We start from the raw sequence: 115,343 nt of genomic DNA, 5'->3' as shown, positions 1-115,343 counted from the left end.
TCACATATCGAAAGCCTGTCCCTGCTAATCGAGCAGCAGAAGCAACAGCAAAGCCCAAATCCCCACTTTGCGAAATAAGTGCAACTTTCTCGTATTGATCTTTGCTGAAGCACCCTTGAAAAGGAGAAATAACAATCTTATCTTTTAAATTGATAAATCCCATGGAATCCGGACCTATAATGCGTAATGCGCTTTTCGAAAGTATTCGACTGACTGTCTCTTTATCTTTTTGACTCCACACTCCACTTTGTTCCGATGCAAGGAGCATGGCATAAGGAATATTTTCTTCTTCGCATCTACCAAGCCAGTAAGGCAAATGACATGTCGCCACGTCTAAAATGGCTAAATCCACCTGTTGAAAAGTGGCTTCTTCATTTTTAATCTCAATAACGGGGCCTTTAAATGAAGACTCCTGAAGGGTCTTCTCAGCTCTTGCAGCCGCTCCGCTCCATGCAATACCCTCTCCTATTAACGCAATGGAGCGGGGATTAAACAATCTGTCAAATTTTGCCTCAGACATTGTGATGATCAACCCTTCCTCTTTTCACTACTGTGGTTTTATATTAAACATGTTATCAGAAGTATAATCATCCTCTGCTTTCAACTGCTGATATTTCTCCAGCATAACCAGAATTCTCTCTTTTATCCTCTGCTTATGAGATCCTGACCAATAGACTTTGCCGCACTTTGGACATTCGGTAAACTCATTATAGAACAACCTCGTAAGAGGCTCCAGGCGATCATGAACATCTTCCTTTTGGACGGAGCGAAGAGTCTCATTACAAAAACTACATCTGCTAAAAGGTAAAAGCCACAATTTTAGATTATAAAACTTGATAACCTCAAATAGCTGGAACCAGGGCCTTTCTTCACGAATAAGCCGCCCATAGGTTATTATTTTTCGCTTTAACAAGGAACGGTCTCTCGTTATTACAATTCTCCCTTCGTCTTTAGAAATAGCAGCAATATCCTTATCATGCCATGCATGGTTGTAAATAGTATCAAGCCCCATCAATCGAAGAAGGGATCCTAATCTGGCCACATTAATGTCAACTACAAAAGAAGGCCGGTCAAGAGGTACTGGCCTTAAAAGTGTCGCTTTAGTAACATCAACTGGCGGGGAAAACGGCAATATACATGCCTTGTCTCTATCCTTCAAAAGATAATTAAAATCTACAGAAATTCCGTTAACCAGGATCTCCCCCACCTCAGTGTGAGGCACACCCAAAGCCTCCACACCGTCTTTTACAGAGGTAAGCCTTTGCAAGAAGAAATCGAGAGGCGTCATTTCTACTTTTGTAGAATAAAAAAAATACGAGAAACTTGGCGAGAAAGCTATTTGTGCCTCCATTGGTACAGCCCCCCATCTTTCACGCTTTTAAATTTCTTTTCCCCCTAATATTTTTATATTATAATCGTATCATGAGATGTATACTGGTTGTTCTTGATGGATTGGGAGATAAAGGGATAGCTCCCCTGGGAGGGAAGACACCCCTTCAGGCTGCTCGAACTGTTAATCTGGATCGTATTGCGGCATCAGGCACGTGCGGCCTCTATCATAGCTGCCTGCAAGGTCAGGCTTTGCCGAGTGAAATGGCCCACTTTATAATGTTTGGCTATGATCTCGCCTTCTTCCCTGGGAGAGGATACATCGAAGCCAGAGCTGAGGGGGTTCCTGTAAGAGATGGCGACGTGTCCTTGCTTTCTCGCACTTTCTCAGTAAACAAGAAAAAAAACCTCTTCATCTTGAAGATTGAAAAGATGAATCCCGATCACACCATATTAAAACCGCTTCATGACGCTATCAGATTCTATAGAAAGGACAACATAGAGATCGAATTTATTCCCACCATGGGTATCGCCGGACTCTCCGTCATGCGAGGACCTGGGCTTTCCTCGGAAGTAACAGACTCCAATCCTATCTATGAAGAACGGCCTATTATGCAAGTCCTCCCCAGAGAAGACACAAAGGATTTCAAAAAAGCACATTACACCGCTGAAATTCTTAATGACTACATGAGGTGGTCCTATGAGATTTTGTCTTCCCATCCTATAAACATCAAAAGGGAGAGGGATAACGAACCTCCAATAAATTTTATAGGTCTTCAGCGAGCTGGGCAATACTGCCCTCTTATACCTTTCCACCAGAAATGGGGGCTTCGGGCACTCTGTATAGCTTCCGGTGCCATCTACCATGGCTTGTGTTCTATTCTTGGCATGGATATCCTTCGTGTAAGGGATACAGATGCCCCTGAAAAAGACCTTGAAGAACGGCTTCGCATAGCCTATGAAGCGACAGATTATGATTTTATCTATGTTCATACTAAGGCAACAGATGAAGCGGCTCACAAAAGAAGTTATCAAAAGAAAATAGATGTGATAGAAGCCCTGGACAAGGCTTTTAAATTCGCTTATGAGGTAATCGTTCCTGATGACGAGGTATTGTTTATCGTAACCTCTGACCATTCTACCGCCAGTGTAGGAAACATGATTCACTCTGGAGAAACTGTGCCCATCATTATGAGTGGACGTTATACTCGAAAAGACTCTGTACAGGTCTTTGATGAAATAAGTTGTGCCGCAGGCGGATTGGGATTGTTGCGAGGGCATGAGCTCATGTATATGACCCTAAACCTTCTAGATAGAGGGAAGCTCGCAGGACTCATGGATTCACCAGTAGACCAACCGTACTATCCCGGCCCATACATCCCATTGAAAGGGTGAGAATTATGGAAGAACGGCTCAAAGCTATTCTGCTGAGAAAACCGGAGCTCATTACAGATTTTCCGCCATGGATGCTGCCACAAGATGACATAAAGAAGATAAGGGCTACGGAGGATGTTGTCATCATTGAGGTCGCAGGACGGGATAGTTTCGCTGCTCTTTTTAAATACATGGAAAACCACTCTGTTAAAGGGGTTATTCCCACTATCGCTTACACCGCGACAGAATATGGCGACTGGATAAGTTTATACGATAACCTTGATTATATGAAAGATCACCTTCGCTCATTATCGGTCCATATTTATTCTCCTGTAATTATGGGTTCCCCAGCCCTTTGGAAAAGACTTTGCGGCTCTATCGCGGCTATATCCTTGGCTAAATTTGGTTTTTATACACCCTGTATAGGCTGCCACCTATATCTTCATGGGATCCGTATCCCCCTGGCCCTTCAGCTTGGAATAAAAACTGTTATAGCCGGAGAAAGAGAATCCCATGACGGTGCTATAAAAATAAATCAGATCAATGTATCCCTTGATGGGTACATTGAACTCTTTAAGCTTTTTAGCCTCTCCCTGGAGATGCCCCTCCGCCATATTAGTAAAGGCAGTGAGATCGAAAGCCTCCTTGGGATATCATGGGAGAGGGGACGACGTCAGCTAGATTGTGTACTTAGCGGAAATTATGTGGGAGAAAACGGATGCGTTGCCTACTCAGAAGAATCAATTCAAAAATATCTTAATGATTTTGCTGTTCCCCTTATGGAAGGATATATTCGAAAAGCTATAGCCTCACCGTTTTGAACGCGGAAAATCAAAGAACGTTCATAACGAGATAATCCTCAAACGACGTGCACTAAAAAAAGGGAAACATCGTATGATGTTTCCCTTTCAAACCCGATATGGTGCGGAGGGGGAGACTCGAACTCCCACAGCCCAGAGGCCACAAGGTCCTTAGCCTTGCGCGTCTACCCGTTCCGCCACCCCCGCAGAACGACGGTTATTATAATGTGGCTTGCCCATTAAGTCAATACATGGAGGTGCTAAAAACTTAGAATTCTCTTCTTTCTTTAATACGAGCAGCCTTACCACTGAGCTTTCTCAGATAGTACAGTTTAGCTCTACGTACCTTCCCAAGGCGTTTTACTTCGATCTTATCGATTGAAGGACAGTGGATTGGAAAAACTCTTTCAACACCAACGCCATTTGAAATCTTTCTGACGGTAAAAGTTTCATTGACTCCGCCATGTTTCCTAGCTATTACAACACCTTCAAAAACCTGAATACGCTCACGAGCCCCTTCAGTAACTTTCACATGGACACGAACAGTGTCTCCTGAACGAAATTCTGGCACTTCGTTTTTCATATATTTCTTTTCAACCAGTTTAATGGCATCCATTGCTAACCCTCCTTACTCCATTACAAAAATCGTTTATCTCCACCCGAAAAACCTATCGAGAATCACTCCTACTGCAGTTCGAACAGAGAGATGGTTATAATCTTCCTTTCCCCCACAAAGAGGCTGCAAAAGGACAGAACAACGTTCAGTGACTTCTTTGTGCAACCCGGAAGCCGTACCAAACACAAAAAGCACTGGTTTCTGGTCCTCCAGAAGAGTCCTTTTCATTTCTAGCCAGTGAATTGCCCCGGGATAAGCTCTAGCTGTGGTTCCAACAACTAAAGGCTCTTCGTGTTCTTTGCTTTTTATCCACTCAACAGCCTTATCAAGAGTTGGAACCGTTTTCATTGTCTTAAATGCTTCCGCTCTGCTCGGATTGAAAGATGCTCCATAGCCCTTCACCCAATGGGCGGCCATGGTTTTTGCGAGTTCCCGCTGACTTTTCAGAGGAGTAACCACCAAAAATTTACGTAGCCCATAAGTACGACAAGAACGACTAATATCCGAAAGATCAAGGCCGGTGAGAGCCGCTGTCGTTTTTTGCCCATAATGGTCCATAACAGGATGGTGGACCAAAGCCAGATACACTCCTTTTTCAAGGTACGATGTTATGTTAGCTCGACTTAGTAAATCAGGTCGCCTTCGCAGTGTTCTCTGTACAGATTGCTGCTTTCGCCATTTATCGATCTCTTTCTCGTTCCCTGAAATAAGTACGGGCGGTACTTGATCTCCTTCCCACAGTGCTGGTCTTGTATAGTGAGGAAAATCCAGCATACCTCTGAAAAAGGAATCTTCTTCTACTGCCCCGCCCCTTCCTACTACATTTGGGACAAGACGTGCCATAGCATCAATAATAGCCATAGCTGGTATTTCTCCCCCCGTTAGTACATAGTCTCCAATGGAAACCTCAAGATCCACACACTTCTCAGCAAAGCGTTCATCGATGCCTTCATAATGGCCGCAGATGATAATAATATGCTCTTTGCTCGCAAGGGACTCCACCATTTCTTGTGAAAGCATAGCCCCCTGAGGACTGGGATAGACTACAGTATCTACCCCCTGATGACCCTCTCGAGCCTTTTCCAGCGCTTTCGAAAGGGGTTCGGCCATTAGCACCATGCCATCGCCACCGAAAGAATAATCGTCGATCTGTCTGTAATTTCCAAAGCCATACTCACGAAGGTTTACCAAATCTACGTTGATCAGACCAGCATCTACAGCCCGACCAATGATGCTTGTAGAGAGAAAATCACGGAAAAACTCTGGGAATGCTGTAATTATAGTAACGCGCATTACTCCCACAATCCTTCGATCATCTCAATTTCCATAACACGACTGTCAATATCCACTTTTTTTACAAACTCTGATACTGCTGGAATAAAATGTTCTTTTCCGTCATCTGAAATAACGGTGTAGATATCATTTTCTCCAGCAAAGAAAACGTTATGCACCATCCCTAGATAGCGGCCGCTCCCCTTTTCGAATACCTTCATGCCGATTAAATCATCGATCCAATATTCCCCTTCTTCTAAAGAATACCGCTCTTCAGAGGAAATTTTGATCAAACCGCCTTTCAGGCTTTCAGCACTTTCAGGCGTTTGAAGTTCATGGGTTTCGGCAACGATAATTCCTTTGCCATCCAGAAATTTCATATCTTGAACGGTGAGTACAGCCAGAGGTTTTTCATCTTCGCCATAAACCGCAAAGTTTTTCATCGTAAAAAAGCGCTGGGGAAAATCAGTGAGAGGAAAAATTTTAATACCTCCACGCAAACCATGCACTCCTACGATACGCCCAATTGTAACAAGGTTACGGTTTTCCATGGACCGTCACACCTCAATCTGCTTCAATATCCACTTCCACTCGTTCATTTTCTTTCACAGCAGCAGCTTTTGCCACTAAACGGATGGCATTGATCGTGGCGCCGCGTTTTCCAATCACCCGTCCCACATCTTCAGAAGCTACTTTGATCAAAACCATCACTATTCCCCGGTCATTCACTTCTGTGGTAATTTCTACCTGGTCTGGGATAGTAACAAGGTGATCGACAATGTATTTTACAAGTTCTTGGTAATTAGCCATCATTACTCAGCAGAGTTTTTCTCTGCAGCGAATTTCTCCCACACACCAGCCATCTTAAGGATGCCCCGAGCCGTGTCAGAGGGAGAAGCTCCATTTTTCAGCCAATAGAGAGCCTTTTCCTCGTCGATCTTAATGTCCGCGGGATCCACCATGGGATTATAGGTTCCCAGAAGCTCAATGAACCGTCCATCACGTGGTGATCTCGAATCGGCTACTACAAGCCGATAAAAAGGAGTTTTTTTGCGCCCGAACCGGGCTAAACGAATACGTACCGCCATTGAATGTGACACCTCCTGCTTTAATAAAAAATAGATCAATCTTTTATTTTCTTTCCTTGTTTAGATTAGAAAGGAAACCCTCCGCCTCCGAAAAGTCCTTTCGGAAGGCGAAAACCTTTTTTACCTTTGCCCATATACTTCCAAAGTTGTTTCATCTGGTCATACTGCTTGAGAAGCTGATTAACCATTTGCACAGTAGTTCCAGATCCTTCTGCAATACGCCGCCTTCGGCTCCCTTTGATAATTTGAGGATTGCGGCGTTCTTCCAGAGTCATAGATTGTATGATTGCTTTTGATTGTTTTAGCCGTTTCGGATCAAGTTCAGCATTTTTCAATTCTTTCATTTTCCCCATGCCAGGAAGCATGTCAATAACCTTATCAAGAGGGCCGAGCTTTTCTATCTGCTCGAATTGCAACAAAAGATCCTCCATGGTGAGTTTGTCTTTTTTAAGGCTTTTCGTAATTTTTGCGACATCTTCCTGAGATGTCACTTGCTGAACTTTTTCAGCGAGTCCCATCACATCTCCCATGCCAATAATTCGCTGAGCCATCCGCTTGGCATCGAACAATTCAATGGCATCAATACCTTCTCCAACACCTGCAAACTTTATGGGAACCTGTGTTGTAGCCCTAATTGCCAATGCAGCTCCGCCTCGGGCATCACCATCTAATTTGCTTAAAACAACACCTGTTAAAGAAAGCTTTTCATGAAAACTTGTTGCCACCTTGACCGCTTCCTGCCCTGTCATAGCGTCTACTACTAACAAGATCTCATGGGGATTTACAAGGTCTTTAAGCCTAGAAAGTTCCTCCATCAAATCTTCGTCCACATGAAGCCGTCCCGCAGTGTCAAAAATAATAACGTCATTCAAGTGATTCTCTGCATAGGCAAGGGCTTCTTTAGCTACTTTGATAACGTCCTGGGTATCCCCTGAGGGGCCATAAAAAGCAACTTTACTCTGTTGTGCAAGTACTTTCAGCTGCTCTATGGCTGCTGGCCGTCGAAGGTCGCAAGCTACGACCAGCGGATTATGGGCATTTTGAATGCGCTTTGCTATTTTTACAGCTGATGTAGTTTTACCGCTTCCTTGCAAACCTACCATCATGCAAAGCGTGGGGGGCTTAGAGGAAATGGTAAAGGGGACAACATCCTCTCCCATCAAACTTGCAAGTTCCTCGTATACAATGGCGACAACCTGCTGCCCTGGAGTAATAGAATCAAGGACTTCCCGGCCAATACAACGTCCCCGAATAGAGTCTACCAGTGACTTCACTACTTTGTAGTCTACATCAGCCTCAAGTAGGGCCCGGCGGACTTCTCTCAAAGCAGCATTAACATCTTCTTCTGATAATTTACCTTTACCCTTTAATGTATTAAAAACAGATTCAAGACGCTCTTTCAACGCTTCAAACATATACGAATCCCTCCTAGGAAAGGGGGTACTATTTATCCTGGCAACGCTCTTCCAAATCTTCTATTCGCTTTTCAAGATTCTTTATTCGTTCGTGAAGTTTAAGAAGAGCTTCAAGTTCTTCTAGTCTGCTTTTCGCCCTGGATATAAGGTCAAAAGCGGCTTGCCTTGTAGTATCTAAACGTTCAGCGGTTTCTGTAATGGAAAGATCTGAAAACTCATGATGTTCATAAGCATTACGCTGTTTCTCTGTCAAAAGAGCTCCGTATAGATCATAAAGCTGGTTTAGATAAATTCGATCTCCAAGAAGATCTTCTTCTCTCATGGCAGAATCAAACCTCCTCTTAAAGCAGAGTGATTATACGCTCCTTCAAAAAGAGTGTCAAGGACAAAACCTTTACATCATGTCTGGACAATTTTCATCTTTCTTGTAATGATAGATACGTTTATCATAGCCCCTATAGGGCATAACAAGGAGGCAGAAGTATGACGAACAAAAAAGATCCATTTGCAGCAGCACAGACTGCCAGCAATCGACAACTAGGAGTCAATGTCGTTAAAAACCTCACGTCCAAGGGATTTGAAGCTATTTATGTAGACACTCGAGAACAGGCTTTAGAAGAAGTTTTAAAACTTATACCAGAAAATGCTACCGTGGGTATTCCCGGCAGTGTAACCATCCGGCAAATTGGAGCTATCGAAAAACTCCAAGAACGCGGCTGTACTATTGCCCAGCATTGGGACCCCACTTTAAGTCCAGAGCAAAAAAGAGAAGTCCTGAAAAAAGAATTCCTTTCAGATTATTTTCTTACAAGCTCAAATGCGTTAACGGAAGATGGCATGCTTGTTAATATTGATGGTACTGGTAATCGTGTCAGCGCTATGGCATGGGGAACTAATATGCTGATCTTTGTCGTTGGAATTAACAAGATTGCGCGGGATGTAGACAGCGCTCTTGCCCGTATTCGAGATAAGGCGACACCTCCGAACGCCATCCGCCTGAATATTAACACTCCATGTTCCCATGTCGGCCACTGTGTGGATTGCAACGGCGCTACTCGAGTCTGCAGGGCAGTTCTTATTCTTGAACGCCCCACCACGGGACGCGAAACCCACGTAATCGTTGTAGGAGAAAATCTTGGATACTAAATCACCGCCAATGCATTCTTCCCATTTCTCGTGTAAGCCTGTCAGTCTTAAGGAGGAGATGATCTAATGCCCAAAAGAGGGAAGATTGCTCTGGTAGTTGCTGGAGGGCAAATAGGGTTGAAGACAGAAGAGGACTCTGGACACCAGCCCTTCTTAAATGGCGAAACGATGCTTTCGTGGCTTCCAGAGGACATGTCGCAAGATGTTTTCCTTGTAGATTGGAGCCATCAGCCAAGTAGCCACTACTCTATTCGTATGACAACTGACCTTATTCAAATATTGAATAAGCTAGTAATAGAAGGTGTGGACGGCATTGTTGTTTCAAGCGGCACTGACACCCTTGAAGAAATGGCCTATTTAACAGATCTATTCTGGGCCTACCCCCAACCTATCATCTTCACGGCAGCAACACTTCCTTTTGATGTCCCTGGTACGGATGCTATTATTAACTTAACGCAGGCTATGTACGCTGCCTCATCTCAAAAATGTTGGGGGCTAGGTGTTCTAGTTTGCCTACAGGACCAGCTATTTGCGGCCTCTGAAATAACGGAGGAAACAAACCATCGCAGAAACGCTTTTGTATCACCTGACAGAGGCCCTCTTGGCGAGATAATTGGTCAAGACATACAGATATTAAGAATTCACAAACGCAGCAAAGTGCTTGAAGGAGATCATGTTCCTGCCAGAAATGTGGAGTTGATATACGCTAATCTTGGAGGAGGGGAACTTCTAATCAAACTTTTATCAGAAGCAAAAGATAAAGATCTCGATGGACTCGTTATCGCAGGTTTCGGAGATGGTACTATTTCTCCATCATGGATCCCCTTCTTAAGAAAGATCATCAGGGACGGCATCCCGGTTGTTATTTCCTCTCGCTGTTTTATGGGGCGAACACGGCGGTTTTTTAACTTTGAAGGGAGCCTCAACAAACTTCTTGAGCTAGGGGTGTATGACGGAGGAAATCTAAGACCCCTTCAAGCAAGGTTAAAACTTTCCGCTGGCCTCGGAGCTGGTCTTAAAGGCCCAGAACTTCAAAAATTTCTCTACTCTCAATAAATAAAAAGAGCTGGGCTGTATTTTTAGAAGAGCTGCCCAGCTCTTTTTGATACTTTCTATATCATATTGAAGAACGTCATATATCATTTTCACAGCACTTGCAACATGAATTGCTTTTCGAGGTTTGAGGACCTTCTCTCTGCCTGCATTAGCCAAACTCATACCCTTGCCAAGAAAAACCAAAAAGGGCAACATTAACATACTGCGGCCTCCTGCTGCACATTAAGAAAGCCTGCAACGACACCTGCTAATAACACAAGAAACTTGTTAAACCATATTGTATAAAACTCCTCATATTGCAATACGAAAAATAATATTTTTAAAATATCGACTTTTCGTGATACAATATTTCAAAAGATCATTTCCCACCGGGAGGTGTAGAAATGAAGTATGCAGCCACTGACGAAATGCTTGTTTTACGGCTCACCCATGGAGAAGACATCCATAGTTCCATCAGTTTTGTCTGCAAAGAACGGGATGTTGACTCTGCAGTTATTGTTTCAGCAGTAGGCATGGTAACAAACGTCACTTTTGGATGGTTCAATGGCAAAGAATATGAGAAAACCACCTATAACGACGTTATGGAACTCTTGACCCTTAACGGTAACGTAAGTTACAAACACGAAGGAATCTACCCCCATTTACACGCTGTTTTCAGCCGTCCCGACCACACATGCCTAGGTGGACATATTCTTCAGGCTCTCGTCCATCACAATGTAGAAATATGCATCATTCCGCTCAAAACAATTTATTTGAACCGTGAATTTGACGAGTGGTTCGAGGCTTTAGCTCCCGAAATGAGGCTATAACCTATCTTTCTTTTTTAATGTCGGCCTTTCGCCCTTCCGTAAGAATTTGAAGTCTTTCAGGGGATATGGGAAAAAAGGCGTGGTCAGTTCCAGCTGCAGCCCAAACTGTTTCGTACCGGAAAAGGTCCTCATCAAGAACTGCGGGGATCTTTTCCGGATATCCTACAGGGGGAACCCCTCCAATTTTATAGCCCGAATAGCCATAAACAAAATCTGGTGAAGCCATTTTTGTCTTTTTAGCTCCAAAAACTTGCTTTACCTTTTTTAAGTCTACTCTGTTAGGGCCTGACATGAGGGCTAGGACGGGTTTTTCATCTACAAGAAGGAGAAGGGTCTTTAATATATGTTCAGCAGGAGCCCCTACAGCAAGAGCTGCGTCATCCACTGTGAAAATTGTCTGGCAGCTTATGGTAATATTTACATCATATCCATTTTCACGAAGAAAAGCCGTTACGTTATCTACAGGATCAAAAACCAACTCAGTCGACACAAGTTACACCTCCAATTATTTGTAGCACCCTTTCGCGCAAAAAATCTATCAGCACTTTCATGGCACGGGTGGAAACTGTTCCATAAGTAATATAAAAAAAACGTTTTAATGCTGGTGAAAATGGGATTGTAACAAGGTGTGTGTTTTTGCCCACCGCCAGCCTGGAAACTATGCCGCCTTCCCCTCCAGATTCTACAGCATTTACAACAGCAGAAACATGGCCAAAGCTCAAGCCGACCTCCTTCTCCACCCCAAAATGCTCTTTATAGGCATCTTCCCATATCCTGCGAGTAGCAGAACCGGGAACTCGGCCAATGAGATCAAGATCTTCCACATCTTTCATGGTCACTGCTCCGCGATTGGCCAGTGGATGGTCAGGAGAAACGATAAGAACAAGTTCATCTTCACAGAGTGGGTAAGACTCAAGACCAGAGGTATTGCGGCTAAAACCCGTCACCGCAATATCTGTATCTTTGGTTACCAGTCTTTCCAAGGCTTCTCTGGAATCTGAAATATAGACCTCCACATTTACGTAAGGGTATTGACGGCGAAAATCTACGAGTATTGACGGCAAAACGAAATCGCCAGGTATTGAACTCGCACTTATGGTCACCGTACCTGCCACCTCAGAAGAAACATTGGTCACTTCTCGTTTTATATCATTGAGAGAAGAAACAACTTTTTTGGCGAAATCATAAAGAATTTCCCCTTCTACAGTAAGCTTAGAGCACTTCTGACCCCGCGCAAAAATCTTTATGCCCATTTCTTCTTCAAGACGGGCAATATGCTTGCTTACGGCAGGCTGAGAAATACCAAGGGATGCAGCAGCTCCAGAAATGCTTCCTTTTTCGAGTACTTCCACCAAACTTTCGAGCTGTCGAAAATCCACGTCTGTAATCCCCTTTCCATTGTCTTAATTCTATAACAAATCACTTTACATCTTTATTTTTACCCTTCCTGTAGTATCATTCAGCAGGTAAAATCAGTCAAGAGAGGGTTTCTCTTACATAATGTACGATTTATAATCATTCATTTTATGATATAAATTATACGACAATGATCCTGAATGGAGGTTTCTATTTTATGAGTTTAGGGATACGTATCAAAACATTGCGGAAAGCCGCACGTTTAACCCAACAGGCCCTTGCGGATAAAACCGATGTTAGCCGGATTTACATTCAAGCCCTTGAAAGCAACAGGAGGCTTCCTTCTATGAGGCTTCTTTCAAAATTAGCACAAGCCCTTGATGTGGAAATTACAGATTTGGTAAAAGGAACCCCTTCAGATGAATCTGGGCGAATCCACCTTGAAGAACTCCTTGAAAATCATGGGGGTGGGGGAATTTGGTATAAGAGCCATTGTTTTTCAAAAAATGAACTTTGCTTTCTTCAGCAGCTTATAGAAACAACCGTTTCTTTTTGGCAAAATGAAAATGAAAAGAATTTAGGCGAGTAGTGATAAACAAAAGATGAAAAGGCGAGCCGTCTTCCTCCCTATGAGAAACTGTCCTCATCGATGTATCTATTGCGATCAGAGGGCTATTACAGGAGAATATCAACCACCATCACCTCAAGTGGTGGTAGCTATGCTATCTACACTTTTGGAACCAGTAGAGCTCTGTTATTTTGGGGGAAGTTTTACGTGCCTGCCAGAAAGGCTGCAGGAAGAATACCTAGCAGCAATAGTAGCTGCGCCTTCAGGAAGTTCTGTTCGCTTTTCGACTCACCCCCTCTGTATTTCTAGGGATACAGTAGAAAGGCTAAAAAAATTTCCTATCTCTATGGTAGAGCTTGGAATTTCATCCCTTGACGACCACGTGCTATCACTTTGCAATAGAGGGTATAGTGAAAAAGATGGATTAAATGCCCTTAAACTCCTTCTTGATCAGGGGTTTTCCGTCGCCGCCCAAATGATGGTCGGACTTCCTACGCAAAACTTGAAGAGCAGTCTTGAAGATCTTTTTAAACTCGCAGAACTAAAGGGACCGCGTGGTATGACTTTGCGTTTCTACCCATGTCTAGTCTTAAGAAATACTATGCTGGAGAACTTGTTACTAAGTGGTCAATACACTCCCCTCTCAGTTTCTGAAGCAGCCCATTGGGTCGGGACCCTTCTCCATTATGCCAAAAATCTGGGGTTCTCCGTGCAACGAGTTGGCCTGCAACAAACGGAAAGCTTAGAAAGATCAGTTGTCGCAGGACCGCATCATCCTTCCTTTGGCGAACTGGCCAAAAGTGTAGCCTTTGTTTTAAGGCTTACTGGTATAAACTCTAAAGGCCCATGGATTATATTTCAGAAAGATGTTTCCTTACTTACTGGACATAACTGTTGGGGACTTTCTTTTTTATCTGAAATGACAGGACAATCACCTGAAAATCTAAAAGCTCAAATTATAATTTGGGAAAACACCAACTAACTTTTGTTTATTATTGACGTTAGTTGCATCTTGAAATAAACTTAAGTACACTAACTATGCAAAGAGTATTACGTTTTGATGGAGGTGTTTGATCATGTCTGATCAGGAATTCCTTGATCTCTTAAGACATAAGATGGAGGGAATGCCTAAAAAGGCGAGACGGGTTGTGGAATATATTCTTGCCAATTCTAGAGAAGCAGCCTTTTTATCCATCGGAGAAGTAGCAGAAAAGCTTGACGTATCAAAAGCGCAGCTTGTCCGTGTAGCAAGAATGCTTGGATTCGATGGGTATGCTGCATTGAAAGATACTCTTAAAGAAACTGTTTTGCAGCAAGTCAATCCCTCTGCCATGCTTTCAAAAATTATGAAAGACCACAAAAATCTTCCAGAAGAAATATATCGCCTTGAGCATGCGAACATCGATGATACCTGGAACCAGATTCAGGCTGACAACGCCGCAGTTTTTTGCACCATGCTGCAAAAAGCAAAAACCATTTTCTGCGTAGGCTGGGGAATCTCTGCCCTTGTAGCTGAATCTCTTTACACTCGCCTACTGGAACTAGGTTTGAAGGGCGTACTTCTGAAAAGAGGTTCTCTAGCTCTCATCGAACAAGCTCGAGCCATAGAAAAAGGTGATCTTGTTATTGTTTGCGAATTGCCGAGCTACGTTATAGAGGTTACAAATTCGATCAAACTAGCAGCAGAACGGGGGGCCAACATCATCACTATTACAGATAGTCCAGCTGCTCCAATCTGCAAATTCGCTGATCTCTCGTTCTTTGTGAGCGATATGAGCCCAACCTTTGGGAGTTCTCTTATTGGCCCCCTTTTCCTTATACACATTCTCTCATCTATCCTGGCTGTCAATATGGGAGAAGAGGCAAAAAAAGCGCTAGAAAAACAAGCACAGGGACTTCATGACGAAAAGGTTTACCATCCTACCTACGATCTGCGGTATTAAAGAAACTAGAGTCAGGATTTGATAAGAAGCTCGTCCCCCGGCTGAAGAACTCGAACTTCCGTATTGCCAGTAATGAGAGGTGCAAGTTCTTCAGGATTTGCTTTAATAAGGTCAAAAGTGTTGTAATGCATAGGGACAACGAGAGAGGGTTGAATAATATTTGCAGCTTTCGCCGCATCTTGAACGTTCATTACAAAATTTCCTCCAATAGGCAGAAGAGCCACGTGGATATGTTCGTCTTTTAAAAGTTGCATTTCCACAGACAGTCCTGTGTCCCCTGCATGATAGATTTTGCAGCCTTGAATTTCGATGAGAAAGCCACAGGGATTCCCTCCAGGTATAACATTTCCTTTTTCGTCTGTTATGCCAGATCCATGAAGAGCCGGCGTCATTTTCACCTGGCCAAAGGGAAATGCAAAAGAACCGCCAATATGCATGGCATGGCATGCAACGCCTTTATTACCAAGATACTGAGAAATTTCAAAATTTGTAATCACTGTAGCCTTTGTGCGCTTGTGAATTTCCACAGTATCCCCCAGATGATCTCCATGACCGTGGGTAACAAAAATGTAATCTATGTTAGTGAAGGCATCTATTGTGTCAACAGCAAGAGGGTTCCCCCTTATAAAAGGGTCAATTAAAAGCTGGAACTCTTCTGTCTTGATGAGAAATGCAGCATGCCCTACGTAATGAATACGAACCATAGTTTTCATCTCCTTTCTTTATTTAAAAAGGCCGGATCGCTCCGGCCTTTTAGTATGCTATTCCTGGTCTTCTTCGGCCAGACTATCGATATGGAGTTCGTCCAGCTGCTCCTGACTTACAAAAGAAGGAGCTCCAGACATTAAGCACTGAGCCTTCTGGGTTTTGGGAAATGCCATTACATCGCGAATGGATGAGGCTCCGCAAAGAAGCATTACAAGGCGGTCCACACCAAAGGCAATGCCGCCATGAGGCGGCGTACCTGAGCTCAAGGCATCAAGAAGGAAACCAAAACGTTTTCTGGCTTCTTCTCTGCTAAATGCCAGGCATTGAAACACCTTTTCCTGCATTTCAGGATCATGTATTCTGATAGACCCACCTCCTATTTCATTCCCGTTAAGAACACAGTCGTAGGCTCGTGACCTGACCTTTTGGGGCTCGCTATCAAGAAAAGGAAGGTCTTCAATTACAGGAGACGTAAATGGGTGATGCACTGCAACCCATCTATTTTCTTCTTCATCTCTCTCGAAAAGAGGGAAATGTACAACCCAAAGGAATTCCCATTTATCCCTATCGATAAGATTATGCTCTTTTGCAAGATCCAAGCGAAGCTGTCCCAGTATTTGGCTTGCTACAGATCGGTTCAGGTCACCTAATACAAAAAGTGCATCACCCTCATGCAACGCGACCTTCTCCACAAGGCGCTGCCGCTGTTCCTCTGAAAGAAACTTTACAAGAGGGCCTTTCAGGCACCCCTCTTTAAACTGGAAGCACGCAAGTCCGCTTGCGCCAAGTTTTTTTGCTTTTTCCTCAACAAGTGAAACTTCCTTCCGAGAAAGGGATGCGCCGCCGGGTAAGGGCAAGCCCCTTACGTACCCGCCTTTGGCTAAAAGATCCTTAAATGGTGCAAAGTTACTTTCTTTAAAGATATAAGCGACATCATGTATTTCAAAAGGGATGCGCAAATCTGGTTTGTCACTGCCAAAACAATCCATAGCTTCCCAGTAGTCCATTTTCCTAAAGGGAGTAGGGATGTCAACTTGAGCTACCTCCCTAAAGAGGCCAGCCATAAACTCCTCTACCAGGGCATAAATATCTTCCTCTGTGATAAAGCTCATTTCCATATCAATCTGAGTAAATTCCGGCTGCCTGTCAGCACGGAGGTCTTCATCTCTAAAACATTTCACTATCTGGTAATACCGATCAAAACCACTGACCATCAGAATCTGTTTAAAGATTTGCGGTGACTGAGGCAAAGCGTAGAAAGTGCCAGGGTTTACACGGCTCGGGACAAGATAGTCTCTGGCTCCTTCTGGTGTAGATTTTGTCAACATAGGGGTTTCTATATCGACAAAATCGTAACGGGCAAGAAAATCACGGGTAAACCTGGTTATCTGGTTGCGAATTCGGAGATTGCGCTGCATTTTATCCCGTCTCAAATCGAGATAACGGTAGCGCAACCTTAAATTTTCATCCACTTTATTTGTAGCATCGGAAACTTCAAAAGGCAAAGGAGCTGCTGGGGAAAGCAACATAAAGTCCTCAGCTATAACTTCTATTTCGCCTGTCTTCATAGAGAGATTTACTGTCCCTTCCGGTCGTTTCCGGACCTTACCGTGAACCGAAATAACAAATTCACTCCGCAAAGACTTAGCTCGTTCATGTACTTCAGGAACAATCTCAGGATTGATGACAACTTGTGTAACCCCTGTATAATCCCATAGCTCTATGAAGATAAGTCCTCCGAGGTCTCTGCGGCGGCGAATCCATCCATTCAAAACAACTTTATTATCTTCTTGTTCAAGACAAAGTTCTCCACACCGTACTGTACGTTTCCAGGATGCATCAAAATGTTCCGACCTGCTCATTCTATAACCTCCACAACAGATGGCAAACTCGCTTTATTATTATAAATTGCTTTTTATGTAGTTAAGGACGGCTGTTCTTTCAACCTCTATTTGTTCGCCAGTCTTGAGGTTCTTAACGTTGACCACGCCATTAGCCAACTCGTTCCCACCAAGAATACAGGCAAAAACCGCTCCCGAAGCATCGGCTGATTTAAATTGAGCTTTCATCCCTCGCTCCATATAATCCATGTCTGTTGAAATATTTGCCTGCCTAAGCTCCGTCAGCAGTTTTTGCAATTCCTCGCGAGAAGCTTCATCCAGGCCAATGGCATATACATCCAGATCTGGGCTAGGTCCGAAAGAGCAGTTTTGTTCTTCCATAACGAGCACTATCCGCTCAAGGCCAGTAGCAAAACCAACGCTTGGAGTGAAAGGACCGCCAATTGTCTCTGCTAAATTGTCGTAACGACCGCCGCCACACACGGCATTCTGAGCGCCAAGAGCTCCAGACAAAACCTCATAAGCCGTTTTTGTGTAATAATCAAGACCGCGAACAAGGCGTTTGTCTATATGATAATGAGCCCCAATTCTGCTTAATCCCTCTTGTACCTTATCGAAATGGCAACGGCAATCATCGCAAAGGCTCGTGTAGATATCCGGTGCCCCATCCGTAATTTCTTTACACTCAGGATTCTTGCAATCAAGAATTCGGAGAGGATTCCTTTCAAAACGGCTCTGACATGTTTTGCAAAGTTCTTCATACCGTGGCTTAAAATACTCTTTGAGCTTCTCTTTATACGCTGGTCGACACTCAGGACACCCCACAGAATTGATCACCACTTCAAGATTCTGAAGGCCAAGACGCCGATATAGTTCAAGAGAAAGAGCAATAACCTCCACATCTACCATGGGATTCTTTGTCCCAAGGCTCTCAAAATCCAGCTGCCAAAATTGACGATATCGCCCCTTCTGGGGACGCTCGTAACGGAACATGGGGCCTGCGCACCACAATTTCACTGGTTGCGCATGGCTGTTCAGCTTATTCTCTAAATAACAGCGAACCATTGATGCTGTCGCTTCTGGCCGAAGGGTGAGACTGCGACCACCTCGATCTTCAAAAGTATACATCTCTTTTTCCACAACATCCGTTGTTTCACCAATACCGCGAGAGAAAAGCTCTGTGTGCTCAAAAACAGGTAAATGAACCTCGGAATAGCCAAAGTTTTTTGCCACTTCCGCTGCAATTTTCAGCACATAGGACCATTTCCAGGATTCTTCAGGGAGAATATCCCTCACACCTCGCGGTGCCTTAATATCTGCCATAAAACTCCCTCCCATTGATATGAGGAACAATTTACGAAAAACATAACACATATATAGATGCCTATAGCAAGCATTCTATCTTTTTATACATTATGCAGGTAAGTATAAACATTTGCGACGAAATTCTCCAGTGGGAAATTGAGAGGACATAAAAGAAAAGCGCAACGGTGAAAATACCGTTACGCCTGCCTGTTCCCTTACGGCAAAAACGTCTAATTTCTAACGTGACTCAAGCTGAAACTTGATAGCCGTTCTTTCCTCGTCATCAATCTCGATCTTGGCAAAAGCAGGAATACACACAAGATCAATTCCATTGGGAGCCACATATCCCCGTGCTATGGCAATTGACTTCACGGACTGGTTTACAGCACCAGCCCCAACTGCCTGGACCTCAACTGCCCCTTTTTCCCGAAGAACTGCTGCGATAGCTCCAGCGACGGATTTGGGTTGCGACTTTGCAGAGACTTTGAGCACTTCCATGAAATTCGACCTCCCTTGAATAGCGCCGCAAGTAATAAAAAACAGGAACTTTTATAGATCAATGTGTTTCGCTCTCTGAAACAAGTTAAGTATAGTAGGTTCATTAGTCATTTGACAAGTGTTTTGCAAAGCAAACTTTAAAAATAACACTTTTAATTCGTTAAAGTTGACCCTATAACCCAAACTTTCTCTTCAAAAGCCTGTTTTGATCTACAAATCGCGGGTAGGACAGTGGGTGAATGCTCCCATTATCTGGATCTATAAGATGCATCGAAAGCAACCCATTTAAATATACGTCTCCGCCACCTGGCTCTGGCATGAATTGATTATGTCCAAATAAATTCAGCGCCCCCGGCGAGATAGGAAGCCCTTCAAAATGATGACTCACGTTTAACGAAACACCACACACGTTAAAAGAGCCGCTCTTGTTTACAATAAGACTCTTATGAAACACCTGCCTTGCCACATCTTCATTGTCATGATTCCCTATTATAACAATTACGTCTCTTTTTTTCCCACCTTCCAGTATCTGGGCGAGAGGACGAAGCCTTTTGATGTAATGTTGCAACCTATTAGGCTGGATAGCAAGCTTTATTTCATCAACAAGGTCACCTGTATGAATCACTGCTAAAGGCTCAAGCAGGTTAATCAATTTCTTAAGACATGGATAAAAAGAAGACGGCGTATCCGATATATGCAAAACAGCACGCCCTCTCATCTCAATTAAGCTGTCAGGTATATAAAGCATGTCCAATGTCTTATAGATTAATTCTTTCCAAGATTCCATAACGAATCACCTCTAAATTATTTTCAATTTTACCATTTTTTCATCAAATGCGTAAATAAAAAAACATGGTAGTATACTTAAGAATAAAAGATTAATCTAGGAGGTTTCATAGTACATGGTTCAGCAGAAACTCAACCTCGTTTTAGTTATTTCTACAGAAATGAAAATTTCCCACGCCCAAATTGAGGCCGTATTCTCCCTTTTTGATGAAGGATGCACAATACCATTTATTGCCAGATATCGAAAAGAGGCCACAGGCAGCCTTGACGAAGTTTCTATTGCCCGCATTCGAGACAGGCGGGAAGAGCTTTTAGAACTAGAGAAGCGCAGACTGGCCATTTTAAAATCTTTGGAAGATCGGGAAATTCTTACCGATGAACTTGCACAAGCAATAAACGATGCAGTAAATCTTACAACTTTAGAAGATACATACCTTCCCTATCGCCCTAAAAGGAAGACAAGGGCGAGCATGGCTCTGGAAAAGGGGCTTGCGCCCTTAGCGGAAAACATTATGGGCCAGGATGGCTGTAATCCTCGCCATGAGGCTAAAGCCTTCATCAATATTGAACAAGGGGTAGAGAACATAGAAGAAGCTCTTAAAGGAGCATTGGATATTATTGCCGAGAGGGTAAATGAAAACAGTGAGGCACGCAATATATGCCGCAGGATATTTGCAAGACATAGCTATATTACGTCTGCTCTTGTTTCTGAAAAGGAGAATGAGGCGGCAAAATATAAAGACTACTTCAGTTGGAGAGAGCGAGCGATACAGGCCCCGTCCCATCGAATTTTAGCTCTTTTCAGAGGAGAAAATGAGGGCATGCTTTCTCTTAAAATCCAGCCAGACGAAATGTTGTGTCTCTCAGCTCTAAAAAAGCTTTTTATAAAGACAAAGGGAGAAGAAGCCGATCTCTTTGAAGAAGCTATTACTGACGGTTATAAGCGACTTCTCTCCCCATCCATGGAAACAGAATTAAGAAACGCATTGAAAAAAAGAGCAGATGAAGAAGCTATCTCTGTCTTTGCCCAAAACATCCGCGAAATCCTTATGACACCGCCACTTGGATATAAAAACATACTTGCTGTTGATCCAGGTTTTAGAACAGGATGTAAAGTTGTCTGTCTAAACAGACAAGGAAGCCTTATCTTTACAGACACTATTTACCCTCACCCACCTATAAACAGACAGGAAGAGTCAGCTAAAAAGATTCGCGAGATAGTAAATAAGTTTTCTGTAGAAGCGATTGCTATAGGAAATGGAACGGCAGGAAGGGAAACAGAAACCTTTATAAAAACACTCAACCTCCCTCAGAATATAATTACCACTATGGTCAACGAAAGTGGAGCTTCAGTCTATTCAGCATCAGAAATAGCGCGCAAAGAATTTCCTGACCATGACGTGACTATACGGGGAGCTGTTTCTATAGGACGCCGCCTTATGGATCCTCTGGCAGAGCTTATTAAAATAGATCCCAGATCTCTTGGTGTGGGGCAATATCAGCACGATGTTGACCAAAAAGCCTTGAAACGCGCCCTTGATGATGCAGTGATGAGTTGTGTTAATGCTGTAGGAGTTGATATTAATACTGCCAGCCGAGAGTTGTTAACTTTTGTATCAGGAGTTGGTCCCCAACTTGCAGCCAATATAGTAAAATACAGAGAAGAGAACGGTCTTTTTAATACTCGCAACGATCTTAAAAAGGTCCCCCGCCTGGGGCCCAAATCTTTTCAGCAATGCGCTGGTTTTTTACGCATTCAAGGAGGAGTTAACCCACTGGACAGCAGCGCCGTTCACCCGGAAAACTATGCTCTGGTAAAAAACATGGCGTCAGATCTGAACACTACCGTTAAAGAACTTATGGGAAAAGCCGAAATACGCCAGCGCATTGACATTACTCGATACGTTAAAGGAGAGATAGGCCTTCCCACGTTAAAGGACATAATGGAGGAACTAGAAAAACCGGGACGGGATCCACGCTGTATTTTCGAAGAATTTTCTTTTGTTGATGGGATCACGGATATATCTCACTTAAAAAAAGGGATGGTGATTCCTGGAATTATTACTAATGTCACAGCCTTTGGAGCTTTTGTTGACATTGGAGTACATCAGGACGGGCTCATACATATCAGCGCTCTTTCAGATAAATATATTTCATCTCCTCATGCTGTGGTTTCGCCAGGACAACAAGTAAAAGTAATAGTGATGGACATAGACATGGATAGGAAAAGGATCTCTCTTTCAATGAAAAAAAGCGATCTAGAAGAAAAATAGCAAACCGGGGGATGCCATGGGAACGAGAAGGCGCATCATACTAAAAATATTTTTATTTATTATAGCGGGGTTGCTTATACTCCGCCCCAAAGATGTGTTTTCTTACGAACCTAAAGTTCCCCTTCTTATTCTTTTTTCCTATGATGAAAATAATAAGAGGACAGAATCTATTTCTCAGGGTATTTTATCCTCTTTGCAAAAAACTGACGTGCGGACAGAGCCCTTCATAGAATACCTAGATGTTCAACGTCTACCCGATCACACAATAAACAGATCGTTACAAGAACTTTATTTTATGAAATATTTCCCCTCACATCTCAGGGTCATTATTTGTGAGGGAGATCATGCCTTCCGTTTTTTAGTTCGTCAGGGGGCAGCTGTTTTTCCCACCGTTCCTGTTGTTTTCACTGGAGTTAGCGATGTCTCCATACTGCCCAACTCGCTGCGAAAACGTTTTACAGGTACAGTGCAGGCCGCTCCTTATAAAAAAATGGTTGAAATGATGACACGCCTCCATCCAGCTCTTCAGAAAATAGTCGTCATAGGAGACACATCCCTGACAGGAATCCAAAACATCAGCCAACTCTTGAACATAGCAAAAGAAAGAAAAGACTACGTAGAGATAATCTTGCTGACCTCTTTCCCCCAACAAGAGGTTAGCTCGTTTTTAGAATTGCAGGAACCTAGAAATACAGTCATACTCCTTACCTCCGCTCTATCTACCTCTGATGGATATTATCTAAGCCTCCCAGACACTATAAAAAGCATTCATCGTTCTGGAGATTTTGCCATATATACCAATGTTGCAGAGGCAGTGGAGCTCGATGGCATAATCGGAGGGGCAATCTATGCTGGAGAGCGACTTGGAAACATTGCTGCTGAAATAGCATTAGAAATAATAAAGGGAACACCACCTGAAATGATCCCTTTTAACGAAAACGAACCTGTCCAGTGGGTGTTTAATTATCATGAACTCAAAAAACACGGCATCTTATTAGAAAAACTACCTGCTGGAAGCCACGTTATGGAAGACCCTTACAAAGATGTGAGGGAGAATTTTCGTTTTATTATAACAAACGTTGCGGTGATCACAGTTCTTTTAGCACTAAGTATTTTGCTTCTGATTAAACTATACCGACGCCGCCAGATAAACAACGCTCTAAAGAGGGAGCAGAATTATCTCGGAGGCCTTATGGAAGGAGCCCCTGAAGGAATAATAGCCCTAGATGAGATGGGCCGCATTTTACGAGCTAATAACGAGTTCTGCCGCATGTTTGGTTATTCTAAGCACGAAGTGAAAGGTGCGGATCTCAACAAGATCATTTGCCTATCGAAAGGCCAATGTGAAGATGGCAAGTCTCTTTTGAAAAAGGCCCTGTCCTATCCCATAAAAGATATTTCTCGATATCGCAACAAAAGCGACGGCACATCTTTAGCCGTGTCTATCAGCGGCTTCCCTGTTATGTTCACAGGAAAGAAAAAGGAAGCTTTTCTTCTTTTCAGGGATATAACCCGTCAAAAAAACCAACAAAATGCCTTAGCCCAAAGATTTCATTTTGAAGCCCTGCTCTCCGCCATATCATCACGTCTTGTTTTCTCCGGCCCTTTTGAAAACACCTTAAAGGATGTTCTTCATGAAATTGGAACAAGGCTTGGACTTCTTGGGTGTGCCCTATATACCCCTCGAAAGGACAATTACGAATATAACTTGAAAAGCATGTGGCAATCTACAGACTTCGAATCAATTGAATTGCTAAAAGAGTCTCTCTCATTTCCCACCGAATTATTACAACAAGATCTTTTAGCGAACCCTGAGCCTTTGACTATAGAAAAGAGCGATAATGCTGATGGAAGAAAAATAAAGGTGACTTTCTTGCCTTTCTCTGCAGGGTTTAATAAGCCCGGGGTTCTTCTTCTGGCCCAAAGGAAGTCTTCTACCCCACAGCAACTTATTAATGATGCCAGCCTCAAGATACTGGCAGAAACAATAGGACGAGCCTTTGAACGCAAGCAACAGCAAGAAGATCTTTTAAGAACCATTCAACAATTAGAACAAACATTTCATTCCACTATTTCAACAATTGGGCGGGTTATAGAAATGAAGGACCATTCAACTTACGGCCATCAGAACAGAGTCGCTCAGCTTTGTCTGGCTATAGCAAAAAAAATGAAGCTCTCAGACTCAGCAAGAGAAGCCGTATACAATACAGCCCTCGTTCACGATCTGGGAAAGCTCTATATTCCTTCAGAGATACTAATTAAACCACAGTCTCTTTCGGCCATAGAATACAACATCGTCAAGCAACATTCTCGTTTTGGATATGAAGTTCTGCGAAATGTGCGTTTCCCATGGCCTGTGGCAGAAATAGTGTTACAACATCATGAACGCATTGATGGGACTGGTTATCCCAAGGGGTTAAAAAGCAGGGAAATTTTACAGGAAGCCAAAATCTTAGCTGTTGCGGATGTGGTGGAAGCAATGGTTTCTCCGCGACCTTACCGACCTGCGTATTCTATTGAAGAAGCCCTGGAAGAAATAAAAAAAGGGGCCGGCACTGCTTTTGACCCCTCTATCGTCACGTGTTGTGTTCATCTTTTCGAAAAAAATGAGTTTACTTTTCGTATTGACTAAAAATAATTAAAGTTTATTATAGGCTGCTTTCGCTTTGAAGGGGATGGATTTTTCTATAATTTCCATCCACTGCATATCGTGAAAGTTTACGCCAGCGGAAAAAATTTCGTGCCCGCCCATATCGTAATGCCGGGCAGCATATATGGCATAGGTATTATCTGTGCTATGAAATACATAGTCATATTCAGTGAAATAGAGTCTTTCGGCCTTGGCTTCATCAACTTCTGCCTCTGAGACAAGAGCTTGGGCCATCTTTTTTTTCTCCTGGGCTACTGCATAATAAACACGCAATGTAACCACGGGCATCCCCTCTACCTCATCAACCTTGACCATGTACCACCTAAGCTTGTTTTCGTCCGCTCCAAGGTCAACCCGAACATCTCTCGCCTCCGCCAAAAGAAGCTGAGCCATGAAAAGAATGCTGCCAACAAAGAGTATCCCTAGTAAAAAGAACCTTTTTTTAAATAGCGACACTTTCACCCCTCCTTTCTTTTACTCAATGCCGTTTAAGTTTATAATCTTGAAATGTTAAGGAAAACAAAGCAACAGTATTTATTATGTTGTAAGCCAGCTTTTTATTCTTATCTTTATATATTACTCATCAATAAAGCTAAATTCATTCTCTCTAAAAAGCTTCACGCAAGAATCTACCACAGTTTCATCTAGAGCAACACCCTTCAGTTTCTCTATCTCATCAAGAGCTGCATCGATGCCTAAAGCTGGACGATATGGACGATGGGAAGTCATGGCTTCAACGATGTCCGCCACACTAATGATCTTGGCAGGCAGTAAAATTTTGTCACCCTTCAAACCTCTGGGATATCCCGACCCATCAATGCGTTCATGATGCTGATGCACAATTTCAGCCAAAGGCCATGAAAGATCGATACGGCTCAAAATGGCGAAACCAATTTCTGAATGGGTCTGTACAAGTTCAAACTCTGCATCTGTCAGGGGCCCCGGTTTATTTAAGAGTTCCGATGGTATTTCCACCCTTCCAATATCATGGACAAGGGCCGCTTTTTCCAGGTTGTGAACCTCTTCTTTTTTTAGACCAAGTTTCACTGCTATGGCACAAGATAAAGAGGCCACCCTTTTCTGATGTCCCACTACAAAAGGGTCTTTCATTTCAGTAGTAATAGCCATAACCTCAATAGTTTGATCCCATGCCCGACTCATTTTGTGATAATTCAGGGACAGAGCTATTTCAGCTTCTTTGCGAGTTGTAACATTTTTTACAGCGCACTGGTAGTAAAGGGCTCGCCCATAGTCGTCTCTCAATACAGATGCCATTTCATTTACCCAGATAATATCGCCTTTACCAGTTAGAATTCGATATTCAAGTTCGTACTCTTCACGTCCGGCTTCTTCATAAAATCGAACCTGACGAATTATTTTTTCCCTGTCTTCCTCATAAATAATGCCAAGATAAGAATTCTCATTTCTTACCAATAATTCTGAGGTATAGCCCCATCGACTAACATTCTCTGAAGCATAAATAATAGGCCAGCCCTCATCAGCCTTCAAACGGAAAAAAACTACTGGGCTTTCTTTTACCACAGCAGAAGCATAAAGAAGCTGTTTTTCTCTCTCATTCTTCTGAGTTAAATCATAAAAAACAACATATATGCTTGCAACCTTTGAATTAAACAGAATGGGGAAAACAACTACACGACAAGGGAAAGTCGTTTCATCTTTCCTCATACACTGAACTTCAGAAAGCTCTATTTTTTCTCCTTTTTGAAGTTCTAAAATTGCCTGTTTCGCTCTATTTCGGGAATGGGGGGGAAATGCTAGATCTATGATAGATTTTCCTATAATCTCTTCTTCTTTTAAAGCGAATAACCTTTCAAAATAGGAATTGACCCTACACACATTTCCTGAAGGATCGACCAACACGGCCACATCTAGCGCATTATCGAATAAATACTGTAAATGCACCTTGTCTAAATCTTGTTTTATTTCCATTATTTTACTTCTTTCTCTAAATACCTTGCTGTCCATGACCAAGTTACGGTGGGATTCATTTTTATCTCCTTCTCTCGTGTATATTTAGGAGCGCCATCAAATATGCGTCAATCAGAAGAGCAAATTCTTGAGCATAGACTTTTTATTTATTTTTTTAAGTATACCATCACCCAAAAACAATAACTAGGAAATTCAACGAATTTTCATTTAGAAAGCCTTGTGAACTAGAGTTTATGAGGCTTTTATATCAAAATATGCTAACATCCAGCCAACCAATAATGGGCACTCATCTGGGCAAAAAAAGAGGGGTGCAAATGAGAAAACAAATAGCAAGATCGACAATAGAAGACACCCCGCCGCCATTCACGCTTACTAGAGAAGTCAAAAATGACAGCGAAATAAAAGGGACAAGCTATAATTATTCTGATTCAGAAAAAGAAAGAGGTCAAACCTATGAAAAAGCTTCCTATCGGTTGTAATGAAAAATGCAGAGCTTGTGCCCATCGATGGATGACCCATGAAGAAAGCGAGAAACAAAAAGAAGCCTGGTTAAAACAAAGCCTTCATCAATGGAGTCATCTTATTAACCCCATTCTTTCTCCTGCCCCAGAACAGCGCTGGGGATATCGAAATAAAGTGAGTCTTGCAGCTCAATGGAATTCTTCAGACTGGGTCTTCGGAATGAAGGTAAAAGACGAGATCATCTCGTTGAAGGAGTGTCCTATTCATTCTGAAAGGGTTCGCCTGACTCTCTCGTGGCTTGAGCAATACTTGCCCCCCTTCCCTCTTTTCCCACTTTCAATCTACGTACAGGCTGGCAGGCAAGGAACCCTTATTCTAAAAACTCACGAAACACCTGACCTCAACTGGTTAAAATACAAACAGGAGGCACTGGCTCAAATAGGACTGGAAGGATTGTGGCTCCATATGCATCCAAGTGCAGGGCGAAGGCTCTTCGGACGTGGACCCTGGCAGCTGCTTTGGGGAAAGCCTCGTTCATATAATGAACTGGGGGTTATATACGGGCCAACGGCCTTCCAGCAACTTATACCGGATCTATACATCCGTTCTCTTGACGAGGCTGAAGCTTTTCTTTCTCCAAAAGAAAATGAGGGGGTCATAGACCTTTATTGCGGCAGCGGAGCAAGTCTCAAACGATGGATTGGCAAAGGATGTAATGCAGTTGGAGTTGAAACATCTGCAGAGGCCATTGAAAGCGCTGGTATCAACGCTCCGGGAGCTCTCCTTTTGCGAGGAACATGCAGCCAACGAATACCTCAACTGGCTCAATGGATCGAAACCATAGAGGGCTATGAAAGGCTAGCCTACCTCAACCCACCTCGAACAGGTATAGAATCTGACGTTCGACAATGGCTCGCCTTAAAAGCGCGCCCTTCACGTATGGCCTATCTCTCATGCAGCGCAGGAACATTAGGCCGTGACCTTCTGTATATGGAAAAAGAAGGGTATAAAATAAAGCATATTACCCCTTACGACTTCTTTCCAAACACATACCATGTAGAAACTTTGGCATGTCTTTCTTTAAAGTAAAAAACACACCTCTGGCAGAACCCTCCAAATCCACAAACTAACCTGTATTTTCCGTTACGTTGGCCGAAACAGTCAGGGGATAGTGTCTGGTCGTAGAACTTTGCCGTCAGACTTCCCCATTTGAAAAATCTATCCGTCATGAATAACAACAACAGGGGTCGTCGCTAAGGTTCGGACATCTTCTATATCGTGAGTTACATGCAAAACTGTTATCCCCAGTTTTTTCTCAGGCTCATCATGCAGTTGCGCATTCTTTCCCCCCCCTTTCATATCAAGAGCACAGAACGGCTCATCTAAATGTAAAATTTGCGGCTCAATGACAAGGACTCGCGCTAAATTTGACTTCCCTCTCCCATCGTGATATAAGTGTTGCAAAATTTGGACAGCTTGGAGGCTATTAGGATGTTCTTAGATGTTATCGCTTCTTCCAACTGTTTCTTTGAGTATTATTACGCCAGCGAGGGACCCCACTGGAGGGCCAGCGCTTAGGCGTCTGTGGCCTTTACAGGGCCGGGTTCCCCTTCTTAGGGAGCCCGGCCCTTTTTTTATTTTTTATTCCCTAAAACTAGAAAGGTGGAGATTGTTATGGGTTCTCATGAACAGGCAACACTCTTAAGACTTCAAAATATGGTACATCGTGTCTGGAATGCACAAGGCTCTTACAGACAAAAAATGGAAGTGGCTGGGATTTCTCCAGATGACATTCAATCTATTGATGATTTTAAAAAACTGCCTTTTACTACAAAACAAGACCTCAGGGATTCTTATCCCTTAGGCATGCTCGCATGTCCACGCGAACAGGTAGTTCGGCTTCATGCATCCTCAGGTACTACAGGCAAACCTACCTTCGTTCCCTATACACAAAAAGATATTGATATCTGGAAAGAGTGTATGGCAGAATGTCTCGCCACAGCAGGAGTTGCCCCCAATGACGTATTTCAAATTATCCTCGGCTACGGTCTATTTACTGGAGCATTGGGGTTCCATTATGGGGCTGAAAAGCTGGGAGCTATGGTTATCCCATCGGGAGGAGGTTTCACAGATAGACAGCTTATGCTGATGGAAGACGCACATACAACAGTCTTTACAAGCACTCCATCTTATGCCCTCTACCTTGCAGAAAGAGTGGCAAAGGAAAGCTTAATATCCCGCCTTCATCTTCGTCTCGCTATCTTGGGTGGGGAAGCATGGACAGAAGATATGGGAAGTCAGATAGAAGAAATGCTCGGCGTTACCGTAATCAACTCATATGGCCTTTCTGAGATTTTAGGCCCGGGAGTTGCCATGGAATGTGGAGCGAAACGAGGCATGCACTTTAATGAAACCCATTTTTTCGCTGAAACTGTTAATGCTGAGAATGGTAAAGCCCTTCTTGATGGTGAGTTCGGAGAACTTGTCATCACTACCATGACAAAAGAAGCCTTTCCTTTAATCCGATACAGAACTCGCGACTTAACCTCTCTCATATCTGAGCCATGTCCTTGTGGCCGACACGGAAAAAGAATAGCCAGAGTGACTGGTCGTAATGATGACATGCTAATTATTCGCGGAGTAAATATTTTTCCTTCACAAGTAGAAGCGGCTTTGGCCGACGTTAAAGGCATTTCTCTTCATTATCGATTAGATGTGGATCACAAACAAGGCATGCCCGATTTAACTGTAGTATGCGAATCTGTCTCTCTTCTTTCAGCATCTGAGATGGAAAAGCTGAGAACAAGAACATCCCATTGCTTAAAAGAACATTTAGGAATTCGAGTGGACGTGCGCATAGAAGCCCCTGAAGCTCTCGGCAGAAACGAAGGCAAGGCTCTTCGAGTACTTCATGTAGCCTGATAAAAAATACAAGGAGGAACAAAACATGCTAAAAGAGGCAAGTACTGAAAAGAACATCCGTACAAGAAAGAACATTTATGATCCTCAAGAAAATGAATTTGACCTTGAGGGCCTCCCCTTTGCTTATGAAGATGCGTTGAACAATGAACGACGATAGCGGTTACTCCTATCGTTGGCCGCCCGATAAGCTGCCTTTAGCTTTTCGAGCGGCCTTTCTTGTTTTCAGCTCTAGCCCACCTACAATAACTACTTATTGCCCTCTTGACAAAAACACCTTCCAATTGGTATGGTTCACTCATGAAAAAATATGATGATAATCTCACCGGCTTAAATTTAACGGGTATATTCTGGTGGTGGCGCAGCTAGCGCCGCCGCAGGTTTGACCTGACCTTTCAGGGGCTGCGGGGCCTAAAACCCCCAGCCCCTTTTTCTTTACCTAGTTCAGTTACACTATTAACGAAAAGAAAAAGTGGGCTTCTCTCAACGTTGAGAGAAGCCCACTTTTTATAAACAGACCCATAAAACATACAGTTTAAGGAGGAATTACTCATGATACAAAAAAACAGAAAAGGATATTTTGGAGAGTACGGCGGCAGTTTCGTTCCGGAAGCACTTCAAGTACGCCTTGATGAGCTTGAGGAAGCATATGAAGAGGCAAAAAAAGATCCTTCGTTCAGCAATGAATTCATTACTGTTCTAAAGGAGTATGTGGGGAGGCCATCGGCCTTAACAGAGTGTAAGAATATCTCCCGTCACTTTGGAGGAGGCCGTCTGTTTCTTAAACGTGAAGATCTAAATCATACAGGGGCCCATAAAATCAACAATGCCTTAGGACAGGCTCTTCTAGCCCGCCGCATGGGTAAAAATGAACTCATAGCAGAAACAGGGGCTGGAATGCATGGCACCGCCAGTGCCACAGTGGCAGCCCTTATGGGAATGAAATGCACAGTCTATATGGGAGCCGTCGATGTAGCAAGACAGGCACCAAATGTGGCACGAATGAAAGTTCTCGGAACTGAAATAGTTGCCGTGCAGGATGGACAAAAGACTCTGAAAGAAGCAGTAGACGCTGCATTAAAAGCCTTTGCAGAACAGCCTGATACTTTTTATCTACTCGGTTCGGCAGTGGGACCCCATCCCTACCCCACTATGGTCCGTGATTTTCAAAGTATCATAGGCAAAGAAGCTCGCTCTCAATTCTTAGAGCGGGAACAAAAACTCCCGGATTACGCCATTGCCTGTGTTGGCGGAGGAAGCAACGCCATCGGGCTTTTCAGTGGATTCCTGGATGACTCTGAAGTTAAAATCATAGGAGTGGAACCTGCTGGAAAAGGCCTTGCTACTGGAGAACATGCCGCAACTCTTTCTGTTGGTCAGCCAAACATTATCCATGGTTTCAAAAGTTACGTCCTTTCAAAAGAAAACGGAGAACCAGCCGAAGTTTATTCCATATCGGCGGGCCTTGATTATCCAGGGGTCGGACCGGAGCATGCCTATCTTAAGGATATTGGACGGGTAGACTATAAATCTGTGACAGATGAAGAAGCTATCGATGCTTTCAAACTCCTCAGCAATAAGGAAGGAATTATTCCTGCCCTAGAAAGCTCTCATGCCCTTGCCTATGCATTTAAACTTCTTCCTGCATTGGCGAAAGACCAGACCGTGCTTGTAAACCTTTCTGGACGGGGAGATAAAGATATGGATACTGTACTACCTCTTTTAGTGTGAAAGAAACAGAAGCGGCGCCTTTTTTCCCTTCTATAAAAGGCGCCGCTTTTTCCTTACTTTACGGAGGCAAAAGAAAAGAGCCATTTCATCATATAGTTAAATAACCTGCTTCTATGTTCTTCAGGCAGCGAAATTATTCTGAACCACCGAGAAATCTCTATATCTGTTGGGATTTCAACAAGACTCCCCTCTCGCAATTCCTGTTCAACTGCCAAACGGGAAAGGCAGCTCATCCCCATACCAGCTTCCACCACTCGCTTAATGGCCTCGGTATGCCCAATCTCCTGCACATAGGGGAAACGCAAGTTTTTACTGGCAAGAAGTGCTTCGAAAGAGCTAAGCGTCCCAGACCCACGCTCTCTCAATACCCATTGCTCCTCTATCATTTCTGCCATTGGAACCATGGAGCGACAAGCAAAAGGATGTTCTGGAGATGCTATAACTACCAACACATCCTTAACCCACTCTTTTTCATCAAGATCCCTTTCTTCTACAATCCCTTCGACGAGACCGATATCAAGAATTCCTTCTCGCACAAGCTTGGCAATCTCTCGCGTGTTGCCTACATTTAATGTAATTCTTACCTGCGGATGTTCATCGCAGAATAATTTTAAGCGTGTGGGGAAAAAATAATTTCCTATAGTCGTACTGCACCCGATCATAAGTTCTCCCATAAGAGCTTTTTCCGTATTGTGAGCCATATCCACTAAATCTTTTACCGATGCTAAAATATTTTTTGCCTTTGGCAAGAGAGCACGCCCACGATCGTTGAGGATCAACCCTCTTCCCACTCTATGAAAAACAGATCCCCCGAGCGTTTTCTCTAGCTCTTTCAGTGACATACTCACAGCAGATTGTGTTAAAAAAAGCTTTTTGGATGCCGCTGTCATATTCTCAAACTGAGCAATATAAACAAATATTTCAAGCTGCCTCAACGTTACTGATTCCATTAAAGGCCTCCACCGTTATCAATTTTATTGATTGAAATTATCATAATAATAAGCTGGAATCAACAACCAATCATGGTTATAGTATTACACTGCATTGCAACAAATTTAAACAAAGGAGTTGTAAATTGTCATGATGGTCCTTCAGTCACCATTTTTCTGGATTGTAACCGGCCTCATTCTCACTTTTACTTTCAACTCTCCTGCCCTAGCCCTCTGCGTAGGCAGCATTATTGCTCTCATTTGGGGAAACCCTTTGAAGAATATAACGGGAAAACTTTCAAAATACTTACTTCAGCTCGCCGTCATCCTTTTGGGATTTGGGCTGCAACTCAATGTTATTCTAAAAGTAGGTTATACTTCCCTGGGAATCACATTTTTTAGTATTTCTACGACCATGTTGCTTGGATGGCTTCTTGGAAAACTCTACAAGGTAGAACATAATGTTTCTTTACTTATTAATAGTGGAACTGCCATATGCGGCGGAAGCGCAATCGCAGCCATGTCTCCCGTAATTGGCGCTTCTCAGGCCCAGACTGCCGTGGCTATGGCTGTTGTCTTTTTACTGAATGGAATTGCGTTACTGATCTTTCCCTATGCGGGACACTTTATGGAATTAAGCCAGACCGACTTTGGTATTTGGGCCGCCCTTGCTATCCACGATACAAGCAGTGTGGTTGGAGCTTCCGCCATCTATGGAACCGAAGCCCTGGTCATTGGAACAACGGTAAAACTTACTCGCGCTCTTTGGATTCTTCCCCTTTCATTTTTGGGAGCCAAACTCAACAAAAACCAGAGTAAGGCTACAATACCCTGGTTTCTTTTTGGTTTTCTGCTCGCAGCACTTATTCGTTCTCTCATGCCAGAAGCAGATGGATGCTGGAATATGCTGGCACTAGGAGGGAAAAAACTCATGGTGGGAACCCTTTTTTTTGTAGGCGCCGGATTAACAAAAGAAGACCTAAAAAAGATAGGTAAAGGTGCTTTGTTGAAAGCTGTTACTCTCTGGGTTCTCGTTTCGTTACTTTCTCTTACAGTAATAAAATTAGGTTTTATCCATCTTGGTCTCTAATTTCCAAATACATAAAAAGCCGGGCCAATCTGCCCGGCTTATTTTTTACATTTTCTCTGGATGTCCAAGAGCCAGTCCTAAAAAAAGCATTACCATGAAACTCGTAACTACAATGACTAATGACATAAAAACACCTCTTATACCCTATAAAATCACTACACTTAACACTTTACAAGGTATAGCCGTTCTTGTCAATACTTTTCTTTAAAAATGTTTATTTTTCCATACAATTTCTTGATGACTCCTCTTTGTGGTCTCTATTCAAATTTTAACAAACACCGCCCACATCGCCTTTTGACAGATTTTGCAATACATGCCAGGGCTATATAAACGTAAAAAAATTTTATAAAATGGGGGTACTTTTTAGCATAAAGGAGGAATGCACAATGAGACCTGTCCGTTTACATGCTCCGGATGCACCTGCACCAAAAGGTTTTTATTCTCCAGATGTTCGTATTGGCAACCTCATTTTCACAGCAGGGCAGCTTCCTTTAGACCCTAAAACAGGAGAATGCCTCAGAGGCTCTGTGGAAGAACAAACAGATTTAGTTATTCGCAACATAAAGGCCCTTCTCGAAACGAATGGCTCCTCCCTTGAGCATGTAGTGAAATCCACTATTTTCATACGCAGCACTGATCAATGGGACGCTGTAAACAAAGTATATTCTCGCTATTTTGAAAACACCACTCCACCAGCACGGGGTATTTACTGCGGCTTAGACATTAACTATGGGCTTGATATTGAAATGGAAGTCGTAGCGGCCATAGCGGAGCCAGAAGAATAAAAACCAATAAAAAGGGATAGGTCTTGGAAAAGATTCTCTGAGACCTATCTTTTTTCAATGCGATTTTTCAAAATGATGAGAAGTGCCCCTAAAAGAACAAGGCCTCCTCCTATGCCCTGCATAAGGGACAGTCGATCTTGAAAAAATATCACTGAAAGAAGCACAGTCACAAGGGGTTCGACCATGCTAAGAATAGAAGCAACTGTAGGAGTAGTAAGCTTAACTCCTATGAAGAAAGTAATAAATCCACAAACAGAAATGAAAGACACAAGAAAAACATAAAACCAGGCAGAAAAAGTACGTGGCAAAACCACATTCTGTGCCAATAATCCACCAATGCCATAAAAAATAGTGGCACACAGGTAAACATAAGCTACTGTTATATGAAAAGGAGTTACCTTCATTACTGAATGACCATAAATTACATAGGCAGCATAAAACACAGAGGCGCATACTGCTAAAAGAAGTCCCTTTATATTCGCGGATGCCAAGCCAGGCCCCGAAACAAAGTACAGCCCGAAAAAAGACAGGAAAATAGACATTACAACAATGCGAGTAATTCTTTCCTTGTTGATAAAAGAGGAAACTATCGCAACTAACGTTGGATATGTATAAAAAATGAGGACAGCTAAGGACGCTGGGATGTACTGAATAGATGAAAAATAACTAAAACAGAAAAAGGCGTAAAATACTCCGCCTAAAAGGAAAAGACGTAAAAATTGTTTTCTTTCAACACAAACACATTGATAACCCTTTTTACAAATTGAGAAGAGAAATAAAAAAAGCGTGGAAAGAGAAAAACGAAGCAACAACATGGTCATCACATTTACATTTTCCTTGTAGGCAAATAAGGCTAAAATAGCAACTGATCCTAAAAGAGATGCGGAAGCAAGCACTGAGAAAGAGCCTTTATAGTAGGTAATGGATGTTGGGGATGGCATTTCCGGATTCCTTTTCATGAGATCTCCTCTGATTCGATGTTAAGAATGAAGAATATTCCTTCGATGATCACAATATACACTATCATGGAGAATCATCAACAGAAAGGTATAAAAAAAGAAGGGGCTTAAAGCCCCTTCTTTTCACTCCACTGAAAAAATAAAAGAACTCCTAATAGAAATACCGTAATTACAATCCAATGGTTAATACCTATAACTTCTGGAACGGTAATTTTCCCAAGGTTACCCCATGTCAAAAGCGTCTGCTCCATATAGGGGTAGGCTTCGGCATAAAGGGCAGCGCCTGCTACCATCCCTAAAATACCCCATAGAGCATCAAAACGCCCCTCCCCCAAAGCTCCTAAAGATGTTCCCGGACAATATCCCAACAACCCCCAGCCTATGCCAAACAGAATACCGCCAGGGATGACTCCTCCTAAAATTGTTGGTTTTATTGAAAGCTTTACAACCCCTAAATCTCTAAGGAAATATGTCCCAATCATGGCTACAATAATCGTAGAAAGCATGAACTTAAGAATAGTGAAATCGAGGAGGCGAAGAGCACCAAGCTGCCTGTCATAGCGAATAGTTTCAGATCGCTGAAGCAAAATACCAAATATGATACCTGTAACAAGCCCAAAAATTAGATCCAGCTCCATGAATTTTCACTCCCTTCCGTACAGGATGCGGGCCACAAGCATTCCTGCGCCAAAAAAGAGAACCAGAGCAATAAATCCGCTTACCGCCAGCTGAAGCGAACCGCTTAGCCCGTGCCCACTCGGTCACCCATCAGCCAGTCGGGCCCCAAACATAGCGACAATACCTCCAAAGAAAGCTATTATAGCCCGGGGGAAAATGCGTTTCCCGAAGCGATCTTCCCAGGAATCTGGAACCCATTGAAATCGAAAGGTACCCGAAACTAAAGAACTCACAAGGGCTCCCAAAAAGATACCTGCCACAAACATCAGCTGCCAGTCAATCTTAGGAGCATTTTTAACTAAATAGCCAACTGTAGAAAAGTGTTCTGATGCAAGTGTCTTCTCCACAAAACCAGCAGATCGGACAAAGGACGTTGAAGCCCCAAAGTACTTCCCAGATAACCACGTAGAAGCTACTGAAAGAAGGCCTGCCAGACTTCCTGCAACATAAGGATTCATAGGTCTCATTTTGCGCTGCATTTAATTTCCCCCCTTCTCTATTCTACTCTTGCAATGTATTTTAATATAATCTCCTAAATAATCAAAAGAAAATTGTATGTATTTGTGTTAATCTTAAAGTACTTTTTCCCAAGGAGGTTTAAAATGCGCATTGCCCTTATTGGTTTTGGAGGAGTAGGAAAAGCTTTTATAGAGCTCTTACACGATAAGCATGAAATATTAAAGAGCATGGGCCTTACACTTATCCTTAAGTCTGTAATGAACAGCAAGGGGGGTATCTATAATCCTATGGGAATTGACCCCCTGCGTCTTATTGAACACGTCCACCAAGGAGGAGAGCTTTGTGAGTTTCCCGATGAAGGTATTCGTAAAGAAACCTTTCAGAACCTTATTATGCGGCGAGATGTGGATTTATTAATAGAAACGACACCCACAAACAATAAAACGGGAGAGCCTGGACTGACCCATATCAGCAAAGCATTGGAAAGAGGTTTTCATGTAGTAACGGCCAACAAGGGACCCGTTCTTTTAGCTTATAAACAATTATGCACCCTTGCCGCCAAAAGCCACGTGCAATTAGGGATAGGCTGTACAACAGGTGGAGCTTTGCCCACTATTAACGCAGGACGTTTTGATCTTGCAGGAGCCCAAATTCTTTCCATTGAAGGAATTCTTAACGGAACAAGTAATTATATCCTCAGCGAAATGGAAGAACGAGATTGCAGCTATGAAGAGGCATTGAAACAGGCCCAACAAATGGGCATAGCAGAAACAGACCCTTCACTGGATGTGGAAGGCTGGGATACTGCAACAAAACTTCTCATACTTACCAACATTCTTATGGAAGAAGAACATAAACTAAGAGAAATTCGCGTTGAGGGAATAACCCGTCTTTCACCCCAACATATTCAGGAAGCGAAAAAAGAAGGAAAACGTCTTAAATTAATAGGAAAGGCTGAAAAAGGAAATAACCGAACAGCGCTTACAGTGGGAATTGAAGCTTTAAGCCAGGATCACCCCCTCTTTAACGTGAATAGTACTAATAAGGCCGTACGTTATATAACCGACACTCTTGGAGACCTTACGGTTATAGGAGGAGCATCGGGAACTACGCCCGCAGCTGCTTCTATTTTACGAGATATTATTAATATTTATAAAGGATACCCGTTTGTTTAAAACTAAGAGAAAGAAAGTGGAGGGAAACAATACGTTTCCCTCCTTCGTAAGAGGAGTGTTTCACTGGGCTATTCAAGACGGAGTATGGCTTTTTCTATTCTATCGAGGCCTTCTTTAATGGTGTCGAGAGACTTCGCAAAAACAAAACGCACATACCCTTCGTAACCAAAGGCTATCCCTGGCACTACCGCCACATGAGCGACATTGAGAAAGAATTTTGCCACATCTTTATCGTTCTTGATTCTTTCCCCCCCAAAGGTTTTGCCTATCAGTTTTTTTACATTGGCAAAAATATAAAAAGCACCGTCTGGGTCGATACATGAGAGTCCATTGATAGAATTAATTCTATTAACTATATAATCTTTACGCTGCGCATATTCCCCTACCATAAGAACAATATCTTCCTGAGGGCCAGAAAGAGCCTCTACCACTGCCTTTTGGGCAATAGAGTTCACATTTCCTGTTACATGGCCCTGAAGAGCATTCATTCCCTTGATAATTTCTTTTGGCCCAGCCGCATACCCTACTCGCCAACCAGTCATTGCATAAGTTTTAGAAACACTATTAACAAGAACGCACCATGGTTTATACCGTATATCCAAGGCCGCAGGGCTAGTATGCTTCGCTCCGTTATAAAGTAAATACTCATATACTTCATCTGTAACTACAAAAGTTTCTTTTTCCACGAGAAAATCCATTATTTTTCTCATCTCTTCTTCTTCAAACACAGCACCTGTGGGATTACAAGGCGAGTTCAAAACAAAAACTTTAACCTTCGGGTTCCAAATCTTTTGTACTTCTTCTAAGCGAGGACGAAACTTATTCTCTTCCTGAGTAGGCATAAAAACAGCGTTGGCCCCTGTTAAACGTATTTGATCTACATAGCTCACATAACAAGGTGTAGGTATAACCACTTCATCCCCTGGATCGCACAATGTAGCAAAAACTTCGTAAAGAAGCTGTTTCCCACCATTACCTATAAGAACTTCTGAAACATCATAATCAAGATTATTCTGACGTTTTAGTTTTTGCACCACAGCCTCTCTAAGTTCAAGAATCCCTGGAACATCAGTATATTTGGTGAATCCCTCTTGAACAGCTTCTATAGCGGCATTCTTAATATAATCGGGGGTATCAAAATCTGGCTCTCCCTGAGCAAAGCTGATAACATCAACACCCTGGCGTTTTAAGCTATTCGCCAGAAAAGACGTTTCTTCGGTGGGAGATGGTTCTATGCCAGCGACAAGATCCGATAAAACTTTTCTACTCATTATTCTACCCCTCCATCTATTCTTCAATATATAGAGCCAGGTCGGGACATGTCTTCTCACATATTCTGCATTTGACGCACTTCTCAGCATTAACAGCCGTTACAACAGCAAAGCCTTTACGGTTTGTTTCGCCAGTAATTGCATAAACATTCGTCGGGCAGGCCTCTACACAAAGTCCGCAACCCTTACATAAATCTTTATCGATATGTATGGTCATAAGCTTCACCTCAATTTGCGAATAATCTCAATAACTTCTCTTGGATTTTGCGCCACATATACGCCAGACTTTGCAAGAGCTTTCATTTTTGAAGCAGCTGTTCCTTTATTGCCTCTGATGATAGCCCCCGCGTGGCCTAAAGATTTCCCTTCTGGAGCCGATCTTCCCACAATAAGGGAAACAACCGGTTTCGTTACGTGTTCAGCAATATATTCCGCTGCTTTAATCTCCGTTGCCCCGCCAATTTCTCCTAGAAGCAAAATAATTTCTGTTTCAGGATCCTTTTCAAAAAGCTCAACTATTTCTTTTTGAGTTGTTCCCCAGATAGGGCCACCACCAAGAGCAACCACTGTAGACTGTCCTATTCCCGCTTCTGTCAACGTTTTCCCCATTTCATACGAAAGGGCGCCACTCTTAGAAACAACCCCTACGTGTCCTTCTTTAAACATTCGCGCAGGATGAGCGCCAAGCTTACACTTCCCTGGAGCGATCAACCCGGCAGCTCCAGGGCCTATAATCCGTGTATTATGGGCTGATGCATAACTGATAATTGCAAGCACATCTTTTTGAGGAATGCCTTCCATCGTAAGAACAAGCAAAGGGACAGCGCTGTCAATAATTTCAAAAGCAGCATCTTTGGCAAGAGCAGGCGGGACAAAACTAATAGCTGCATCGGCACCATACCTTGAAACTGCTTCACTGACAAAATCAAAAACAGGTATATCGTGTACTATCATTCCGCCTTTACCTGGCGTAACTCCTGCCACAATGCGGGTCCCATATTCAATAAGAGTTTGAGTTTGAAGGGCTCCTGAGCGACCTGTTATTCCCTGAACGAGCACTTTAGTATCTGCATTAATAAGAATGGACATGGCTATTCCCCTCCGCTGCCATAACAGCTTTTTCAACAGCTTCTTCAAGGTCATCAAACACTGGAAGGCCTGAGTCTATCATCATTTTCTTACCCTCTGTCTCCATAGTTCCACATAACCTCACAAAAAGAGGCACTGAAAGACCATGATCATTTTTGTAGCGAATAATGCCTTCTGCCATTTCATCCATTCTGTTAAATCCACCGATGAGTATAACCAGCAAACTTTTTAGCTCTTTCGTAGCCTTGTTAAACACTGTTTCCATAGCCTGATACATCACATCAGGGCTAGTCAAGCCTCCCATTTCGCAAAAATCAGCGGCTTCCCCGCCAAAATCACGAATAAGGTCAAGAGAAAGCATCCCCGTACCAGCTCCGTCTGAAATCATACCGATATTCCCATCAAGAGGAACATAGGTAATGGTACCCTCATCTTTCGCTTTTGCGTTGTTTTGTTGGATTACATTTTGCTGTTCCTGAAACTCTTGGAAAATTTCTTTTTGACGAAATTCAGCATCGTCATCTAGATTGATCTTTGAGTCGAGGGCAATAAGTCCTGCGGAGGTTTTCACTAATGGATTAATCTCAATTAAACTTGCATCATACTGGTTGAACAGAGCATACATGGCTCGCAAGACCTTACGCAAATCCTTGAGTTCGTTACGAAGACTCAGGAAATCTGCAATTCTTCTGAAATGATAATCAGAAGGTCCCGCAAGAGGGTCAAAAGACAATTTCAAAATTTTTTCTGGCTCTTCTTCAGCTACCTTCTCTATTTCCATGCCTCCGGCGGCACTGGCAATGATCAGTGGTTTCTTAAGTTCTCCATCTATAACGAATGAAAGGTAGTATTCTTGTAAAATGTCTACCTTTTCCTCCGCAAGAAGGGCTAATACTCTCTCTCCCTTGAGGCTTGATCCTATTAATCTTTTCCCTTCCTGAACAAGAGAAGCATTGTCATCACATACTACGACTCCACCAGCTTTTCCTCGTCCTCCAGAAAGAACCTGTGATTTTAATACGAGAGGAGCGTCAAGGGTTTCTAGATCTTCGAAAGATCGCACGAGCCTTCTTTTAGGAACAGGGATGCCACAACGGGCAAAAAGCTCTTTTCCCTGAAATTCATAGAGTTTCATCAGCCTTGTCCTCCGGATCTAAAGCAAACTGAACGCCAGCCTCTACGGCTCTTTTGTTAAGATCCCAAAAGCGCGGTTTTACAGTATCTCTCACCACATCTAAAAGGTGCTCTTTCGTGAAAAGATTTGTTTTAGCCTGAAGATAACCAAGCACCACCATATTCGCTGCCATTTTATTACCTAGGCCAATAGCTATCTCAGTAGCGGGGATCTTATAGATAGATACTTCAGAACCAACACCTGAAAGATCTGGTACAAGTTCACTATCTACAATAAGCAAACCATCTTTCTTAAGCCCCGGCACATAGGAACGAAAAGCTGTTTGAAAGAGTGCAACAAGAATGTCGTTTTTTTCCTGAATGGGCGTACGAATAGGGGTGTCAGAAATAATTAACTCTGATTGGCATTGTCCCCCTCTCGCCTCAGAACCATAAGATTGGGTCTGGACAGCATAGAGCCCCTGTTTTGTAACCGCCGTTTCTCCAAGAATAATGGCAGAAAGAATAATGCCCTGCCCGCCGTAACCGCATAAACGGATGCTCAAAGGCTTCATGCCTGAACCCCCTCTCGATAAACAGAGCTTCCCTCAAAAACAGGCCGCTGCTTATTTACAAATTCCCCTAAAACAGTTTTTCCTTCCAGCTCTTCTTCACTCATATTTTCTGCCTTTTTGGCCATGACACAAATAGATCGTATCCACTCGAATATTTTTTGAGGCTGACCGGTGTTTAGCGCATAGCGACCAAAGTGGGTAGGACATTGAGATAAGATTTCAAGAACGGCAAATCCTTTATGGGAAAGGGCTGATTTCATTAGACTTTTCATTTGAGGCTGAAATGGGGTTGCAGAACGGGCCACATAGGTTGCCCCGGCGGCCTCCGCTACCTTGCACAAATCAAAGGGTGGCTCTCCGCTTCCATAGGGGGTCGTCATCGTGACAGCTGCTGCTGGAGTCATGGGAGCCACTTGCCCTCCAGTCATGGCAAAATTAAAGTTGTTTACCACAATCATTGTAACGTCAAGGTTTCTACGAGCAGCCTGGATAAAATGATTGCCTCCGATTGCCGCTGCATCGCCATCACCAGCAAAGATAATGACACGAGTCTGAGGTTTGTGTAGTTTAATGCCCGTTGCCCAGGCTAACGTCCTCCCATGAACGCCATGCAGCATATCTGTTTTAATATAAACCGGAATGCGAGCAGTACACCCAACGCCACCTATGGCAACTGTGGAGTCAAGGTCAATCTGCATCTCGTCTACTACCTGCAGAAAAGTATTCAGAACTTGACCACACCCACAGCCTGGACAAAACATATGGGGCAGCTTTTCTTCGCGCAGGTATTTTCTTAAAGGATTTTTCTGCATTATGCCCAGACCTCCTCTATCACGGCTAATATTTCCTGGGGAGAATGAATAAGTCCCCTATTGCGTGTAGCTCTTGCTGTTTTACAAAGACCGCCGCACACTCGCTCTATTTCCTTCGCATATTTACCTATATTCATCTCAACAGAAATAACCGTGCCCACATTTTGGGCAACATCCCGTATCGCTTCTTCCGGAACAGGCCAAACAGCATCAAGTTTAAGAACCCCGACCTTTATCCCTTTTTCACGAGCAAGATCCATAGCATCGAGACATGGTCGAACTTCACTTCCGTAAGCGATAAGGGCTACATCAGCATCGCCCATATTAAAGGTCTGAGTTGTAGATATAGAGTGCCTGTTCTCCCAGATTTTTCCAGTGATTCTCTTGTAAAGTCTTTCGAACACATCTGGATCCCAATCGATACTTCCTTTTTCATCATGGGGGTTTAAAGAATAAATGGTATGATAACCTTCTCCCAGCTCGGCGAAATCTGGCACTCCAAAGGGGTCGGCTTTAAATGGCATATATTCTTCTGGGGAAGCAGTTGTTCTCTTTCTATGAACTATGGGAATATCGGACGCTTCAGGGATAGAAAGGCGTTCTCTCATTAAAGCTATGGTTGTTTCTGACATAACAACAACTGGAGTGCGGTACTGTTCTGCTAAATTAAAGGCCCGAACTGTGTAGTCGAAAAGTTCCTGTACTGAAGATGGTGCAAGAACGATCATTTCGTGATCGCCGCTTACACCCCATCTCATCTGCATTACATCTGCCTGTGTTGCAAAATTTTCTCCTCGGCAACGCTGCACATCTACAATAACAATAGGAGCTTCTATAGCTACGGCATACCCAATACCCTCTTGCATATAGTTGTAGCCAGCACTTGCAGTGGCTGTCATGGCCTTCGCGCCCGCTAAAGAGGCTCCTGAAATTGCATATATGGAGCATAATTCATCTTCCCCTTGCAGAAAGTGCCCTCCAACTGCCGGCAAACGCTGTGACATTCTCTCCGAAATCTCATTGGCCGGTGTAATCGGATATCCAGCAAAAAAATCACATCCTGCAGCCAAGGCGCCTTCTACACACGCATAATTGCCTAGCATAAAGTGGACACCTGATAAAACTCTGCTCTGCTTATTTTCATCAGAAGTTCCCATAGACAAAGCTCCTTTCAACTTATATTGGCAAACAATATTTTCCTTTTTTTTAAATAACGTAAAATAAGTAATAACATGCGCAATGCTTAATGTCAAATATATTACATACATTGCAGATAATATTTTAAGCACTTTGCATTTCCTTCCTCCTTACCCTTGACAGCAACTGCAAAAAAGACGAAAGTATATTAAAAGTTCACCTAGTGAAATCATTATGCTATGGAAGGATGGAAAATATGGGTATAAAAGTATTTCAATCCCTTGGAGATCAAGTTTTTGAAACTCTTAAAGAAAAAATCGTCAACAACGAATACAAACCTGGAGAACTTATGCAAATAGACAAACTCGCAAGTGAGCTGGGGGTAAGTACAACCCCTGTGCGAGAAGCTCTACTTCGCTTAGAAAGCATGGGGCTTGTGTGTATCGAAAGAAACAAAGGAGCGGTTGTAACACAAGTCAGTAAAAAACTAGCCCAATATACATGGGAGTTTCGCAGACTTCTTGAAGCCCATACATCTCGAGATGCAGCTATCCATTGCTCAGACGCAGAACTTGAAGCTCTTGAGTCTACCTTGCAAACAGTACTCGCGCACCCAAGTGATTTTGAATTATATAAAAAATCAGACCTAGCTATTCATGCGCTTCTTTCGAAATACACAGAAAACTATCTTATAATTAACTCGCTGAACAACTTGAGCATTAACGCAAGGCGAATTCGGTATTTCGCAGAAGAGGGGCCTTTTTTGGAAGAAGTTATTGTTTCTGTAACTTACGAACATCTATCCATTATCGAAGCACTAAAAAATCATAATCCTGATCTTGTAGAACAAAGAGTAAAAATACACCTTGAAAATGCTGAAAAGCGAACTATGAAATCCCCTTTTTTTGACAATGAGTAGCCTGTCAAACTTCTTTAAAGCATCAAAATAATAAAGCCCTTAAGGGCTTTATTATTTTGATGCTCCAACAACTCGCATACGGAATTATTTTTAAATTTTAGACAAAGATAAAATAGTTTTAAAATTATTTACATTAACAAACAAGACATACTCTCAAAACTTACCTCCCATAAAAATATTAAAGAAATTATTTTATATATTAAGAAACTTTTTTGTTTTAAGCACTACTTATATCTTTACAAACTATTCAGAATTCCCATCATAGGATTAAATTTAATACAAAAAAGCACAAACAAGTTAGTACTCATTTTAGAAAAATCTTTCTTGAAAATACTTTCAAAAATGGTATAATCCCCCGAAATAGACTGAATATATTTTGCTTAGTGTATGATGCAATGTATTCTATATTGTTTTTTGTTATTTTAATTTTCTTAGATCCCTTTATCTGTAAGCCCTAGGATTTTTATTCCGCATTTTAAATATAGTTACTGAACGTAATTGCTGCCTAATTATTAAACGGTTTGTAGCTATTTTTATAAGGGGGCATGTTTCATGATTGAAGAATTAAAAGGAGCGCGTATACTCGTCGAAGTATGCGGCGCCGTAAAAAGCGGCGAAAATGTTGTTATAGTTACGGATACCAATAAAACACAAATTGCAGAATACTTAGCAGGAACATGTTACGCTCTTAATGCAAATCCTGTAATAATAATAATGACTCCCCGCACTGCCCACGGAGAAAACCCACCAGATAGCGTTAGAAACGCTCTTCTTTCTGCAGATGTTGTTTTTGCAGTAACATCATACTCTCTTTTCCACTCTGAAGCACGGCTAGCTGCATCTAAAAGTGGAGTACGATGGGTTAATTTGCCAGACTATACAAATAAGATGCTTCGTAGCGGCGGCCTATTCGTTGATTTTAAAAAACAGCGTGATATAGCAGAAAAAATAGCCGCCATATTAACAGATGGGAAAGAAGTTCATGTTTCTAGTGCTAAAGGAACAGACTTGATCTTTTCCATTCAAGGTAGGAAAGGCATCGCAGAAGGTGGCATAAGTGACCTACCGGGAATGATCAACTCTCCACCGGATATTGAAACATGCATAGCTCCTGTCAAAGGGTCAGCTCAAGGAACAATAGTAATAGACGGCAGCATTGTCCTTCCCCATATCGGCCCTGTTTTACATGATGTTATTTTGCACGTAAAAAACGGCATCATAAATGAAATCGAACAAACCTCCGAAGAAGCAATTAAACTCCATGAATACTTATCATCCTACAATAATCCAAATGTCTATAATATTGCTGAATTTGGAATAGGGTTAAACCCGGCATGCACTCTTTCTGGCAGCATGCTAGAAGATGAGGGAGTGTACGGAACCTTACATTTTGGAATAGGTGACAACCATACTATGGGAGGAGAAACAATCGCACCCACCCATATAGATTTAGTTTTAAAAGAGGGAACTTTTTATGTTGATAAACAAGTAATTATGGAAAAAGGAGATCTCGTGTGTTAAAGATTTAGCATAAAGGGGGGATTTAATTTGATTTTGGAAACAAATAATTTAACCATGAAATTCGGGGGACTGACCGCCCTATCAAATGTTTCACTTAAAATTAATAAAGGTGAAATTAGAGGGCTTATTGGCCCCAATGGATCAGGAAAAACAACTTTTCTCAATGTGGTTACAGGCTTTTATAAAGCTACGAGTGGGAGTGTAAATTTTAACGGGGCAGACATATCAAAAGAGCTACCACACACGATAGCTAACAAAGGTCTTGTCAGAACATTTCAAAACATTAATCTTTTTCCCCATATGACCGCCTTAGAGAATGTCTTAACTGGTAGTTTTTGCAGATCTAAAGATAATTTTTTATTATCTATCCTCCCCCGCAAAACTCAAGAGGAGAAGCGTATGACCGCGGAAGCAGAAAATATTCTTTTATTTGTAGGCTTGGAAAAAGAGATCCATTCAAAGGCATGTAATTTACCTTACGGCAAACAGCGACTCTTAGAAATAGCAAGAGCTTTAGCCTCAAATCCAGAGATCCTACTTCTAGATGAACCAGTAGCAGGTATGAATGAACAAGAAAGCTTATCTGTTGCAGAGTTACTACAAAAACTGCAAAAAACAGGACTTACTATCTTACTGATAGAACATCACATGCGCTTTGTTATGTCCGTATGCGACGGACTAACAGTTCTTAACTCTGGGGCTGTAATAGCTAAAGGTACGCCAGAAGAAATACAAAACAATGACGAAGTGATAGCTGTTTATTTAGGAAAGAGGCATAAGAAATGTTAGAAGTTAAAAATTTAACCACTCATTATGGCATTATACGTGCGCTAAATAGAGTTTCTTTTTCCATTCCTCAAACTGGTATTTTTTCTTTCGTCGGTGCTAATGGCGCGGGGAAGTCCACTCTTATGCGAACAATAATGGGATTGGTAACTCCCACAAGCGGAGAAGTTTTCTTTTTCCAGCAAAATATAACAGAACTAACTCCTCCGTCAAGAGTTTATAAAGGAATTTCTCTCTGTCCAGAAGGACGACGAATTTTTAAGAGTGTAACTGTTGAAGAAAATCTACTGGCCGGAGCTTATTTATGCAAAGATAAATCGATTATTGCTGGACGAGTTGGAAATGTGTACGAATTTTTCCCAAAACTAAAAGAACGCCGAAAACAACGAGCTGGTACCCTAAGCGGTGGAGAACAACAAATGCTAGCTATTGGGAGGGCCCTCATGTCAGCACCGAAACTTCTTTTACTCGATGAGCCCTCTATGGGGCTTGCACCGAATTTAGTTGAAATGGTTTTCGAAAAAGTAAAAGAAATTCAAGAAAGCCAAAATATATCCGTTATCCTTGTCGAGCAAAATGCGGAAATGGCGTTGGCAATTAGTAACTACGCTTATGTTTTGGAAGTTGGAACGCTTGTGCTTGAGGGGACAGGTATAAGCTTAATATCTAGCGATGAAGTGAGAAAGAAGTACCTTGGCGTCTAAGTCTCTTAAGAAATATCTACGCAATTAAATTTATGGGAGGGGTATAGTATGAAAAGAACGGCCAAAACAATGTGTTTTTTATTATTGAGTTTATTTTTTGCAACCGCTGCTTTTGGAGCTAGCACTCTCAAAATTGGATCGGTAGGCCCTTTAACCGGAGAAAGTTCTATTGGAGGACTTGACGAACTTGATGGCAAAAAGTTAGCTATTGATGATATCAACAATGCGGGAGGACTCTTGGGAAAAAAGGTTGAACTTGTTTCGTATGATGATGCGTCGCAGCCATCACAATCAGCAAGCGCAATCATGAAACTAATTAACCAAGATAGGGTTGTTGCAATTATAGGGGCTCATAATAGTTCTTGCACTCTTGCAAATATGGAAGTAATAACTCGCTATGGAATACCCATGGTCACACCGGGATCTAGCTCCCCTAAGGTCACTGACATTGGGAATATGTGGATAACCAGAGCCTTTCCCAGTGATAGCATTCAGGCCAAAGCTATTGTAAATTTTGCACTAGACAATAATGCAAAGAAGCTTGGGATTATTTATGTAAATGATGATTTTGGGAATGGAGGACTAAATGCTGTAACTGCCGGTCTCAAAGAAAAAGGGATAGACCTCGCAGGTGCGGAAAGTTTTATGGGAGCAGATAAAGATATGCGCTCTCAACTTACGAAATTGAAAGCCCTTGGCGTAGACAGTCTCTTTATCTGGTGCCAGTATTTCCCAGGAAGCCTCATAATGAAACAAGCTCGCGAGATAGGATGGAATGTACAATTTTATACCTCTACTGGCTGCGTCCACCCCAAAACTTTTGAGTTAGCGGGGGAAGCGTACGAAGGTACATATCAAACAGTTCCCTTTATCCCTAATATCCCTGAAGAGAAAATACAAGCATGGGTAAAGCGTTACCAAGAAAAATATGGGAAAATGCCGTCTCAAAACTCCGCAAGAGCTTATGATGCCACCATGCTCGCATTAAACGCTATAAAACGTGCTGGCACAACTGATCCTAAGGCTATTCGTGATGCAATTAGGTCTACAAAAGATTTCGAGGGGCTTCAAGGTAAAATTTCTATAGATAGCCTCACTGGCGAATATATTGGAGATGTTATGATTATTCGTGCGGAAAAAGGAGATTACACTTTCATTAAAAGAACTCAGTAATTATTTAATTTTGGAAGAAAGGGTTCAAAAAGGACCCTTTCTTCCAATTCTATTGGGAGGGTAAATACTATGAAAGAAAAAGTAGTTGTAGCCGCAATTCAAATAGACCTACACTCCTTATCTGTTGAAAAAAACACTGAGATTATCAAAAGAAAAATTTCAGAGGCTGCCCAAAATGGTGCTGAACTCATTGTTTTCCCCGAGCTCTCAAATGCCGGTTATATAACTGTAAGAGACAAACATTTTGGTAGAAAATTTTACGAAGCATCTGATTATATCCCAGGAAATTTTACAGAGGAGATCGCAAGGCAAGCTCAAGAATGTGACGTTTACGTAATTGTGGGAATGTCCGAAAAACATCCTGTTATTCCTGGAACCTTGTATAACTCAGCTGTATTAATCTCTCCTGATGGGGAGGTCGTCGGGACTCACCGAAAGGTACATATTCCAGGTGAAGAAAAACACTATTTTGCACCGGGAAATTCTATTAAAAGTTTCCAAACAGATCTTGGCACAATAGGCATTTCTATTTGTTATGATACTCAGTTTCCAGAACTAACTAGAACTTTAGCTTTGGAAGGAACAGAAATTCTTTGTCTTCTATGGAACATGCCTTCTTTTTCTAATAAACCTCGATTGCTTGAACATTACACAGCCGCAAGGTCAGCAGAAAATAGAATGTATACTATTTCTGCAAACAGAATAGGTAGTGATGATGGCCATGCAGTCTTTTTTGGGCACAGTTGTATCTCTGATCCTGTTGGAACTATTGTTGCATTGGCAAAAGACGATGAAGAAGATGTTATATATGCAACTTTAGAGAGGAAGACTCTATTAGAAGAAAGGGCACAAATGACCGTTTTTGGAGATAGACACGCTCATCTCTACTCTAAGCTCACGGAGATTGATTAAATAACGTCTTTAAATGGAGGTGAGGGCAGTGATCCAAGACCTTGTTTTTCAACAATTAATAAATGGATTTACGATAGGGATGATATATGGAACCGCAGCTTTGGGGTTTACAATGGTGTACAAAGCTCTTGGTTATCTTAACTTTGCACATGCAGATAATTTAATGATCGGGGCTTTATTAGCTTACACATGTATAGTAACATTAAAATTCCCCCTTTTTGTGTCCTTTCTAGTAGTTATCGTACTCATGCTCCTTTACGGCATGTGCATAGAAAGAGTCTTATTTAGGCATTTCCAGCGAGAATCTAAAATAACTTTTATGCTTGTTTCAATATCTCTATCTGGAATTCTTAAAAATGCTGCTCTTCTTATTTGGGGGCCAGAACCTCGAGCACTTCCTGCTATTTGGGGGACAGGAGCAATTATTCTTAATGGGGTACCTTTTCCAATTAGAAACATTTATATAATGTTAATTGCAATCACTTGCCTTGCTTTAACGTCATTCTTTTTTGCAAAAACGAAAATTGGATTAGCTATGCGAATAGCGGCAGATGATCCTGAAGCTGCTGGACTAATGGGAGTACGCGTTTCTTGGACACGAGTTGGCACTTTTTCAATAACTGCAGCTTTAGGAGCAATTGCAGGTGTTCTAGTTGCGCCTCTTTTTAATATCACTCCTGAATTAGGTTCATCTCTTGCGTTAAAAGCCTTTATAGCTGCTGTAGTAGGTGGAGTCGGACATATACCGGGAGCTCTTATATGTGGCATTTTCTTAGGGGTAGGAGAAAGTCTTACTGCTGGTTTTGTATCTTCTGGATATAGAGATGCCATCATTTATGCTGTCGGAATAATGATTCTTGCGTTTAAACCCACGGGGATTTTTCAAAAAGCATATACAAAACACTAGGAGGATAAGCTATCATGACTACGTACGTGAAGAAAAACTTAAAAATTATCCTCATACTCATTGCGGGTGTTATCTATGTTTCACAGAACCCTTATTTTCTATTTGTTTCTACTCTCGCATCGATAAATGCAGTAGCCGTTTTAGGTTTAAATCTTATATCTGGATACACAGGACAGCTGCATCTTGGTCAGGCAGCTTTCATGGGTATAGGAGCTTACACTTCCGCAACACTGTGTGTCAAAGTAGGTTTTAGCTTTTGGTTTGCACTACCAATTGCAATTCTTTTTTCTGCAACAGCTAGCACCTTGCTTGGTATTCCTGCACTGAAACTTCGAGGTGGCCCATATTTAGCCCTTGTGACCCAAACTTTCGGGGAACTTGTCTACGTTATTATCCTTAATTGGGTAGCCGTGACAGGAGGCCCCTTTGGCTGTTCGGGAATAAAACCCCCTTCTATCGGTTCATTCCAACTGTTAGATCTTAAATACTATTTCTTTTTCGTCTTATCATTTCTGATATTAGCATACTGGTTAATGAACCGAATTATTAAATCAAAGTTTGGACGAGTTTTTCTTGCTATAAAAGAGTCTGAAGACGCAGCTCAATCTATTGGTATAAACACAATGAAATATAAAATACTGGCTTTTGTTATAGCTGGAGCTTTTGGAGGAATAGCTGGTACTCTTTATGCTCCTTTTATAGGTTTTATATCTCCAGAACAATTTACATGGATGCCCTCTCTTTTTCTTATATCAATGGCTATTGTAGGAGGATTGGACAGTCTGCCAGGAGGAATATTAGGAGCTTTTATCTTGACCTTTCTGCCAGAAGTATTACGGGTAGCAGATCAATATCGCTTAATTATTTATGGCGTGCTATTGGTGCTTACGCTCACCTTCTTGCCTAACGGATTAATATCTCTATGGGGCCTTTCACCTCGTGAAATAAATTCTATTTTTAATAAACGTTTTAAAGAACTTTTGCATAAAAAAGATAGGCTCTTTGCTAAACAATTATAGGAGGAATAAATATGAGAGAGTATGTTATGACAGTATTAGGCCCAATAGAATCAACAGATATGGGAGTCACGCTCCCCCATGAGCATCTTGTCATGAACTTTAAATCTATATATAAAGAGCATCGCGCTGCTACGGACTATGCAAAAGCCCACGAACCAGTGTCTTTGGAAAACCTTGACTGGGTACGAAAACATCGTTTTAGCAATTTTGATAACCTGATGCTACTTAATGAGAATGTTGCGATAAAGGAAGCACTTATGTTTAAGCAAGAAGGTGGGCAAACAATAATTGACGTTAGTAACAGGAACCATGGAAGAGATCCTAGAGCCCTCGCAAGAATATCTAGAGCCACAGGCCTTAATATAGTTATGGGAGCAGGTTATTACTGGGAAAAGGCTTGGTCTGCAGATGAGCTAGAAAAAGGAATAGAAGACTTTTACGAAGAGTTCCTTAAAGAAATAAATGACGGAGTAGATGAAACAGGAATAAAAATAGGAGTTATGGGTGAAATTGGATGTTCTTGGCCTCTAAAAGAAGGGGAGAAAAAAGTTCTCAAAGCAGCTGGCAGAGCACAAAAAGAAACAGGAGTCCCTATTAATATTCACCCTGGCTGGAATAAACGCGCACCAATGGAAATTCTTGAAATCCTTTCAGCAGAAGGTGCTAATCTCAACTCTGTAATTATGAGTCACGTCGATAGAACATTGCTAACCCATGAATCAAGGTGTGAAGTAGCAAAAACAGGATGCTATCTTGAATATGACGCTATAGGCCGCGAAGGATATTTCGATTTAGATTTTATAGTAGATATCCCTAATGACAACTACCGTGCTAACGAAATTCTTAAACTCATGGATGCTGGCTTTCAGAATCGAATACTCCTTTCATGTGACGTTTGCACGAAAGATATGTGTTGCACATATGGTGGACATGGCTATGCCCATATTCTTCGTTATTTCGTCCCGCTATTAAGAAAAAAGGGGTTAACTAACGATGAGATTAATACTTTGATCATAGATAATCCTCGCAATGCTTTGACTATCCGTCCAAAGTAAAAGAAGAATCAAGGAGGGGAAGTCAGTTCCATGTATATAAATGAGGGGAAGATAGCTTGGGTAGATTTGACGACCAAAAAAGTTACATATGAACCTTCCATAAAATATAAAGCCTATATTGGTGGACGTTGCCTTGGTTCTTATCTCGTTTATAGGGGGGTTCCCATTGCCTGCCACCCTTTAGACTCTGAAAACATTATTGTCTTTAGCACTGGCCCTTTGACAGGAACTTTAGCACCGTGTTCTGGAAGACTTAATATAAGTTTTAAAAATGTGGCTTCGGGTGGTATATCTTTTGCCAATGCAGGCGGGCACTTTGCACCAGAAATGAAATATGCAGGGATAGACCACCTTGTCATAAAAGGAAAATCAAGAGAGCCCGTTTATCTGATGATTGCAGATAACCAAGTCACAATTCATTCTGCCACGGATCTCTGGGGATTAGACTCGTGGGAAACAGAAGATCTTCTCCGAAAAAAATTATGTGACCCGAAGATACACATTGCAACTATTGGGCAGGCAGGAGAAAATTTAGTTACAATGGCTTGTATTATGGTAGATAAGTCACGAGCAGCAGGATGGGGTGGCTGTGGAGCAGTTATGGGCTCAAAGAAACTTAAAGCTGTTGTGGCGCGGGGAACCCAAGCTATTGTACCTTATTCTCCAGATAACTTCATAAATTGCTGCAAGGAAAAATGGCAAAAACTTTATGATTCTCAAATGGTCAGATTAGTACAAAAATATGGGCTACTAGGAACTTCTGGAGCTGGGGGGATAGATGGAACTGTTCCTCAAAGCGTACGTAATATGGAAGACGAGATATGGGATCCGGTGAAAACACAAAAAGTGAAAGAAATTGTTTTCAAAGAAAAATATGAAACGCGCAGATTAGCTAATTTTTCTTGTCCAGTATATTGTAGTCATTTTTATCACGTAAAAGAAGGCATTTTTAAAGATCTAAAACTAGAGGCCTTAAAAACTAACGTGTATCGTGCTTTTGGAAGCAACTTTGATTTGGATGATAGACAATATATTTTAAAAGCAAATGAGATAGCGAATAGGTATGGCATGAATTGCGATTCTCTATCCGCTGTTATTGCTTGGGCGATAGAAGTTTTTCAAAAGAAACTCATTGACCCTCAAATTACAGAAGGGCTTATATTGAAATGGGGGGACGGCCCAGGAATACTAGATCTTTTTCACAGAATTGCTTTTCGAAATAACAATTGGGGAGATCTTTTAGCAAAAGGTGTATATCAAGCTTCTTCAGCTATAGGTAACGGCACCGAAAAATATGCTATGCATGCAAAAAAAGTTGGCATGTGCGAACAAGGGATGCGATCCTTTAAAGGCTGGGCTTTGGGGATAATGGTTAGTACCCGTGGGGGTAGTCATTTAGCGGGTGCTCCAAATACAGAGCAAAAACGACTTTCAAAAGAAGAAAGCTTAAGCCTTTTTAACATCCCAACTGCAGGAGACCCACTAGTTTATGAAGGGAAAGGAAAGCTCGTTTCGTGGTTTGAAAAATACAAGATCATTGCTGATACACTTGGTATATGTACCTCGGCATCCTATTGGTTTGATACAAATCTTTTAGGACCAGAAGACTTTTCAGAGTTACTTTTTTGGGCTACAGGTTGGCATGTGAGCGGAGAGGACTTATTAAAACTAGGAGAACGAGTCTACAATATAGAAAAAGGTTTTAACACATTGCATGCTAGCTTTTCTCGCAAAGACGACATGCCCCCCTATAAATTAACTCATATCCCTGTTTCTGGTGGCCCTTTTAAGGGGGAAAAGATTGAGGTTGGTAAATGGAACACTATGCTTGATGAATACTACGAAAGCCACGGCTGGGATAGAGAAAGTGGTTGGCAAACAGAAGAAAAACTTTTGGAATTAGGACTCCCAGAACTAGCGAAAGAGCTAAGAAAAGCGGGAAGATTAAAGAAGAAATCAGGAACTGCTAATGGATGCTTACAATAAATACGAAATTAAAATAAACGAGTCTCTTTGCACTGGTTGTATGGCGTGTGTTTTGGCTTGCTCTTATTACCACACACAGTCGTTCTTTTTTTCTGCAAGCGCTATAAAAATTGATAGAGATAACAAAGAAGGCACAATTAAAGCATATATTGATGAAAAATGTAACATGTGCGAAGATTTTGAAATGCCCTCATGTATTCAATTTTGTGCTCCTAAGGCTATTACAATTATTAGAGCAAGAGCATCAGTACTCTAACAAAGAGAATAAAACAACAGTTTGAAAATGTTTTTTGAACTGTTATTATGGATAAAATGTAAAACACTTTTTATCATTCTAACAAAGTGGTTTTTCCGAGTTGTTAAGCCTTCCTCATCTTTTGTAAGAGATGGCTGACAACCGACAGGGTGTAGCGGGAAACGGCTGCGCCTCCCACTCTTGGAAAGGGAAACCTATTCTCTATCCAGGGAGGGATGCGAAGTGTATAACGGTTATACCGGAAAGATACTAAATGTAGATCTGACCAACAGTATGCGCTGGGTTGAAAAACTCAATGAAAACTGGGTCAGAAACTACATTGGCGGAGAAGGTTTCGGAGCCATTTACCTAGCAAAAAACCTCCATTCAAACATTGATCCCCTTTCAGAAGAAAATAAACTCCTTTTTATCTGTGGCCCCCTTACGGGAACTAAAGCTCCGTGTTCAGGACGAACTGTTGTTATGTTTAAATCTCCTTTAACAGGTACAATTTGCGCGGTAAATGCAGGTGGAACATGGGCTCCGCAACTTAGACGGGCAGGTTATGACATGCTCGTCATTCATGGTCGCGCCAAAACACCCACTTTCCTCTCCGTAAGTGACGAGAATATTCTTTTTCATTCCGCTGAAAAAATATGGGGAAAGGATACTCTCATAACAGAAGAATCCATACGTAAAGAAATAAATGCCCTCTTGACAGAAATAGCCAGTATTGGAATAGCTGGAGAAAAACTCGTTCGCTTTGCCGCTATCATGATGGGCAATGATCACGCAGCGGGACGAGGTGGCGGTGGAACCGTTATGGGAAGCAAAAACCTGAAAGCTATAGCTGTGTACGGTCCTGCTGCTCAGACGCCATTACATAATGCAGATAGGTTTGGTATCGCTGTAAAAAAAGCTATCCAGGAATTATACGATGAACCTTTTGTACGAGAAGAAATGATGAAATTTGGAACGCCATCCTTCTTTGATGCAATGAATGGCCTTGGACTAGTACCTGCTTACAAATGGCAACACACCACTACTGATTTCAACAACGATATTGGATATGAAACCTATCACAAAAAACTCAATGTAAAACAAGATCGCTGCTTTAACTGTCCGATTGGATGCATTAGAAAAACCTCAATTTCTGAAGGGAAATATAAAGGCCTTTCAGGAGGGGGGCCAGAATATGAAACTCTTGCCGCTTTTGGACAAAAGCTTGGGAACACAGATCTTTACTCTATCGCAGCAGCCAACTACATCTCAAATGACCTTGGCCTTGATGTTATCTCTGCAGGGCAGGTAATAGCTACAGCCATGGAATGGTACGAAAAAGGAGTTATCGATAACAATACAACGGAAGGGCTAGATCTATCTTGGGGAAACAGTGACGCCATTGTAGAGCTCGTAGAACGCATCGCACGTCGACGTGATAGCTTTGCAACCCTTTTGGGTGAGGGTTCCCTCCGTGCCGCCCATTCTATTGGAAACGATGCTGAAAAATATGTCATGCATGTGAAAGGCCCCGAAATGGCAGCTGATGGTGTGAGAGCAAGCAAAGCTGAGGCTCTATCCCACATAATCTCACCCCGCGGGGCTGACCATCTGAGACCCTATGGCGCTACAATCGACGTCTTTGGATATTTAGAAGAAGAACTTGGCATAAAAGAACGAGTTAATCCTTTAAGTGAAGAAAATAAAGATTGGGTAAAATCTCTGGAAGAGCTTTCTATGGCAACAAATCTTCTTGGAGTGTGCTTGTTCGCCAGCATTACTCTTGCCGTAAAAGGCAAAACCTGGGCAGAGTTTTTCAGCAACGCTACAGGTCTTGAATACTCATATAGAGATCTCTTTAAAGTCAGCGAACGGGTTCTTAATTTAGAAAGGCTCTTTAACATCCGAGAAGGTTTCACCAGGAAAGATGACTATCTCCCCGAAAGATTCAGCAAAGAAACTGCACCGGACGGGCCAGGGAAAGGACAGGTGGTTAATCAAGACCGTCTTCTCGATATTATTTACACTGCTAAAGGCTGGGATGAACAAGGGGTACCAACGAAAGGGAAACTGGAAGAACTAGGGTTAACTCAAGTCGCATCAAAAATGTTCAACTAATAAGATTACTGGGGTGAAGCTATCTGGTGTAATATCTCGCCTTGGTGTCCTCTCGCTCTGGAGGTCATTCGTACCGACTTGTGTTGCATTACACATCCGCTTCGGTGCCCAGCAGACTGTTCAGCGTGTTTTCCACGCTCTTTCCACTATATGCTCAAGATGATTGCGTATCTCTCTTTCATCAATGTTGATAATCTTTTGGCCCAAAGATGTTACTGGTCTCTTTTCTGTAACATCTTCTTTCATATGCAGCAGCCACCTTTCTTCGGGTAGGTTTTGTTGTCGCAGATAAAACTCTACACCTTTCCGGGGATTGCGGCTTTTTTTATCTGAAAATGTGCGAATATATTGCGCATTATCTAAAACGTTTATAACATAAAATAAAGCCTGGCTACTCTACTCTTAACAATAACCAGGCTTTACATTATTTTTAAAAAATCATCCTTGAAACATTGTTTCTTTTCCCATACAAAAAACTACTCTGCTTTTGATTTTAAAGTTATTTTCTGAACTACCCAAATAAGCGCTAACGTACCTAAACCTATTAAATCTGACACTAGCCCGGGGAAAATAAGCGCTAGAGCCCCACCAAAAAGAATTGCTCTCTCCCATATCCTTAAATTTCTTAGCCAATAGCCCGTCCCTGCAAAAGCCAGCGCGCCCGCACCTATTAGAGCAGTGGCAGAATAGAACAATACTTTAACAGGAGTTGTGTCAATAAGGAGTAATTGTGGATTATACGCAAAAACGAAAGGAATCAAGAATCCCGCAATTGCCAGCCTTAAAGCGGTAAACCCTGTTTTCATAGGATTTGCATTAGCTATCGCAGCGCCTGCATATGCTGCTAACGCTACAGGTGGAGTCAAGTCTGCTATGATACCATAATAGAGTATGAACATATGGGCTGCCAAAGGGGGAACCCCAAATTTCTGTATTGCAGGCGCAGCCATAGATGCAAGAACAATATATTTTGCAGTCGTAGGCAAGCCCATTCCTAAAATAATGGAAGCAATCATCGTAAAAAGCAATGTTAGGAAGAAACTGCCGCCTGAAAGTACGACAATTCCATTTGCCAGTTTGAGCCCTACTCCTGTAAGAGTTACAACTCCTATTATAATTCCTGCACATGCACATGCAGCAGCAACACCAATAGCTGAACGAGCCCCATCTTCCATGGCTTTGAGTATATCTTTAAAACTAAGCCTGGTACTAGCTTTAAGCATTGCTATTCCTACTGTTACTATAATAGAAACAAAGGCCGCTCTTAAAGGAGTGTACCCCTTCACAAGAAGATATACTATTACAAAAATAGGGATCAGGAGATGCCCCCCCTCTTTTAGGACTTTGCCTACATTCGGCAAAGTTTCCTTAGGCAGACCTTTTAGCCCAAGTCTTTTTGCTTCCATATGTACCATCATCCCAACGGACAAGTAGTACAACACTGCAGGCAAAGCTGCTGCAATCGCTATTTTAATATAAGCTATTCCTAAAAATTGCGACATTATAAAAGCAGCAGCTCCCATGATGGGAGGCATAAGTTGGCCCCCCGTAGAGGCTGTAGCTTCTACGGCCCCTGCAAAATGAGCTGGATAACCTATGCTTTTCATCAGAGGAATAGTAAATGTTCCTGTTGTAACCGTATTAGCTACAGAGCTCCCCGAAATTGTGCCAAAAAGACCACTAGCAAGCACTGCTACCTTTGCAGGGCCCCCTACCCTATGACCTGTCGCGGAAAGAGCCAGATCTATAAAAAACTTTCCCAAACCTGTTATATGTAAAAAGGCCCCGAAAAGAATAAAAAGAAAGACAAAGGTTGCCGAAACACCTAGCGGCAAACCCAGTATTCCTTCGGTGGTCACATACATATGAGTAATAATTCTTTTAAGGGGAAAACCTCTATGACCAAGCATTCCCGGAATATAAGCCCCAAATTTTGCATATAAAAGAAAAGTTGCGGCCACTAATGAAATAGGGAGACCTGCTATACGGCGGCATGCTTCGAGAACTAAAAATATAGCTAAAGTCCCAAAGATTAAATCTCCCCAGGTAGGCAATCCCGCTCTCAAAACAATTTCTTTGTAATTAATGACTATATACAATCCTATCCAAGCACCAAGAGCAGCGAGAACGATATCAACCCATGCAAGTTTATTCTTAGGCGATTTAGAAGATACAGGATAAAGGAGAAAAACAAGTCCCAGTGTAAATGATAGATGAACTCCCCTCTGGATCTGAGCGGGAAAAACTCCGAAAGCCGCAGTATAAAGCTGGAACGCTGAAAAGGCTATACAAAGAAAAACAATCACTTTCCCCCATATATTATTTAATTCACGAAAATTTGATTCTTTATCATATTTTTTAAGGATTTCTTCTACATTAACTTCGCTCTTTTTAATTTCTTCTACATGCTCAGACTCGTTAAGTGCCTGATTATTTTTCACCACGCCACCCCCTGAACATTGAAAGAACATTGAAAAGATTAGTGTTTTCTATTTGAAAACTTACCGGTTGACCAGGTTCCACCCAATCCTCTAGCTTTATGATGTTTTTTTTGAAAAGGAAAGCATGATCTGCAAAACGTCCTACTCTGATCTCTAATTGAGGGATTTTTAAGTTGTAACCCGTGATAATAAATTTACCTGGCTCCCTCGTAAACGATTGGTTTTCGGAGATACAATGAGGCAAACCAGCACCAAAGTCCGAGTAAACAGTTTCCACCAAAGTAATATACCCTTCAACTATTTCATAAGTCTCGTCAACTGGAGTTTTTTCAACAGAGTGTATACATCGGATCGTAAAACGATCTCCGTTATCAATAACCCTCTGATAAACGATCTCTCTATCCTTATTTTTTACCCTTATTGTCTGGAAGGGGTATATAAAGGATACTATAAAAACAAAAACACTCATGACTACGGTGGGAAGAAAATATTTTTTCAATAGGCATTCTCTTTTCATGTATAAAGTTATCATCACTAAGTTTTAAAAAAGAGTTTTCTGAGAGATCATCTTCTCAGAAAACTCTTTTTGCTCATGAAATCAACGATGCTTTCCTTATTTTATTAACCCCACTTCTTTATAATATCTCTCTGCACCTGGATGGAGGGGAATCGTAATACCGTCCAGGGCCTTCTCCAACGTAATGGATTTTCCCTTATGATGACTTTCTCCAACCTCATCAAGGTTTTCAAAAAGGGCCTTGGTTATCAAATAAACTTCTTCTTCCGGAAGGTTTTCGCCAGCAATCAAAATGGCCTGTACAGCAACTGTTTCCACAGGCTCTACCTGGCCGCTGTAGGTATTTGCAGGCATCAGCTCCACTGCAAAGAAGGGATATTCTGCCATGAGAGCTTCTCTCATTTTCCCGTAAATAGGGATAAATTTAATCTTGTGAAGGGTGCAAATATCCTGGATAGAAGAGTTTGGGGCGCCTGTAGTGTAAATAAAAGCATCAAGCATTCTATCTTTAAAATGGTCCGCTGTTTCTGCATATGAAAGGAAGTGAGGAGTAAAATCCTTATACTCTAGACCGTAGGCACCAAATATCTGCCTTGCATTTGCCTCATTCCCGCTTCCAGGCGCACCTACGGACACGTCTTTTCCTTTAAAATCTCTTATTGTCACTAATTCACTGTCTGCTGGCACCACAACATGTATTGTTTCTGGGTAAAGTCTTGCGATTGCTCTTACATTCTGTATCTTTCCTTTAAAAAACTCAGTTCCGGTATACGCATAATGCGCTATATCGTTCTGTACGAGAGCGAGGTCAACGTCTCCAGCTGTAATTAAATTCATGTTTTCTACTGAAGCTCCAGTAGACTGTGCAGTTATATTAACTTCGGGTACGTGATTGCTGAGTATCTGAGCAATTGCTCCTCCCAGGGGATAATAGGTCCCTGCAGTTCCCCCTGTCGCAAGGGTCCATTGGAGAGTTCGGGCTGATGCCCCACCGGCAAACATCATGATGCAAAAAGCCACCATTAGAACCATAGCCCAGCTTCTTCTTAACATGATCTTTCCTCCTTCAAGTTAATTATATTTAGTAATTAACAGCATCACATTACTAACCTTATACTTTGAATTTGAGAAAGTCCGGATTTAAGAGCCCTGGGATTGTTTCTCCTTTTAAACAAGCTAGCGTGGAATTAACAGCACCACTAACTTCCCTAAAGAGAGTTTCTACTGTCCATGCTGCGACATGTGGAGTCATTATCACATTAGGAATATTATTAAGAGGATGTTGAGAATCTACTGGTTCTTTAGAATATACATCTAAAGCTGCTCCAGCTATAGTTTTTTCTTTGAGTGCTTTGATAAGGGCTACTTCATCAATAATTGCCCCCCTGGAAGTATTGACTATAATAGCCGTTTTCCTCATTAAATTGAATTCGTCATCTGAAATAAGATTTTCAGTGTCCTTAGTCAGCAAACAATTGATCGAGATTACATCAGATTCTTTTAGCAAAGAAGGAAGGTCATCTACCTGGCTAAGGTAACTACATTGATTTTTTTCCACCTTCGTAAATGGATCATATACAATAACCTTGCAATCAAAACCATAAAGCTTTCTCACCACCTCTTTTCCCACGGCCCCATAGCCAATGACTCCAACAATTTTATCTCTTAATTCCAGGCCTAAAAAACTGTTAGACGCTCTCCATACATTATTTTGAATCGCTTGGGAATGGGTTATAAACTGCCTAAGGGAGGCTAATATCAGCATTACTGCATACTCTGCAACTGAAGTATTGTTACCACCGGGAACATACGATACAGCAACACCTCGTCTTGTCGCTTCTTCTATGTCGACGTTCGAAGGTTTCGCTCCACATTTTGCTACAATTTTCAGCTTTTTTAAAAAACTAAAATCTTCTTTGCTAATGGCGCACCTAGAAGTAATGATCAGCCCTTCACTATGATCAATTGTCCCCCGTAAATCCTCTTTTGAAAAATTTTCATCTGGGTAAATAAACTTCACATCTGTAATTTCCTCTAGCGGATGGTACCACTCTTCTGGTCCCTCTGGTTCGATCACGTATACTATTGGCTTTTTTGTCACAAAACTTCACCCCATGCATTGTGTATTTTGAAGAGAACCATGGTAATATCGGCCTTCACTAAAGTGTCTACATCAACCTTTATCAATGCCAATAGAATTTAGTACATCTTCTCTACACCAGCTGAAGCTTCTCCTATGTCGCGCAAGCCCTAAGATATTGTTTAAATTGTAATTTTCATTCAACTTATCATAGTAAAAATACAAAGTCAACATGAACATGTCAAACATATTGCATGCTATAAATAATTGTCAATATTTTTTTAAAAAAGACGCTCCTTTTTAAGTTGTTTATTTCCTACGCAAAGACAAAGTCTAGCCTTCACCAAAAGATATTTAGACTAAAACTACACAAGATGGCCCAGGGAAAGGACAGGTGGTTAATCAAGACCGTCTTCTCGATATTATTTACACTGCTAAAGGCTGGGATGAACAAGGGATACCAACGAAAGGGAAACTGGAAGAACAAGGGTTAACTCAAATCGCGTCAAAAATGTTCAACTAATAAGATTACTAAAGCTTAATAGGGCTGCTACTAATGAGGCAGCCCTATTGTTTTCCGTAATCAGCAAACTTGCGCAGAACATTCTCCATCTCTTCTTCAGAAAGAATCACTGGTTCGCCAATACTTTTCGTCCGATAGTAAATTTCTGAAACAAGCTCTATTTCCTCTGCTGTTGAAAAAGCTCGAGAAAGGGTTTCTCCCACTGCGACCAGCCCGTGATTGGCAAGAAGAACAGCATTATAGTTACCGATAGCCTTCGCAACATTTTGAGCAAGTTCAGGAGTTCCGTAAGTAGCATAGGATGCTAAAGGCACTTTTTTACCCGAAAAACCAATAAGGTAATGAACTGGGGGAAGTTCCCATCGTAAACACGCAATTGTTGTGGCAAACACTGAATGGGTGTGAACAACAGCTGATATGTCATCTCTTCTCTTATACAAAGCAAGATGCATCTCCGCTTCGCTGGAAGGTTTTACATTTCCTTCTATTATCTCTCCGGAAAGGCTCATTATTACAACATCAGCAGCTTTCATTTCGAAATAATCAATACCTGTGGGGGTCATGGCCACTTCTCCCCTGGCCCTGTTACAAATACTAATGTTCCCCCCTGTGCCAGTTGTCAGTCTGGAAGTAATCATTTTCTGACAATATGCCACTATCGCTTCCCGCTCTTCTTGAAGTTTCATCGTAATACCCCGTTTCTCACTTAAAACACCGCATAGGATGAATCCAGCGAATCTGCAACAAACATATAACCAGGCGCGTGGGTTATGGCAAAGGGAGGCTTGCTCGCCATAAGCGCTGCCTGAGGGGTCACTCCACATGCCCAAAATACTGGAACTTCGTTATCATATATAGGAACAGCATCCCCAAACTCTGGAGAATGAATGTCTTTAATACCAATAGCCGCTGGATTGCCTATATGAACTGGCGCCCCATGCACAGCAGGGAATCGACCTGTTGACAGCACAGCCTTGGGAACCTGTGTATATGGAATTGAGCGCATACTCACCACCATTGGGCCTGACAAACGCCCAGCTGATTTACACTGAATATTTGTAACATACATCGGCACATTCGAACCTATCTCAATGTGCCGAACAGGAATGCCTGCACCAAGCAGTGCACTTTCAAACGTAAAAGAGCAACCTAGAAGAAACCCCACGAGGTCGTCTCTCCAGTATTTTATTATGTCTGTTGGCTCATCAACACACTGACCATCGATCCAAACCTTATACTTAGGAATATCTGTTCTGATATCGGCACCTGGAGCGATCATCTTTGGTTCCGGATCCCCTGGCTCTGTCACATCAAGTACTGGGCAAGGTTTTGGATTACGCTGAGCAAAAACGAGAAAGTCATAGGCCCAGTCTTTCGGTAAAATAACGAGGTTAGCCTGAACATGTCCCTTGGCCATACCAGGAGTTGGCAGGTTATATTTCCCCTGTCGAATCAGCTCGCGAACTTCCTGTGGAGTGCAGCTGCAGAAATCTGCCCCTTTCATATCCCAAGAACCTCCTTGATATTTTGAATCGAAATGCCCTCTTGAACAAGAATCTCCCAAATAGCAGCAGCCATGGCCACTGCCCCTTGAGTGTCTCCATGAAGACATATAGAATGAGGCCTTAGGGGAACAAGTGTTCCATCAATAGCCTCCACAACACCTTCTTTAACCATCCGGACAACCCGGCTTGCTGCCAGTTCAATATCATGAATAACCGCCCCTGGCTGCTTCCGTGGAACAAGAGTGCCATCTGACTGGTAGGCCCTGTCTGCAAAGGCTTCGACAGCGAAGGGGATTTCTGCTTCACTGGCTGCTTTTTCAAAACAAGTGCCAGCTAGACCGAGAAGTATTAGCCCTTCCCCTCCGTCCCGAACAGCACGAGCTACGGCTTCAGCCAGGGCTGGATTCTTAGCTGACTGATTGTACATGGCGCCATGAGGCTTAACATGCTGAAGAGGTATTCCATAGACCTTGCATGCAGCTTGTATTGCCCCTATCTGATAAAGACAATAGGCATACACTTCATCTGGAGAACAAGCCATTTCTCTCCGTCCAAATCCCATAAGATCCGGATAACCTGGATGAGCTCCCACTGCTACGCCTTTTACTACAGCCTCCTGGACTGTCTTTAACATCACTTGAGGATCACCAGCATGGAATCCGCATGCAATATTAGCGGAAGTGATGCTTTTCATAACATCTTCATCATGCCCCAGAACATACACACCAAAGCTTTCTCCCAAATCGCTGTTTAAGTCTACAGAGAACATGGAATCATCCCTTCTCTCAAAAATTAGCAATCAAGACTCTCCCAACTCACTGTATGAGTTTCTCCATCCACTGAAAGCTCCCACGTCCCAGACGTCATTAATATTTCTGTTTCGCACTCAGACATCGGGGGAACAATCCGTGTAATCCATGCAGCAACAGACTGTCTAAGTTTTATTATTTGGTCAGATTCTTGTTTTGCTAAAGAAACAGCTTCTTCAAAAGACACCTGCTTAAAGCGGATTTCCTGGCCTGGAAGATATTGAGCAATTTCAGCAATGTCAGGCGAACAGAGAACAGCGATTTTCGTATATCCACCAGTTGTTTGACGATCTGCCAACATCACTATAGGCTGGCCATCACCTGGAACTTGGACTGCACCAAGAGGGATGGCATCTGAAATAATATCTGCCCCCCCAGAATGTTCAATAACTGCCCCTTTCAGACGATATCCCATACGATCAGCGGATTCGGTAATTTTATAGGGTTCTGAGAAAAACGTCTCTATCCCCTTAGGTGAAAAAGCATCATCTTGAGGACCAAGTACTACTCGTAATGGCCGACCTGTCCTCCGCTCAGGCAATACTGCTACAGGACACTGAAAATCTACAAAACGGCGCCAAAGGATATGAGGCTCGCCAGTAATAAAAATATCACCTTTTACGAGTGCCCGCCCGTCTACTCCTCCGATTTGTGCCCTAAGATATGTAGAACGGCTTCCCATAACGACAGGAACATCTACACCCCCTGAAAAAACCAGATATGCACGGCAACCATTACCTTTCATTCCGCTGAAAGAAAGGGTGTCCCCTTCGCCAACTTTCAAAACATTATTACAGGGATAGGATATTCCGTTAATGGAAAAACCCAGGTCGGCTCCTGTTGCCACAACAGCACCTTCTCCTTCAATTACCGTCAATGTCGGACCAAGAACTGTCACTTCGAGACAAGCTGCTCCTTCTTCGTTCCCCACCATAACATTACCGCTTTTCAAAGCAAAAAGGTCCATTGCTCCCGCAACAGGCATCCCCTTGCCCTGAAATCCCCACCTGCCCATATCCTGTACTGTGGTAAGCATTCCCGGCTGTGCAACTTTTATCTTCATGCCGGAACCTCTCCTTTATCAAACATTTCGAGAGTATATTCTCCATGGGAAACCTGTTCTTCTATAAGGGCATATTCGTTAGGGGAAATTGGTCGAAATCGTATCCATAGCCCCCCATCAGTTAATGTGGGCGGTTCTCGTGTAGCATCAAACATTCGTAAGGGCGTTCGCCCGATAAGTTGCCATCCACCAGGACTATCTATTGGATAAATCCCCGTCTGTCTTCCAGCTATTCCCACACTTCCTGCAGGGATTTTTTCTCGAGGCTCTACAAGGCGAGGGGTGGAGATAGATTCATCCATCCCGCCGAGATATGAAAATCCAGGAGTAAACCCAAGCATATAACAGTAATAATCCACAGAAGAATGTCTTTTAATCACTTCTTCCTCTGATAACCCTGAATGATGAATAACATTTTGAAGGTCCGGCCCAAACTCGAAACCATAACAAACAGGAATGATGACACCTCTTCCCTTTTCTCCTATAAAATCTGATTCGGCCTCACTAGCTAGACGATTTATAAGAGGAAAGAATCGTAAAGGATCAATGGCAAGAGGGTCGAAATATACTGCAAGAGAACAGTATGTGGGAACAAGTTCACGCAACCCTGAAACTTTTTTACTTTCTAGAGTACGTCGTAAAGCCTGAACCCTTCCATTCACATCTAAAGATATAGCATCGCCATACTCTATAACCACGCAGCTATCTCCAGCACATCGTATTTTCGGCCATTGTTTTTCTATCAAAACCAAGCCCACCTCCAAAGATGGCAGCTCCTAAAACTTTTAGCACGACATTTCTTTGAATTCTACCTTAAGCACAAGCAGAAGGTGATAGTATCCTTTACGCTTGCAGCTTTCTATGGCTTCTTCAACTTCCTCAAGAGTTGTACGCCGAATTAAAGTGTGGAAAGCCATTATGTCATGGCCCTGTAGGACTTGCTCAAACTCCAGCCACGCATTAAGCAACTCTCCATGATGTTCTATAAGAGAGAGAAGGGATTTAGTTTTAAAAAGAATCTGTGAAAGACTTTCTTCCCGATGTTCCCTCACAGCCAGAGGTTCTGCCGACATTAACGATTCTTCTACAGGAATAACCAGGCGATAAAGAGCCTGGTAGAACCCTTCTCCCTCGATCCCCACACTAAAGGGCGGAGTCTGAACATGGAGGTGTCCAAAATACCACTGGCGAAAATGAAGACGGGGAACAAGGGTATCAAAGTAAAGAGCTACTGGATCTCGTGGAACATGGCAGGGATTAAGGGTAATGCCAATATATTTTGCACGAAGCAACTCTAACAAAACGGAAAAAGGAGCCATGTGGGTAAACACATAATCCACTTTCCATCTCACCTGCTCTAAAGATTGCCAGCCCCTAACCATTTCTTCTTCAGATGGGATTTCGCGCTCCCACCACGAGATTCCTGGGCGACGGAAACACCTATCGATGCTTAACGCTCCACCAAATGTGAAGCAAGCATAATTTTCTATAGTATAAACATACCCTCTCTTTAGGTGAAATATTTTATCTGTAATCACACCTACGGGGTTGCCGAAATGTTTTTCTGTAGGAAGGTCATCTAGTCGTGTAAAATTTTCGTGGTTACCGTCTATAAAAAGTGTCGTCCACGGCATAGAGGAAAGCCATTGAAGCCACTCCAGCTCTTTTTGTGTAGGTTCAGGAGCGAAGAGCAGGCCAAAGTCACCCATAATGAGCAAAAAGTCATGCTCACTCAAATTTTTGCCCACAGCATAATAAAAAGGCAGCAACTCATCCATTTCTACGGTTCCGTGTTTATCGCCGGTAACGTAAAGGGCCATAAGCTCCTCCTTTTGGGGCAAATTTGCTACTTATGATTATGGATGAAAATCACGGCAAATGCCAGTGTCATGTTATTAAAATAACAAACTTCCTTTTGATATCCCTCCGTGTAAAAATCCTTTCCGAACCGCTCAATTTAATATTATCAACCTTCCATTCGAGATAACCATAAAAATAGGGACTGCCCTAATGGGCAGTCCCTATTATCTGCCTAGAATTAACGTAAATTCTTACAGAGGTTTAACGTTGGCAGCCTGAGGTCCTTTCTGACCAGACTCGATATCAAAAGAGACTTTCTGCCCCTCGTCGAGAGTCTTAAAACCATCAACCTGAATCGCGCTAAAATGAACGAAATAATCTTTTCCGTCCTCACCAGTGATAAACCCATAGCCCTTTGTGCCGTTAAACCATTTTACTGTTCCTTGTGTCAAGATGTTGCCTCCTAAATTGTTTTTGCTGCTTCTTTTCTGCAGCTTGGTTAGCATACAGACTTTTAGCAACTTTGTCAAGAAAATTTTTTGAATTTGTGTAGATGGACCTGAGTTTCGTTCCGCCTCTTTGGGTTTACTCATCTTAATATCAGGGTTTTCTGTATTGTATTGCAAATTATGCTGCGATATATTTATCTGCATGTAAGATGTTTCAATTCGGAAGGAGGCACGAAAATGGCAAAAGTAGCAAGAGAAATGGTTGAAAAAGCAGGAGTTGATGTGGAAAAACTCCTAAAATTGCTTGTGGCCAATGCAGCTGCAGAGCTGACAACTTTTTATTACTACACTATACTTCGATGCAATCTTATTGGCCTCGAAGGAGAAGGAATAAAGGAAATAGCGGAGACAGCACGAATTGAGGACAGAAACCACTTTGAAGCACTCGTTCCCAGAATTTACGAGTTAGGGGGCAAACTTCCTGACGATATGAAGGCCTTTCACGATATTTCTGCCTGTCCTCCCGCATCATTGCCTAAAGACCCTACAGACGTAAAAGCAATCTTGATGGTTCTCGTAAACGCTGAGCGATGCGCGGTCCGTGGATACACCGAGATATGCCACTTGACAGCAGGCAAGGATCATCGGACCTATGAGCTTGCCCTGGCCATTTTAAATGAAGAAATAGAACACGAATCGTGGTTCTCCGAATTTCTTGGAGAAGGTCCTTCTGGCCATTTCTTGAGAAGAGGTGAAACTTCTCCCTTTGTTTCCAAGTTCATGCGTTGAAGCGGCTGTTTAGGAATGACTTTATCCCTGCCAGATGACAATACAATTGACACTATCAGCACATTATGTTAATCTCCTTGAAAATTTATTAAGTATTCAGGAAAGGAGGATCTTTACGTGTCGTCAAAAAACTATAGCATCAATGAAATTTCTCTTATCAATGTAACTATAACTACTACTATGACGACATGTGTCGACCCTCCTGGAGCAGTCGGCGTTTGATACGTCGTGTACTGAAACTTCAGCCGGGGGTCTTCAATTTTAGAAGGCTCCCGGCCTTTTTTATGTCATTATTCTAGAGAGAAAAGAGATGGTGAAATATGAAGATTTGGGGCCTATGCTTTATTGGTTTTGGTAACGTTGGTCAAGGTCTCGCTCGTATTTTGGTTCGAGAGGAAGAAGAACTTTATCGCAAGTGGGGATTCAAATTTAAAACTTTAGCTGTAGTAGGCCGGACAAAAGGTGCCTGTATGAATCCCGAAGGTATTTCTCTGCAGGCCCTTCTTAACAGATTGGATCGTGGCGAATCCATAGGTACAGATTTTATCTCCCCCTTGGAAGCTGTTCGTCTTTCTGGCGTAGATATTGTTATTGACGTTACCCCCACAAACCTCACTACCGGTGAACCTGGGTTATCCATCACAAGAGCCGCATTGAATGAAGGAAAGCATGTCATTTCCAGCAACAAAGGTCCTGTTTCTCTGGCATTTCATGAACTTCAGAAATTAGCTTCTGACAAAAGATGTGAATACCGATTTGAGGGCACTGTCATGAGCGGAACTCCCGCCATCAATTTGGCATTGGAATCTATGGCAGGGTGTGAATTTTATGAAATTCAAGGTATAGTTAATGGTACAACGAACTATATCCTGACCAGGATGGAAGAAGGGCTTGAGTACGATGTTGCCCTTAAGGAGGCTCAAGATTTAGGATATGCGGAAACCAATCCCGAAGGGGACGTGGACGGGTGGGACGCTGCAGTAAAAGCTCAGATCATTGCAAATGTTATTATGAGAAACACTATTCCTCTCTCTAAGGTAACTCGAAAGGGTATTGCTGGCTTGAGCCGTAAAAATATACAAGCAGCTAAATCTAAAGGGGCAAAAATCAAGCTTCTTGCTCATATTCAACGTACCTCGGATGGAGTTTTAGCCTCAGTAGCTCCTGTTGAACTTCCGCTATCCCATCCTTTAGCAGGAGTGGACGGCGCCACCAACGCCATAACTTACAACACAAACAATATCAAAAATGTCACTATTATAGGCCCTGGAGCAGGAAGAGAAGAAACGGGACAGGCTCTTCTGTCCGACATGCTCTCTATTGTTGCTCATGAACAAGTTCTCTTTTAGAGAAAAACACAGGCTTCATAGTAGAGGCAGTTATTATAAAGATGTGAGGAGGAGTTTTGAGATGAGCTACGAAAAGTTTTGCATAATGCCGCAAACATTGGAGGACATTAACTGTTTTCTCTCTGATCCCAAAAATAAGACCCTAACCGACCTGCGTAGAGTCGTTTCAAAATATGGTACTGTATCAGAGATCAACGAAAAAGCCCGTGAAGCTGGGAAGGTTGAAAGTCTTCTAGAGAAAGTGGAACACGCAAACCCATCCCATGTCAAAGAGCTGGATTGGCTACAGGCTGCTAAAGACTGTGGGGATTTTATATCCCTATCCGAATATCGTTCCCGCATTGCTCCAGATCGGCCAGCATGGAGTTATGACGAAACAATGGCTGTGACTCTTGAGATCAGTGCCATGCAATATTTCCCCTGGCTGATAGCTGAAGCGAAACAGGCCAAAGAAAAGGGTGAAATTCTTCCTGGCCGTTTTATTAGAGTCCGTAAGATGAAAGAGCAGGAAGCCGATAATGGGGACTTACCAGCGGTAAGAGCAGCCATTAAAATTCTTGGAGCCAGTTGTGTAGAGACTCTCGATACTAAAGGAACAGACGGATCGAACATACATCTGGGAGGGCCAGATACCATCACTGGATATTTCGGCGGCATCGGGCAACCCAACAGCCACCCTCTAAAATGGATCGATGAGCTTCTCTATTACTATGTAAACTATGGAGTAGACGAAGTGCTGAATATAAATCCAGGAACAGTTTTTTTAGGATATCTCCTCTACCGTCTCGGTGTAAACATCAGATTCAAAATCTCGGTTTTCATGGGAAATGACAACCCCTATTCTGTACTGTGGACATTGCTGGCTGCCCGTCTTTTCGCCAGAGATGACGGGACCACCCCTCTTGCTGGATTTAATTTATCTAATTCTATTGATGGAGAGCATATCGCAAAATCTGCAGAGATTCGAAGAGAACTCGGTCTAGAAGATGATGTTCGCATAGAACACCATATTACAGAAACGTGGAAAAGCATCGTTCGCCAGCCATACGATAGAAGAGATGAACTCCTTGAGCTTGCAAAAACTATTTCTAACATCTCAGCCAAACATGAAGGAGGAAATCCAGAAGACGAACAGCAGCTTTATCACCAGTCAGATATACTCGACTACTTTAGAGATAAAAAGGAAATAGTAGGCACTGGAGATTGGGAGGCACTTACCCGCAATTATCTTCTTAAGCACAAAGCAGTAAACACCACGGCCGAAGCCCTCACCAAAGCAGGTCTTTCCTTCATTGCAGCAGGTGTTCACCGCCTTTGATTCTTTTTTCGAGAAAGTCAGAAGGGGCTGTCATTTTTCGATAGCCCCTTCTTTTATTATTCGTATCTTAACGCTTCGATGGGATTAAGCAACGAAGCCTTATATGCTGGGTAAAAGCCAAAGAAGATGCCCACACAGCCAGAAAATCCAAAGGAAAGGACCACAGATAGAAGAGAGATATCAACGGTCCATCCCAACGCCTTCGAAATAACTTCAGCCCCTGCGATACCAAGAATAATACCTGTAATTCCCCCTAAAAGAGAGAGAGTAAGGGCTTCCACAAGAAACTGCAATCGAATATCTGCTCTTTTGGCCCCTATAGCCATTCGAATGCCAATTTCCCGTGTCCGTTCAGTAACCGAGACAAGCATGATATTCATAATGCCAATGCCCCCCACTAAAAGGGACACCCCTGCCACTGCAGTGAGAAGCAAACTCATGACCCGGGTCGCACTTTTGGCGCTTTCCACCATCTGTGTCAGGTTGCGCACAGTAAAATCATTTGATTCCCCTGGTTTTATCCGATGGCGCTGAGCAAGAAGCGCTTCTATCTGTTCCTGAGCCAAATCAAGGTGCTGTTCAGAAAGGGCCTTTACCGAAATGGACGAAGCCATACCCATCCTTTGGGGGCTAAACAACCGTCGCTGCACGGTAGTAATTGGAACAAGAACAATATCATCCTCGTCCCGCCCCATAGCGCTTTCCCCTATTTTGTTCAGAAGGCCGATTACAACCATGGGCACACCTTTAAGACGAAGGATCTTACCAATTGGGTCCTCCGTCACGAATAAATTATCTACAATGGTCTGCCCCACAATACAAACCTTTGTCGCGCTCCGTACATCCTGATCTGTAAAAGTTCTCCCTGAGGCAAGGCTCAAATCACGAACAAAAAGATAGTCAGAGGTCGTCCCTGTCACCCGGGCCGGGTAATTTTCATTTCCATAGACCGCTTGAGCCGTTCCGCCGTAATAGGGAGCAACGTAAGCCACCGCGCTGCATTCCTCTCCAATGGACATCGCATCATCAATTGTAAGATTATGAGCTATGTAACTTCGTGAACCTCCAAAGGTAATTGTTTCGGGACGCACCACAATCATATTGCTGCCAAGACTCGAAAAACGCTCTGCAATCTCTTTATTGGCACCGCTCCCCACAGCGAACATAATGATCACCGCCATAACGCCTATGACGATTCCAAGCATGGTCAAAGCCGAACGGGTTTTATTGGCGCGAAGAGACCTAAAGGATATTTTCGAAGTTTCATACAAACTCAGCATGTCGGGTTCACTCTTTCATCGTGCACTATGGTTCCATCTTTTACCGTAATAATTCTGGAGCCGAATAGTGCCATATCCCGCTCATGAGTAACCTGTATAATAGTTTTACCGGACTCAACATTAAGTCGCACGAAGAGTTTCATCACATCTATCCCCGTTTTGCTATCGAGATTGCCGGTAGGCTCATCAGCCAGAATGAGGGGTGCATCATTGGCAAGAGCTCTCGCTATAGCCACACGCTGCTGCTGGCCTCCTGAGAGCTGCTGCGGCTGATGATTTGCCCTGTCTTCCAAATCCACAATTTGAAGGGCGTGGAGAGCTCGCTCATGACGTTTCCTTGCCGATATGCCGCTATAGAGCATAGGGAGTTCTACATTTTCGAGAGCTGTCATACGGGGAAGAAGGTTAAAACCCTGAAAGACAAAACCAATAGTATTCTTCCGGATATCCGCAAGTTGGTTTTCGTCGATGGTGCTCACGTCTGTTCCATCAAGATAATAATGCCCTTCCGTTGGGGTATCGAGACATCCTATAATGTTCATAAGCGTTGATTTTCCAGACCCCGATGCCCCCATAATCGAAAGGAATTCTCCCTTTTTAACGGAAAAAGACACGCCCTGAAGAGCCGTAACATCTACCTCTCCCATAGAGTAGGTCTTGTAAATATTATCGACGCGGACCAGGTACAAAGGGAGACCCTCCTCCATTGCTATTGGTTTTACCAGAAAGAATGCTTGTAACCACATTCATTCCCTCATTAACATTGCCAGAAATTTCAGTGTACAAACCATCAGATATTCCTATAGATACGGGAAGGGGCTTGAATTCCTTGCCGTCATAAAGCCAAAGTGTCTTCTGGTTTGAAGAAGCGTTTCGTCTAGCCGAATTAAAATTTTGCCCATTTCCATTGGAAGCGAGAAAATCTGGACTCGGTTTGAAACGCAAGGCAGCATTAGATACTTTAAACACGTCAATCTTTTCTTTGGCAATGACCGAAACATTAGCTGTCATACCAGGCATAAGTTTAAGATCCGGATTTTGAACCATAATGATAACTGTGTATGTAACTATATTGCCTTCGGCATTAGGAGCAAGGCGGATCTCCTCTATACTACCTATAAAAAAGAGCTCAGGATAGGCATCAACAGTAAATTCAACCCTTTGTCCTGCTTCTATCTGTCCAATATCAGCTTCATCAATGTTCGCTTCCACTTTCATTTTCGTCAGATCTTCTGCGATAGTAAAGAGAGTGGGAGCAGACTGGCTCGCATTCACAGTCTGTCCAACCTCCACTGCCCTGTCAATAACGACTCCATTAATAGGAGAGGTTATACGCGTGTAGCCAAGACTTACCTCCTTATGTCTCAAATTAGCTTGAGACTGGGCCAAACTTGCTTTAGCGGCCTTTAATTGGGCAAGAGCCGTATCGTACTCTGTCTGAGCTGCATCAAGCTCACTTTCTGCGATAAGGTCTCTGGAATAGAGCTCTTTTTTTCTATCCCTGTTCTTCCTCGTGTTTTTAACAGTGGCCTCGGCTTTTGCAAGGTCTGCCTGAGCGGAAAGAACGTCAGCCTTTGCTGTCTCGAGGTTGGCCTGCAAAAGAGCAGGGTCTATCTCTGCAATGAGCGCTCCTTTTCTTGTAATAGAATTGAAATCGGCATAGATAGCTTTGACCGTGCCGGAAACCTGGGTTCCAACATTTACAGTATTGACCGCCTGAAGGCTGCCCGTTGCGGAAACTGTCTTTATGATCTTGCCACGAGTAATAGGAGTTGTTTCCACAACCATGGCTTTTGAAGCGTCTTTACGGGATATGATAAAATAACCGCCCAAAGCAAGAAGTAAAAGAAGGACAACTATCCACTTTTTCATTCCACCGTTCCCCCTACCACCTTTTCAAGAGCAGCCCAGGACCGGTGATGAGAATAGAGTGCCGACCAGTACCCTTGCTTAGCCTCTTTAAATTTTTCTGTAGCGTCGGCCACTTCAATTGGAGAGCCTACGCCTACTTTATATCTGTTTTGCGCAATCGTCAGATTCTCTTCTGCCTGCTGCACCGTTTTTTGCGCAACTGACAAAACCTCATCAGAGTCGATAAACTCCATATAAGCCTGTTCCACTTCTTTACGAACATCAGAGCGAAGAGACTCTTCCTCCCCTTCGGCCACAACCAACTCCGCCCTGGCCTGGTTTATTTTCTCCCCCTCAAGTCCTCCATCGTAAAGGGGGATCTGAAGTGTAACTCCAACAGACCAGTTATCATCTTCGGTAGGATGACTGCCGCCAATGGCGTATTTTCCCGATGCTCTTACCTCTGGTGCATTTCCTTTCGCAGCCAGGCGAATGCTCTCCTTGGCTGCCTTAACACCTATCTCACTGGCCAGAAGGTCTGCCCTTTTCCTTAACGCTGTTTTTAAAACTTCGTCGAAAGGTATAGAGAACGAAACACGCTCCTCTACATCTTTGAGTACATATTCCGGTGCTTCTGTAACCCCCATGGCATTATTGAGCTCTGCCCTCGCTTTTTTTATTGCTGTTTTCGCAGTCACCACCCCAAGCCTAGCCTTGCTTTGTTCCACTTCCGCAGTAGTCACATCATATTTTGGAACAGAGCCCACGTCATAAAAGGCCTGGGCCTGGGTGAGAAGAAGAGTATAAAGATTCAAAGTTTCTTCGGCTACTTCGAGATCTTTCTGTGCCTCCAGGGCATCAAAATAGGTTTTTTTAACATTATATTGAACTTGACACTCAATGGTTTTATAGTTTTGAGAAGCACTCTCTTTCTTCAAACGAGCGATGCTTTTTTCCGCCTTCGTCTTCCCAGCGTCTGTAATTAACTGTGAAATTCCAGCACTTGTAGAATAAGTATCGCCATCCCGAGCAGCAGAAGACTCCTGACGGCTGTAGCTGCTCGAAACATCAACCTGAGGGCGTTCTTTTGAAGCAACTTGCCCCATCTGGCTGTCAGCTACATCAATTTTAGCCCTGGATGCTTTAAGATTCGGGTGGTGTACCTCCGCTATGGCAAGACACTGTTCAAGACTGAGAGGGGTAGTGAATATTATTTTTTCTTCACTTAATCCTTCAGTAGAATGGCACATACAAAGAAAAGCTGTCAAAACCAAAAAGACGTACTTTTTCATCCCAAGCTCCTTCAAAAATAATCTTTATTATCTTTATATAGGGTACATGCCGTCTATTTATACAAAAAGGAACCCGTCTTATCATCGTGGAATATGCTTATATTTATGAAAAAGAGGCTGACCTTATTAAGTCTAGCCTCTTTTAGGTTACGAACGGATCATTACTAGGGCCATTTTAAAATCTTCAATAGCCCTCAGCCCATGGGGAACATTTGCTGGCATAATAAGCCATTCCCCCTTCTCAACTATTTGTGGTGTTCCAGCAAGGCTTATTTCCGCTTTCCCCTCGAGTACCTGTACCAACGCATCGTAGGGAGCAGTGTGCTCGCTAAGACCTTGTCCTCTATGAAATGCGAAGAGGGTCACTGTTCCTGTAGGATAGTCTATAAGAGTACGGCTGACAATCGCGCCCTCTTGAACCTCAACCATTTTTCCCGCTTCAAATTTTTCTCCTTTTTCAAAAGTCCCGTGGTTCATTTTTTCACTCCTCCTCTAGTAATAGAAATATGCACTGTGTATTTTTGACATGCTACCATAATTCCTACTACTTTACTAGTGTTTTTTAAATATCAAAATTGATGCTGAGAAGGCTCAGTTGCGAATGAACCCTGAATTTTTCCTCTATCAAAATAAAAAGCCTGTGTGAGAGGTGAACCTCTTTGATTTGCAATGAATCCACTGACTGCGCCCTCCACTATTATGGGGAAACAGCCATGAAATCGATTTTTGCTCTCGGAGAAAAAAGAAGTACATTATTTTTTATATCTTCCAAGTGGGATAAGGTGTCCTGTTTATCTATATTCTCCGGCGCATACACTACAAAAAGAACGTTTTGCGTTTCAGCAGTAATGGCTGTGCGCTTATCAGGGCCATAAATGACACTTGATATGACACCTTTATCGTCACAGATAAGCATATCGTTATCACAAACGAGTTTCTCCGTATCATTTATTAACGTGTAGTATCTATCACCATCTCCAATATCTGCAACTATGGGAAACTCAACTTTGTCGAAATCATGCCCTGCCGTAAGCAGCATATTTTTTAACTCAGCTATAAACATAGCGGTAACGAGACAATTGACAATGGGGATACTTCTCCCCTTTATTGCTACAGACTCAATCTGGTAAAGCACAGGATAATTCTGACCATACAACTTAAAATACTGGTCATAGACACGAAGTACTGGTTGATTTCGCAATTCTGCCCGAGACATCATACTAAATTTGCTTCGTAAATCTTCTTCCAGGTTCTCTCTCACGCGGTTGAGGCAATCATGACATGACCCGTTACTGACTTCTTTAATGATTAAAATACCAATATGGGCTTTCGGAAACTTCTTTAGAAAAGCATCAGTTGTTGTGATCATTTTCTTTCCCTCCTCTTCCCGCTCTTCCCCAATCCCTCCTTGTTAATTCTAACCGTTTGCTGCCATGTCAAGAGGTTAATAATTAACTGTCATTCAACAATAAAAAACAAAGGCTTTATTCCTCAATAACAACAACCAAACCCGGCTCTACATGTTTGACTAAAAGTTCAAGATGATCATTTCTTAGCCGAACGCATCCTTCCGTTGCCCTTTGTCCAATAGAACCCGGATCATGGGTTCCGTGAATGCCTATGCCTGACCAGCCGGTCTTCAATCGGATAAACCATGGGCCATATGCCCCCTTAATGGGTCCCTTCCCATCCTTGAAATCGTGAACCCAATGGCTTGAGTCATGAATTCTTTCTACAATAAAAGTTCCCACGGGAGTTCGCAAATCTCCGACTCGCTGTTTATTCCCCTTATTTCGCCCCACTGCTACGGGAAAAGACAATACTTCTTTCCCTTCTCTGTAGAGGGTGAGAACAAATTTTCTTTTTTCCACGACAATCCTGTCTGGAGGCTCATGAGCATAAGTCTTTTCCCCACACAGGGCTGGATTGTTGGCCGCTGCGAAAAAGCAAAGGAAAAATGTCAACAGAATAAGGTTTTTAATCTTCATTGCCTAGTCCTCCAGTTTAGATTTATGCTCCATATCCCACATTGTCTGGGTGCTGCTTTCTTAACCATTATCAATCTTGCGGCTGCATGCTCACCCCAGGAGGCATTCCCATGGAACTCAAATCTATATCCTCGTACTCTATGTTTCCAGGGGGGGTAAACCGGGATGAAGGAATGGAAGGATTCACCTCGAAAAGAGTGGCCTCCTCTTTCTGTTCCATAGTTCCCAAGCTCATCGCAGACTTTAAGGTGATGTGTTCCTCATATACCCACGTTCTCACGCCTGAAACCTCTGCTACCATGCATTCATACCCGAGTAACTTCTCTTTTCCCAGGATTTTCCCGCCCATTTCCTTAAACATTTCCTCCCCTTTTTCTTTCATTTGCTCGGGGGTCATGGCACCTGAATACATAGCTGCCATTTTTTCCATATCGCTATTTTTCATCCTTGTCCCCGTGTTCGTCAAAAGGTCAATGTTATATGTATAGCTATCAGTACGGATAAAAAGTGTTTTGTTTTGCGTTACCTCTTTTGTCCCACCAAAAGAAATAGTTGTTTCCTCATCTCGTAATTCATAATAATTTTTCCCATAACTATCAAAGAAAACCGTCTTTTTCCCCACTGTCTGTCCTGAGAGTTCGTACTCTATATGAGCCGATTTTACTGGGGGTGTAACTTTTGAGATCCCTTCTTGGGCATAACAAAAAATAAAGGTTACAAACAATACAAAAAATATTGCTCCCTTAAAAAACTTGTTCTTCATTCCTAGCGCCCCTCTCTATATGAATTCTTAAGCCACATACCCCTCTCTCATTTAAAAAATATTTTTAAGAAGAGAGTTCTAAATCCCATCGTTCTTCAACAATATCCTGCCCCCATAAAGAATGTTCTTTTGTTTCAGTCAGAGTAAAATCAAATTTTTCGTAAAGGTGGCGAGCATCTTCCAACTCTTTGACCGTCCATAAAAACACCCTTTTCAATCCCCGCCCTGTACAATAATCAAGGGCTGCTTCCATAAGTGTCCTTCCAATACCCAGACCGCGACAAACAGGTTCAAGATAAAACCAACGAAGCTGAGCTGCATCGGCTTCTGTTTCCACTATAGCAATGGAACCCATTACATGGCCCCAGTAATCCACAACCCAAACGTTGCCCTTTTTGCCGCAGTCACAGAGAAACTTTGACATGCCATCAAGTAGGTAGCTCTCAAAGGTGTCATCGAAACCATATTCATTCCTATAGATCACACAATGGCGATGAGCTATAATCCCAAGCTCTCCTGATCTGTAGGGACGGATCACCATATCAGATGGTCTAACCCCTTTAACTAATGACATAATAACAACCATGGAAGAAACAATGTCATCCTGATCAACCATATCTAATCTTTCTACATTTTCTCGGGTTAACTGGGAGGAAAATTTACAAAATTCCCTTATCTGGTCGCTATGCAGTGTACTCATCTCTCCACCACCTTCTTCAAACAAATTTTAACACTGAAAAAATCAATGTAAATTAAACTTGTTTATTTTATCAAATTTGTATATTCTAAAAATATTATGGAAGATAAGAGGCTGATGAGATGAATAATGCCACAAATACTCAACAATCGAAATTGCCTGATCATTATAAGGGGGCAGCAGCGGCACTTTTATCAGCTTTTTTGTTTGGCTTTATCCCTATTTTAGCAGTATCTGCCTATAAAAAAGGCATTACCGTCATGACTTTTCACTTCATGCGATTTATCATCGCATCAATTGCTCTTTTCTGCCTGCTTTATTTTCAGAAGGGCCATCAGGTAGTAATGGTGGGCAAGAAGAACTTTTTACAGCTTTTTGTACTTGGCGGTATTCTTTTCACTCTCACAAGTTTTAGCTACTTCTCTAGTTTTCAGTATATCCCGGCATCCATGGCAGCGCTTATTTTTTACTCTTATCCAGCTCTTGTTGCTATTGGATCCTTGTATGTCAATAAAGAACCTCTTACAACAAAGATTATTCTTTCTATTACGCTTTCTACTGTGGGTCTTATATTTCTTTCTGGAAAGATTGACGCTTCGGTTAGTATGAAAGGTGTTCTTTTAGCAGGTTTTGCTGCTCTTTCTTACACATCCTATATCCTTTATGGAAACTCTCTCATGAAAAAGACACCATATCAAGTAGTTGTTGCCTTTGTCTGTTTCTTTTCAGCCGTGTCTTTTTTTATAGTAGGAAAAGCAACTCATAATCTTATTCTTCCTCACACTACTTCTACATGGCTGCTATTTTGCATTATTTCTCTTGTTTCCCTTTCTGGTTTCCTCGCGTTTTTTCTTGGGGTGAAACTAACAACCCCGTCAATAGCGGCCATTCTCAGCATGGCAGAACCCCTTGTAACTGTAGTTTTATCTCTATTAATCTTTAAGGAGTACCTGACCATTCTTCAATATCTGGGGGGGATTCTCGTGCTTGCTGGGTCTTTTTTAGCTCTCAAAGCATGTGCCTTGAGATGAAAGTCGACGTTGGCAAAAAGAATAAGCCCCCCAAGGGGGGCTTGAATTTAACGATATGATCCGTAAGAAGAGGGGCCTGTATAGCAGAAACGTTCATTCAGCAAAAAACGAACCCTGTCTGTGCACAGATCCCATGCCTCAGGCTCCTTATTGAGAAGAGACACCATTTCATTGAGCAATCCGTCAATGACAGCATTGGAAACGTTTGGATCTTTCGCAGTTTTTTCTATTTTATCGATAATTTCTTGCGCCTTGCTCATCGTGACAAACCTCCTTTCCAAAACATAAAAAGGATTATATCACTTGAGCTATTCGATAAATATAGATAATAAATAAGATTTATAACGAAATAAAATATTTTTCCTATCTCTGCTGTATCTGCTCCTTGCAACACCACTAAAGCTACGTCCCAAGCTGGTGGGAGACAAAGGTGAAGCTTCTCTTGGCCGAAATCAATAACTTACTGCTGCTTTAAATGCACGTCCATTTGAGGATATGGTATTGATATGCTCTCCTCATCAAAACGTCTCTTCACTGTTTCAATGATATCGAAATAGACGGTCCAGTAATCCTGGGCGTTTACCCAAACTCGGACCGTGAAGAAAATCGCGCTTTCCCCATGCTCTGACATTCTCACAAAGGTTTCTGGCTCTTTTAAAATTAACGCGTGGTTCCCCACAACTCCCTGCAACACCTCAATAACCTTATGAGAATCCGCCTTATGCCCGACGCCAAACTTGAAATCCACACGGCGAGTGCTCTTAACAGAGTAGTTTACGATGCTGGCATTTGAAAGGCTTCCGTTGGGAATGAAAATCACCTTATTATCAACGGTGACAAGTTCTGTATAGAGAATCTGTATAGCCTGGACAGTTCCACTGAATCCGCTTGCTTCTATATAGTCCCCCACCTTAAAAGGCCTCAAGGCCAAAAGCAATACTCCTCCCGCAAAATTAGACAAAGAGCCCTGAAAAGCCAAACCTACGGCAAAACCTGCTGCCGCAATAACAGCTACAAAGGATGTGGTATCTATTCCAAGAATACTAATAATTGATATGACCAAAAGAACCTTCAATAAGGCATTGACAAGAGAAACAATAAATGGCTTCAAAGTCTTATCAAGAGATGATCTTTCAATAATCTTTTCTACTGTTTTGGTAATCCAATGAATAACCTTTAATCCAATTAACACCGCTAAAATAGCCAAAGCTACGCTTTTAATGACTGGCATGGACAAATCAATAAAACTATTCATAAAACACTCTCCCTTTTCCTTTGATACTATCCATAACAACAAAAAAACAATGGATTGTCAATTAAACAAATTTGCCTCCCCATAAAGCCACTGGAGATGTCACTGAACTCAAGTAAAAATATGATCTTTCTGATAATATGAAAAGGGAACAAAACCCTCACCAAGAGGAGTGATTTTAAAAATGAGACATCTGTTTTTTTACCAAACCCCTATAGGAGAAATAGCCATAGCTGAAGAAAACGATGTAATAACCCACCTCTGCTTTCAAAGTAAAGATATTCTTAAAGACATGACAATCCATGAAACTAAAATTCTTAAAGAGGCTGGAAAACAACTTAAGGAATATATGGAGGGGAAACGAAAAGAATTTACTCTCCCCCTTGCACCAGTCGGCACTGAATTTATGATTCGTGTGTGGAAAAGTTTATGTGCCATACCCTACGGTGAAACACGAAGCTATAAGGAAATAGCTGAAAGTATCGGAAACAAAAAGGCCTCACGGGCAGTCGGTCTTGCCAACAATCGTAACCCCATTCCTATTTTTATCCCCTGCCACCGCGTTATCGGTGCTAATGGCAAACTTGTTGGGTATGGAGGAGGACTCCACATAAAATCCTTTCTCTTAAAGCTGGAAATGGAATATAAAAATTAAGTCTACAAAAAGGGCCCCTTATAAGGGGCCCTTTTACCGTGAGCCTTTATTCTATTATTCTTTTTTACTCAGCAAGGCTTTCAGTTCTTCTACCTCAGCTTGAAGGTTTTCAATGAGCTTCTCTTCATAGCTTTTTCCAAGCTTGAAGGTAAGGCGCAACCCATAACGATCCACTTCACCGCGAGTTACAGAGTAATCCCCAAAGGCCTCCAAAGTTGTACGTTTTGTATCAGTCAACCTGAGGTTAAGACCCAAAATGAACTGAGGATCTTCAAGATCGGAAAGCCTATCCTCAAACTGATCCATTCTGCTATTGACAGAATCCTGCCAGTTTTCAATGCTTCCAATTCGGCCATCCTGTTCATCATTCTTTTCGTTAATTTCCTGAAGGTCTTCATTTGTTAGCACATCCGCCCAAGTGGTATCGTAATCGTCACCAGAAGCTTTAACCAGGGCCTGACCTGCTGAACCACCCGTAGGAACACCTTCCCCCACGAGAGAATCGAGCCACTCTGACAATGTGCCTGTAAAACCGTTCTCCACCGCCACTTCATAGGCAGAGTTCCCATCTTCTCCTGGCTCACCTTGAGGACCTGGGGCTCCGCCATGTAAGGAATCGAGCCAGTCCTGCTCTGTCCCTTCAAAACCATTTAAAACTGCCAACTCGTAAGCAGAGAGGCCGTTGACTCCATCTTGTCCATCATCACCGGAAAGCCCCTGCTCCCCCTGTGGCCCCTGTTCACCGATAAGAGAATTGAGCCAGTCCATTTCACTGCCTACAAAACCGTTTTCTACCGCTATTTCGTAGGCCGATTTCCCATCAGCGCCGGCGCCATACTGGTCTATTAACTCCATAATCCTCGCGTCGACAGCACCCTGTATATTAATCACTTCATTTTGCGGTGCCTTATCAGTAGGGTGAACCCACCATCCCTCTACTGGCGCGCTAGCTAAGGCAGCAGTCGCACCCACTAATAACCCGCCTATTACGATCAGAGCAAATAATTTTTTCATTTTTATCCCTCCTTAAGGGATCTAACTTGTTTTTATGCGTGATCCCGAAAAACGTAAAAAGCAAATTGAATTAGCAACAAACTGCCAACCCACTGGTTTAATCCTAAACAAATCCTTATTAATAAATACAACGCTAATTTCAAACTATGCTAATGTTCTTTTAATTTATATTATTATATAACTCTTAAAATTAGCTTTGTCAACATGCTATCTGTATTGCTTTGTGAAATTTTGATTACTTTTAGAATTGTTTGCCTAATAAAAGTACGTTAAGACAATCAGCAAGAGACAACAACGAGAAGGGTGCTTTTGGGGGGAGAATTTTAAATATTAATTAATATATTAAGTGGCTGTGAAAAGCACAGCCACTTAATGACGATCATTTTTGGGGGAAGAAAAGGAGAAGAAAATAACTTTTTTGGGACAAACATCTACACATGCACCGCAAGAAATACACTCAGAAGAATACATATCCCCCAAGCGAACCATGGCATTCACATCAAGGCTCATGGGACAGTTTTTTGTACAGAGCTTGCAGTCAATGCATTTTGAGCTGTCTGCTACAAGATGAAAATGATGAGTATTAAATTTTCTCGCCGCCCACTTCCCCAAAATCATAAAGGGAGCCAACATACAGCCATAATGGCAAAAGGATCTTCGCCCTAATAGAAGGGATAGTGTCACCATGGCGCCCATGGCAACATAGAACATAAGATAGGATTTAGGGGTTCCAAGGGAAAAACCACCCTCTATGCCATATAGAGGTTTAATTGATAATATGCCACCTGCCATGACGAAGAAAGCAACCAGCGTCATCAACCAAACAGCAGCAATACCATACTTGATAAGATTAAATTTTTCGCCTAAAACTCTTGAATCATTTGCTGGAAAAAGGGCTTCTTGTACTGCTCCGCCTGGGCATATCCAGCCACAAAAAACTCGCCCTGCAAAAAAGGCTATAACCGCAGAAACCACTATAAAAATAAGGCTCGATGTAACTATGCCTTTCAAAGCTCCCTGCAAAGTAAGAAGTGGCGAAAGATAGAACATGGTCACCGGAAGAGAGAGAATAAAAATAACCATAAGAGCCTTGCGTAAATTTTGCCGTTTCATGAAATAATCCCCCCTTAATTAACTATAAAACCAGGCAACATAATACCATATTAGGGTATAGCAAAGAAGTAATGGTAAAAGAATATACATTCCTCATTACATACATAAATTTTGCTCTTAAAATTATATTGCTGTTATTTTAATAATATATGTAGGTGCTATATTAGATGTAACTAATTCAGGTAAGATTATTAAGGTTATTGCTGTCAAAAAGCTCTGCTCATTTTATATTTATATGTTCACATGCAATTCGCAAAGCGTTCTCCGAAATTTGCCGGAACAACATACCATTCACTTTCTCTTCTTCAGTCACAACAAGTTCCCCTCTGGCAAAGCAATTTTTAATTACAGGGGGCTAGTATGAAAAAATATAATTTGTTAAAAACAGCAGATATTCCTTTTGATGTGATCCTTTTGATAATTATCGGAATGATTATGTTAATTACCGGGGGTTTGCTGCTTCCAATATCGGCAGGAGCGCTTCCTTATTATGAAAACGGTCTCTATGGCTTGCTTTTGTTTATTTTCGCTTTGCAAATAATTACCCTCGGCCAAACACCTTTCGGCAATATGCGCAGAACGAAACCATTACTTGCCATTGGGGTGGCCATTGCAGCAATAGGTATTGTAACGTGCTTTATTCCTGACATCTTTAACAATATTCCTCGAATACTACTCCTTCTCTGTTTTGGACTTGGTGGTTTCTTGTTGTTTCTGCAAATGTTATTTTCTAAAGATAAACTTCTGTCGTGGCTGAAATACGGGGGGATATTCCATTCTCTTGTCTTTGGATGTGGAGTGGTTTATTTGTTATCGATACTAATTGGAGCGCTTATTTTAAAACACAACCTGCTGACAACATCGAAAACGGCAGTGGTCATAATGGTTTATGGTGTGACAATTATCTATCTTGCAGAGGTTCTTCGAAAAATATATCTCTTATATCCCGAAGCAGAAAAACTTAATGATACCGGCATTGCTCTTTCTACAGATAAGGCAATGATTTTACTGACGGGTATTTTTATGATATTGCTCGGAGTTCTCTTGATTCCTGTTAATTTAGGGCTGCTTCCATTTTCGGGAAGTGCACAGCTTGGATTGCTGATGACCATTTTCGCAATTCAGATGCTTGCCTTCGGGAACACGCCGATAGGACCATTTCCCCGTTCATGGCCAATCATCCTCTTCGGGCTCCTCTTTGCGGCCCTTGGAATTACATCTTGTATTATTCCTGAAATATTGGTTTCCCCTCTCACGGTGCTCGTCGGAGTTCTTAACATTCTTGGCGGTGCCATTATGCTTTGGAGAATATGCTCTCCTATACTGAAAAAAAGGGATAAGCCGCGAGATCCTGTACCTCTAGTATTAGTGAAACTTACCTTCGCTCAAGTCACATTAAATCTAGTGTCCGTACTTTTTGGCACATCAATGCTCGTTGCCCATATGATTCCAGGACGAGTAATTGGTGTGATTCTCACCATAAATGGTTGCGTTCTTTTATATTTGCTGCATATATTGAAACTTCTGGACAAAATGTAAAGAGATGTGAATATTATTGCCTGATACGTCACATTTTACTTAAAAATAGGTTCCCTTTGTCCGGTAATTTTCACGACGTTCACTCGCTAGTTTACGAGCGATCTCGTCGTATTCTTTTCTGTTTTCCCTATAAAGAGCTTCTATTTCTCGCATGATTTGAGGAAGGATAATAACAAGAGAGTTTCTTTCCATTTCTTGAAAAATATAATTAACAGCATCGTCCACACTTATTGAATCTGGAGGAGGCGTCAGTTCTCCAAATATTGACGTAGCAACATTACCGGGACAAAATACGCTGAATTGCAACCCATCAGCTTCCAATTCATATTGTAAACTCTCGGTCATAGATATAACTGCACTTTTAGTTGCAGCATAAACGGCCTGATATGGAACGGGAATGCGCCCTGTGATGGAACCCGTATTTATAATGTGCCCAAAACCCTGCTCTCTCATAAGAGGGATAGCTGTATACGTTCCGTGAACTACGCCCATTACATTCAAATCAATTATCAATTTCCAAATATCAAAGGTTATTTTTTCCGTAGGAAGTGTCATACCCATGCCTGCATTATTGAATACAAAATCAAGGTGTCCATCGAAATCTTTTGCTGTATATATAAGGTTTTCAACCTGCTCCAGCTTGGTAACATCTGTCAATTTTGAAAAAACTTTTCCCTCGTGGGCTATGCTTAAACGCTCAGATTCACTTTTAAGATTTTCTTCGTTTACATCACCCATAAAGACAGCCATGGCTCCTCTCGAAAGCAAATGCTCAGTAATTCCCAAACCTATGCCAGAAGCCGCTCCGGTTACTACCGCAACCTTATCTTCAAAATATTCGCTCACTACACACATCTCCTTTTTCTAAGGCAAAATTTTCGAGCCCCCTACGTTGAATCTGGACGCCCCTTCATCATTAGAGCCTTCCCAATTTATTAAATTATTATAAAATGTTTGCTTTAGTTGTACAAGAAGAATAATAAAGAATCCTCGTTTTTCACCTTTATATGATACTGTATAATACTATTGTAGGGTATAAGAAAGAAGGAGTGGTCATGAAATACACGTTACTATTGCTAACAGTAGGAACAATTATATTTTTTGTGACAACAAGCGTCTGTGCCACAACTATAGAACGAATAGAAAAAACTGACGAAGAGTGGAAAGCTATTCTTACGCCAGACCAGTACGTTATCACCAGAAAAAAGGGGACAGAACCCCCCTTCTCTGGAGCATACTGGAACTTACACGAAAAGGGCACCTATGTTTGTGTTTGTTGTGGCGCTGTCATTTTTTCATCGAAAGAAAAGTTTGATTCTGGCTCTGGATGGCCAAGCTTCTGGGCAACAGTAAAAGATGCACCCATCGCAACTAAACTGGATTCTTCTTTTGGAATGGAGCGGACGGAAGTGCTCTGTGCCCGTTGCGACGCACACCTGGGCCACCTTTTTTCAGACGGCCCTCCACCCACCGGGATGCGATACTGCATCAACTCTGCCGCTCTGAACTTTATTGCAGAAGAAGAATAAAAAAAATGAAGGGTATAACCAGTCAGAGAAACATAAAATATATAGGGTCTAAAACGCTTTTAACGGCAAGCATCAAGCCGCAGCCCAAGATTACAGGCAATTTGAACAATTTTTAGGTATTCAGCACGACTTGGGCGGCAGTTTATCTCTGGGAAATTTTCACAGGATACCTCCCCTGCAGGGTGGTATTGGAACATTATGTTAACGTAGGTATGGGGAGAAACCTTCTCAGCAAGAAAGTGGAGGATCGCTTCACTGCCAGCAACTCCCCCAGGCATCACTAGATGCCGCACTAGAAGGCCACGTTTTGCCAAACCATGCTCGTCAAGTTTCAAATCTCCCACTTGACGATGCATTTCTATAATTGCCTGGCGCGCAACTTCCGGATAATCAGAAGCGGTGAGATAACGAAGGGCCTGATCGGGGTTCCACATTTTGAAGTCTGGCATATAAATATCAATGATCCCATCTAGGAGTTGCAGGCTACACATCGAATCATAGGCAGAGGTATTATAAACTATTGGTAAATGAAGTCCATTTTCTGCAGCAATTGATACGGCTGCTATAATCTGTGGAACCACGTGGGATGGAGTCACTACATTTATATTGTGGCAGCCGGAAAGCTGTAGCTCTAACATGAAAAGAGCAAGCTGCTCATGAGTAACTTCAACCCCTTCTCCCAAATGGGAAATCTCGTAGTTCTGACAAAAAATACAACCTAAATTGCAGAAAGCAAAAAAAATCGCACCGCTCCCACGTCGCCCGCGCAAACAATTCTCTTCTCCAAAATGTGCAAAGTGATTTGAAACTCGTGGAAGCAGCCCAGTCTTGCACACTCCTGTCTCGCCTGCCATGCGGTTCACCCCACAACAGCGAGGGCAAAAGGTGCAACTTTCGAGACCAGCCAGCGCTTGCTCCGCCCTTCGCTTCAATTCTCCACTATGCAGAAGAGAAACATACGCTGGCTCAAAATCTTTGCTCAAGAGAGTAAATCGATTGACACCTTCACGCATAGTTATCGCGTCCCCCCCTTTGCACTTTCAGCACAGAGCTCGGGCAACAGCTTCCCTTTGATTTGAAAAAACAAGGGCGTCGAAATTTCAAACGGACTTATCGGGTTAGATTATTTTATAGCCCTTATGACCACAAACGAACCTTCTCCATAGCCTTTCCTGACCGGTTCTGGTGCCTTAATATCTTTTAGCTGGTTGAAGACAGTCTGAGAAAAGCGGAACATCTGGAACCCGGCGTTTTTCAAACAAATCACTACTTCATCTACTGAATAAAAGGTTGCCTCACAGTAAAAAACGTTATGTTCCTTGAATTTCTGGTATACCTGACCCACAGGACTTGCCCGATCGATAAACCCGATCACCAACACGCCATTTTTTTCAAAGGGTTTTATCCTTGCCATGTAATCACTCCCATATAAACAAGTTAAAACTCCTCACTAATGCTTCAACATTTTAATTGTACACCCGAATAACCAGACAACTTGAGCATGCTGGTACTTTCAACCCAAAAATTGGGCCCGAATACAAAGTTTGAACGAACAACAACCAATAGCAACAAGCAAACAAAAGTAACACTAAATACGAAATATGTGCTACTATTGTGTTGATTAAAAAATCCACTTTCGGAGGACCTCATGGATACAGGAATCTCCTCAAACACAACAGCAGAACGAGTGGCATCCTACTGGAGCTGGCGATCACAAGTATATGACACTACATGCTCTAAGCATACTCAATGGCATGACATCTTTCTCGCCCCTTTCAAAGATAAGAAATCTCTTAGACTTCTTGATATGGGGGCAGGAACGGGATTTCTATCTCTCGGCTTCGCAAAAAAAGGACACAGAGTCACTGGTATAGACCTCTCTCCCGAAATGGTAAATTTCGCAAGAAAGATGGCCCGAGAGAAAAATATTTCTATTGAGTTTTTTCTGGGAGACGCCCAGGAACCGCCCCTTTTTTCAAGCCCTTTTGATGGGATAACGTGCCGTAATCTTCTGTGGACCCTTCCCAACCCGCTAAGGGCTTTAACTGCCTGGAAAAGACTTTTGAAACCCCAAGGCCTCGTTGTGATTGCTGATGGGCTATGGGAACCCAGGTTATATCTGGCAAAGGAAGAGCCTGTCACGATCAAATTCAAAGAAGCCTATTCAGAGATTCGCGAGCAACTCCCATACTTTTTAGGTCTTTCTGCTGAAAATGGATTTTCCCTGCTGGAACAGGCGGGGTTTTCTGAAATCAGTCGGCACGATCATCTTTTCCATGAAAATCCCTATGAGTATAATAATGAATTTTTTGTTCTATCAGCAGTTAACGATTGCCGTAAAAAATAAATTATTAATAAAACTATAGTGAGGGTGATACAAATGAAAAGATGTATTTTTTTCGCTGTCTGTTTGTCTTTGTTCATGTTTTGTTTATCTTTAACTCCTGCATGGAGCGCTTCTGCCCAACCACTTACAATCGTATCTGCCTGGGAAGCTTCAGGAATGGATCCGGTAGTTTCGGGATTCGTCTTTACTCGGATGGGCTGTTTGGAAACACTTGTAACATCCGACAAAAAAGGTGGCATTGAACCGCGTTTAGCAACGAATTGGTCCGTTTCTGAAGACGGACTCACCTGGACCTTTAATCTTCGCAAAAACGTAGTTTTTCATGACGGAACACCCTTGACGGGAGAAACTGCCGCTCTCTCTCTTAATCGGACACTCGCGAAGGGAAGTATTTTTAAGGGAACTCCTGTTAAAGGATTCTCAGGGGATGGGACGAAGATATTGGCTACCACTGAAAGTCCCTTTTCTGCTCTCCCAGCCTATCTAGTCCACTATTCTGCCGCTATTTCTGCACCGGCATCTTTCGACAGCGAAGGAAAAGCCATAACAGTTATAGGAACCGGCTTTTACCGCATGACCTCCTTCAAGGAAGGAAAAATCATCGATTTTGAAGGCTTCGACAAATATTGGGGAGGAAAACCCGCGATAAACGAGGCTCGGTATTTCGCCGTGTCCAACCCTGAAACAAGAGTTCTTCTTGCTGAATCCGGAGAAGGAGACATCGTTGTGGATATCCCTGCTGAAGCAGCTCTCCGCCTTCGGGAAAACAAAAACCTCACGGTCATAAGCGACCCACTTCCCAGGGTGCGCCTTCTCACTGTAAATTCCGCGCTCCCCTTCTTCTCAAATGCAAAAGTACGTTCGGCTCTTTCATACCTCATTGACCGCGAAAGCATTACCACTGCATTGCTAAAAAATTCCAACGCCGCTGCTACACAGCTCTTTCCACCTGTTTCAGCATGGCACAATAAAAATTTGGCTCCCCTTGCCTACGACCCTGAAAAAGGCAGAGCCCTGCTCAAGGAGGAAGGGTGGGTTCCTGCAGGCAAGGAGGGTATTCTTACAAAAGACGGACATCCCTTCGCCTTCGAAATCTTAACCTATGCTGGCCGACCAGACCTGCCCCTTATAGCAGAGGTTATTCAGCAAGCATTAAAAAACGAGGGCATTGCTGTAAGCATCAGAGTTGAAAAGTCAAGCATGGTTCCCGAAAGACACAAGAACGGAACTCTTGAAACAGCCTTTATTGCAAGGAATTTTGGTTTCGTTGCGGATCCCATCGGAACACTGACAAGCGATTTCGGCCCTGAAAAGGAAAGAGGCGGATGGGGAGCCATGAACTGGTCCTCTCCACTGTTCGATGATGCCCTTACAACATATGGACAAACCTTTGCAAGTGAAAAACAGAAACCCTTACGGGGCACTATGACATCTATTCTTCAGGAAGAACTCCCTGTTATTCCCGTAGCATGGTATGACAATCACGTAACAATAAACAAAAGGATCAAAGGTGTTTCTCTTGATCCTTCGGAAGTTCGTCCCTATCCGGAAGGAGTAGAATGGTCCGAATAGCATCTTTTATACGTACCTATCTTCTTCGTATGGTCATCGTGGCTCTGGGGGTGAGCACCCTGTGCTTTCTTGCAGTGGAGTTCTCCCCAGGGGACCGGGCCTTTGACGTGGCTATAGCGCGCTACGGCCTCGACGGCGCAACTGTCTCGGCGACAGAATATGTTCGAGACAGTGAGGGTCTCGACAGGCATCCTTTTGTCCGTTATCAGGCCTGGCTCTCTTCCTTGATTCGGGGGAAATGGGGTCACTCCATGATAGGAGGGGAAGAGATCTTTCCCATGTTGATACGCTCATTTCAGCGCACAGCCATTCTTGGCGGAGTATCCCTTATCTTTTCTCTGCTATTGGCCTTCCCTTTAGGGATTTATTGCGGCTGCCATCCCGGAGGTATTATTGATATCTCATCCTCAATATTATCCAGCCTACTTGTCTCCTTCCCATCTTTTATCAAGGGAGCACTTCTCATCCTTTTGCTGGCCGTCAAGTTACAACTTTTCCCCGTGGCCGGCTTCACTTCAGGTTGGCATATAGCCTTGCCTGCCATAACCCTTGCCATTGGCCTCGCCGCAGAATCATGCAGGGTAATAGCTTCTTCTGTTAAGCAAGTCTGCCAATCAGAACATTACAACTTTGCCCAACACAAGGGACTCTTCGGGCACCAGCTTTTTTTACCCCACGGTCTTCTTAATGCTTTGGTTCCTATTACAACATATGTAGGATTACAGGCAGCCGAACTCCTCGACGGTGTTGTCGTTATTGAAACTCTATTTGCCTGTCCAGGATTAGGAAGTCATCTCCTTGATGCCCTTCGTTCTGGAGATATTCTGGCAATCCAGGGCGCCGGCCTCCTCCTCGGATGGATTTATGTCACGGTAAATTCCCTTACGGAATGGCTATCTGACAGCTTTACTCCTGCTGACAAGAAAGAAGGTCTCGTCCTATGACAACAAAGAAAAAAGGGGCGATCTTCCTTTTGGCTTTTCTTTTTATTAGTTTAGGAGGTTTCTTTTTACATGATTCTGACCCTTTTAGCCAAAATCTTCTTCATACCCTTGAAAGACCTTCAAAAAACCACATTCTGGGAACTGACCATCTTGGAAGGGATTTTGCAGCTCGCCTGGCACAAGGAGCCTTAAATTCCATTTATCTTTCGGCACTCTGTGTATTTGGCTCTGTAGTTATTGGTATGCTCTTTGGTTCTCTCGCTGCCTGTGGAAAAGAAAAGACAGAAAAGTGCCTGCTTGTCCTCACAGACATCGTCATGGCGTTCCCAGGCATTATTCTGGCCATAGTATTGAGTGCCCTTACAAGCGGAGGCCCCAATGCCGTTATAATTGCTCTCATTTTCACCGGATGGCCCCACTATTTTCGTATGGTTCGTTCACTGTTAAAAGGGATATTAGTCAGTCCATATGTAGAAGCCGCTAAACTTGCAGGATTTCCCCTCCCTATACTTCTAGTGAAATATGTTTTTCCTAAACTTATTCCCACACTGGGAGTTATGGCCACCCTTGCATGGGGGAAAGCCGTTCTTGAAATATCTTCTCTTGGTTTTCTGGGAATTGGAGTAGCCCCTCCAGAACCTGAATTAGGAGCCATGATCTCGGAGGGAATAGCATATATGAGAACAGATTCCAGGGTTGTTTTTTTACCAGGTGGAGTCATATGTCTCTTTGTCTTTGCTTTACTTCTTCTTGGCAACGAAAATACTGACAAAACGGGAGGGCCTCAATTATGACCTCTTTTCTCAGTGTAGAAAACCTGTCAATCTTGGATGAAGAGAATAAGCCCCTTGTGCGTAACGTTTCTTTTTCAATTCCCTCCGAAAGCGTCTTCTTTTTGGTGGGGGAAACGGGAAGCGGTAAGACTCTCATAGCCCAGGCTATAGCAGGAACGCTGGCTAAAAGGCTTTCTGTCTGCGGAAAAGTGTTTCTTAAAAAACAGAACCTCCTCTCCGTAAAGGAAAAGGAACTTAAAAAGCTCTGGGGGCGGTATCTCTTTCTTATGCCCCAGGAACCCTCCACTGCACTGAACCCTCTGCTTTCTGTATTTCGACAAGTTCGGGAAGTTTTCCAACATTTGAGAGGAATGGACCGGCATACAGCAAGAACCGCTACACAAAATCTCTTTTCTGCTCTAGGCATTACGCAAGAAGCTTCCAGAGAAAGACCTGGCAAGTTATCTGGGGGCATGGCTCAAAGGGCTCTCTTAGCCATGGCTCTCGCCTCACCAGCGGAATTTATCCTTTTAGATGAGCCTACCAAAGGGCTTGATTCATCGCGAAAGGAAGATGCCGCTGCTCTCGTAAAAGGAATTATAAATGCGGGCAAAACACTTCTCTGTATCACCCATGACTTTTCTCTTCCGAAGCAAATTGGAGGTCAGACTGGCGTACTCTTCAGTGGACTTCTAGTTGAATCGGGAGATTCTCAAATAGTACTGCAACATCCTTCTCATCCTTATACCCAAGGTTTGTTGAACGCCCTCCCAGAGAGAGGGCTTCACCCTATTTCTGACGAACTTCTCGCTCAGCTTGAAAGGGCCTGGTGTCACTGATGAAAAACATATTTGCCGTTGAAGGACAATCCCTATCTAAGACCTTTTTACGAAAAGGAGGTTCTCAAATTGTTCTTTTCTCTCACCTTTCAGTCTCATTTAAAAAAGGGGAAGTAGTTGGACTTGTGGGACCTTCTGGCAAAGGAAAAACAACCCTCGGCGACATTTTGCTTGGCCTTATTGTTCCCGATAGAGGAAAAGTGTTGTGGAAGGGTCAAGATATACGCACTCTCTCCAAAACAAAGAAAAAGAATCTTCGCCCGTACTTTCAGAAGATTCATCAGGATCCTGGATCCTCTTTCCCCCAGAACCGATTGATACGTACCATTTTCGAGGATTTTTTCCGGTGGGGGTATCATCCCGCACTTTCTTCGGAGAAAGAATGGTGGAATGCTCTAGGGGAAGGGATGGAAAAAGCTTCACTTTCAGAACGACTTCTCCATCGGTACCCTTGCCAGCTCTCTGGTGGAGAACTTCAAAGATTTGCCCTGCTTCGGGCCTTGCTTTTTTCTCCCCTCTTTCTTGTAGCGGACGAACCAACCTCCCGCCTTGACCCTTCTGTTCAAGCTAAAGTTGCCCATATGCTCGTTGAAGAAGCCCATGTAAAGAGTATCGCAGTTCTGTTTATCTCCCATGACGAAGTCCTTTTAAACGCCCTTTGTTCAAGGATCATACGACTAGAGTAAATTTGAGACATCTTACCTTTGCTTAGTTTCCTTTCACGTGAAGAAAATCTTCGGCAAAAGCAAGCGGTCATCTAAGGAACCAGTTGGTTATAAGCCACCAATTTGCCGTATTGTATTTTAGAAAGATAATTTAAAATAAAAGAAGATCTTGGAAAGAGCGCCTTTTTCAAGTAAGGGGGGATATGGTTGTGGATATAGTCCATCTCCTGCTTCCAACTCTTGAACATTTCCGACTACTGGGTTACTGGATAATTCTTGCGCTTGCTCTGTGGGAATCGACGGCGTTCGTCGGCATGGCTATCCCAGGAGTTCTTTTGTTTCCAACTGTGGGTTTTCTTGTCGCCCATGGATATTTCGACCCTATTGACGCCTTCTGGTTCTGCTTCCTGGGAGCCATGGGGGGATATTGCCTGAGCTATTATTTGGGGACAGCGGGCGATCGCTTCGCTTCAAGGTTCGGACGGCTAACTTCGAAAATAGACGCGGGAAAGAAATACCTCTCAAAATATGGCTTATGGGCAATGATACCAGGTCGGTTCATGGCCATAGGATCTTTATTACCTTTTCTTGCCGGTTTTGCCAGATTACCCTTTCGTCATTTCGTGGCATACTCAGGGATTGCCAATGGGATTGGTATGGTTACGTACCTGCTTTTTGGCTATTTCGCGCGGCATGCCTGGATTTCTCTCGGAATTTGGTCCACTCGTCTGGTCTTTTTCTTAGCCACAACAGCTGGACTTCTTGGAATCTTTTATCTGATCCGTACTCTTGTTGTTAAGGGGGCCTGGCCATTGTTTATAGTCTTGGCCTCTATAATCTGCTCAGCTGCTGAAGGCGTCGGGAGAAATCCACTTTTAAAAACCTTCATAGATCGACATCCAAGGTGCGCAAGTTTCTTTTGGGAACGTTTCAATCCTGAACGCTTCGAGGGATTCCCGCTGACGATCCTGTGCCTCGCACTAGGCTATTCACTCGTATTGCTTGGCGGGGTTGTCGAAGATCTCCTGACGGCAGACCCAATTGTAGCTGTAGACAAGAGACTGGCGACCCTCCTGCTTGCTTTCAGAAGTCCCATTCTGCTGTGGATCTTTCTGAAGGTCACGCTTCTGGGAAGTTGGCAGATCGTGCTGGGAGGCGTTATTCTTTTCTCCCTCTACCTTCTTCTGGATAACAAAAAGTATTTTCTGGCACCATTTTGGGTGACTCTGGGAGGCTGTACATTTTTTACAACAGGTGGGAAATGGCTTTTCCAAAGACAAAGGCCCTTTAACATGACCCATCTCATGGAATTTTCCTTTCCCAGCGGACACACTGCCTATTCGGCTTTTTTCTATGGTTTCCTGGCCTATGCCCTTGCCCGAGGCACAACGGACCGAGGAAAGAAAGTTGATCTTTTTTTCCTGTGGGTACTCCTTGTAACAGCTGTTGGTTTCAGCCGTCTATATATCGGCGTGCATTACCTGAGCGATGTTCTGGCTGGCGCGTTGCTTGGTTTTTCCTGGCTTATCATCGGCATCAGCCTCTCGGAGTGGAGGAAGTCCAGAAGAATTAAACTTGAGGTAACAATGCCCCCCCCTGCCACAAGGAAGAAAACGTACTGGGGCCCTGCCTTATTTACGGCAGGAGTTTTTCTATACTTGTGCATTGTCGCCACATTTGTTCCTCCCTATTTCAAGGAATCTCCCCATCCCGCAGCTCTCACAGAATCAATGGACCCTTTGGCACCCTTTGAATTGAGAGGTTTATCCCGTTTTACCGAAACAATCTCTGGATCTCCGCAGGAACCTCTCAGCCTAATGATCTACGTTCAGAACGGAAACAACCTTATCACGGCTCTGGAAAAAGCTGGCTGGGTGAAGGCAGAGCCCGTTTCCTTCCGTTCCCTTGTCAAGGCCTTCAAGTCCGCTCTCTTGAACAATTCGTATCCTCAGGCCCCAGTTACGCCATCTTTCTGGAATGGGGTTCCTCTGGACATAGCCTTTGAAAAAGAGACTGAACTGCACTCTGTAAGGCAAAGACATCACATCCGCTTGTGGAAGACAGGATATCGTCTTTCGGATGGAAGTCTTCAATTTGTGGGTACAGCCAGTTTTGATAAAGGGGTTAACTGGCTTCATTTGAGCCATCGGATAGACCCAGTTATTGACACTGAGCGGAAAACTTTTGTCGATAATTGCCTGGAAGCAAAAATTGTTTCCAATTATGAAGAAATCACCTTTGTTGAGCCCTCAATGGGATCGAATTTTTCAGGAGATGCCTTTTTCTCCGATGGGAAAATGGTAATTTTACATCTCTTCCACTGAAGCTATCCATAAGAAGAGGGGCTCCCGATATACGGGAGCCCCTCTTTCAACCTGCAACAGGTATGGGAAAGAAGTACTACGATCTTAATGCTAACGATTTAGGAGCCGCTCATGCTTTTTTCGACTATGAATGTTCCATAATTCCTCGAATAGGGTCTTGATCAATTCAAACCATAATAATAGAGCCAAGCCTAGTCCGAAACATTTAGCGAATTCCATCGCGCTGAGGGTTTCAAACTTGAAGACTGCTTTCAACGGCCCGACAGCAAAAGAAGCGGCTAGAAAAAGGATCGATCCAACCAGAACACTCCAGAAAGCTCTGTTGGGAATCTTGAGCAACGCCCATGCGTTTTTTGTCCAGGAGCGATTCGTCAGTATAAGTGCAAGATTCGAAAAAACAAGGGTTGAAAAAGCCAGAGCCCTTGCTCTATCTGGAGAAGACCCTGCCTTAATGTAACTTGTAAAAACAAGAGCTACAACACAAAGGATACTGAACCCTTGAAAAAGGGCAAACAAAACGGTTCTTATGTCAAAAAGCGGCTTTGAACGATCTCGCGGAAGTCTCTGCATTACATCCTCTTCCTCCTCCTCGGCCTCGAATACTACCGAGCAAGTTGGGTCGATAATTAGTTCTAGAAAGACTATATGGACAGGAAGCAGAACCATCGGCCAATCCGAAAAGAACACCGGCAAGAGAGACATGCCGGCAATAGGCACGTGTACGGCAACAACAAAAGCCAAGGCCTTACGGATATTATCGAATATGCGTCGTCCCATGCGAACCGCTTTGGCAATAGAAGAGAAAGCGTCGTCTACGAGGACAAGGCCCGCTGATTCCCTAGCCACATCTGTCCCTCTACCTCCCATCGCTATCCCGATATGGGCACTTTTCAACGCAGGAGCATCATTAACACCGTCTCCCGTCATTGCCGTTATTTCTCCATTCGCCTTAAGAGCTTCTACGATGCGCAGTTTCTGTTCTGGGATAACCCGGGCAAAAACATTGACAGTCTGGATCTTTTCTCGGAGAGTAATTTCATCCAAAGAGTCTAGTTCCTGCCCAGTAATAACCAGGTCTGGTGAATTTAGCCCTATTGCTCGAGCGATATTTCTGGCCGTGCCAGGGTAGTCTCCAGTAATCATTATGGTACGAATACCAGCGGCATAACATTCCTGAATTGCTTTGGGAACGTCAGGGCGAACCGGATCAAGTAGCCCCACAAGACCAATAAATTCAAATTTGAAATCATGTTGCCCTATCGGCAAATCTTCTTCCGAAGAAAATTTGGCCCTCGCAATACCAAGTACTCTGAGCCCATTATCCGCAAGGAGAAGAATTCTGGACTCCACTTGCTCGACAATCGATGGATCCAAGTGGCATAAGTCCATGATTGCTTCTGGAGCCCCTTTTGCCGCTATTATCCAGTCCTTCCTTTCGGGGGAACACCAAACGTTTGACATGGCAAGAAGCTCCGGCGTAAGTGCATATTCTCGAACAAGGGACCACCCATAGTGTAAATGTTCCGTTCCCTTCAATAGGTCGTCTCCCGCTTTAAGGATGGCTTTTTCCATTGGGTCAAAGGGGTCTTTTTGGCTGGCGAGAATAGCGTATTCCAATAGTGCGTGAAGCTCTTCCGGCAAAGTTTCCCTTCTTTCTTGAAGATCTTTTGAAATCCCATCCGAGCAAAGAGCGCCCACTTTCATCTGGTTCAGTGTAAGGGTTCCTGTTTTATCTACGCATAGGACAGTAGCTGCCCCTAAAGTCTCTACGGCGGGAATCCTCCTTGTAAGAACACCCTTTTGTGAAATTCGCCAAGCCCCCATGGCTAGGAAGATGGTAAGAACAACTGGAAATTCCTCAGGAAGGATTGCCATGGCCAGGGCTATACCTGCTAGCAAACCCTCCAGCCAGTTACCTCGAGTCAGCCCATAAATCAGAACCAAGAGAAAACACAATCCTATTCCCAAAACTGAAAATATCTTTACGATCCGTTCCGTCTCCTTCTTAAGAAGTGTTTCTTCTTCTTTCAATGTCTGGAGGGCCTTGCCGATCTTTCCCATTTCGGTTTGGAAACCTATTCCTATTACCTCAGCAATACCCTTGCCATTTACGACAAGACTTCCTGAATAAATATACGGAGAGTCATCCCCTCCAGGTCTTCTCTGAACATCGGCCTCCTCCAAAGGCCGCTTCCTCACGGCAACTGATTCCCCAGTCAACATGGATTCGTCTACAGATAAATTCACGGCCGCGAACAAACGAGCATCTGCTGGGATACGGTCTCCTTCAGAAACCACTATGATATCTCCGCGAACTACCTCCCGCCCTGGAATTCGACGCTGAGCTCTTCCCCTTATCACAAGAGCTCGCGGACTCGATAAATCGCGGAGAGCTTCGAGAGCCCGCTCCGTTTTTCTCTCCTGAACAATAGTTATGCCCATAACCAGAAAGACAAAGCCCAGCAACATTGCCGCTTCCCGGAGCTCGCCGAGAATCAGATAAAGGGAGCCACAGGCAACAAGGAGAAGAAACATTGGCTCTTGGGCTACTTCAATGGCAATGTTAAATATGTTGTTTTTCTTAGTCGAGGGGAGTTCATTCGGTCCCTCCTCAATATGACGACGGGTTGCCTCTTCTTCATCAAGTCCTGGAACCTGGGCCGCATCGAAAATATCCTTGCTGGGACTCAAAAACATCTCCTCGCTTTCATAGCTTTTTCATTTTAGAGATCTTGAAACACAATTTAAGGTACAAAAAAAGACCCGCAAGCCTAGCTTTCGCTAAGTCCCGCGGGTCTTGAAATCCCACTGCCTCAAAAGAGGCCCGGCCGCACTAAAAGCCGCCTGGTCTTGTAAGGAAATTTTACGTGATACGCAGCCAATAAGTCAAGAGTGGCATAAGTAGTTTGTTATCGAACTGGGGAAAAAGTCCTTATTATTACATAACAGCAAAAGCTTCTTTCAGATCGTCAATCAGATCCTCAGCATCTTCAAGACCTACGGAGAGCCGAATAAGTCCCTTGGAGATCCCAGCTTCCAGCTGCTCCTCGTTTGAGAGAGCTGAATGAGTCATTGACGCAGGGTGTTGAATAAGGGATTCGGCATCGCCAAGGCTTACAGCCAAGGTCCAGAGCTTTGTGCTGTTAATGAATTTCTTCCCTGCCTCGTAACCGCCTTTCAGTTCCATGGCAATCATTGCTCCATAATATTTCATCTGTTTATCGGCTAGTTCTCTCTGAGGAAAATCATCAAGGCCTGGATACCAGACTTTTTCTACTTCAGGGCAACCGTTCAGGAAGCGAGCCACTTTAAGAGCCGTTTCGCAGTGTCTGGGTACACGAATGTGCAGGGTCTTCATCCCACGAAGCAAAAGATAGGAATCAAAGGGAGATAGTGTCGCCCCGGTAAGATCTTTGAGCCCTTCCAGTTTGATACGCCCAATGAACTCCTTACTCCCCACAATAACTCCAGCGATAATGTCTCCGTGACCGTTGAGATACTTTGTAGCAGAATGGACCACCACATCAGCCCCAAACTCAAGAGGACGCTGAATAACAGGAGTGCAGTAAGTGTTATCTACTACAAGAATGGCGTTTCCTTCATGAGCGATGCGAGCCAGCCCCTCGAGATCGGCAATTTCCATGGTGGGGTTCGCTGGGGATTCGCAATAGATCATCCGGGTATTGGGCCTCATAGCAGCTTTCACTGCGGCAAGGTCTTTTAAGTCCATAAAGGTAGCTTCCATGCCAAAACGGGGGAACTGGTGGTTCATCAGGGCGTGAGTACATCCATAAAGAGATTTAGCAGCGATAACATGGTCTCCAGCAGAAAGGGCGGTCCACATAACAGAAGCAATGGCTCCCATGCCTGACGCTGCAACCGCGGCGGCTTCTCCACCTTCGAGAGCTGCTATCTTTTCTTCAACAGCTGTGTGGTTTGGATTTCCTAGACGGGTGTAGATGTAGCCCTCTTCCTCGCCTTTAAATCGCCGGGCCCCTTCATCTGCGTTATGGAAAGCAAAAGTAGATGTCTGGTAAATAGGGGTGGAAAGGGCTCCAGTGATCGGATCAGGGTGAGTTCCCAAATGGACACACTGAGTATCAAAACGGTATGACATATGCACTCCTCCTTGATACGCTTTGTATTTGCCTATTATTATGACATCAAAGTGCGGAAGTTTCACCTAACCTACTCAGTGATGATGTTCACCATGTGCGTGCCCTTTCATAGTCATGGCATGGATTCCCTCCACATAATGAACGAAGGATATATAGGCTTTTACAAAGTCCCTTCCCTTCTCTGGTGATTCTTCGGCACTCTGTTTTTTCTCCCATGCATGCTGGAACCGCTTCTCAACTGTCTGTTTAACGTGGTTAGAAATACGATTTGCCAAATCTGAAACATCGCCTGACTCAAGAACCTCATCAGCCTTTGCAACAACAGGAGGCACACTGCTATCAGGCTTAATTCCCTCGTAGGACGCTCCTTCTCCCATCCTATGCACCCTGATCAAAGTTTCAAAAAACGCCCTCTCGGCCAATTTTCTTGCATCGGGACCTAGGTTTCTAACATAACAGGAAAGATCGAAAGCTTCTCGTATCTCCGGCTCATCTTCAGGGCGAATCCATTTCAGAACCGGCGTCACATCCTGTTGCTCAAAAGCAATCAGAGCCGCTTTTATAACGGGCCCCGAAAGGGTGTCACAATGAGCCTCCGCTTGACGTTTTCCCATAAAAACCGCAACTATAACCACCGCTAAAGTCAAAATTAAAATCAAATCCATACTTTTCTCTCCTCTCTCTTGGTCTCATGTTTTTTCGACTCCTACCTGCTTAAATTGTTCGAACTGCTAATGTTAAGCCTGGCTGTACCTTTTACCATCGCCGCTTTTGCATGTTCTAATATCGACGGTTCAACTCGGATGCTTACGCCTCACCATTACAATGAATGGATAATACTTCTTCAAAGTACGGTGGACTGACGGGGCCTACAACTATAGCAAGCCCCGTCACATCAACTATCTATTTTTCTGTATTATCCAAAAAGAACCTCTGGAAGCCAAGTAATTAATTTAGGAAATATTATACAAAGGGCTAAAGTGACCAATTGAGTTATGACAAAAGGTACAACGGAGCTATAAATATCTGACATAGTTACACTCTTTGGAGCAATTCCTTTCATCATAAACAACATGGTGCCAAAGGGTGGTGTAAGGTAACCTGTCTGTGTATTTACAGCGTAAAGAACACCCAACCACAAAGGGTTAAAGCCATAAATGGGAAGAAGGGGGAGAATGATAGGAGCTGTAATCATCAAGATGCTCCATGCATCAATCACGAAGCCCAATGCAAACCAAACAATCTGTATGGCTATCAACATGGTCCACCAGCCGATCTCGTATTTCTCAACCAGCCCTATAACCAACCTGGAGGCACCCATTCCCATGTATACAGAAGCGAAGGCTTGGGCGGAAAACAGGATCCACATCATAAATCCCTGGATTTTTATAGTTGCGTAGGCTGAGTCTCTGATTAATTGCCAATTCAAGCGACGGTGGATAGCGCTACATACCATGGCACCAAACGCACCTACAGCGGCAGCCTCAGTTGGAGTAGCAATACCAGTGTAAATTGAGCCCAGAACAGAAACTATTAGTAAAAAAGGAAGAATTATGCCTTTAAGGGATGCCATTTTTGCCTCCCAGTTAGTTCGCTCTTCATAGGGTATAGGAGGACCTAAGCTTGGATTCAAGTAGCATCTTATCAATATATAAACAATGATCAGGGAGGAACAGAGCAACCCTGCGCTCATCCCCCCAGCAAAGAGCCCGCCTATCGATACTTGGGCGATAGTTCCATAAAGAACCAATGCTATGCTGGGAGGTATGAGGGGGCCCAAAACCCCTCCTGCCAAGATACAGCCAACCGCCAATGACTTATCATATCCCCTTTTAAGCATGGCGGGAAGGGCCATAACACCCATAACCACCACACCTGTAGAGGCAATCCCCGACATGGCGGCCAATAGGGTGCAGACTATTACAGTACCAACTGCCAACCCGCCTTTCAAGGATCCCATCCAGCGATACATCATCTCATACATATCCTCGGCTACACCAGACTGTTCCAATACTGCTGCCATCAACACGAAAAGGGGACAAGCTACCAAAGTAGTGGTCGACATCATTGAATAAGTTCTAGCAACAATAATAAAGAAAGATTCAGGTCCCCAAAAAATGGCGGTAAAAATGGCGGCTAGTCCTCCAAGAACAAAGGCTACAGGAAGTCCTAGCCCCAAAAAAAGAAGCATGCTGCCAAATAGGAGAATCGAAATAAGCCCTATATCCATAGTATCACCTCAGTTGTCTTCAGTAACTTCGGTGGCGACTCCGGCAAATAGCTCGCGACCGGTCACGGCTATATAGAAATCCTTGATGGTTTTGGTTAATCCCTGAAGTAACACAAGGGTGGCTGCCACTGGTATGGTAAGTTTAATTGGCCAGACTGGGGGCCCCCAAGGGCTATTGGAGTATTCCTGCACCATCACGCTTGCCCAAGCCCAAGGCACGCTTTTCCAAAGCAAGATGCCCACAAATGTATAGAACAGCATCCAGGTAACAAGATCAACTACTGCTTTTGTCCGAAGCGAGAAGCGCTGATAGAACACCTCTACATTGACAAATGCCCCCCAACGAAGGGCATAGGCTCCCCCAAGAATAAAGTGCGCTCCGTAAAGCATGCAGGAAGTCTCGTGAGCCCAGATCGTAGGTTTATTAAATGCATACCTCATTATCACCTCATACACCAATATGAACATTGTCGGATAGATAAGGAAGCCCAAAATCTTGCCCATCCAATCATTCAGATTATCAACGAATATTATAAATGTTTTTAAAAAACTCAATCGCCTCACCTCATTGGGCATTCACATTAACAAATAAGATGTTAATCCCCGCTGAATAATTGTCTTAATCTATGTAGCCGTAATCCTTCATAAACTGTTTAATAATCTCGATTCCCTTAACAACTCTTGGATCTTTTGGCCCAATTTCCTTGGCGATTTTATCTAAATATGGCAACGAGAACTCATTAGTTATTCTGTCTATATCTTCCTTGCCCCATTCTATGTAGGTGGTTCCCCACTCGGGGAAGGACTTGTTGAACATCTCTCGCTCCTGCATCCAACAGATATCGGCATAATCTTTTGTAAAAGCAACGGCAGCTGTTTCAACAATAGCCTTCAGATCATCTGGCAAAGCATCCCAAGCCTTCTTGGATACCCAGAGCTCCATCCCCTGGGGAGTTTGCCATGCGGGACCTATAAAATATGGGCATACTTCATGGAGCTTGAGGTCGCGATATAGCCACCAAGCGGTGCCACTGCCGTCAAGAGTTCCCATAGCAATAGCCATATAGGTCTCTGGATGAGGGAGCATAACCGGTGCAGCCCCAAAGTGTTCCATTGTGTCCGACATGGAACCAAAGAACCTTACCTTGAACCCTTTAAGGTCATCCACTGAGTTTATAGGTTTTTTGCTCCAGAAGTACGTGTTTCCTACATTATGATTACCCAGGAAGTGGATGCCCTGCTCAGCTAAGCCCTCTCTTATCAGAGCATCGATTCCCCTGCGATGGTATAGTTCGTTAAATTCATCGTTGCTCCGGCAGACGAAGGGGGGCAAATTGCCCGACTGTAGCCAGCCTACAGGTATGGAACCTCTCCAAAACAACCCGCTAGTATTGGCCATTTGGATCATATTTGCCTGTAAGGAAGGAAATACCTCTTGGTAGTCTACAAGTTCTCCAGCGTAGTGCAAGGTAATATTTAGCCTCCCGCCAGACATCTCACGTACCCGTTCGATAAAAGGAGGAATGACATATTCAGTTGAAAGGGCTCCAGGTGTATGGTGGCTCTGAAATTTCCAGTTAATCACCTCTGACGGCTTCGCTATGGCTTGCGAAGGACAACCAATAACTATCAGACCTACAAACACTGCTACAGCTACTCTCAATGCAATCAAACTTCTGCATTTCATCGAAATCGCCTCCTTCAAATTAACTCGATATTCTCTGAAACCTGTGTTTATATGTACCTCCTCATTTTATTTTTGCTGATTACACACTATATAGCGCGAAATCAGAGGGGGAACCAGCAGATTTTATCCCGTATTTAATCTTGCTTATATCTGCAAACTTCAGAAAGAAACCACCTTTCAATGAGCATACCCTCAGCGAAGCTACTTCTGATACTCTCTTACCATCGCCATTCTCGTTGGAATATTCGGTAATTTTTGCATAAAAACATTACACTCCAGCTATATCGCTGAGCATTATCCCTGTACCTGTCTACATACAGCAAAATCAGAGCATCGTACCAGAACCCCTCAATGATCTTTATATCTGGTACATCTAAGAGCTTCTGAATCTTTGTTGTACTCTATATACTTCTTGCATCGTGGTCTCTTGATACTTCAGGGAGGGTGCTTCTCTAAATACTCAAACACTTCAGATTCTTAATTACCCATACCAACTCTCATGGTTACCTCTTACAGGGTAATTCTGGCCTGTGTCTCATTTACTCTTTTTCTCGTTCTGCAAGTTTCTTTTGTATCAACAATAAGAAATCATTTAGAACTAAAAGCAGTTTAATTTACTGAATTGTATAAAAGATTTATCTTTGTGTCAATAAAAAATATTAAAAATTTTGTAGATGGGCCAGAGTTTTGTTCTGTTTACTTTGGCAAAAAAGACTCAACCCCCACTGGTTACCCAGGTGGGGGTTGAGTGCACTGAAAACTCCTTCGAGATCTAGCCTGGCAGATTTTGAGTGCCGTGCTGTTTGACTTAAAGCTCTAGAAGCAGTTTTTTGGCCAACTCAAAACGATCTTCATTAATGCTAGACGGAACACAGCAACCGGGACCTAAAATAATTCGACCATCAGATACCTGCTGAAGAGCATCAAGCAGCTGAGCCTTGAGTTCATCGTCACTACCATTAGGCAAAACAGTAAACTCATCAACCCCGCCAATTAGAATCTTATCGCCGCATAATTCCCGTCCTTTACGCAGGTCTATATCTACCAAACGATCATGCCAATTCAAAGCTTGAACTGGATATTGGCTCATCATTTCAAACATCGGAGCATTGCCATGCATGTGCATAATGTTAAACCACATTTTCTTTGCATGCTCAAGGATACTGAGATCATATGGGCGACCAAAAGTTTCATACTCAGCAACACTCATCTTGTCATAATTGCCCAGCTGACTTGCAAAGAATATTCCATCGGCACCAGCGTTTACTAATTCCTTAACATAATTAATTGTTGTCTGGGTAATGGTTTCGATTCCTTCTCTAAATGCCTCTGGATTTTGCCTCATATGGATAAACATTTTATCGCCGCTCATTTTTTGAGCCGTTGTCAAAGAGTTAAATACAGTAACTACAACAGGCGCCTCGCCTTTATAATGATCGATAACACCTTTTGCCGCATCTATCGTATCTTTCATAGAACCTTCATCCATGGGAAGAACATGGAGTTTTTTCCAATCTTCTACATTCTTGATCGAATAATCTGTAACGACACCTACACCAGCGCATGTATTGGGCCATTCACAATCTCTGGTGGGCCATTTAATTTTTGAACCCCAATCCTGTATAGAAAACAGCCCTTGATAAGTTACTTTTACAAAGTCCCAATGGAAACGCTCCTGGAATTGGATCGTTTTCTTGATTAACATTTTGGGGTCTTCATCGTAAGGTGGGAAATGTTTCCACAAATTGATAGCCGGTGTTTCTAACCTTTTTCCCTCTAATAGAGCTTCAATTCTCTTGATCGGTTTCATAGAAATCCTCCTTATTCTTTGTGGTTTAGCAATATGAACTGCTCATGCATGCAAAGCTCTGCATATAGTTTTGACCTCTATATCCGAACTAAATCATTTGACGAAGCTGAACATATCCTTAATACCGCGTCAAATACTGGATAATATGAAATTCTGCATTCTTTAAATGTTTTTTCATAAGAGCAGTTGCTTCCTCTATATTCTTTTCTCTCAAACTAGATACTAACTGCCTATGAAGGTTAATAGTCTCCGAATGGAAACTTAACGTTTTTAAATAAATACGCTTATATCGATCGATACTTTCGTGAAGGGAATTGATTATAGCCAGGAGTCGAGGTCTATTGGCGTATTGGTAAAGAAAAGAGTGAAACCTCCAGTTTTGGTCGCTCCATTTAAAAGAATCTTTTTCCAAACTTGCTTCTTCTATAAGTTGTTCTGCTCTATCAAGAACTTTGTCGGAAAAATTAGGGAAGGCGAAACGAAGTGCCTCTGTTTCTAAAATAGAACGAATTTCAAAAATCTCTTTCGCTTCATCGGGGGAAAGCGTGGAAACGACAGCGCCTTTATAAGGATAAAAAGTTACCAACCCCGCTGCCTCTAATTGCATCAACGCTTCACGAACGGGAACGCGACTTACTCCAAGCTGAAGGGCAATTTCATCTTGTCGAAGCTGTTGTCCACCAGTTAAATACCCTCTTATGATGGCTTCCCTAAGACTTTTTAAAACCTTTTCCTTCACCGTTTTTGCACCACCAGAACTTATTGGGGGTAATTGGGCTAAAGACAAAATCACATCGCCTCTCTTGCAATCAGGATAAATAGTTGACTCTCATTAATTTTATACAATACTTTATATTATATTTTATATGTTCTATGATACTAATCATCTAAAGAATGTCAATGGAACAATTGGAATAATGTGTAGGTGGGCTAGAACCTTGGCAAAAAGAAAAAAAAACGGTTTTCCAGTGGAAAAGATGTTAGGGAAATGGGGACCACGGTCACCCCATCCCAAAAGGATGAAGAATGGGGTTCCGGAAGGACATATCCGGACATGGGGGAACACAGAGAGGCCATTCCGCTCCTGTAGAAAACTCAGCGAAACAGTAGTCAAGCCACAGAAAAAGATACCCCGATGATTCAATTAGAATAAAATTATATTTAACTGAAAATGACTTTATAACGGCCCTGAGACTTGACTACAGTCAATGTTGAGGCAATATGGCCTATGAGGAAGCACTTCTTCAAATTATTAGTCTAATTTATATGTCGTCGGTTGACGGTCACGAAACACGTTGATTGAACTACGAATATCAGCAATTATAGAAAGATCCAACTCTGCTGTAATTATCTCCTCTTGTAATCCCGCACGCACAAGCACCTTTCCCCAAGGATTTATTAGAGCAGAATTTCCTCCATATTTTATTTCGCCTGCTGTACCGCAAGAATTTGTAAAAGCAAAGAACATCTGGTTTTCAATAGCTCTCGCTTCAGCAAGAACATTTATATGTGTAATTCTAACTGACGGCCATTGAGCAACAGCAAACACTACATCCGTTCCCTGTAATGCCAGCGTTCTTGCCAGTTCAGGGAAGCGTATATCGTAACAAATGACTATTCCGCAAATCACACCATCTAGTTTAAAGGTGCTGATGTGATTCCCCCAGGAAAAATAATTATGCTCACCCAATGGAGTGAACAGGTGAATTTTGTCGTATTCGGCGATACACAAACCCTCTCTATCAAAAACAAACGCTGTGTTGTATATCTTGTTTTCACGCCTATTGCCAACAGAACCAGCTACAATATTAATATTTAACTCTTTCGCTAACGAGCCCAACTCCTGTTTAGTACGTTCCCCGTTATTATCACAAAGTGCAGTTAGGTTGTCTTTAGGGAAAAAACCAATATTCCATGTCTCAGGGAGAACTACTACATCCGGTTGTTCGTTTGCTACCGCCTCTCTTATCAGATTCTGTGCATGAGCAAAATTATAATCAACATTGGCCAGTTTCATATTCATTTGAATACAACTAATACGCACGATGAACCACCTTCATAAAAACACTCCTATCTTAAACTTCTGCTGCTACAACCTTGATACGATATTCAAATATCAGCTTTCAACCAGGAATCTTATCGTTCAAGTCACCACCGACCATTTTAGTTAGCGCTGAAAACAAATATGAATCATTATATATTAGTTTATTAATGCACAAAAAAACCACTATTACAAGTTTTCTTGCTTCAATTCCAATTTCCTTACGAAGCATCTTCGTCGATTAAACTAAAACCGCAAACTTCTGAGACATCCCCTTTTCGTTCTGAATGGTACCCCCTCTGGCTTTCATATCCAATGTCAAGATCATCGATAAACTGCCCCTCATTGACTTCAACTGGAAGCAACGGCATGAGTCGGTATCCCTGGTCAATTCGAACAGAGTAGACTCGTGTTTTCCTGTTCTTAAAGCTTTTTAGCTCCTCAAAATGGAGGCCATTGTCTTGCTGTATCGCAGTCAACGTTTCGGCAAAGCAAAGCTTTTCGATAGCCTTGATGGTCTTCTTCTGAACCATTTGCGGCAGTGAAATCAAGGACTTCTGGTACTCATTACTTAAAGCAAAATTGAGCATTGCAGTAACACCTCGATTTATTTTGCTATTCGCAGATCATTTCACGATTATCCAATTTCAACATTTGCAACTAATTTATTTTTCAAGAAGCAGGTCAATACCATATTAAAAGTAAATAGATCCTCTTTAACTTTCATCAAAGCACAAGGGTATTCAATATGTCACGTAGTTTCTTCAGCTCTTCACAGGTCAGCGTTATTGCCTTTACTCAATTTGTATGAGTTGAATCCCAATCTCTAAGATCGTATTTAGGTTCTCTATCGTTCCAACTAACGAGGTTCAATTCTTTTTGCCACCCTTTTGACGACACTGAGAGCACGCCATAACTCTCTTTTATTTCATACTTTATATCTGCCATTTTGACTTTCCTATTAATCAATTTCTGTTTATGCCTTTCGAAAAACACCTACTTAGCTTCCGTATGCAACTTCTTTTTGGCACATGAGTTTTGCCTGCGCTATCACAGTATCCACTGCTTGGGGAGTTTTATCCGGAGGGTAGTTATAGCGCTTCAACAGCCGCTTGATGTCCATTTTCATCTTTGCCTGTACATTTTCACGAATAGCCCAGTCTACGCTGATATTCCTTCTAATAGATAGCGTCAGGTCTTTTGCTATCTGCATTAAGATCTCGTCTCCCATAACATCCCGGGCCGACTCATTATCAGCCAGCGCATCATAAAAAGCTAATTCGTCCGAGGTAAGCCCCGTGCTCTCTCCACGTTTTTCTGCGCCACTAATTTCTTTGGCAAGCTCAATCAATTCCATAATTACCTGAGTGGTTTCAATAGTTCTGTTCTGATATTTTCTTATGGAGGCTTCAAGCATTTCAGAGAACCTCTTCGATTGAACAAGGTTGCGTCTTGAAAAGTTTTTGATGCTACCTTTGAGCAATCGATTCAACAACTCCACTGCCAAGTTTTTCTGCCGCATTCCTTTTACTTCCTCTAAGAATTCATCTGAAAGAATAGCAATATTGGGTTTCGAGAGACCAACAGAACTTAAAATATCAACCACTTCATTAGAGGAAATCGCCTTTGAAATCAACTGGTTAAGTTCGTTATCTAGCTGGGATGTGGTTTTCTTTTTGCTCCCGTCACTCATTATTTTGAGTAGACATGCCCTTACGGCTTTGTGAAATCCTACTTCAATATTAAGTGTTTCAGCAGTATCTGTTGTAGCACACAGCGAATACGCCCGGGCCATTTCCGTCACTAGATTAATATAATCGTTCTTTCTATCTTCTCGAAGTCCAATAATAAAATCCATTGTTTCCGTAATGGCTTGCATCTTCTCACTCTGCCTGCCCGTGAAAAATTTTTCGTAACTATGCCCGTGAAGCAGTTCCTTTATTAAGTCGTATTTCTCCAAAAGAACCTGAGATGCCACCTCAGTATCTACTCCGGTTGTTTTCTTATCGCTTTCTGTATATTGTGCAAGCGCATTTTTCAAGTTTTCTGCAATACCAATATAATCAACAACGAGTCCGCCTTGTTTTTCTTTAAAAACCCGATTCACTCTCGCTATGGCCTGCATAAGGTTGTGCCCGCTCATAGGTTTATCTACATACATGGAATGCATGCTCGGCACATCAAACCCCGTGAGCCACATATCTCGGACAATAACCAGCTTAAGCTCGTCATTTCTATCTTTCATCCGTTTAGCCAGGGTTTCACGATCCGCTTTCGAGCCAATAAAGGCTTGCCAATCTGATGGGTCAGAAGAACTGCCCGTTATAACAACTTTGATTTTCCCAGACATTAAGTCATCACTATGCCAATCGGGACGCAGAGCAACTATTTCTTTATAGATGTCTATGGCGATTCTGCGGCTCATGGCAACGATCATTCCTTTGCCGCCTTCGTTTTCCTGAGCCAGGTCCCGTTTTTCAAAATGCTCTACGATATCTTTTGCTATCTGATTTACCCGCTGTTCCGTCCCAACTATAGCTTCAAGCCTGGCCCATTTACTCTTGAGCCTTTCTTTCTGGCTATACTCCTGATATTCAGTGATTTCTTCGTATTCTGAATCAATCTGAGGTTTCATTTCTTCCGGCAGCTCTAATTTAGCAATTCTGCTTTCATAAAAAATCTTAACCGTTGTGCCATCTTCTACAGCCCTTGTCATATCATAGATATCGATATAATCCCCAAAAACCACTCTCGTGTTTTTATCTGTCAGTTCTACAGGTGTTCCTGTAAAGCCTATATAAGAAGCATTGGGAAGACTGTCTCGCATATACTTGGCATAACCGTACTTTACATCTGCTTCTGTTTTTCCCATTACAATTTCTGCACCAAAACCGTATTGACTTCTGTGAGCCTCATCGGCAATAACAACCACATTCCGCCGATCTGTAAGCATCGTATTTGCAGTGTAGGGAGAAGAACTTTCCGCAACCCTGCCCCACCTATTAAAATCTATCACTTTCCCTTTTGTCTCATTGGTAAAAGGGGCAAACTTCTGAATGGTTGTAAAGATAATGCCGCCGCTGGTACGGTTATTCAGAAGCTCTCTAAGATGAACTCTGTCTTGTGCCTGTACCGGCGTATTTCTTAAGAGCTCTTCGCTTTTAAGAAACGTGCTGAACAACTGGTCGTCCAAATCGTTTCTATCTGTAATAACTACAATTGTCGGGTTTTCAAGTTCTTCATCAATAACCAGTTTCCCCGCATAAAAAACCATAGAAAGGCTTTTACCGCTGCCCTGAGTATGCCAAATAACGCCTACTCTTCTATCACCTTGTTCCATCGTTGCGCGCTGGGTGCTTTGAAGAGCCTTATTTACGGCATGATACTGATGATATCCTGCCAAAATCTTTTTGATTTCTTTACCATCACTTTGGAACAACACGAAATGCCTGATAATATCAAGGAAGCGGTCTTTCAAAAACATTCCTTTAATCAATACTTCAAGCTGAGGAATACAGAGGGGTGCCACATCATCACCATCAATAGTGCGCCAAGCCATAAAGCGGTCTTCATTAGATGTGAGAGTTCCAGCTCTGGCATTTACACCATCACTGATAACCGTAAAGGAATTATACGTAAACAAGGAAGGAATAGTCTTTTTATAGGTTTGAAGCTGATTAAAAGCATCAGTAATATCCACATTCTCGTCACTTGCATTTTTCAGTTCTATAACGACCAGAGGAAGGCCATTAACAAATACAACTATATCTGGTCGTTTTTCTTTATCATGCTCTACAACAGTAAACTGATTCGCTACTAAAAAGTCATTGTTGGAAGGTGCTTCTAAATCAAAAACATAGGCTTTTCCTGTACGATATCCGCCATCTTCCTGTTTTACCTGAACGTCAATGCCATCAGTGATCATTTTTTGGAAGGTTTTATTGTTCATAATGAGGCTAGGGCTCTGAGGAAACATTATCTGCCTAAACCCATCTTCTAGCGCATCGTCAGGAAGATCTGGATTTATTCGTGCGAGAGCCTCTTTTAATCTCTCTGTCAGTACTACATCGCTATAATACGTCCGTTCAGGATATGTTCCTTCTGGAGCAATATCTGGTGCAAAAACCACCTCATAACCTAGTTCTTCAAACCATTCAAGAGCGGCTTCTTCCAAATGGCACTCGCAAAAAGCCATCTATAGCACCTCCTCAATAGGTACTCTAACCTCCCCAGACATAAGTTTAGGCAGTAAGGCATCGCGGATAGAAGACAATAACGCATTTTGATTCTCAAGCAACAATTGTTTTTGAAAATATATTCTACATATATTTTGAAATTCTAATAAAACATCTTGACTTGGAATAAGGGCGGGTATTTGCTTCATTACAGACCCAGACACTTCTTTAAACGTAGTCCCAGAGGCTCTGCTTTCTATCATGCCAATACTATTTCTTAGAAAATAATACACATATTCCGTACCTATATCACTCTTGGGTACAACTGACTTGAAACCTTGATTTGTAGTAATATTGTTCATTGCAATAGCCATATACCCAATTGGAGCACGAGAACTAAAAAGAACTGTTCCTTTAGGCATAAGCTTAACTCCACTTTTTTCAAAACCTAAGGGAGTAATATCTATGCTACCTCTAAAAATAAATTTATTCTTATTGTTTGATAAATCTTTAGGCGTTACCCAAGGAATACATCTCTTAGTATAGTAGGTTGTACAAGATTTAGACGGGGTACTTCCTCCCGCAACATCACCTAAATCTTTTACTGTTCCAACTCGCCACCCCTTAGGGATCTTGCCCAATTCGCTATCAATAAATTCACCATTTTGAAATGGTTCAAAATCGACAAACCAGCTTTTGAAGATTGCTTGAGCCATTTCCTCAAGTGTTTTATTAATTCGATTATTGAGCTCTATCTTGTCATCAAGGCAAGAAAGAGTTGCTGCGATGGCTTTTTGTTCGTTGATAGGTGGCAAAAATATATTCAAGGCCTTAAATGTCTCTTTAGTAATGGTTTCAAAAACGGAACCATGTGTATTTGCTTTTATAACTCTAAGAATATTTTTTATAGCGTAGTATAAAAAATCATTAATAGAATCATTTTTAGCTCGTATTCCGTAACATGACTGGTTAAAAGCCATCGTATAAGCTAATTGAGCCAAGGCTCCTACTGTTCCTCTTGCAGAAATAACAATGTCTCCAGGTTTCAATAATTTCGTAGAACTATTATTTAATCCTAATTCAGTAATTTTCTTTTCTGCCACAAAAACATGGCGATACTCATCATTAAAATCTACAACGGAAAGCCAAGGGATCTCACCATTCCAATATTCAGGAACAGATGTTTTTGGTGTGCCACCCCCAATGATATCGCAAACATCGCTAAGGCTAACTTCTCTCCACTCGTTAGAACTCATAGCCAATCGCTCCTAATCGCTGCTTGATCTCTTCTTCTAGTTTGTGGGATTTAGCGAACATCTCTGCCAGTTCACCTGTAAGCCGCGTCATCTTCTCTTCGAAGGGTTCGCCGTCGTCTTCCACTTCTTCTATTCCCACATATCGGCCAGGAGTCAGTATATATTCGTGCTCTCTTACTTCTTCAATATCGGCAGATTTGCAAAAACCCTGTATGTCTTTATATTCTTTTTTATTATCGCGCCAGTTGTGGTAGGTGTCGTAGATCTTTGCTATTTCTCCATCAGAAAATTCTCTATGCTTGCGGGTAACCATTGTTCCCATTTTACGAGCATCAATAAAGAGAATTTTATCTTGCCTGTTTTCTCGCTTTTTAGAGATAAACCACAGACAAACAGGAATGGTTACATTGTAAAAAAGGTTTGGTGGCATAGTAACAATGCAATCTACAAGTCCTGCTTCTATGATGTTCTTTCTTATTTCCGCTTCGGCTTTAGTGGTTGTACTCATAGATCCGTTAGCCAAGACAAAGCCCGCCACTCCGGTAGGAGAAAGTTTGCTGATAATATGTTCAATCCAGGCGTAGTTGGCGTTCTTTTCTGGCGGAATTCCATA

Annotated in this window: 115 protein-coding genes, 1 tRNA gene, 1 pseudogene and 2 riboswitches (2 of these 119 cut by a window edge); of the genes and pseudogenes, 45 read left to right on the top strand and 72 right to left on the bottom strand. The window is 42.6% G+C overall.

Annotated features, from left to right (window positions below; translation table 11 throughout):
- Both B2U56_RS00855 and B2U56_RS00850 read right to left on the bottom strand, forming a co-directional pair.
- Window positions 1-520, bottom strand: the 5' portion of a protein-coding gene (locus B2U56_RS00855; RefSeq protein WP_286951610.1) for an acetate--CoA ligase family protein. 1,532 nt of this gene lie to the left of the window's left edge; the window shows 520 of its 2,052 coding nt (coding positions 1-520); its start codon is at window positions 518-520; its stop codon lies beyond the left edge, outside the window.
- A 27-nt stretch (window positions 521-547) separates the two neighbouring features.
- Complete coding sequence (locus B2U56_RS00850; RefSeq protein WP_286951607.1) at window positions 548-1,351, bottom strand: Mut7-C RNAse domain-containing protein; 804 nt, start codon at window positions 1,349-1,351, stop codon at window positions 548-550.
- A gap of 71 nt (window positions 1,352-1,422) precedes the next feature.
- On the opposite strand from B2U56_RS00850, the gene apgM reads away from it, so the two are divergent.
- Together apgM and B2U56_RS00840 are read left to right on the top strand one after the other, a co-directional pair.
- On the top strand, window positions 1,423-2,724 hold the full coding sequence (gene apgM, locus B2U56_RS00845) for an alkaline phosphatase family protein (RefSeq protein WP_286951606.1): 1,302 nt from the start codon (window positions 1,423-1,425) through the stop codon (window positions 2,722-2,724).
- Between the two features lie 5 nt (window positions 2,725-2,729).
- On the top strand, window positions 2,730-3,524 hold the full coding sequence (locus B2U56_RS00840; RefSeq protein ID WP_286951604.1) for a hypothetical protein: 795 nt from the start codon (window positions 2,730-2,732) through the stop codon (window positions 3,522-3,524).
- Between the two features lie 99 nt (window positions 3,525-3,623).
- Here the strand turns inward: B2U56_RS00840 and B2U56_RS00835 are convergent.
- From B2U56_RS00835 to B2U56_RS00800, 8 genes are all read right to left on the bottom strand, one after another.
- Window positions 3,624-3,710: transfer RNA gene (locus B2U56_RS00835), tRNA-Leu, on the bottom strand.
- 61 nt (window positions 3,711-3,771) lie between these two features.
- Window positions 3,772-4,119: a 50S ribosomal protein L19 gene (gene rplS, locus B2U56_RS00830; RefSeq protein ID WP_013047958.1), complete on the bottom strand. Its 348-nt coding sequence runs from the start codon at window positions 4,117-4,119 to the stop codon at window positions 3,772-3,774.
- Window positions 4,120-4,152: 33 nt separating this feature from the next.
- The gene (gene trmD, locus B2U56_RS00825; protein WP_286951601.1) at window positions 4,153-5,412 is read right to left on the bottom strand and encodes a tRNA (guanosine(37)-N1)-methyltransferase TrmD; all 1,260 of its coding nucleotides are present in this window, start codon (window positions 5,410-5,412) and stop codon (window positions 4,153-4,155) included.
- A complete protein-coding gene (gene rimM, locus B2U56_RS00820) occupies window positions 5,412-5,942 on the bottom strand; it encodes a ribosome maturation factor RimM (RefSeq protein ID WP_286951599.1) in 531 nt (176 codons plus the stop codon). Before rimM ends, trmD begins: the two co-directional genes overlap by 1 nt.
- A 13-nt stretch (window positions 5,943-5,955) precedes the next feature.
- A complete protein-coding gene (locus tag B2U56_RS00815) occupies window positions 5,956-6,201 on the bottom strand; it encodes a KH domain-containing protein (RefSeq protein WP_041459500.1) in 246 nt (81 codons plus the stop codon).
- A 2-nt stretch (window positions 6,202-6,203) separates the two neighbouring features.
- A complete protein-coding gene (gene rpsP / locus B2U56_RS00810; protein WP_013047954.1) occupies window positions 6,204-6,479 on the bottom strand; it encodes a 30S ribosomal protein S16 in 276 nt (91 codons plus the stop codon).
- Window positions 6,480-6,544: 65 nt separating this feature from the next.
- Window positions 6,545-7,894, bottom strand: a complete 1,350-nt coding sequence (gene ffh, locus B2U56_RS00805) for a signal recognition particle protein (protein WP_286951597.1) — start codon at window positions 7,892-7,894, stop codon at window positions 6,545-6,547.
- Between the two features lie 28 nt (window positions 7,895-7,922).
- Window positions 7,923-8,216, bottom strand: coding sequence for a sigma factor-like helix-turn-helix DNA-binding protein (locus B2U56_RS00800; RefSeq protein ID WP_286951595.1), 294 nt, complete (start codon window positions 8,214-8,216; stop codon window positions 7,923-7,925).
- Window positions 8,217-8,377: 161 nt separating this feature from the next.
- On the opposite strand from B2U56_RS00800, the gene B2U56_RS00795 reads away from it, so the two are divergent.
- The 3 genes from B2U56_RS00795 (at window position 8,378) to B2U56_RS00785 (ending at window position 10,905) form a co-directional block, all read left to right on the top strand.
- On the top strand, window positions 8,378-9,040 hold the full coding sequence (locus tag B2U56_RS00795) for a lactate utilization protein (protein ID WP_286951593.1): 663 nt from the start codon (window positions 8,378-8,380) through the stop codon (window positions 9,038-9,040).
- A 66-nt stretch (window positions 9,041-9,106) separates the two neighbouring features.
- Window positions 9,107-10,096 carry an asparaginase gene (locus B2U56_RS00790; protein WP_286951590.1) on the top strand — a complete coding sequence of 330 codons (990 nt, stop codon included), beginning with the start codon at window positions 9,107-9,109 and terminating at the stop codon, window positions 10,094-10,096.
- 383 nt (window positions 10,097-10,479) lie between these two features.
- Window positions 10,480-10,905 (top strand): PPC domain-containing DNA-binding protein, encoded by a 426-nt coding sequence (locus B2U56_RS00785; protein ID WP_286951589.1) that lies wholly within the window; start codon window positions 10,480-10,482, stop codon window positions 10,903-10,905.
- 1 nt (window position 10,906) lies between these two features.
- Here B2U56_RS00785 and B2U56_RS00780 read toward each other — a convergent pair whose 3' ends face one another.
- A complete protein-coding gene (locus B2U56_RS00780) occupies window positions 10,907-11,395 on the bottom strand; it encodes a YbaK/EbsC family protein (protein WP_286951587.1) in 489 nt (162 codons plus the stop codon).
- A complete protein-coding gene (locus B2U56_RS00775; protein ID WP_286951586.1) occupies window positions 11,385-12,284 on the bottom strand; it encodes a LysR family transcriptional regulator in 900 nt (299 codons plus the stop codon). The genes B2U56_RS00780 and B2U56_RS00775 overlap by 11 nt, the downstream gene beginning before the upstream one ends.
- Before the next feature lie 194 nt (window positions 12,285-12,478).
- Here B2U56_RS00775 and B2U56_RS00770 point away from each other — a divergent pair, with 194 nt between their 5' ends.
- The 3 genes from B2U56_RS00770 (at window position 12,479) to B2U56_RS00760 (ending at window position 14,772) form a co-directional block, all read left to right on the top strand.
- Window positions 12,479-12,850, top strand: coding sequence for a helix-turn-helix domain-containing protein (locus B2U56_RS00770; RefSeq protein WP_286951584.1), 372 nt, complete (start codon window positions 12,479-12,481; stop codon window positions 12,848-12,850).
- Between the two features lie 13 nt (window positions 12,851-12,863).
- A complete protein-coding gene (locus B2U56_RS00765) occupies window positions 12,864-13,811 on the top strand; it encodes a radical SAM protein (protein WP_333593325.1) in 948 nt (315 codons plus the stop codon).
- A gap of 94 nt (window positions 13,812-13,905) precedes the next feature.
- On the top strand, window positions 13,906-14,772 hold the full coding sequence (locus tag B2U56_RS00760) for a MurR/RpiR family transcriptional regulator (protein WP_286951580.1): 867 nt from the start codon (window positions 13,906-13,908) through the stop codon (window positions 14,770-14,772).
- Between the two features lie 11 nt (window positions 14,773-14,783).
- Here the strand turns inward: B2U56_RS00760 and B2U56_RS00755 are convergent, their stop codons facing one another.
- From B2U56_RS00755 to B2U56_RS00735, 5 genes are all read right to left on the bottom strand, one after another.
- Complete coding sequence (locus tag B2U56_RS00755) at window positions 14,784-15,476, bottom strand: metal-dependent hydrolase (RefSeq protein ID WP_286951578.1); 693 nt, start codon at window positions 15,474-15,476, stop codon at window positions 14,784-14,786.
- 57 nt (window positions 15,477-15,533) lie between these two features.
- The gene (gene aspS / locus B2U56_RS00750; protein WP_286951575.1) at window positions 15,534-17,342 is read right to left on the bottom strand and encodes an aspartate--tRNA ligase; all 1,809 of its coding nucleotides are present in this window, start codon (window positions 17,340-17,342) and stop codon (window positions 15,534-15,536) included.
- A 39-nt stretch (window positions 17,343-17,381) separates the two neighbouring features.
- Window positions 17,382-18,644 (bottom strand): histidine--tRNA ligase, encoded by a 1,263-nt coding sequence (gene hisS / locus B2U56_RS00745; protein WP_286951573.1) that lies wholly within the window; start codon window positions 18,642-18,644, stop codon window positions 17,382-17,384.
- A 219-nt stretch (window positions 18,645-18,863) separates the two neighbouring features.
- Window positions 18,864-19,124: a stage V sporulation protein S gene (locus B2U56_RS00740; RefSeq protein WP_013047939.1), complete on the bottom strand. Its 261-nt coding sequence runs from the start codon at window positions 19,122-19,124 to the stop codon at window positions 18,864-18,866.
- Between the two features lie 172 nt (window positions 19,125-19,296).
- Entirely contained in the window at window positions 19,297-19,911 is a 615-nt protein-coding gene (locus B2U56_RS00735) for a metallophosphoesterase family protein (protein WP_286951572.1), read from the bottom strand.
- Between the two features lie 115 nt (window positions 19,912-20,026).
- Here B2U56_RS00735 and B2U56_RS00730 point away from each other — a divergent pair, with 115 nt between their 5' ends.
- Window positions 20,027-22,183, top strand: a complete 2,157-nt coding sequence (locus B2U56_RS00730; RefSeq protein ID WP_286951570.1) for a Tex family protein — start codon at window positions 20,027-20,029, stop codon at window positions 22,181-22,183.
- A 16-nt stretch (window positions 22,184-22,199) separates the two neighbouring features.
- Complete coding sequence (locus tag B2U56_RS00725; RefSeq protein ID WP_286951569.1) at window positions 22,200-24,815, top strand: ABC transporter substrate binding protein; 2,616 nt, start codon at window positions 22,200-22,202, stop codon at window positions 24,813-24,815.
- Between the two features lie 6 nt (window positions 24,816-24,821).
- On the opposite strand, the gene B2U56_RS00720 is transcribed toward B2U56_RS00725, so the two are convergent.
- Entirely contained in the window at window positions 24,822-25,289 is a 468-nt protein-coding gene (locus B2U56_RS00720; protein ID WP_286951567.1) for a hypothetical protein, read from the bottom strand.
- A 120-nt stretch (window positions 25,290-25,409) separates the two neighbouring features.
- Entirely contained in the window at window positions 25,410-26,783 is a 1,374-nt protein-coding gene (locus B2U56_RS00715; protein ID WP_286951566.1) for an HD domain-containing phosphohydrolase, read from the bottom strand.
- Window positions 26,784-27,097: 314 nt separating this feature from the next.
- Here B2U56_RS00715 and B2U56_RS00710 point away from each other — a divergent pair, with 314 nt between their 5' ends.
- Window positions 27,098-27,262, top strand: a complete 165-nt coding sequence (locus B2U56_RS00710) for a hypothetical protein (protein WP_286951564.1) — start codon at window positions 27,098-27,100, stop codon at window positions 27,260-27,262.
- Entirely contained in the window at window positions 27,237-28,334 is a 1,098-nt protein-coding gene (locus tag B2U56_RS00705) for a class I SAM-dependent RNA methyltransferase (RefSeq protein WP_286951561.1), read from the top strand. Before B2U56_RS00710 ends, B2U56_RS00705 begins: the two co-directional genes overlap by 26 nt.
- Window positions 28,335-28,463: 129 nt before the next feature.
- On the opposite strand, the gene B2U56_RS00700 is transcribed toward B2U56_RS00705, so the two are convergent.
- On the bottom strand, window positions 28,464-28,709 hold the full coding sequence (locus tag B2U56_RS00700) for a hypothetical protein (protein ID WP_286951558.1): 246 nt from the start codon (window positions 28,707-28,709) through the stop codon (window positions 28,464-28,466).
- 210 nt (window positions 28,710-28,919) lie between these two features.
- Here B2U56_RS00700 and B2U56_RS00695 point away from each other — a divergent pair, with 210 nt between their 5' ends.
- From B2U56_RS00695 to trpB, 3 genes are all read left to right on the top strand, one after another.
- The gene (locus tag B2U56_RS00695; protein WP_286951556.1) at window positions 28,920-30,167 is read left to right on the top strand and encodes a phenylacetate--CoA ligase family protein; all 1,248 of its coding nucleotides are present in this window, start codon (window positions 28,920-28,922) and stop codon (window positions 30,165-30,167) included.
- A gap of 25 nt (window positions 30,168-30,192) precedes the next feature.
- Window positions 30,193-30,324 (top strand): hypothetical protein, encoded by a 132-nt coding sequence (locus B2U56_RS00690; RefSeq protein WP_286951554.1) that lies wholly within the window; start codon window positions 30,193-30,195, stop codon window positions 30,322-30,324.
- Between the two features lie 392 nt (window positions 30,325-30,716).
- Window positions 30,717-31,895 (top strand): tryptophan synthase subunit beta, encoded by a 1,179-nt coding sequence (gene trpB, locus B2U56_RS00685; RefSeq protein WP_013047929.1) that lies wholly within the window; start codon window positions 30,717-30,719, stop codon window positions 31,893-31,895.
- A 53-nt stretch (window positions 31,896-31,948) separates the two neighbouring features.
- On the opposite strand, the gene B2U56_RS00680 is transcribed toward trpB, so the two are convergent.
- Window positions 31,949-32,845 carry a LysR substrate-binding domain-containing protein gene (locus B2U56_RS00680; protein WP_013047928.1) on the bottom strand — a complete coding sequence of 299 codons (897 nt, stop codon included), beginning with the start codon at window positions 32,843-32,845 and terminating at the stop codon, window positions 31,949-31,951.
- Window positions 32,846-32,975: 130 nt separating this feature from the next.
- On the opposite strand from B2U56_RS00680, the gene B2U56_RS00675 reads away from it, so the two are divergent.
- Both B2U56_RS00675 and B2U56_RS00670 read left to right on the top strand, forming a co-directional pair.
- Window positions 32,976-33,914 (top strand): YeiH family protein, encoded by a 939-nt coding sequence (locus B2U56_RS00675; protein WP_286951550.1) that lies wholly within the window; start codon window positions 32,976-32,978, stop codon window positions 33,912-33,914.
- A 386-nt stretch (window positions 33,915-34,300) separates the two neighbouring features.
- Window positions 34,301-34,699 carry a RidA family protein gene (locus B2U56_RS00670; protein WP_286951548.1) on the top strand — a complete coding sequence of 133 codons (399 nt, stop codon included), beginning with the start codon at window positions 34,301-34,303 and terminating at the stop codon, window positions 34,697-34,699.
- A 44-nt stretch (window positions 34,700-34,743) separates the two neighbouring features.
- On the opposite strand, the gene B2U56_RS00665 is transcribed toward B2U56_RS00670, so the two are convergent.
- The 3 genes from B2U56_RS00665 to B2U56_RS00655 form a co-directional block, all read right to left on the bottom strand.
- Complete coding sequence (locus tag B2U56_RS00665) at window positions 34,744-35,658, bottom strand: DMT family transporter (RefSeq protein ID WP_286951546.1); 915 nt, start codon at window positions 35,656-35,658, stop codon at window positions 34,744-34,746.
- Between the two features lie 107 nt (window positions 35,659-35,765).
- Window positions 35,766-36,296, bottom strand: a complete 531-nt coding sequence (locus B2U56_RS00660) for a DUF6691 family protein (RefSeq protein ID WP_013047924.1) — start codon at window positions 36,294-36,296, stop codon at window positions 35,766-35,768.
- Window positions 36,297-36,302: 6 nt separating this feature from the next.
- Window positions 36,303-36,815, bottom strand: coding sequence for a YeeE/YedE thiosulfate transporter family protein (locus B2U56_RS00655; protein WP_013047923.1), 513 nt, complete (start codon window positions 36,813-36,815; stop codon window positions 36,303-36,305).
- Between the two features lie 123 nt (window positions 36,816-36,938).
- Here B2U56_RS00655 and B2U56_RS00650 point away from each other — a divergent pair, with 123 nt between their 5' ends.
- Entirely contained in the window at window positions 36,939-37,970 is a 1,032-nt protein-coding gene (locus tag B2U56_RS00650) for a homoserine dehydrogenase (RefSeq protein WP_273312281.1), read from the top strand.
- A 68-nt stretch (window positions 37,971-38,038) separates the two neighbouring features.
- Here the strand turns inward: B2U56_RS00650 and B2U56_RS00645 are convergent, their stop codons facing one another.
- From B2U56_RS00645 to B2U56_RS00615, 7 genes are read right to left on the bottom strand one after another with little or no spacing between them, the layout of a single operon-like run.
- On the bottom strand, window positions 38,039-39,241 hold the full coding sequence (locus B2U56_RS00645) for a pyridoxal phosphate-dependent aminotransferase (protein ID WP_273312279.1): 1,203 nt from the start codon (window positions 39,239-39,241) through the stop codon (window positions 38,039-38,041).
- 16 nt (window positions 39,242-39,257) lie between these two features.
- On the bottom strand, window positions 39,258-39,458 hold the full coding sequence (locus tag B2U56_RS00640) for a 4Fe-4S dicluster domain-containing protein (protein ID WP_013047920.1): 201 nt from the start codon (window positions 39,456-39,458) through the stop codon (window positions 39,258-39,260).
- A 5-nt stretch (window positions 39,459-39,463) separates the two neighbouring features.
- Window positions 39,464-40,330, bottom strand: a complete 867-nt coding sequence (sucD, locus tag B2U56_RS00635) for a succinate--CoA ligase subunit alpha (protein ID WP_286951534.1) — start codon at window positions 40,328-40,330, stop codon at window positions 39,464-39,466.
- Entirely contained in the window at window positions 40,314-41,465 is a 1,152-nt protein-coding gene (locus tag B2U56_RS00630) for a succinate--CoA ligase subunit beta (protein ID WP_286951532.1), read from the bottom strand. The genes sucD and B2U56_RS00630 overlap by 17 nt, the downstream gene beginning before the upstream one ends.
- Window positions 41,452-42,018 carry a 2-oxoacid:acceptor oxidoreductase family protein gene (locus tag B2U56_RS00625; protein ID WP_013047917.1) on the bottom strand — a complete coding sequence of 189 codons (567 nt, stop codon included), beginning with the start codon at window positions 42,016-42,018 and terminating at the stop codon, window positions 41,452-41,454. The genes B2U56_RS00630 and B2U56_RS00625 overlap by 14 nt, the downstream gene beginning before the upstream one ends.
- Window positions 42,015-42,830, bottom strand: a complete 816-nt coding sequence (locus tag B2U56_RS00620; protein ID WP_273015367.1) for a thiamine pyrophosphate-dependent enzyme — start codon at window positions 42,828-42,830, stop codon at window positions 42,015-42,017. Before B2U56_RS00620 ends, B2U56_RS00625 begins: the two co-directional genes overlap by 4 nt.
- Entirely contained in the window at window positions 42,830-43,987 is a 1,158-nt protein-coding gene (locus B2U56_RS00615) for a 2-oxoacid:acceptor oxidoreductase subunit alpha (protein ID WP_286677201.1), read from the bottom strand. Before B2U56_RS00615 ends, B2U56_RS00620 begins: the two co-directional genes overlap by 1 nt.
- Before the next feature lie 236 nt (window positions 43,988-44,223).
- Between B2U56_RS00615 and B2U56_RS00610 the strand changes: the two genes are divergently transcribed.
- From B2U56_RS00610 to B2U56_RS00560, 12 genes are all read left to right on the top strand, one after another.
- Window positions 44,224-44,886 (top strand): GntR family transcriptional regulator, encoded by a 663-nt coding sequence (locus B2U56_RS00610; protein WP_286951527.1) that lies wholly within the window; start codon window positions 44,224-44,226, stop codon window positions 44,884-44,886.
- Between the two features lie 552 nt (window positions 44,887-45,438).
- The gene (locus B2U56_RS00605; protein WP_273312860.1) at window positions 45,439-46,407 is read left to right on the top strand and encodes an aminopeptidase; all 969 of its coding nucleotides are present in this window, start codon (window positions 45,439-45,441) and stop codon (window positions 46,405-46,407) included.
- Window positions 46,408-46,434: 27 nt separating this feature from the next.
- Complete coding sequence (locus B2U56_RS00600) at window positions 46,435-47,196, top strand: ABC transporter ATP-binding protein (protein WP_273312862.1); 762 nt, start codon at window positions 46,435-46,437, stop codon at window positions 47,194-47,196.
- Window positions 47,190-47,897, top strand: coding sequence for an ABC transporter ATP-binding protein (locus B2U56_RS00595; protein ID WP_286951525.1), 708 nt, complete (start codon window positions 47,190-47,192; stop codon window positions 47,895-47,897). The genes B2U56_RS00600 and B2U56_RS00595 overlap by 7 nt, the downstream gene beginning before the upstream one ends.
- Window positions 47,898-47,945: 48 nt before the next feature.
- The gene (locus B2U56_RS00590; protein ID WP_273312868.1) at window positions 47,946-49,070 is read left to right on the top strand and encodes an ABC transporter substrate-binding protein; all 1,125 of its coding nucleotides are present in this window, start codon (window positions 47,946-47,948) and stop codon (window positions 49,068-49,070) included.
- A gap of 69 nt (window positions 49,071-49,139) precedes the next feature.
- A complete protein-coding gene (locus tag B2U56_RS00585) occupies window positions 49,140-49,982 on the top strand; it encodes a carbon-nitrogen hydrolase family protein (protein WP_273312871.1) in 843 nt (280 codons plus the stop codon).
- A gap of 28 nt (window positions 49,983-50,010) precedes the next feature.
- The gene (locus tag B2U56_RS00580; protein ID WP_273312874.1) at window positions 50,011-50,889 is read left to right on the top strand and encodes a branched-chain amino acid ABC transporter permease; all 879 of its coding nucleotides are present in this window, start codon (window positions 50,011-50,013) and stop codon (window positions 50,887-50,889) included.
- Window positions 50,890-50,903: 14 nt separating this feature from the next.
- Window positions 50,904-51,908 (top strand): branched-chain amino acid ABC transporter permease, encoded by a 1,005-nt coding sequence (locus tag B2U56_RS00575; protein ID WP_286951522.1) that lies wholly within the window; start codon window positions 50,904-50,906, stop codon window positions 51,906-51,908.
- An 11-nt stretch (window positions 51,909-51,919) separates the two neighbouring features.
- Entirely contained in the window at window positions 51,920-52,963 is a 1,044-nt protein-coding gene (locus B2U56_RS00570) for a phosphotriesterase family protein (RefSeq protein WP_273312880.1), read from the top strand.
- Window positions 52,964-52,993: 30 nt separating this feature from the next.
- A complete protein-coding gene (locus tag B2U56_RS00565; RefSeq protein ID WP_273312882.1) occupies window positions 52,994-54,949 on the top strand; it encodes an aldehyde ferredoxin oxidoreductase family protein in 1,956 nt (651 codons plus the stop codon).
- On the top strand, window positions 54,933-55,205 hold the full coding sequence (locus B2U56_RS09800) for a 4Fe-4S binding protein (RefSeq protein WP_353936256.1): 273 nt from the start codon (window positions 54,933-54,935) through the stop codon (window positions 55,203-55,205). The genes B2U56_RS00565 and B2U56_RS09800 overlap by 17 nt, the downstream gene beginning before the upstream one ends.
- A gap of 81 nt (window positions 55,206-55,286) precedes the next feature.
- Window positions 55,287-55,412: riboswitch (molybdenum cofactor riboswitch) on the top strand.
- Window positions 55,413-55,427: 15 nt separating this feature from the next.
- Window positions 55,428-57,302, top strand: coding sequence for an aldehyde ferredoxin oxidoreductase family protein (locus B2U56_RS00560; protein WP_286951520.1), 1,875 nt, complete (start codon window positions 55,428-55,430; stop codon window positions 57,300-57,302).
- Between the two features lie 120 nt (window positions 57,303-57,422).
- Here B2U56_RS00560 and B2U56_RS00555 read toward each other — a convergent pair whose 3' ends face one another.
- The 5 genes from B2U56_RS00555 to B2U56_RS00535 form a co-directional block, all read right to left on the bottom strand.
- A complete protein-coding gene (locus B2U56_RS00555; protein ID WP_286951519.1) occupies window positions 57,423-57,548 on the bottom strand; it encodes a hypothetical protein in 126 nt (41 codons plus the stop codon).
- A 230-nt stretch (window positions 57,549-57,778) separates the two neighbouring features.
- Entirely contained in the window at window positions 57,779-59,743 is a 1,965-nt protein-coding gene (locus B2U56_RS00550; RefSeq protein WP_286951517.1) for a TRAP transporter permease, read from the bottom strand.
- Window positions 59,733-60,242, bottom strand: coding sequence for a DUF1850 domain-containing protein (locus tag B2U56_RS00545; protein WP_286951514.1), 510 nt, complete (start codon window positions 60,240-60,242; stop codon window positions 59,733-59,735). The genes B2U56_RS00550 and B2U56_RS00545 overlap by 11 nt, the downstream gene beginning before the upstream one ends.
- A gap of 114 nt (window positions 60,243-60,356) precedes the next feature.
- A complete protein-coding gene (locus B2U56_RS00540) occupies window positions 60,357-61,313 on the bottom strand; it encodes a TAXI family TRAP transporter solute-binding subunit (RefSeq protein ID WP_286951513.1) in 957 nt (318 codons plus the stop codon).
- A gap of 58 nt (window positions 61,314-61,371) precedes the next feature.
- Entirely contained in the window at window positions 61,372-62,361 is a 990-nt protein-coding gene (locus B2U56_RS00535; RefSeq protein ID WP_286951512.1) for an NAD(P)-dependent oxidoreductase, read from the bottom strand.
- Between the two features lie 358 nt (window positions 62,362-62,719).
- Between B2U56_RS00535 and B2U56_RS00530 the strand changes: the two are divergent.
- A pseudogene (locus tag B2U56_RS00530) lies at window positions 62,720-62,863 on the top strand (aldehyde ferredoxin oxidoreductase C-terminal domain-containing protein); the annotation flags it as partial.
- A gap of 44 nt (window positions 62,864-62,907) precedes the next feature.
- Here the strand turns inward: B2U56_RS00530 and B2U56_RS00525 are convergent.
- From B2U56_RS00525 to B2U56_RS00495, 7 genes are all read right to left on the bottom strand, one after another.
- A complete protein-coding gene (locus B2U56_RS00525; RefSeq protein ID WP_286951509.1) occupies window positions 62,908-63,549 on the bottom strand; it encodes an L-fuculose-phosphate aldolase in 642 nt (213 codons plus the stop codon).
- A 20-nt stretch (window positions 63,550-63,569) separates the two neighbouring features.
- Window positions 63,570-64,367 carry a putative hydro-lyase gene (locus B2U56_RS00520; RefSeq protein ID WP_286951507.1) on the bottom strand — a complete coding sequence of 266 codons (798 nt, stop codon included), beginning with the start codon at window positions 64,365-64,367 and terminating at the stop codon, window positions 63,570-63,572.
- Window positions 64,364-65,137, bottom strand: a complete 774-nt coding sequence (locus B2U56_RS00515; RefSeq protein WP_273015213.1) for a LamB/YcsF family protein — start codon at window positions 65,135-65,137, stop codon at window positions 64,364-64,366. Before B2U56_RS00515 ends, B2U56_RS00520 begins: the two co-directional genes overlap by 4 nt.
- 23 nt (window positions 65,138-65,160) lie before the next feature.
- The gene (locus B2U56_RS00510; RefSeq protein ID WP_273015209.1) at window positions 65,161-66,240 is read right to left on the bottom strand and encodes a biotin-dependent carboxyltransferase family protein; all 1,080 of its coding nucleotides are present in this window, start codon (window positions 66,238-66,240) and stop codon (window positions 65,161-65,163) included.
- The gene (gene pxpB, locus B2U56_RS00505; protein ID WP_273015210.1) at window positions 66,237-67,004 is read right to left on the bottom strand and encodes a 5-oxoprolinase subunit PxpB; all 768 of its coding nucleotides are present in this window, start codon (window positions 67,002-67,004) and stop codon (window positions 66,237-66,239) included. Before pxpB ends, B2U56_RS00510 begins: the two co-directional genes overlap by 4 nt.
- Before the next feature lie 21 nt (window positions 67,005-67,025).
- Window positions 67,026-68,060 (bottom strand): metallophosphoesterase, encoded by a 1,035-nt coding sequence (locus B2U56_RS00500; protein WP_286951504.1) that lies wholly within the window; start codon window positions 68,058-68,060, stop codon window positions 67,026-67,028.
- A gap of 231 nt (window positions 68,061-68,291) precedes the next feature.
- The gene (locus B2U56_RS00495) at window positions 68,292-68,492 is read right to left on the bottom strand and encodes a cold-shock protein (protein WP_013047899.1); all 201 of its coding nucleotides are present in this window, start codon (window positions 68,490-68,492) and stop codon (window positions 68,292-68,294) included.
- 234 nt (window positions 68,493-68,726) lie between these two features.
- On the opposite strand from B2U56_RS00495, the gene dps reads away from it, so the two are divergent.
- The 3 genes from dps to B2U56_RS00480 all read left to right on the top strand — a co-directional run bounded on the left by dps (window position 68,727) and on the right by B2U56_RS00480 (window position 71,945).
- Window positions 68,727-69,278 carry a DNA protection during starvation protein gene (dps, locus tag B2U56_RS00490; RefSeq protein ID WP_013047898.1) on the top strand — a complete coding sequence of 184 codons (552 nt, stop codon included), beginning with the start codon at window positions 68,727-68,729 and terminating at the stop codon, window positions 69,276-69,278.
- Window positions 69,279-69,598: 320 nt separating this feature from the next.
- Window positions 69,599-70,627 (top strand): homoserine dehydrogenase, encoded by a 1,029-nt coding sequence (locus B2U56_RS00485; RefSeq protein WP_286951502.1) that lies wholly within the window; start codon window positions 69,599-69,601, stop codon window positions 70,625-70,627.
- A 61-nt stretch (window positions 70,628-70,688) separates the two neighbouring features.
- Window positions 70,689-71,945 (top strand): hypothetical protein, encoded by a 1,257-nt coding sequence (locus tag B2U56_RS00480; protein WP_286951500.1) that lies wholly within the window; start codon window positions 70,689-70,691, stop codon window positions 71,943-71,945.
- A gap of 56 nt (window positions 71,946-72,001) precedes the next feature.
- Here the strand turns inward: B2U56_RS00480 and B2U56_RS00475 are convergent, their stop codons facing one another.
- The 9 genes from B2U56_RS00475 to B2U56_RS00435 all read right to left on the bottom strand — a co-directional run bounded on the left by B2U56_RS00475 (window position 72,002) and on the right by B2U56_RS00435 (window position 79,819).
- Window positions 72,002-73,225 (bottom strand): ABC transporter permease, encoded by a 1,224-nt coding sequence (locus tag B2U56_RS00475; RefSeq protein ID WP_013047894.1) that lies wholly within the window; start codon window positions 73,223-73,225, stop codon window positions 72,002-72,004.
- Window positions 73,219-73,914, bottom strand: coding sequence for an ABC transporter ATP-binding protein (locus B2U56_RS00470; protein WP_013047893.1), 696 nt, complete (start codon window positions 73,912-73,914; stop codon window positions 73,219-73,221). The genes B2U56_RS00475 and B2U56_RS00470 overlap by 7 nt, the downstream gene beginning before the upstream one ends.
- Window positions 73,892-75,097 carry an efflux RND transporter periplasmic adaptor subunit gene (locus B2U56_RS00465; protein WP_286951496.1) on the bottom strand — a complete coding sequence of 402 codons (1,206 nt, stop codon included), beginning with the start codon at window positions 75,095-75,097 and terminating at the stop codon, window positions 73,892-73,894. The genes B2U56_RS00470 and B2U56_RS00465 overlap by 23 nt, the downstream gene beginning before the upstream one ends.
- Complete coding sequence (locus B2U56_RS00460) at window positions 75,094-76,368, bottom strand: TolC family protein (RefSeq protein ID WP_286951493.1); 1,275 nt, start codon at window positions 76,366-76,368, stop codon at window positions 75,094-75,096. Before B2U56_RS00460 ends, B2U56_RS00465 begins: the two co-directional genes overlap by 4 nt.
- Before the next feature lie 147 nt (window positions 76,369-76,515).
- On the bottom strand, window positions 76,516-76,845 hold the full coding sequence (locus tag B2U56_RS00455) for a cupin domain-containing protein (protein WP_013047890.1): 330 nt from the start codon (window positions 76,843-76,845) through the stop codon (window positions 76,516-76,518).
- Between the two features lie 220 nt (window positions 76,846-77,065).
- On the bottom strand, window positions 77,066-77,737 hold the full coding sequence (locus B2U56_RS00450; protein WP_013047888.1) for a phenylalanine--tRNA ligase beta subunit-related protein: 672 nt from the start codon (window positions 77,735-77,737) through the stop codon (window positions 77,066-77,068).
- 115 nt (window positions 77,738-77,852) lie between these two features.
- On the bottom strand, window positions 77,853-78,356 hold the full coding sequence (locus B2U56_RS00445; RefSeq protein ID WP_286951489.1) for a L,D-transpeptidase: 504 nt from the start codon (window positions 78,354-78,356) through the stop codon (window positions 77,853-77,855).
- A 70-nt stretch (window positions 78,357-78,426) separates the two neighbouring features.
- The gene (locus B2U56_RS00440) at window positions 78,427-79,119 is read right to left on the bottom strand and encodes a hypothetical protein (protein ID WP_286951486.1); all 693 of its coding nucleotides are present in this window, start codon (window positions 79,117-79,119) and stop codon (window positions 78,427-78,429) included.
- A gap of 64 nt (window positions 79,120-79,183) precedes the next feature.
- A complete protein-coding gene (locus tag B2U56_RS00435) occupies window positions 79,184-79,819 on the bottom strand; it encodes a GNAT family N-acetyltransferase (RefSeq protein WP_286951482.1) in 636 nt (211 codons plus the stop codon).
- A gap of 119 nt (window positions 79,820-79,938) precedes the next feature.
- Here B2U56_RS00435 and B2U56_RS00430 point away from each other — a divergent pair, with 119 nt between their 5' ends.
- A complete protein-coding gene (locus tag B2U56_RS00430) occupies window positions 79,939-80,847 on the top strand; it encodes a DMT family transporter (RefSeq protein WP_013047885.1) in 909 nt (302 codons plus the stop codon).
- A 47-nt stretch (window positions 80,848-80,894) separates the two neighbouring features.
- Here B2U56_RS00430 and B2U56_RS00425 read toward each other — a convergent pair whose 3' ends face one another.
- Window positions 80,895-81,107: a hypothetical protein gene (locus B2U56_RS00425; RefSeq protein ID WP_013047884.1), complete on the bottom strand. Its 213-nt coding sequence runs from the start codon at window positions 81,105-81,107 to the stop codon at window positions 80,895-80,897.
- 200 nt (window positions 81,108-81,307) lie between these two features.
- Window positions 81,308-82,102, bottom strand: a complete 795-nt coding sequence (locus B2U56_RS00420) for a mechanosensitive ion channel family protein (RefSeq protein WP_273015403.1) — start codon at window positions 82,100-82,102, stop codon at window positions 81,308-81,310.
- 181 nt (window positions 82,103-82,283) lie between these two features.
- Between B2U56_RS00420 and B2U56_RS00415 the strand changes: the two genes are divergently transcribed.
- Window positions 82,284-82,754: a methylated-DNA--[protein]-cysteine S-methyltransferase gene (locus tag B2U56_RS00415; RefSeq protein ID WP_013047882.1), complete on the top strand. Its 471-nt coding sequence runs from the start codon at window positions 82,284-82,286 to the stop codon at window positions 82,752-82,754.
- A 54-nt stretch (window positions 82,755-82,808) separates the two neighbouring features.
- Here B2U56_RS00415 and B2U56_RS00410 read toward each other — a convergent pair whose 3' ends face one another.
- The gene (locus tag B2U56_RS00410; protein WP_286951476.1) at window positions 82,809-83,768 is read right to left on the bottom strand and encodes a collagen-like triple helix repeat-containing protein; all 960 of its coding nucleotides are present in this window, start codon (window positions 83,766-83,768) and stop codon (window positions 82,809-82,811) included.
- A 369-nt stretch (window positions 83,769-84,137) separates the two neighbouring features.
- Complete coding sequence (locus B2U56_RS00405; RefSeq protein WP_286951474.1) at window positions 84,138-84,881, bottom strand: 4Fe-4S binding protein; 744 nt, start codon at window positions 84,879-84,881, stop codon at window positions 84,138-84,140.
- 360 nt (window positions 84,882-85,241) lie between these two features.
- On the opposite strand from B2U56_RS00405, the gene B2U56_RS00400 reads away from it, so the two are divergent.
- Window positions 85,242-86,420 (top strand): hypothetical protein, encoded by a 1,179-nt coding sequence (locus B2U56_RS00400; protein WP_286951471.1) that lies wholly within the window; start codon window positions 85,242-85,244, stop codon window positions 86,418-86,420.
- A gap of 39 nt (window positions 86,421-86,459) precedes the next feature.
- Here B2U56_RS00400 and B2U56_RS00395 read toward each other — a convergent pair whose 3' ends face one another.
- Window positions 86,460-87,275, bottom strand: a complete 816-nt coding sequence (locus B2U56_RS00395; protein WP_286951470.1) for an SDR family NAD(P)-dependent oxidoreductase — start codon at window positions 87,273-87,275, stop codon at window positions 86,460-86,462.
- A gap of 200 nt (window positions 87,276-87,475) precedes the next feature.
- On the opposite strand from B2U56_RS00395, the gene msrB reads away from it, so the two are divergent.
- A complete protein-coding gene (gene msrB, locus B2U56_RS00390) occupies window positions 87,476-87,949 on the top strand; it encodes a peptide-methionine (R)-S-oxide reductase MsrB (protein WP_013047878.1) in 474 nt (157 codons plus the stop codon).
- Between the two features lie 59 nt (window positions 87,950-88,008).
- Here the strand turns inward: msrB and B2U56_RS00385 are convergent, their stop codons facing one another.
- Window positions 88,009-88,962: a radical SAM protein gene (locus tag B2U56_RS00385; protein WP_286951468.1), complete on the bottom strand. Its 954-nt coding sequence runs from the start codon at window positions 88,960-88,962 to the stop codon at window positions 88,009-88,011.
- Between the two features lie 110 nt (window positions 88,963-89,072).
- On the bottom strand, window positions 89,073-89,363 hold the full coding sequence (locus B2U56_RS00380; RefSeq protein ID WP_286951465.1) for a hypothetical protein: 291 nt from the start codon (window positions 89,361-89,363) through the stop codon (window positions 89,073-89,075).
- A 234-nt stretch (window positions 89,364-89,597) separates the two neighbouring features.
- Here B2U56_RS00380 and B2U56_RS00375 point away from each other — a divergent pair, with 234 nt between their 5' ends.
- The 7 genes from B2U56_RS00375 to B2U56_RS00345 all read left to right on the top strand — a co-directional run bounded on the left by B2U56_RS00375 (window position 89,598) and on the right by B2U56_RS00345 (window position 97,413).
- Entirely contained in the window at window positions 89,598-90,296 is a 699-nt protein-coding gene (locus tag B2U56_RS00375) for a class I SAM-dependent methyltransferase (RefSeq protein ID WP_013047876.1), read from the top strand.
- 33 nt (window positions 90,297-90,329) lie between these two features.
- Window positions 90,330-91,868, top strand: a complete 1,539-nt coding sequence (locus B2U56_RS00370) for an ABC transporter substrate-binding protein (protein ID WP_286951462.1) — start codon at window positions 90,330-90,332, stop codon at window positions 91,866-91,868.
- Window positions 91,856-92,812: an ABC transporter permease gene (locus tag B2U56_RS00365; protein ID WP_286951460.1), complete on the top strand. Its 957-nt coding sequence runs from the start codon at window positions 91,856-91,858 to the stop codon at window positions 92,810-92,812. Before B2U56_RS00370 ends, B2U56_RS00365 begins: the two co-directional genes overlap by 13 nt.
- Window positions 92,809-93,606 (top strand): ABC transporter permease, encoded by a 798-nt coding sequence (locus B2U56_RS00360; protein ID WP_013047873.1) that lies wholly within the window; start codon window positions 92,809-92,811, stop codon window positions 93,604-93,606. Before B2U56_RS00365 ends, B2U56_RS00360 begins: the two co-directional genes overlap by 4 nt.
- Window positions 93,603-94,424 carry an ATP-binding cassette domain-containing protein gene (locus tag B2U56_RS00355; RefSeq protein ID WP_273313056.1) on the top strand — a complete coding sequence of 274 codons (822 nt, stop codon included), beginning with the start codon at window positions 93,603-93,605 and terminating at the stop codon, window positions 94,422-94,424. Before B2U56_RS00360 ends, B2U56_RS00355 begins: the two co-directional genes overlap by 4 nt.
- Window positions 94,424-95,110 carry an ATP-binding cassette domain-containing protein gene (locus B2U56_RS00350; protein ID WP_013047871.1) on the top strand — a complete coding sequence of 229 codons (687 nt, stop codon included), beginning with the start codon at window positions 94,424-94,426 and terminating at the stop codon, window positions 95,108-95,110. The genes B2U56_RS00355 and B2U56_RS00350 overlap by 1 nt, the downstream gene beginning before the upstream one ends.
- 188 nt (window positions 95,111-95,298) lie before the next feature.
- The gene (locus tag B2U56_RS00345; RefSeq protein WP_286951456.1) at window positions 95,299-97,413 is read left to right on the top strand and encodes an LssY C-terminal domain-containing protein; all 2,115 of its coding nucleotides are present in this window, start codon (window positions 95,299-95,301) and stop codon (window positions 97,411-97,413) included.
- A gap of 90 nt (window positions 97,414-97,503) precedes the next feature.
- Here the strand turns inward: B2U56_RS00345 and B2U56_RS00340 are convergent, their stop codons facing one another.
- The 13 genes from B2U56_RS00340 to B2U56_RS00275 all read right to left on the bottom strand — a co-directional run.
- On the bottom strand, window positions 97,504-100,110 hold the full coding sequence (locus B2U56_RS00340) for a cation-translocating P-type ATPase (protein ID WP_286951454.1): 2,607 nt from the start codon (window positions 100,108-100,110) through the stop codon (window positions 97,504-97,506).
- 84 nt (window positions 100,111-100,194) lie between these two features.
- A riboswitch (NiCo riboswitch) is annotated at window positions 100,195-100,275 on the bottom strand.
- Between the two features lie 76 nt (window positions 100,276-100,351).
- Window positions 100,352-101,530, bottom strand: a complete 1,179-nt coding sequence (locus B2U56_RS00335) for a trans-sulfuration enzyme family protein (RefSeq protein ID WP_286951452.1) — start codon at window positions 101,528-101,530, stop codon at window positions 100,352-100,354.
- Window positions 101,531-101,605: 75 nt separating this feature from the next.
- A complete protein-coding gene (locus B2U56_RS00330) occupies window positions 101,606-102,196 on the bottom strand; it encodes a DUF6448 family protein (protein ID WP_286951450.1) in 591 nt (196 codons plus the stop codon).
- A 251-nt stretch (window positions 102,197-102,447) separates the two neighbouring features.
- Window positions 102,448-103,761: a TRAP transporter large permease gene (locus B2U56_RS00325; protein ID WP_286951448.1), complete on the bottom strand. Its 1,314-nt coding sequence runs from the start codon at window positions 103,759-103,761 to the stop codon at window positions 102,448-102,450.
- A gap of 9 nt (window positions 103,762-103,770) precedes the next feature.
- Window positions 103,771-104,229, bottom strand: a complete 459-nt coding sequence (locus tag B2U56_RS00320; protein ID WP_286951701.1) for a TRAP transporter small permease subunit — start codon at window positions 104,227-104,229, stop codon at window positions 103,771-103,773.
- Between the two features lie 151 nt (window positions 104,230-104,380).
- Window positions 104,381-105,448: a TRAP transporter substrate-binding protein gene (locus tag B2U56_RS00315; RefSeq protein WP_286951447.1), complete on the bottom strand. Its 1,068-nt coding sequence runs from the start codon at window positions 105,446-105,448 to the stop codon at window positions 104,381-104,383.
- Window positions 105,449-106,256: 808 nt separating this feature from the next.
- Window positions 106,257-107,258, bottom strand: a complete 1,002-nt coding sequence (locus B2U56_RS00310; RefSeq protein WP_286951446.1) for a uroporphyrinogen decarboxylase family protein — start codon at window positions 107,256-107,258, stop codon at window positions 106,257-106,259.
- Window positions 107,259-107,376: 118 nt separating this feature from the next.
- Window positions 107,377-107,997: a GntR family transcriptional regulator gene (locus B2U56_RS00305; protein ID WP_286951445.1), complete on the bottom strand. Its 621-nt coding sequence runs from the start codon at window positions 107,995-107,997 to the stop codon at window positions 107,377-107,379.
- Window positions 107,998-108,510: 513 nt separating this feature from the next.
- Complete coding sequence (locus tag B2U56_RS00295) at window positions 108,511-109,302, bottom strand: carbon-nitrogen family hydrolase (RefSeq protein WP_273313094.1); 792 nt, start codon at window positions 109,300-109,302, stop codon at window positions 108,511-108,513.
- A 218-nt stretch (window positions 109,303-109,520) separates the two neighbouring features.
- Complete coding sequence (locus B2U56_RS00290) at window positions 109,521-109,889, bottom strand: hypothetical protein (protein ID WP_286951443.1); 369 nt, start codon at window positions 109,887-109,889, stop codon at window positions 109,521-109,523.
- A gap of 410 nt (window positions 109,890-110,299) precedes the next feature.
- Window positions 110,300-113,494, bottom strand: a complete 3,195-nt coding sequence (locus tag B2U56_RS00285; RefSeq protein ID WP_286951441.1) for a type I restriction endonuclease subunit R — start codon at window positions 113,492-113,494, stop codon at window positions 110,300-110,302.
- Complete coding sequence (locus tag B2U56_RS00280; RefSeq protein ID WP_286951439.1) at window positions 113,495-114,730, bottom strand: restriction endonuclease subunit S; 1,236 nt, start codon at window positions 114,728-114,730, stop codon at window positions 113,495-113,497.
- On the bottom strand, window positions 114,720-115,343 hold the end of the coding sequence (locus B2U56_RS00275) for a type I restriction-modification system subunit M (protein WP_286677220.1). It continues 858 nt past the right edge of the window; the window shows 624 of its 1,482 coding nt (coding positions 859-1,482); its start codon lies beyond the right edge, outside the window; its stop codon occupies window positions 114,720-114,722. Before B2U56_RS00275 ends, B2U56_RS00280 begins: the two co-directional genes overlap by 11 nt.

This window comes from Aminobacterium sp. UBA4987 (genome assembly GCF_002396985.1).
Classification (GTDB): domain Bacteria; phylum Synergistota; class Synergistia; order Synergistales; family Aminobacteriaceae; genus Aminobacterium; species Aminobacterium colombiense.
Note: the sequence above shows the minus strand (reverse complement) of the source record. Positions and strands in the feature narration are given on the sequence as shown.

Coding starts and splice junctions, on each gene's coding strand:
- rplS (WP_013047958.1), bottom strand. CDS start 4,119: ATGGATGCCATTAAACTGGTTGAAAAGAAATATATGAAAAACGAAGTG.
- B2U56_RS00405 (WP_286951474.1), bottom strand. CDS start 84,881: ATGAAACGGCAAAATTTACGCAAGGCTCTTATGGTTATTTTTATTCTC.
- aspS (WP_286951575.1), bottom strand. CDS start 17,342: ATGAGCAGGTCGGAACATTTTGATGCATCCTGGAAACGTACAGTACGG.
- B2U56_RS00375 (WP_013047876.1), top strand. CDS start 89,598: ATGGATACAGGAATCTCCTCAAACACAACAGCAGAACGAGTGGCATCC.
- B2U56_RS00460 (WP_286951493.1), bottom strand. CDS start 76,368: ATGAAAAAGTACGTCTTTTTGGTTTTGACAGCTTTTCTTTGTATGTGC.
- B2U56_RS00670 (WP_286951548.1), top strand. CDS start 34,301: ATGAGACCTGTCCGTTTACATGCTCCGGATGCACCTGCACCAAAAGGT.
- B2U56_RS00410 (WP_286951476.1), bottom strand. CDS start 83,768: ATGAAAAAATTATTTGCTCTGATCGTAATAGGCGGGTTATTAGTGGGT.
- B2U56_RS00760 (WP_286951580.1), top strand. CDS start 13,906: ATGTCTGATCAGGAATTCCTTGATCTCTTAAGACATAAGATGGAGGGA.
- B2U56_RS00350 (WP_013047871.1), top strand. CDS start 94,424: ATGAAAAACATATTTGCCGTTGAAGGACAATCCCTATCTAAGACCTTT.
- B2U56_RS00450 (WP_013047888.1), bottom strand. CDS start 77,737: ATGATCACAACAACTGATGCTTTTCTAAAGAAGTTTCCGAAAGCCCAT.
- B2U56_RS00285 (WP_286951441.1), bottom strand. CDS start 113,494: ATGGCTTTTTGCGAGTGCCATTTGGAAGAAGCCGCTCTTGAATGGTTT.
- B2U56_RS00665 (WP_286951546.1), bottom strand. CDS start 35,658: ATGAAAAGGAATCCGGAAATGCCATCCCCAACATCCATTACCTACTAT.
- B2U56_RS00555 (WP_286951519.1), bottom strand. CDS start 57,548: ATGAAAGAAGATGTTACAGAAAAGAGACCAGTAACATCTTTGGGCCAA.
- B2U56_RS00565 (WP_273312882.1), top strand. CDS start 52,994: ATGTATATAAATGAGGGGAAGATAGCTTGGGTAGATTTGACGACCAAA.
- B2U56_RS00525 (WP_286951509.1), bottom strand. CDS start 63,549: ATGAAACTTCAAGAAGAGCGGGAAGCGATAGTGGCATATTGTCAGAAA.
- B2U56_RS00675 (WP_286951550.1), top strand. CDS start 32,976: ATGATGGTCCTTCAGTCACCATTTTTCTGGATTGTAACCGGCCTCATT.
- B2U56_RS00595 (WP_286951525.1), top strand. CDS start 47,190: ATGTTAGAAGTTAAAAATTTAACCACTCATTATGGCATTATACGTGCG.
- B2U56_RS00465 (WP_286951496.1), bottom strand. CDS start 75,097: ATGAAAAAGTGGATAGTTGTCCTTCTTTTACTTCTTGCTTTGGGCGGT.
- B2U56_RS00615 (WP_286677201.1), bottom strand. CDS start 43,987: ATGGGAACTTCTGATGAAAATAAGCAGAGCAGAGTTTTATCAGGTGTC.
- sucD (WP_286951534.1), bottom strand. CDS start 40,330: ATGTCCATTCTTATTAATGCAGATACTAAAGTGCTCGTTCAGGGAATA.
- dps (WP_013047898.1), top strand. CDS start 68,727: ATGGCAAAAGTAGCAAGAGAAATGGTTGAAAAAGCAGGAGTTGATGTG.
- B2U56_RS00340 (WP_286951454.1), bottom strand. CDS start 100,110: ATGTTTTTGAGTCCCAGCAAGGATATTTTCGATGCGGCCCAGGTTCCA.
- B2U56_RS00725 (WP_286951569.1), top strand. CDS start 22,200: ATGGGAACGAGAAGGCGCATCATACTAAAAATATTTTTATTTATTATA.
- trmD (WP_286951601.1), bottom strand. CDS start 5,412: ATGCGCGTTACTATAATTACAGCATTCCCAGAGTTTTTCCGTGATTTT.
- B2U56_RS00430 (WP_013047885.1), top strand. CDS start 79,939: ATGAATAATGCCACAAATACTCAACAATCGAAATTGCCTGATCATTAT.
- B2U56_RS00585 (WP_273312871.1), top strand. CDS start 49,140: ATGAAAGAAAAAGTAGTTGTAGCCGCAATTCAAATAGACCTACACTCC.
- B2U56_RS00455 (WP_013047890.1), bottom strand. CDS start 76,845: ATGAACCACGGGACTTTTGAAAAAGGAGAAAAATTTGAAGCGGGAAAA.
- B2U56_RS00755 (WP_286951578.1), bottom strand. CDS start 15,476: ATGGTTCGTATTCATTACGTAGGGCATGCTGCATTTCTCATCAAGACA.
- B2U56_RS00355 (WP_273313056.1), top strand. CDS start 93,603: ATGACCTCTTTTCTCAGTGTAGAAAACCTGTCAATCTTGGATGAAGAG.
- B2U56_RS00620 (WP_273015367.1), bottom strand. CDS start 42,830: ATGCAGAAAAATCCTTTAAGAAAATACCTGCGCGAAGAAAAGCTGCCC.
- B2U56_RS00500 (WP_286951504.1), bottom strand. CDS start 68,060: ATGGCCCTTTACGTTACCGGCGATAAACACGGAACCGTAGAAATGGAT.
- B2U56_RS00695 (WP_286951556.1), top strand. CDS start 28,920: ATGGGTTCTCATGAACAGGCAACACTCTTAAGACTTCAAAATATGGTA.
- B2U56_RS00705 (WP_286951561.1), top strand. CDS start 27,237: ATGAAAAAGCTTCCTATCGGTTGTAATGAAAAATGCAGAGCTTGTGCC.
- B2U56_RS00280 (WP_286951439.1), bottom strand. CDS start 114,730: ATGAGTTCTAACGAGTGGAGAGAAGTTAGCCTTAGCGATGTTTGCGAT.
- B2U56_RS00740 (WP_013047939.1), bottom strand. CDS start 19,124: ATGGAAGTGCTCAAAGTCTCTGCAAAGTCGCAACCCAAATCCGTCGCT.
- msrB (WP_013047878.1), top strand. CDS start 87,476: ATGAAATACACGTTACTATTGCTAACAGTAGGAACAATTATATTTTTT.
- B2U56_RS00625 (WP_013047917.1), bottom strand. CDS start 42,018: ATGAAGCCTTTGAGCATCCGTTTATGCGGTTACGGCGGGCAGGGCATT.
- B2U56_RS00605 (WP_273312860.1), top strand. CDS start 45,439: ATGATTGAAGAATTAAAAGGAGCGCGTATACTCGTCGAAGTATGCGGC.
- rpsP (WP_013047954.1), bottom strand. CDS start 6,479: ATGGCGGTACGTATTCGTTTAGCCCGGTTCGGGCGCAAAAAAACTCCT.
- B2U56_RS00385 (WP_286951468.1), bottom strand. CDS start 88,962: ATGCGTGAAGGTGTCAATCGATTTACTCTCTTGAGCAAAGATTTTGAG.
- B2U56_RS00575 (WP_286951522.1), top strand. CDS start 50,904: ATGACTACGTACGTGAAGAAAAACTTAAAAATTATCCTCATACTCATT.
- B2U56_RS00680 (WP_013047928.1), bottom strand. CDS start 32,845: ATGGAATCAGTAACGTTGAGGCAGCTTGAAATATTTGTTTATATTGCT.
- B2U56_RS00800 (WP_286951595.1), bottom strand. CDS start 8,216: ATGAGAGAAGAAGATCTTCTTGGAGATCGAATTTATCTAAACCAGCTT.
- B2U56_RS00425 (WP_013047884.1), bottom strand. CDS start 81,107: ATGAGCAAGGCGCAAGAAATTATCGATAAAATAGAAAAAACTGCGAAA.
- B2U56_RS00815 (WP_041459500.1), bottom strand. CDS start 6,201: ATGGCTAATTACCAAGAACTTGTAAAATACATTGTCGATCACCTTGTT.
- B2U56_RS00315 (WP_286951447.1), bottom strand. CDS start 105,448: ATGAAATGCAGAAGTTTGATTGCATTGAGAGTAGCTGTAGCAGTGTTT.
- B2U56_RS00650 (WP_273312281.1), top strand. CDS start 36,939: ATGCGCATTGCCCTTATTGGTTTTGGAGGAGTAGGAAAAGCTTTTATA.
- B2U56_RS00660 (WP_013047924.1), bottom strand. CDS start 36,296: ATGGAGCTGGATCTAATTTTTGGGCTTGTTACAGGTATCATATTTGGT.
- B2U56_RS00850 (WP_286951607.1), bottom strand. CDS start 1,351: ATGGAGGCACAAATAGCTTTCTCGCCAAGTTTCTCGTATTTTTTTTAT.
- B2U56_RS00630 (WP_286951532.1), bottom strand. CDS start 41,465: ATGAAACTCTATGAATTTCAGGGAAAAGAGCTTTTTGCCCGTTGTGGC.
- B2U56_RS00640 (WP_013047920.1), bottom strand. CDS start 39,458: ATGACCATACATATCGATAAAGATTTATGTAAGGGTTGCGGACTTTGT.
- B2U56_RS00445 (WP_286951489.1), bottom strand. CDS start 78,356: ATGAAGATTAAAAACCTTATTCTGTTGACATTTTTCCTTTGCTTTTTC.
- B2U56_RS00540 (WP_286951513.1), bottom strand. CDS start 61,313: ATGTTAAGAAGAAGCTGGGCTATGGTTCTAATGGTGGCTTTTTGCATC.
- B2U56_RS00380 (WP_286951465.1), bottom strand. CDS start 89,363: ATGGCAAGGATAAAACCCTTTGAAAAAAATGGCGTGTTGGTGATCGGG.
- B2U56_RS00520 (WP_286951507.1), bottom strand. CDS start 64,367: ATGAAAGGGGCAGATTTCTGCAGCTGCACTCCACAGGAAGTTCGCGAG.
- B2U56_RS00795 (WP_286951593.1), top strand. CDS start 8,378: ATGACGAACAAAAAAGATCCATTTGCAGCAGCACAGACTGCCAGCAAT.
- B2U56_RS00395 (WP_286951470.1), bottom strand. CDS start 87,275: ATGTGTGTAGTGAGCGAATATTTTGAAGATAAGGTTGCGGTAGTAACC.
- B2U56_RS00370 (WP_286951462.1), top strand. CDS start 90,330: ATGAAAAGATGTATTTTTTTCGCTGTCTGTTTGTCTTTGTTCATGTTT.
- B2U56_RS00435 (WP_286951482.1), bottom strand. CDS start 79,819: ATGAGTACACTGCATAGCGACCAGATAAGGGAATTTTGTAAATTTTCC.
- B2U56_RS09800 (WP_353936256.1), top strand. CDS start 54,933: ATGGATGCTTACAATAAATACGAAATTAAAATAAACGAGTCTCTTTGC.
- B2U56_RS00735 (WP_286951572.1), bottom strand. CDS start 19,911: ATGGAATCTTGGAAAGAATTAATCTATAAGACATTGGACATGCTTTAT.
- B2U56_RS00570 (WP_273312880.1), top strand. CDS start 51,920: ATGAGAGAGTATGTTATGACAGTATTAGGCCCAATAGAATCAACAGAT.
- B2U56_RS00325 (WP_286951448.1), bottom strand. CDS start 103,761: ATGGATATAGGGCTTATTTCGATTCTCCTATTTGGCAGCATGCTTCTT.
- B2U56_RS00770 (WP_286951584.1), top strand. CDS start 12,479: ATGAGTTTAGGGATACGTATCAAAACATTGCGGAAAGCCGCACGTTTA.
- B2U56_RS00590 (WP_273312868.1), top strand. CDS start 47,946: ATGAAAAGAACGGCCAAAACAATGTGTTTTTTATTATTGAGTTTATTT.
- ffh (WP_286951597.1), bottom strand. CDS start 7,894: ATGTTTGAAGCGTTGAAAGAGCGTCTTGAATCTGTTTTTAATACATTA.
- hisS (WP_286951573.1), bottom strand. CDS start 18,644: ATGGCAGATATTAAGGCACCGCGAGGTGTGAGGGATATTCTCCCTGAA.
- trpB (WP_013047929.1), top strand. CDS start 30,717: ATGATACAAAAAAACAGAAAAGGATATTTTGGAGAGTACGGCGGCAGT.
- B2U56_RS00360 (WP_013047873.1), top strand. CDS start 92,809: ATGACAACAAAGAAAAAAGGGGCGATCTTCCTTTTGGCTTTTCTTTTT.
- rimM (WP_286951599.1), bottom strand. CDS start 5,942: ATGGAAAACCGTAACCTTGTTACAATTGGGCGTATCGTAGGAGTGCAT.
- B2U56_RS00320 (WP_286951701.1), bottom strand. CDS start 104,229: ATGTTCATATTGGTGTATGAGGTGATAATGAGGTATGCATTTAATAAA.
- B2U56_RS00480 (WP_286951500.1), top strand. CDS start 70,689: ATGAGCTACGAAAAGTTTTGCATAATGCCGCAAACATTGGAGGACATT.
- B2U56_RS00310 (WP_286951446.1), bottom strand. CDS start 107,258: ATGAAACCGATCAAGAGAATTGAAGCTCTATTAGAGGGAAAAAGGTTA.
- apgM (WP_286951606.1), top strand. CDS start 1,423: ATGAGATGTATACTGGTTGTTCTTGATGGATTGGGAGATAAAGGGATA.
- B2U56_RS00365 (WP_286951460.1), top strand. CDS start 91,856: ATGGTCCGAATAGCATCTTTTATACGTACCTATCTTCTTCGTATGGTC.
- B2U56_RS00485 (WP_286951502.1), top strand. CDS start 69,599: ATGAAGATTTGGGGCCTATGCTTTATTGGTTTTGGTAACGTTGGTCAA.
- B2U56_RS00610 (WP_286951527.1), top strand. CDS start 44,224: ATGGGTATAAAAGTATTTCAATCCCTTGGAGATCAAGTTTTTGAAACT.
- B2U56_RS00840 (WP_286951604.1), top strand. CDS start 2,730: ATGGAAGAACGGCTCAAAGCTATTCTGCTGAGAAAACCGGAGCTCATT.
- B2U56_RS00790 (WP_286951590.1), top strand. CDS start 9,107: ATGCCCAAAAGAGGGAAGATTGCTCTGGTAGTTGCTGGAGGGCAAATA.
- B2U56_RS00710 (WP_286951564.1), top strand. CDS start 27,098: ATGAGAAAACAAATAGCAAGATCGACAATAGAAGACACCCCGCCGCCA.
- B2U56_RS00785 (WP_286951589.1), top strand. CDS start 10,480: ATGAAGTATGCAGCCACTGACGAAATGCTTGTTTTACGGCTCACCCAT.
- B2U56_RS00400 (WP_286951471.1), top strand. CDS start 85,242: ATGAAAAAATATAATTTGTTAAAAACAGCAGATATTCCTTTTGATGTG.
- B2U56_RS00440 (WP_286951486.1), bottom strand. CDS start 79,119: ATGAAGAACAAGTTTTTTAAGGGAGCAATATTTTTTGTATTGTTTGTA.
- B2U56_RS00335 (WP_286951452.1), bottom strand. CDS start 101,530: ATGTCATACCGTTTTGATACTCAGTGTGTCCATTTGGGAACTCACCCT.
- B2U56_RS00715 (WP_286951566.1), bottom strand. CDS start 26,783: ATGGAAATAAAACAAGATTTAGACAAGGTGCATTTACAGTATTTATTC.
- B2U56_RS00330 (WP_286951450.1), bottom strand. CDS start 102,196: ATGGATTTGATTTTAATTTTGACTTTAGCGGTGGTTATAGTTGCGGTT.
- B2U56_RS00730 (WP_286951570.1), top strand. CDS start 20,027: ATGGTTCAGCAGAAACTCAACCTCGTTTTAGTTATTTCTACAGAAATG.
- B2U56_RS00420 (WP_273015403.1), bottom strand. CDS start 82,102: ATGAATAGTTTTATTGATTTGTCCATGCCAGTCATTAAAAGCGTAGCT.
- B2U56_RS00415 (WP_013047882.1), top strand. CDS start 82,284: ATGAGACATCTGTTTTTTTACCAAACCCCTATAGGAGAAATAGCCATA.
- B2U56_RS00645 (WP_273312279.1), bottom strand. CDS start 39,241: ATGAGTAGAAAAGTTTTATCGGATCTTGTCGCTGGCATAGAACCATCT.
- B2U56_RS00690 (WP_286951554.1), top strand. CDS start 30,193: ATGCTAAAAGAGGCAAGTACTGAAAAGAACATCCGTACAAGAAAGAAC.
- B2U56_RS00765 (WP_333593325.1), top strand. CDS start 12,864: ATGAAAAGGCGAGCCGTCTTCCTCCCTATGAGAAACTGTCCTCATCGA.
- B2U56_RS00475 (WP_013047894.1), bottom strand. CDS start 73,225: ATGCTGAGTTTGTATGAAACTTCGAAAATATCCTTTAGGTCTCTTCGC.
- B2U56_RS00515 (WP_273015213.1), bottom strand. CDS start 65,137: ATGTTCTCTGTAGACTTAAACAGCGATTTGGGAGAAAGCTTTGGTGTG.
- B2U56_RS00510 (WP_273015209.1), bottom strand. CDS start 66,240: ATGAAGATAAAAGTTGCACAGCCGGGAATGCTTACCACAGTACAGGAT.
- B2U56_RS00290 (WP_286951443.1), bottom strand. CDS start 109,889: ATGCTCAATTTTGCTTTAAGTAATGAGTACCAGAAGTCCTTGATTTCA.